115 protein-coding genes, 2 tRNA genes and 1 pseudogene (1 of these 118 only partly in view) are annotated in these 107,924 nt (G+C 66.1%); 56 read left to right on the top strand and 62 right to left on the bottom strand.

The annotated features are described in order from the left end of the window. The 4 genes from ACFSX5_RS07355 to ACFSX5_RS07340 all read right to left on the bottom strand — a co-directional run. Positions 1-696, bottom strand: the 5' portion of a protein-coding gene (locus ACFSX5_RS07355; protein ID WP_386832625.1) for a methyl-accepting chemotaxis protein. It extends 906 nt beyond the left edge of the window; only the first 696 of its 1,602 coding nucleotides appear in the window; its start codon is at positions 694-696; its stop codon lies off the left edge, out of view. Positions 697-842: 146 nt separating this feature from the next. Continuing rightward, entirely contained in the window at positions 843-3,311 is a 2,469-nt protein-coding gene (locus tag ACFSX5_RS07350) for a methyl-accepting chemotaxis protein (protein ID WP_386832624.1), read from the bottom strand. A gap of 145 nt (positions 3,312-3,456) precedes the next feature. After that, positions 3,457-5,511, bottom strand: a complete 2,055-nt coding sequence (locus tag ACFSX5_RS07345) for a methyl-accepting chemotaxis protein (protein ID WP_386832623.1) — start codon at positions 5,509-5,511, stop codon at positions 3,457-3,459. 171 nt (positions 5,512-5,682) lie between these two features. After that, on the bottom strand, positions 5,683-7,722 hold the full coding sequence (locus ACFSX5_RS07340) for a methyl-accepting chemotaxis protein (protein WP_386832622.1): 2,040 nt from the start codon (positions 7,720-7,722) through the stop codon (positions 5,683-5,685). Positions 7,723-7,940: 218 nt separating this feature from the next. Here ACFSX5_RS07340 and ispG point away from each other — a divergent pair, with 218 nt between their 5' ends. Continuing rightward, positions 7,941-9,182, top strand: coding sequence for a flavodoxin-dependent (E)-4-hydroxy-3-methylbut-2-enyl-diphosphate synthase (gene ispG, locus ACFSX5_RS07335; protein ID WP_386832621.1), 1,242 nt, complete (start codon positions 7,941-7,943; stop codon positions 9,180-9,182). A gap of 14 nt (positions 9,183-9,196) precedes the next feature. Here the strand turns inward: ispG and ACFSX5_RS07330 are convergent, their stop codons facing one another. Genes ACFSX5_RS07330 through ACFSX5_RS07315 form a run of 4 tightly spaced genes read right to left on the bottom strand, consistent with a single transcriptional unit; the run spans position 9,197 to position 12,187 of the window. Beyond that, positions 9,197-10,054 carry an NmrA family NAD(P)-binding protein gene (locus tag ACFSX5_RS07330; RefSeq protein ID WP_386832620.1) on the bottom strand — a complete coding sequence of 286 codons (858 nt, stop codon included), beginning with the start codon at positions 10,052-10,054 and terminating at the stop codon, positions 9,197-9,199. 45 nt (positions 10,055-10,099) lie between these two features. Continuing rightward, positions 10,100-10,600, bottom strand: coding sequence for a YbaK/EbsC family protein (locus ACFSX5_RS07325; protein ID WP_386832619.1), 501 nt, complete (start codon positions 10,598-10,600; stop codon positions 10,100-10,102). A gap of 40 nt (positions 10,601-10,640) precedes the next feature. Next, positions 10,641-11,276: an MOSC domain-containing protein gene (locus ACFSX5_RS07320; RefSeq protein ID WP_386832618.1), complete on the bottom strand. Its 636-nt coding sequence runs from the start codon at positions 11,274-11,276 to the stop codon at positions 10,641-10,643. An 8-nt stretch (positions 11,277-11,284) separates the two neighbouring features. Beyond that, positions 11,285-12,187 carry a polyprenyl synthetase family protein gene (locus ACFSX5_RS07315; protein ID WP_386832617.1) on the bottom strand — a complete coding sequence of 301 codons (903 nt, stop codon included), beginning with the start codon at positions 12,185-12,187 and terminating at the stop codon, positions 11,285-11,287. A 78-nt stretch (positions 12,188-12,265) separates the two neighbouring features. Between ACFSX5_RS07315 and ACFSX5_RS07310 the strand changes: the two genes are divergently transcribed. The 3 genes from ACFSX5_RS07310 to fumC all read left to right on the top strand — a co-directional run bounded on the left by ACFSX5_RS07310 (position 12,266) and on the right by fumC (position 14,789). Next, positions 12,266-12,976: a biosynthetic peptidoglycan transglycosylase gene (locus ACFSX5_RS07310; protein ID WP_386832616.1), complete on the top strand. Its 711-nt coding sequence runs from the start codon at positions 12,266-12,268 to the stop codon at positions 12,974-12,976. A gap of 117 nt (positions 12,977-13,093) precedes the next feature. After that, positions 13,094-13,273: a 50S ribosomal protein L32 gene (rpmF, locus tag ACFSX5_RS07305; protein ID WP_386832615.1), complete on the top strand. Its 180-nt coding sequence runs from the start codon at positions 13,094-13,096 to the stop codon at positions 13,271-13,273. A gap of 115 nt (positions 13,274-13,388) precedes the next feature. After that, positions 13,389-14,789, top strand: a complete 1,401-nt coding sequence (gene fumC / locus ACFSX5_RS07300; RefSeq protein WP_386832614.1) for a class II fumarate hydratase — start codon at positions 13,389-13,391, stop codon at positions 14,787-14,789. A 118-nt stretch (positions 14,790-14,907) separates the two neighbouring features. Here fumC and ACFSX5_RS07295 read toward each other — a convergent pair whose 3' ends face one another. Continuing rightward, positions 14,908-15,387 carry a VOC family protein gene (locus tag ACFSX5_RS07295; protein ID WP_386832613.1) on the bottom strand — a complete coding sequence of 160 codons (480 nt, stop codon included), beginning with the start codon at positions 15,385-15,387 and terminating at the stop codon, positions 14,908-14,910. Positions 15,388-15,557: 170 nt separating this feature from the next. On the opposite strand from ACFSX5_RS07295, the gene ACFSX5_RS07290 reads away from it, so the two are divergent. Beyond that, on the top strand, positions 15,558-16,007 hold the full coding sequence (locus ACFSX5_RS07290; RefSeq protein WP_386832612.1) for a hypothetical protein: 450 nt from the start codon (positions 15,558-15,560) through the stop codon (positions 16,005-16,007). Here ACFSX5_RS07290 and ACFSX5_RS07285 read toward each other — a convergent pair. The 3 genes from ACFSX5_RS07285 to gloB all read right to left on the bottom strand — a co-directional run bounded on the left by ACFSX5_RS07285 (position 16,004) and on the right by gloB (position 17,703). After that, a complete protein-coding gene (locus tag ACFSX5_RS07285) occupies positions 16,004-16,255 on the bottom strand; it encodes a hypothetical protein (protein ID WP_386832611.1) in 252 nt (83 codons plus the stop codon). The genes ACFSX5_RS07290 and ACFSX5_RS07285 overlap by 4 nt on opposite strands. Before the next feature lie 139 nt (positions 16,256-16,394). Next, positions 16,395-16,934 carry a GNAT family N-acetyltransferase gene (locus tag ACFSX5_RS07280; protein ID WP_386832610.1) on the bottom strand — a complete coding sequence of 180 codons (540 nt, stop codon included), beginning with the start codon at positions 16,932-16,934 and terminating at the stop codon, positions 16,395-16,397. 1 nt (position 16,935) lies between these two features. Beyond that, entirely contained in the window at positions 16,936-17,703 is a 768-nt protein-coding gene (gloB, locus tag ACFSX5_RS07275; RefSeq protein ID WP_386832609.1) for a hydroxyacylglutathione hydrolase, read from the bottom strand. A gap of 101 nt (positions 17,704-17,804) precedes the next feature. Between gloB and ACFSX5_RS07270 the strand changes: the two genes are divergently transcribed. From ACFSX5_RS07270 to ACFSX5_RS07260, 3 genes are all read left to right on the top strand, one after another. Further along, entirely contained in the window at positions 17,805-18,536 is a 732-nt protein-coding gene (locus ACFSX5_RS07270) for a class I SAM-dependent methyltransferase (protein ID WP_386832608.1), read from the top strand. Between the two features lie 70 nt (positions 18,537-18,606). Beyond that, positions 18,607-19,695, top strand: a complete 1,089-nt coding sequence (locus ACFSX5_RS07265) for a pyridoxal phosphate-dependent aminotransferase (RefSeq protein ID WP_386832607.1) — start codon at positions 18,607-18,609, stop codon at positions 19,693-19,695. Continuing rightward, positions 19,692-20,666 (top strand): prephenate/arogenate dehydrogenase family protein, encoded by a 975-nt coding sequence (locus ACFSX5_RS07260; RefSeq protein ID WP_386832606.1) that lies wholly within the window; start codon positions 19,692-19,694, stop codon positions 20,664-20,666. The genes ACFSX5_RS07265 and ACFSX5_RS07260 overlap by 4 nt, the downstream gene beginning before the upstream one ends. Here the strand turns inward: ACFSX5_RS07260 and ACFSX5_RS07255 are convergent. Next, positions 20,663-21,634 carry a DUF2125 domain-containing protein gene (locus ACFSX5_RS07255; protein WP_386832605.1) on the bottom strand — a complete coding sequence of 324 codons (972 nt, stop codon included), beginning with the start codon at positions 21,632-21,634 and terminating at the stop codon, positions 20,663-20,665. The two genes, ACFSX5_RS07260 and ACFSX5_RS07255, sit on opposite strands and share 4 nt — an antisense overlap. 153 nt (positions 21,635-21,787) lie before the next feature. Here ACFSX5_RS07255 and ACFSX5_RS07250 point away from each other — a divergent pair, with 153 nt between their 5' ends. Then, positions 21,788-22,327, top strand: coding sequence for a gamma-glutamylcyclotransferase (locus ACFSX5_RS07250; RefSeq protein WP_386832604.1), 540 nt, complete (start codon positions 21,788-21,790; stop codon positions 22,325-22,327). Here ACFSX5_RS07250 and ACFSX5_RS07245 read toward each other — a convergent pair. The 4 genes from ACFSX5_RS07245 to ftsE form a co-directional block, all read right to left on the bottom strand. Continuing rightward, positions 22,324-22,668, bottom strand: coding sequence for a hypothetical protein (locus tag ACFSX5_RS07245; protein WP_386832603.1), 345 nt, complete (start codon positions 22,666-22,668; stop codon positions 22,324-22,326). The two genes, ACFSX5_RS07250 and ACFSX5_RS07245, sit on opposite strands and share 4 nt — an antisense overlap. A 125-nt stretch (positions 22,669-22,793) precedes the next feature. After that, positions 22,794-23,594 carry a lysophospholipid acyltransferase family protein gene (locus ACFSX5_RS07240; RefSeq protein ID WP_386832602.1) on the bottom strand — a complete coding sequence of 267 codons (801 nt, stop codon included), beginning with the start codon at positions 23,592-23,594 and terminating at the stop codon, positions 22,794-22,796. A 78-nt stretch (positions 23,595-23,672) separates the two neighbouring features. Further along, the gene (locus ACFSX5_RS07235) at positions 23,673-24,602 is read right to left on the bottom strand and encodes a cell division protein FtsX (RefSeq protein WP_386832601.1); all 930 of its coding nucleotides are present in this window, start codon (positions 24,600-24,602) and stop codon (positions 23,673-23,675) included. After that, the gene (ftsE, locus tag ACFSX5_RS07230; protein WP_386832600.1) at positions 24,595-25,257 is read right to left on the bottom strand and encodes a cell division ATP-binding protein FtsE; all 663 of its coding nucleotides are present in this window, start codon (positions 25,255-25,257) and stop codon (positions 24,595-24,597) included. The genes ACFSX5_RS07235 and ftsE overlap by 8 nt, the downstream gene beginning before the upstream one ends. A gap of 208 nt (positions 25,258-25,465) precedes the next feature. Between ftsE and ACFSX5_RS07225 the strand changes: the two genes are divergently transcribed. Further along, the gene (locus ACFSX5_RS07225; protein ID WP_386832599.1) at positions 25,466-26,392 is read left to right on the top strand and encodes an MJ0042-type zinc finger domain-containing protein; all 927 of its coding nucleotides are present in this window, start codon (positions 25,466-25,468) and stop codon (positions 26,390-26,392) included. Continuing rightward, positions 26,392-26,802 carry a response regulator gene (locus tag ACFSX5_RS07220; protein WP_386832598.1) on the top strand — a complete coding sequence of 137 codons (411 nt, stop codon included), beginning with the start codon at positions 26,392-26,394 and terminating at the stop codon, positions 26,800-26,802. The genes ACFSX5_RS07225 and ACFSX5_RS07220 overlap by 1 nt, the downstream gene beginning before the upstream one ends. 179 nt (positions 26,803-26,981) lie before the next feature. On the opposite strand, the gene lysA is transcribed toward ACFSX5_RS07220, so the two are convergent. The 3 genes from lysA to argH form a co-directional block, all read right to left on the bottom strand. After that, positions 26,982-28,241 carry a diaminopimelate decarboxylase gene (gene lysA / locus ACFSX5_RS07215; protein WP_386832597.1) on the bottom strand — a complete coding sequence of 420 codons (1,260 nt, stop codon included), beginning with the start codon at positions 28,239-28,241 and terminating at the stop codon, positions 26,982-26,984. A 198-nt stretch (positions 28,242-28,439) separates the two neighbouring features. Then, positions 28,440-29,159, bottom strand: coding sequence for a gamma-glutamylcyclotransferase (locus ACFSX5_RS07210; RefSeq protein ID WP_386832596.1), 720 nt, complete (start codon positions 29,157-29,159; stop codon positions 28,440-28,442). A 45-nt stretch (positions 29,160-29,204) separates the two neighbouring features. Beyond that, the gene (gene argH, locus ACFSX5_RS07205; protein WP_386832595.1) at positions 29,205-30,653 is read right to left on the bottom strand and encodes an argininosuccinate lyase; all 1,449 of its coding nucleotides are present in this window, start codon (positions 30,651-30,653) and stop codon (positions 29,205-29,207) included. A 19-nt stretch (positions 30,654-30,672) separates the two neighbouring features. On the opposite strand from argH, the gene ACFSX5_RS07200 reads away from it, so the two are divergent. Continuing rightward, positions 30,673-31,335: a TlpA disulfide reductase family protein gene (locus ACFSX5_RS07200; RefSeq protein ID WP_386832594.1), complete on the top strand. Its 663-nt coding sequence runs from the start codon at positions 30,673-30,675 to the stop codon at positions 31,333-31,335. Here the strand turns inward: ACFSX5_RS07200 and ACFSX5_RS07195 are convergent. Both ACFSX5_RS07195 and ACFSX5_RS07190 read right to left on the bottom strand, forming a co-directional pair. Continuing rightward, positions 31,332-31,541, bottom strand: a complete 210-nt coding sequence (locus ACFSX5_RS07195) for a hypothetical protein (protein WP_386832593.1) — start codon at positions 31,539-31,541, stop codon at positions 31,332-31,334. The two genes, ACFSX5_RS07200 and ACFSX5_RS07195, sit on opposite strands and share 4 nt — an antisense overlap. 4 nt (positions 31,542-31,545) lie before the next feature. Then, entirely contained in the window at positions 31,546-31,728 is a 183-nt protein-coding gene (locus ACFSX5_RS07190; RefSeq protein ID WP_386832592.1) for a hypothetical protein, read from the bottom strand. Between the two features lie 183 nt (positions 31,729-31,911). On the opposite strand from ACFSX5_RS07190, the gene ACFSX5_RS07185 reads away from it, so the two are divergent. Continuing rightward, entirely contained in the window at positions 31,912-33,066 is a 1,155-nt protein-coding gene (locus tag ACFSX5_RS07185) for a diguanylate cyclase (protein ID WP_386832591.1), read from the top strand. Positions 33,067-33,080: 14 nt separating this feature from the next. Here the strand turns inward: ACFSX5_RS07185 and ACFSX5_RS07180 are convergent, their stop codons facing one another. Genes ACFSX5_RS07180 through ACFSX5_RS07170 form a run of 3 tightly spaced genes read right to left on the bottom strand, consistent with a single transcriptional unit; the run spans position 33,081 to position 34,802 of the window. Further along, positions 33,081-33,671 (bottom strand): cob(I)yrinic acid a,c-diamide adenosyltransferase, encoded by a 591-nt coding sequence (locus ACFSX5_RS07180; RefSeq protein WP_386832590.1) that lies wholly within the window; start codon positions 33,669-33,671, stop codon positions 33,081-33,083. 4 nt (positions 33,672-33,675) lie between these two features. Next, positions 33,676-33,873: a twin transmembrane helix small protein gene (locus ACFSX5_RS07175; RefSeq protein ID WP_386832589.1), complete on the bottom strand. Its 198-nt coding sequence runs from the start codon at positions 33,871-33,873 to the stop codon at positions 33,676-33,678. 8 nt (positions 33,874-33,881) lie between these two features. After that, positions 33,882-34,802: a LysR family transcriptional regulator gene (locus ACFSX5_RS07170; protein ID WP_386832588.1), complete on the bottom strand. Its 921-nt coding sequence runs from the start codon at positions 34,800-34,802 to the stop codon at positions 33,882-33,884. A 55-nt stretch (positions 34,803-34,857) separates the two neighbouring features. Between ACFSX5_RS07170 and ACFSX5_RS07165 the strand changes: the two genes are divergently transcribed. Beyond that, a complete protein-coding gene (locus ACFSX5_RS07165; protein WP_386832587.1) occupies positions 34,858-35,844 on the top strand; it encodes an NAD-dependent epimerase/dehydratase family protein in 987 nt (328 codons plus the stop codon). 144 nt (positions 35,845-35,988) lie between these two features. On the opposite strand, the gene gluQRS is transcribed toward ACFSX5_RS07165, so the two are convergent. Next, positions 35,989-36,846, bottom strand: coding sequence for a tRNA glutamyl-Q(34) synthetase GluQRS (gene gluQRS / locus ACFSX5_RS07160; protein WP_386832586.1), 858 nt, complete (start codon positions 36,844-36,846; stop codon positions 35,989-35,991). 80 nt (positions 36,847-36,926) lie between these two features. Between gluQRS and ACFSX5_RS07155 the strand changes: the two genes are divergently transcribed. The 3 genes from ACFSX5_RS07155 to ACFSX5_RS07145 all read left to right on the top strand — a co-directional run bounded on the left by ACFSX5_RS07155 (position 36,927) and on the right by ACFSX5_RS07145 (position 38,826). Next, on the top strand, positions 36,927-37,520 hold the full coding sequence (locus ACFSX5_RS07155; RefSeq protein WP_386832585.1) for a DNA-3-methyladenine glycosylase family protein: 594 nt from the start codon (positions 36,927-36,929) through the stop codon (positions 37,518-37,520). Beyond that, positions 37,517-38,179, top strand: a complete 663-nt coding sequence (locus tag ACFSX5_RS07150; RefSeq protein WP_386832584.1) for an alpha/beta hydrolase — start codon at positions 37,517-37,519, stop codon at positions 38,177-38,179. Before ACFSX5_RS07155 ends, ACFSX5_RS07150 begins: the two co-directional genes overlap by 4 nt. An 89-nt stretch (positions 38,180-38,268) precedes the next feature. Next, entirely contained in the window at positions 38,269-38,826 is a 558-nt protein-coding gene (locus tag ACFSX5_RS07145) for an HNH endonuclease (RefSeq protein ID WP_386832583.1), read from the top strand. 2 nt (positions 38,827-38,828) lie between these two features. On the opposite strand, the gene ACFSX5_RS07140 is transcribed toward ACFSX5_RS07145, so the two are convergent. The 4 genes from ACFSX5_RS07140 to ACFSX5_RS07125 form a co-directional block, all read right to left on the bottom strand. Continuing rightward, complete coding sequence (locus ACFSX5_RS07140; RefSeq protein WP_386832582.1) at positions 38,829-39,338, bottom strand: disulfide bond formation protein B; 510 nt, start codon at positions 39,336-39,338, stop codon at positions 38,829-38,831. Between the two features lie 78 nt (positions 39,339-39,416). Next, positions 39,417-40,244 (bottom strand): DUF72 domain-containing protein, encoded by an 828-nt coding sequence (locus tag ACFSX5_RS07135; RefSeq protein ID WP_386832581.1) that lies wholly within the window; start codon positions 40,242-40,244, stop codon positions 39,417-39,419. Positions 40,245-40,271: 27 nt separating this feature from the next. Then, a complete protein-coding gene (locus ACFSX5_RS07130) occupies positions 40,272-40,949 on the bottom strand; it encodes an outer membrane protein (protein WP_386832580.1) in 678 nt (225 codons plus the stop codon). Between the two features lie 133 nt (positions 40,950-41,082). Continuing rightward, positions 41,083-41,166: transfer RNA gene (locus ACFSX5_RS07125), tRNA-Leu, on the bottom strand. 238 nt (positions 41,167-41,404) lie between these two features. Between ACFSX5_RS07125 and ACFSX5_RS07120 the strand changes: the two genes are divergently transcribed. Next, entirely contained in the window at positions 41,405-42,760 is a 1,356-nt protein-coding gene (locus ACFSX5_RS07120; protein ID WP_386832579.1) for an MATE family efflux transporter, read from the top strand. 1,184 nt (positions 42,761-43,944) lie between these two features. On the opposite strand, the gene aac(3) is transcribed toward ACFSX5_RS07120, so the two are convergent. From aac(3) to ACFSX5_RS07105, 3 genes are all read right to left on the bottom strand, one after another. Beyond that, positions 43,945-44,733, bottom strand: a complete 789-nt coding sequence (gene aac(3), locus ACFSX5_RS07115) for an aminoglycoside 3-N-acetyltransferase (protein ID WP_386832578.1) — start codon at positions 44,731-44,733, stop codon at positions 43,945-43,947. Next, a complete protein-coding gene (locus tag ACFSX5_RS07110; protein ID WP_386832577.1) occupies positions 44,726-45,136 on the bottom strand; it encodes a winged helix-turn-helix transcriptional regulator in 411 nt (136 codons plus the stop codon). Before ACFSX5_RS07110 ends, aac(3) begins: the two co-directional genes overlap by 8 nt. A 70-nt stretch (positions 45,137-45,206) precedes the next feature. Beyond that, positions 45,207-45,779 carry a type 1 glutamine amidotransferase family protein gene (locus ACFSX5_RS07105; protein ID WP_386832576.1) on the bottom strand — a complete coding sequence of 191 codons (573 nt, stop codon included), beginning with the start codon at positions 45,777-45,779 and terminating at the stop codon, positions 45,207-45,209. A gap of 153 nt (positions 45,780-45,932) precedes the next feature. Here ACFSX5_RS07105 and ACFSX5_RS07100 point away from each other — a divergent pair, with 153 nt between their 5' ends. Next, on the top strand, positions 45,933-47,078 hold the full coding sequence (locus ACFSX5_RS07100) for a D-alanyl-D-alanine carboxypeptidase family protein (protein WP_386832575.1): 1,146 nt from the start codon (positions 45,933-45,935) through the stop codon (positions 47,076-47,078). Positions 47,079-47,081: 3 nt separating this feature from the next. On the opposite strand, the gene ACFSX5_RS07095 is transcribed toward ACFSX5_RS07100, so the two are convergent. Continuing rightward, positions 47,082-47,570: a CAP domain-containing protein gene (locus ACFSX5_RS07095; RefSeq protein WP_386832574.1), complete on the bottom strand. Its 489-nt coding sequence runs from the start codon at positions 47,568-47,570 to the stop codon at positions 47,082-47,084. Positions 47,571-47,660: 90 nt separating this feature from the next. Then, positions 47,661-47,737, bottom strand: a tRNA-Arg gene (locus ACFSX5_RS07090). A gap of 141 nt (positions 47,738-47,878) precedes the next feature. Between ACFSX5_RS07090 and ACFSX5_RS07085 the strand changes: the two genes are divergently transcribed. Together ACFSX5_RS07085 and ACFSX5_RS07080 are read left to right on the top strand one after the other, a co-directional pair. Continuing rightward, positions 47,879-48,688 (top strand): thermonuclease family protein, encoded by an 810-nt coding sequence (locus ACFSX5_RS07085; RefSeq protein ID WP_386832573.1) that lies wholly within the window; start codon positions 47,879-47,881, stop codon positions 48,686-48,688. Further along, positions 48,685-50,157, top strand: a complete 1,473-nt coding sequence (locus ACFSX5_RS07080; protein WP_386832572.1) for a M48 family metalloprotease — start codon at positions 48,685-48,687, stop codon at positions 50,155-50,157. The genes ACFSX5_RS07085 and ACFSX5_RS07080 overlap by 4 nt, the downstream gene beginning before the upstream one ends. Position 50,158: 1 nt before the next feature. Here ACFSX5_RS07080 and ACFSX5_RS07075 read toward each other — a convergent pair whose 3' ends face one another. From ACFSX5_RS07075 to argJ, 4 genes are read right to left on the bottom strand one after another with little or no spacing between them, the layout of a single operon-like run. Further along, a complete protein-coding gene (locus tag ACFSX5_RS07075; RefSeq protein ID WP_386832571.1) occupies positions 50,159-50,353 on the bottom strand; it encodes a Flp family type IVb pilin in 195 nt (64 codons plus the stop codon). A gap of 10 nt (positions 50,354-50,363) precedes the next feature. Further along, complete coding sequence (locus ACFSX5_RS07070; RefSeq protein WP_386832570.1) at positions 50,364-50,771, bottom strand: (deoxy)nucleoside triphosphate pyrophosphohydrolase; 408 nt, start codon at positions 50,769-50,771, stop codon at positions 50,364-50,366. After that, a complete protein-coding gene (locus ACFSX5_RS07065; protein WP_386832569.1) occupies positions 50,768-51,514 on the bottom strand; it encodes a GNAT family N-acetyltransferase in 747 nt (248 codons plus the stop codon). Before ACFSX5_RS07065 ends, ACFSX5_RS07070 begins: the two co-directional genes overlap by 4 nt. 1 nt (position 51,515) lies before the next feature. Further along, complete coding sequence (argJ, locus tag ACFSX5_RS07060; protein WP_386832568.1) at positions 51,516-52,748, bottom strand: bifunctional glutamate N-acetyltransferase/amino-acid acetyltransferase ArgJ; 1,233 nt, start codon at positions 52,746-52,748, stop codon at positions 51,516-51,518. Positions 52,749-52,932: 184 nt separating this feature from the next. On the opposite strand from argJ, the gene ACFSX5_RS07055 reads away from it, so the two are divergent. Beyond that, positions 52,933-54,153: a PQQ-dependent sugar dehydrogenase gene (locus tag ACFSX5_RS07055; protein ID WP_386832567.1), complete on the top strand. Its 1,221-nt coding sequence runs from the start codon at positions 52,933-52,935 to the stop codon at positions 54,151-54,153. A 45-nt stretch (positions 54,154-54,198) separates the two neighbouring features. Here ACFSX5_RS07055 and ACFSX5_RS07050 read toward each other — a convergent pair whose 3' ends face one another. After that, a complete protein-coding gene (locus tag ACFSX5_RS07050) occupies positions 54,199-54,438 on the bottom strand; it encodes a hypothetical protein (protein ID WP_386832566.1) in 240 nt (79 codons plus the stop codon). A 92-nt stretch (positions 54,439-54,530) separates the two neighbouring features. Between ACFSX5_RS07050 and ACFSX5_RS07045 the strand changes: the two genes are divergently transcribed. Then, the gene (locus ACFSX5_RS07045; protein ID WP_386832565.1) at positions 54,531-55,124 is read left to right on the top strand and encodes a TetR/AcrR family transcriptional regulator; all 594 of its coding nucleotides are present in this window, start codon (positions 54,531-54,533) and stop codon (positions 55,122-55,124) included. Between the two features lie 25 nt (positions 55,125-55,149). Here the strand turns inward: ACFSX5_RS07045 and secA are convergent, their stop codons facing one another. Beyond that, complete coding sequence (secA, locus tag ACFSX5_RS07040; RefSeq protein ID WP_386832564.1) at positions 55,150-57,861, bottom strand: preprotein translocase subunit SecA; 2,712 nt, start codon at positions 57,859-57,861, stop codon at positions 55,150-55,152. 349 nt (positions 57,862-58,210) lie between these two features. Between secA and ACFSX5_RS07035 the strand changes: the two genes are divergently transcribed. Further along, positions 58,211-59,161 (top strand): peptidylprolyl isomerase, encoded by a 951-nt coding sequence (locus tag ACFSX5_RS07035; RefSeq protein WP_386832563.1) that lies wholly within the window; start codon positions 58,211-58,213, stop codon positions 59,159-59,161. A gap of 6 nt (positions 59,162-59,167) precedes the next feature. Here ACFSX5_RS07035 and ACFSX5_RS07030 read toward each other — a convergent pair whose 3' ends face one another. From ACFSX5_RS07030 to ACFSX5_RS07015, 4 genes are all read right to left on the bottom strand, one after another. Further along, on the bottom strand, positions 59,168-59,818 hold the full coding sequence (locus ACFSX5_RS07030; protein WP_386832562.1) for a hypothetical protein: 651 nt from the start codon (positions 59,816-59,818) through the stop codon (positions 59,168-59,170). Between the two features lie 45 nt (positions 59,819-59,863). Further along, positions 59,864-60,922, bottom strand: a complete 1,059-nt coding sequence (locus ACFSX5_RS07025; RefSeq protein WP_386832561.1) for a L,D-transpeptidase family protein — start codon at positions 60,920-60,922, stop codon at positions 59,864-59,866. Positions 60,923-61,061: 139 nt separating this feature from the next. Beyond that, positions 61,062-62,000, bottom strand: a complete 939-nt coding sequence (locus ACFSX5_RS07020) for an IS110 family transposase (RefSeq protein ID WP_386831039.1) — start codon at positions 61,998-62,000, stop codon at positions 61,062-61,064. 233 nt (positions 62,001-62,233) lie between these two features. Next, positions 62,234-63,013: a DUF3108 domain-containing protein gene (locus ACFSX5_RS07015; protein WP_386832560.1), complete on the bottom strand. Its 780-nt coding sequence runs from the start codon at positions 63,011-63,013 to the stop codon at positions 62,234-62,236. A 205-nt stretch (positions 63,014-63,218) separates the two neighbouring features. On the opposite strand from ACFSX5_RS07015, the gene rpmB reads away from it, so the two are divergent. Beyond that, the gene (gene rpmB, locus ACFSX5_RS07010) at positions 63,219-63,503 is read left to right on the top strand and encodes a 50S ribosomal protein L28 (RefSeq protein WP_386832559.1); all 285 of its coding nucleotides are present in this window, start codon (positions 63,219-63,221) and stop codon (positions 63,501-63,503) included. Between the two features lie 138 nt (positions 63,504-63,641). Further along, positions 63,642-64,274 (top strand): queuosine precursor transporter, encoded by a 633-nt coding sequence (locus ACFSX5_RS07005; protein ID WP_386832558.1) that lies wholly within the window; start codon positions 63,642-63,644, stop codon positions 64,272-64,274. Between the two features lie 140 nt (positions 64,275-64,414). On the opposite strand, the gene ACFSX5_RS07000 is transcribed toward ACFSX5_RS07005, so the two are convergent. From ACFSX5_RS07000 to ACFSX5_RS06985, 4 genes are all read right to left on the bottom strand, one after another. Then, on the bottom strand, positions 64,415-65,419 hold the full coding sequence (locus ACFSX5_RS07000; protein WP_386832557.1) for an esterase-like activity of phytase family protein: 1,005 nt from the start codon (positions 65,417-65,419) through the stop codon (positions 64,415-64,417). Further along, positions 65,416-67,305 carry a cobaltochelatase subunit CobT gene (gene cobT / locus ACFSX5_RS06995; protein WP_386832556.1) on the bottom strand — a complete coding sequence of 630 codons (1,890 nt, stop codon included), beginning with the start codon at positions 67,303-67,305 and terminating at the stop codon, positions 65,416-65,418. The genes ACFSX5_RS07000 and cobT overlap by 4 nt, the downstream gene beginning before the upstream one ends. 128 nt (positions 67,306-67,433) lie before the next feature. Then, entirely contained in the window at positions 67,434-68,417 is a 984-nt protein-coding gene (gene cobS, locus ACFSX5_RS06990; RefSeq protein WP_386832555.1) for a cobaltochelatase subunit CobS, read from the bottom strand. A gap of 104 nt (positions 68,418-68,521) precedes the next feature. After that, the gene (locus tag ACFSX5_RS06985; RefSeq protein ID WP_386832554.1) at positions 68,522-69,157 is read right to left on the bottom strand and encodes a J domain-containing protein; all 636 of its coding nucleotides are present in this window, start codon (positions 69,155-69,157) and stop codon (positions 68,522-68,524) included. Between the two features lie 40 nt (positions 69,158-69,197). On the opposite strand from ACFSX5_RS06985, the gene ACFSX5_RS06980 reads away from it, so the two are divergent. Beyond that, the gene (locus ACFSX5_RS06980) at positions 69,198-69,488 is read left to right on the top strand and encodes a BolA family protein (RefSeq protein ID WP_386832553.1); all 291 of its coding nucleotides are present in this window, start codon (positions 69,198-69,200) and stop codon (positions 69,486-69,488) included. A gap of 74 nt (positions 69,489-69,562) precedes the next feature. Then, positions 69,563-70,522 carry an OmpA family protein gene (locus ACFSX5_RS06975; RefSeq protein WP_386832552.1) on the top strand — a complete coding sequence of 320 codons (960 nt, stop codon included), beginning with the start codon at positions 69,563-69,565 and terminating at the stop codon, positions 70,520-70,522. Here the strand turns inward: ACFSX5_RS06975 and aroB are convergent. Then, positions 70,519-71,631, bottom strand: coding sequence for a 3-dehydroquinate synthase (gene aroB / locus ACFSX5_RS06970; protein ID WP_386832551.1), 1,113 nt, complete (start codon positions 71,629-71,631; stop codon positions 70,519-70,521). The two genes, ACFSX5_RS06975 and aroB, sit on opposite strands and share 4 nt — an antisense overlap. 3 nt (positions 71,632-71,634) lie before the next feature. Further along, positions 71,635-72,219: a shikimate kinase gene (locus tag ACFSX5_RS06965; protein ID WP_386832550.1), complete on the bottom strand. Its 585-nt coding sequence runs from the start codon at positions 72,217-72,219 to the stop codon at positions 71,635-71,637. Positions 72,220-72,359: 140 nt separating this feature from the next. On the opposite strand from ACFSX5_RS06965, the gene ACFSX5_RS06960 reads away from it, so the two are divergent. The 3 genes from ACFSX5_RS06960 to ACFSX5_RS06950 all read left to right on the top strand — a co-directional run bounded on the left by ACFSX5_RS06960 (position 72,360) and on the right by ACFSX5_RS06950 (position 74,565). After that, positions 72,360-72,599, top strand: a complete 240-nt coding sequence (locus ACFSX5_RS06960; protein ID WP_386832549.1) for a hypothetical protein — start codon at positions 72,360-72,362, stop codon at positions 72,597-72,599. After that, positions 72,596-73,498: a site-specific tyrosine recombinase XerD gene (locus tag ACFSX5_RS06955; RefSeq protein WP_386832548.1), complete on the top strand. Its 903-nt coding sequence runs from the start codon at positions 72,596-72,598 to the stop codon at positions 73,496-73,498. Before ACFSX5_RS06960 ends, ACFSX5_RS06955 begins: the two co-directional genes overlap by 4 nt. Positions 73,499-73,611: 113 nt before the next feature. Further along, the gene (locus tag ACFSX5_RS06950; RefSeq protein ID WP_386832547.1) at positions 73,612-74,565 is read left to right on the top strand and encodes an acetyl-CoA carboxylase carboxyltransferase subunit alpha; all 954 of its coding nucleotides are present in this window, start codon (positions 73,612-73,614) and stop codon (positions 74,563-74,565) included. On the opposite strand, the gene ACFSX5_RS06945 is transcribed toward ACFSX5_RS06950, so the two are convergent. The 4 genes from ACFSX5_RS06945 to ACFSX5_RS06930 form a co-directional block, all read right to left on the bottom strand. Beyond that, complete coding sequence (locus ACFSX5_RS06945) at positions 74,562-74,846, bottom strand: hypothetical protein (RefSeq protein WP_386832546.1); 285 nt, start codon at positions 74,844-74,846, stop codon at positions 74,562-74,564. The two genes, ACFSX5_RS06950 and ACFSX5_RS06945, sit on opposite strands and share 4 nt — an antisense overlap. A 22-nt stretch (positions 74,847-74,868) precedes the next feature. Beyond that, positions 74,869-75,117 (bottom strand): hypothetical protein, encoded by a 249-nt coding sequence (locus tag ACFSX5_RS06940; RefSeq protein ID WP_386832545.1) that lies wholly within the window; start codon positions 75,115-75,117, stop codon positions 74,869-74,871. Continuing rightward, the gene (locus ACFSX5_RS06935) at positions 75,114-75,371 is read right to left on the bottom strand and encodes a hypothetical protein (protein WP_386832544.1); all 258 of its coding nucleotides are present in this window, start codon (positions 75,369-75,371) and stop codon (positions 75,114-75,116) included. Before ACFSX5_RS06935 ends, ACFSX5_RS06940 begins: the two co-directional genes overlap by 4 nt. Before the next feature lie 63 nt (positions 75,372-75,434). After that, positions 75,435-75,641, bottom strand: coding sequence for a cold-shock protein (locus ACFSX5_RS06930; protein ID WP_386832543.1), 207 nt, complete (start codon positions 75,639-75,641; stop codon positions 75,435-75,437). Between the two features lie 1,051 nt (positions 75,642-76,692). Here ACFSX5_RS06930 and ACFSX5_RS06925 point away from each other — a divergent pair. The 4 genes from ACFSX5_RS06925 (at position 76,693) to ACFSX5_RS06910 (ending at position 81,566) form a co-directional block, all read left to right on the top strand. Beyond that, on the top strand, positions 76,693-79,692 hold the full coding sequence (locus ACFSX5_RS06925) for a helicase-related protein (protein WP_386832542.1): 3,000 nt from the start codon (positions 76,693-76,695) through the stop codon (positions 79,690-79,692). 3 nt (positions 79,693-79,695) lie between these two features. Next, the gene (locus ACFSX5_RS06920; RefSeq protein WP_386832541.1) at positions 79,696-79,995 is read left to right on the top strand and encodes an RNA-binding S4 domain-containing protein; all 300 of its coding nucleotides are present in this window, start codon (positions 79,696-79,698) and stop codon (positions 79,993-79,995) included. Between the two features lie 345 nt (positions 79,996-80,340). Next, a complete protein-coding gene (gene fdxA, locus ACFSX5_RS06915) occupies positions 80,341-80,679 on the top strand; it encodes a ferredoxin FdxA (RefSeq protein WP_386832540.1) in 339 nt (112 codons plus the stop codon). 311 nt (positions 80,680-80,990) lie between these two features. Continuing rightward, entirely contained in the window at positions 80,991-81,566 is a 576-nt protein-coding gene (locus ACFSX5_RS06910; RefSeq protein WP_386832539.1) for a CarD family transcriptional regulator, read from the top strand. A 57-nt stretch (positions 81,567-81,623) separates the two neighbouring features. Here the strand turns inward: ACFSX5_RS06910 and ACFSX5_RS06905 are convergent. The 3 genes and pseudogenes from ACFSX5_RS06905 to ACFSX5_RS06895 form a co-directional block, all read right to left on the bottom strand. Next, a pseudogene (locus ACFSX5_RS06905) lies at positions 81,624-82,336 on the bottom strand (DNA helicase). A gap of 169 nt (positions 82,337-82,505) precedes the next feature. After that, positions 82,506-83,045: an ATP-binding protein gene (locus ACFSX5_RS06900; RefSeq protein WP_386832538.1), complete on the bottom strand. Its 540-nt coding sequence runs from the start codon at positions 83,043-83,045 to the stop codon at positions 82,506-82,508. Next, entirely contained in the window at positions 83,045-83,872 is an 828-nt protein-coding gene (locus tag ACFSX5_RS06895; RefSeq protein ID WP_386832537.1) for a methyltransferase domain-containing protein, read from the bottom strand. Before ACFSX5_RS06895 ends, ACFSX5_RS06900 begins: the two co-directional genes overlap by 1 nt. A 104-nt stretch (positions 83,873-83,976) precedes the next feature. Here ACFSX5_RS06895 and ACFSX5_RS06890 point away from each other — a divergent pair, with 104 nt between their 5' ends. From ACFSX5_RS06890 to ACFSX5_RS06865, 6 genes are all read left to right on the top strand, one after another. Further along, entirely contained in the window at positions 83,977-84,714 is a 738-nt protein-coding gene (locus ACFSX5_RS06890; RefSeq protein ID WP_386832536.1) for a ComF family protein, read from the top strand. Positions 84,715-84,741: 27 nt separating this feature from the next. Next, positions 84,742-84,996, top strand: a complete 255-nt coding sequence (grxC, locus tag ACFSX5_RS06885) for a glutaredoxin 3 (RefSeq protein ID WP_386832535.1) — start codon at positions 84,742-84,744, stop codon at positions 84,994-84,996. 173 nt (positions 84,997-85,169) lie between these two features. Further along, a complete protein-coding gene (locus ACFSX5_RS06880; RefSeq protein ID WP_386832534.1) occupies positions 85,170-85,997 on the top strand; it encodes a carbon-nitrogen hydrolase family protein in 828 nt (275 codons plus the stop codon). 25 nt (positions 85,998-86,022) lie between these two features. Continuing rightward, entirely contained in the window at positions 86,023-86,445 is a 423-nt protein-coding gene (locus tag ACFSX5_RS06875; protein WP_386832533.1) for a DUF1178 family protein, read from the top strand. A 41-nt stretch (positions 86,446-86,486) separates the two neighbouring features. Then, complete coding sequence (locus tag ACFSX5_RS06870) at positions 86,487-87,353, top strand: aldo/keto reductase (RefSeq protein ID WP_386832532.1); 867 nt, start codon at positions 86,487-86,489, stop codon at positions 87,351-87,353. Between the two features lie 74 nt (positions 87,354-87,427). Next, positions 87,428-87,883, top strand: coding sequence for a hypothetical protein (locus tag ACFSX5_RS06865; RefSeq protein ID WP_386832531.1), 456 nt, complete (start codon positions 87,428-87,430; stop codon positions 87,881-87,883). Between the two features lie 133 nt (positions 87,884-88,016). On the opposite strand, the gene ACFSX5_RS06860 is transcribed toward ACFSX5_RS06865, so the two are convergent. Continuing rightward, a complete protein-coding gene (locus ACFSX5_RS06860) occupies positions 88,017-88,406 on the bottom strand; it encodes a GNAT family N-acetyltransferase (RefSeq protein ID WP_386832530.1) in 390 nt (129 codons plus the stop codon). Positions 88,407-88,410: 4 nt separating this feature from the next. Continuing rightward, a complete protein-coding gene (ilvD, locus tag ACFSX5_RS06855; protein WP_386832529.1) occupies positions 88,411-90,264 on the bottom strand; it encodes a dihydroxy-acid dehydratase in 1,854 nt (617 codons plus the stop codon). A gap of 160 nt (positions 90,265-90,424) precedes the next feature. On the opposite strand from ilvD, the gene ACFSX5_RS06850 reads away from it, so the two are divergent. The 3 genes from ACFSX5_RS06850 to ACFSX5_RS06840 are packed head-to-tail and all read left to right on the top strand — an operon-like array spanning position 90,425 to position 91,522. Further along, positions 90,425-90,724: a hypothetical protein gene (locus ACFSX5_RS06850; protein ID WP_386832528.1), complete on the top strand. Its 300-nt coding sequence runs from the start codon at positions 90,425-90,427 to the stop codon at positions 90,722-90,724. Next, positions 90,711-91,094 (top strand): hypothetical protein, encoded by a 384-nt coding sequence (locus tag ACFSX5_RS06845; RefSeq protein ID WP_386832527.1) that lies wholly within the window; start codon positions 90,711-90,713, stop codon positions 91,092-91,094. The genes ACFSX5_RS06850 and ACFSX5_RS06845 overlap by 14 nt, the downstream gene beginning before the upstream one ends. A 56-nt stretch (positions 91,095-91,150) precedes the next feature. Then, positions 91,151-91,522, top strand: a complete 372-nt coding sequence (locus ACFSX5_RS06840; protein WP_386832526.1) for a hypothetical protein — start codon at positions 91,151-91,153, stop codon at positions 91,520-91,522. Positions 91,523-91,528: 6 nt separating this feature from the next. Here ACFSX5_RS06840 and ubiG read toward each other — a convergent pair whose 3' ends face one another. Continuing rightward, entirely contained in the window at positions 91,529-92,266 is a 738-nt protein-coding gene (ubiG, locus tag ACFSX5_RS06835) for a bifunctional 2-polyprenyl-6-hydroxyphenol methylase/3-demethylubiquinol 3-O-methyltransferase UbiG (protein ID WP_386832525.1), read from the bottom strand. A 160-nt stretch (positions 92,267-92,426) separates the two neighbouring features. Between ubiG and ACFSX5_RS06830 the strand changes: the two genes are divergently transcribed. The 12 genes from ACFSX5_RS06830 to ACFSX5_RS06775 all read left to right on the top strand — a co-directional run bounded on the left by ACFSX5_RS06830 (position 92,427) and on the right by ACFSX5_RS06775 (position 105,676). Continuing rightward, entirely contained in the window at positions 92,427-92,999 is a 573-nt protein-coding gene (locus ACFSX5_RS06830) for a lipocalin family protein (protein WP_386832524.1), read from the top strand. A gap of 407 nt (positions 93,000-93,406) precedes the next feature. Then, a complete protein-coding gene (locus tag ACFSX5_RS06825) occupies positions 93,407-93,607 on the top strand; it encodes a hypothetical protein (RefSeq protein ID WP_386832523.1) in 201 nt (66 codons plus the stop codon). Further along, positions 93,604-94,422: a hypothetical protein gene (locus ACFSX5_RS06820; protein WP_386832522.1), complete on the top strand. Its 819-nt coding sequence runs from the start codon at positions 93,604-93,606 to the stop codon at positions 94,420-94,422. Before ACFSX5_RS06825 ends, ACFSX5_RS06820 begins: the two co-directional genes overlap by 4 nt. Positions 94,423-94,544: 122 nt before the next feature. After that, the gene (locus ACFSX5_RS06815; RefSeq protein ID WP_386832521.1) at positions 94,545-95,810 is read left to right on the top strand and encodes an aspartate kinase; all 1,266 of its coding nucleotides are present in this window, start codon (positions 94,545-94,547) and stop codon (positions 95,808-95,810) included. Between the two features lie 64 nt (positions 95,811-95,874). After that, positions 95,875-98,145, top strand: a complete 2,271-nt coding sequence (gene ptsP / locus ACFSX5_RS06810) for a phosphoenolpyruvate--protein phosphotransferase (protein WP_386832520.1) — start codon at positions 95,875-95,877, stop codon at positions 98,143-98,145. Positions 98,146-98,201: 56 nt separating this feature from the next. Continuing rightward, positions 98,202-98,387 (top strand): hypothetical protein, encoded by a 186-nt coding sequence (locus ACFSX5_RS06805; RefSeq protein ID WP_386832519.1) that lies wholly within the window; start codon positions 98,202-98,204, stop codon positions 98,385-98,387. A 218-nt stretch (positions 98,388-98,605) separates the two neighbouring features. Then, a complete protein-coding gene (gene prfA, locus ACFSX5_RS06800) occupies positions 98,606-99,682 on the top strand; it encodes a peptide chain release factor 1 (protein WP_386832518.1) in 1,077 nt (358 codons plus the stop codon). Continuing rightward, positions 99,670-100,650: a N5-glutamine methyltransferase family protein gene (locus ACFSX5_RS06795; protein ID WP_386835592.1), complete on the top strand. Its 981-nt coding sequence runs from the start codon at positions 99,670-99,672 to the stop codon at positions 100,648-100,650. The genes prfA and ACFSX5_RS06795 overlap by 13 nt, the downstream gene beginning before the upstream one ends. A 332-nt stretch (positions 100,651-100,982) precedes the next feature. After that, positions 100,983-101,600, top strand: a complete 618-nt coding sequence (locus tag ACFSX5_RS06790) for a DUF4167 domain-containing protein (protein WP_386832517.1) — start codon at positions 100,983-100,985, stop codon at positions 101,598-101,600. 628 nt (positions 101,601-102,228) lie between these two features. Beyond that, positions 102,229-104,835, top strand: a complete 2,607-nt coding sequence (gene clpB, locus ACFSX5_RS06785; protein WP_386832516.1) for an ATP-dependent chaperone ClpB — start codon at positions 102,229-102,231, stop codon at positions 104,833-104,835. Between the two features lie 92 nt (positions 104,836-104,927). Further along, entirely contained in the window at positions 104,928-105,263 is a 336-nt protein-coding gene (locus ACFSX5_RS06780; protein ID WP_386832515.1) for a four-helix bundle copper-binding protein, read from the top strand. 74 nt (positions 105,264-105,337) lie between these two features. Continuing rightward, positions 105,338-105,676 carry a VOC family protein gene (locus tag ACFSX5_RS06775; RefSeq protein ID WP_386832514.1) on the top strand — a complete coding sequence of 113 codons (339 nt, stop codon included), beginning with the start codon at positions 105,338-105,340 and terminating at the stop codon, positions 105,674-105,676. A gap of 6 nt (positions 105,677-105,682) precedes the next feature. On the opposite strand, the gene ACFSX5_RS06770 is transcribed toward ACFSX5_RS06775, so the two are convergent. Then, on the bottom strand, positions 105,683-107,647 hold the full coding sequence (locus ACFSX5_RS06770; protein ID WP_386832513.1) for a M23 family metallopeptidase: 1,965 nt from the start codon (positions 107,645-107,647) through the stop codon (positions 105,683-105,685). Between the last annotated feature and the right edge of the window lie 277 nt (positions 107,648-107,924).

Raw genomic sequence — 107,924 nt, 5'->3', positions numbered from 1 at the left:
TGCGAGGTCTTCGGTGACCCGGCTGGTGAGGTCGCCTTCCGCCACATCCTGCAGCACCGAGCCGATGGTGCTCACGGCACTTTCGATGCGGGCGCGGGCAGCATCGTCGGCAGCACGGGCGTCGGCGGTCAGCTTGTCGAAATAGGCGGACACGCCAAGGTCGATGTCGAGCAGCATGGATTTCAGCATCGCCGCCAGCGCCATCGCCATCTCGTCCGCATCTGCCAGCACTGCTTCCGGATCGAGCCGGGCAGGGCGGCCGAAACGGCCCTTCTTCGGGGTCAGGGCCTCGCGCATCATGTCGTGGACCATGCCCTTGATCATGGTTTCGACGATGACGCCGTAGCCGCCGATATACCAGCGCGGCTCGAGCCCGATCTTGGCGTGACGCAAACCGACGCGGGTGCTTGCCTCGAGGTAGTCGTCGTCGAGCTGGCCGGTGAGGATGGCGCGCCAATGTTCGGCCTGCTTGGCCTGGGCCCGATCCATCTGCGGCTTGCCGTCGAAGAACCGTGCGACCGCCGGCACGGTCGCGATCCTGGCGTAGAATCTCTCGAGGGCGGGTTCCAGGTGGTTGGCGGCGTGGGTCTGAACGCTGGCCAGCCTGGACCGGGTTTCGGTATCGAGGCCGATGAAGTCGAGCCGGCTCTGCAGGGAGTCGTCGATAGTAGGGGCGGAGGCGGTACTTTTGTTCATGGACCCGTGCTCGTGACGCAGCGCCGCGGCACCCGAATGGCCGCGCCGTGGCAGCAGAACGCCGCCCGGCCGGTTCTCGGCCCGCAGTGGTTAACGATCTGCTGCGGCGCGCTTAAGTTCTGGTCGTGCTTGAATTTCCAGGCGGGCTAGAACTCGTTCCAGTCCGCGGAAATGGCAGCGTTGCCGGCCGTGCGGAAGCGCGGCACCGGCTGTACGTGCCTGGCGTCACCGCGGCCAGGGGCTGCGGCCGCGACGGCAGCCTCGCCGGTCCTGAAGATCGCCACCACTTCGTCGAGTTCACGCGCCTGGGCTTCCGTCTGCTCGATGGCGGCGTTGGTTTGTTCGACCAGTGCAGCATTGTGCTGGGTCATCTCGTCGAGCGTGCGCACCGCGGTGGTGACCTCGCCGAAGGCGGCGGCCTGGTCACGGCTCTGCCGGGCGATCGCCAGCAGGGCTTCGGCATTGGCACGGATGCCCTGCTGCACCGTCTGAAGGCGCTGCGCGGCGCCGGTCACCAGGCGAGTGCCGGTGGTCACTTCCTTGCTGCTGGCTTCGATCAGCGCCTTGACCTCGGAAGATGCGTTGGCGGCGGACTGCGCCAGACGGCGGACCTCCACCGCCACCACGGCGAAGCCCTTGCCGGCGTCGCCGGCGCGCGCGGCTTCCACGGAAGCGTTCAGAGCCAGGAGGTTGGTCTGGAAGGCGATGTCATCGATCATGCCGATGATGTCGGAGATGCGCGCCGAAGATTGGCTGATCCGGCCCATGGCGGCCGTGGCTTCCTCCATGACGCTACCGCCGGCCTGGGCTTCTTCGGAGACCGCGCTGGCGTTGCGGCTGGCATGTTCCGCGCCGGCGGCGTTGTCGGCAACGGTGCGGCTCAGTTGTTCGATGGCGGCACCGGTTTCTTCCAGCGTTGCCGCTTGTCGGGTAGTGCGGTCGGAGAGGTCGTTGGCACCGGCAAGGATCTCACCCGTAGCCGTGCGCAACGCGCTGGACGTGGCACGGAGCCGTCCGACAATGCCGGTGAACTGTTCGGCGACGCTGTTGGTGTCATCCTTGAGCCGGGCGAAAGCGCCCTGGTACTCGCCGGTAACGCGAAGATCGAGTTGGGCCTGGGCGAGGGCGGCGAGCACGGTCGAGGTTTCGCCCAGCCCGCGTTCGACCGTTGCCACGAGTCCGTTTACGTCCTCGCCCAGGCGGCGCAGTTCCGGATCGGGCAGGTTGGTATCGACGCGGCCGGTAAAGTCACCGGCTCTTGCCGCTGCGGCAACCCGGCCGATGTCGCGCTGCAGCGCTTCCACCATGGCGACCTGCCCGGCGCGCTCGGCATGCATGCCCTGTTCGGCCCGGCGCAGTTCGGCCATGCGCAGGCCGTTCTGGCGGAACACTTCCACTGCTGCAGCCATGTCGCCGAGTTCATCGACGCGCTCGAGGCCGGGAACCCCCACGTCGAGCCGATCGGCGGCGATCTCGGTCATCGCCGTCGTGAGGTGCGTCACCGGGCGGGTGATGCTGCGGGCAAACAGTATGGCCGACAATCCCGCCAGGGCGAGCAGGACGCCCCCGATGGCGATCAGCATAGTGCGGAGGCCATCGATCGGAGCGGTGATATCGGCAACGCTTTCGAGGGCCACGACAGACCAACTGACGCCGCCGAAGCTCAGTGGCTCGGCCGCAACCACATAGGACTGGCCGTCTATGTGCGGCATCAGCCCCATGCCGGGCGCGCCGGAGATCGCCGCGCGTACCACTTCGCTGTCGAGCGAGAGGGTCAGAACGTCGTTGCCCTCAGTGAGTGGGGAATCCGTGCGTGCGAGACCGTCCGCGCCGACGAGGTAGATCTCGCCGCTCTCGCCCAGACCGCGCGTGCGGGCAAGCACGGTACCGATGCGCTCGGCAGGGAGCTGGAAGGCCAGCACGCCGACCAGCATGCCCTGCTGGAAAACCGGCTGGGCGATGAAGCTGGCGGGCGCACCGTTGCTCGGACCATAGGGAGCGAAATCGGAGAGGAACACTTGTCCCGGTTCGGCGGCAAGGGCGGCACGCACGATGCGGCCGAGGTCGGTGTCGGCCCAAGGACCCGCGCCTTCGGCAAAGCCGGTGGCGAAGTCGGGCTCCTTGGCGACCGTGTAGACGTTCATGCCCTGGTAGTCGAACAAGAAGATGTCGTAGTAGCCGCGCGTCTGCAGCAGGGCACGGAAGTCGGCATTGAGGGTTCGGTGGTGAAGGTCATACACCGGCACCTTGTCGGACGTATCGAGCAAGAGGCGCTCACCGGCGGGGTTCGGATTGTCGGTGATATAGGCCTGCTGCAGGATCTCGGTCGGGTTGCCCTGGCCCTTTAGCGAATAGAGGGCGCCCGAGAAGGTGTCGATCGCTGCGACCACCTCGGAGCGTGCCGCAAACAGCGACAGGTCGGCCGAGACCTCCTTGAGATACGCATCAAGCGCGGTGTGGGCGTTGCTGGCGGCCGAGCTCAGGCGCTGCTCGGTTTGGCCAGTGACGATGGAGGTCCCGGCGAAGTAGGCGGCGACTGCCAGGCTTGCTCCGGTCAGCAGGACCAGCGCCACCACGATGGCGGGGAGCTTGAAGGCAAGTTTGAGCTTGGTCATGAGCGGACCTTCCGGAGTTGCGGCATCGCCTTGTCAGGGCATGGCCCGCAGCTCCTCTCCGCGGTCATGTTGGTGGGAGCGTAAGAGCGGAATGGTTAAGGAAGGGCTGCATTGGCTGCCCTTCCGAGGCATGGCAGCAGCCGACCTAGAATTCGTTCCAGTCCTCAGCCACAGCGGCATTGCCCTGGCTCAAATAGGATCGGGCTGCGGACTTCACCTTGTCGCCCGCGACACGAACCGGACGTGCAGCGTCGGCCGCCGGCGCAACGGTGAAGATGCCGATCACCTGGTCGAGTTGGCTGGCTTGCGCTTCAGTCTGCTCGATCGCCGCGTTGGTCTCTTCCACCAAGGCGGCATTGTGCTGGGTCATCTCGTCGAGCGTACGCACGGCGACGCTGACCTCGTCGATAGCGGCCGCCTGCGCGCGGCTGGCCTCGGTAATCGCGTGCATCAGCTCGGCGTTTTCGTTGACGGCAGCGAGCATGGCGGAAAGCTGCGCCGCGGCATCGGAAACGAGCTTGCTGCCGCCATTCACTTCCGTCGCCGACTGTTCGATCAGCGCCTTGACCTCGGCGGAAGCCGAGGCGGCCGACTGGGCCAGTCGCCGGACTTCCACGGCGACCACTGCAAAGCCCTTGCCGGCCTCGCCGGCCCGCGCCGCTTCGACCGATGCGTTCAGCGCCAGCAAATTGGTCTGAAAGGCAATGTCATCGATCATGCCGATGATGTTGGAAATCTTGGCGGAGGAATGGGTGATCCGTTCCATGGCCGAGTTGGCCTGGTCCATCACCGCGCCGCTGCGCGTTGCGCTCTGGGACACCGCCTGCGCCTTGCCATTGGCGGTTTCGGCCATGCGGGCATTGTCGGCCACGGTGCTGGCCAGTTGCTCCATCGTGGCGCTGGTTTCCTCGATGGTCGCGGCCTGCCTGGTGGTCCGTTCGGACAGGTCGTTGGCGCCGGAGAGGATCTCGCCGGTGGCGGTCTTGAGCTGACGCGAGGTGGCCTTGAGTTGGCCGACCACTTCGGTGAGCTTGTCGGCCACGGCGTTGGTGTCGGCCTTGAGCCGGGCAAAGGCGCCGCGATAGTCGCCGTGCATGCGCTGGGTGAGGTCCGCATGGGCAAGGGCGGAGAGGACGGCGCCGGTTTCGCCGATGCCACGGTCCACGGTCTCCACCAGGGTGTTGACGCTGCCGGCGAGAGAGTTCAACTCCGGATCCGGGAACTGGGCATGGACGCGCTTGGAGAAGTCGCCGGCAATGGCTGCATCCACCACTTCCCCGAATGCGGCCTGCAGCGCCACCATCATGTCGGTGCGCTCGGCGCGACGGCGTTGGCTCGCGGCACGTTCTTCCTCGCTCATATTGGTCATCGTGAGGCCATTGTCGCGGAACACTTCCACCGACCGCGCCATCTCGCCGATTTCGTTCTGGCGGTCGCCATAGGGCACCTCGGCGGCATAGTCGCCGCCGGCAATCTGCTGCATCACCTTCGCCAGCGCCGGGATCGGCCGCGTCATCAACCGCGACAGCGCCCAGCCGATTGCACCCAGAATGGTCAGCGTCGCCGCGCTGACTGCACCGATCAGCGTCAGCGTCTCGTTGATGAGACCATCGATCTGCGTCTGGTCCATGCCGACAAACAATATGCCGAGCGGCTTGCCCTGCCGGTTGACGATCGGCTGATAGGAAGCAAGGAACGGCGTCCCATCGATGACTTCTTCGCCGGAATAGGCGGTGCCAGCCTGGGCACTGGCATAGATCGGGCTATCCTGCGTGATCGCGGTGCCGAGTATGCGATTCCCTTCCGCATCGGCAAAGGTCGTGGTCGCGGCAACGAAATTCTGCGACGTAGCGTCGAAAACGAACAGCGTCGCTGCCTCACCGGTGATGCGGGCGATGGAATCGACGATGCCGTGGTTAGAATAGCTGATCGGCATGCCGAAAGCCGAGATACCGGTGATGGTGCTGCCATCATCGGACCACGCGACTTCCGTGCCGGACATGTTGTTTTCGAGTATGGTCGCTGCGGTCTTGAGGTTGACTACCTGCTGCCGCCCGGCGGTCTCGCGCACCGATCCGGTGAGATTCAAGAACACCGCCGTACCGACACCGACGGTGGAAACAATGATCGCCGATACCACCAGCGCCGCAATCATCGTCGTCAGCTTGACGTTGCCAAGCCAGTGTCCAATCCGCTTCATCTTCTTGAAAACCTCTGCTCCCCCCGGCTCCCGCAGAGCCATTGGCGAAGGTAAGGCCGAAAGACTTGGAGAATGCTTAATGACCCGTTCGGCTGACCGGGTAGCCGGCGTCCACCACAAGAAGAACGGCGCCCGGAGGCGCCGTTTCGAGATGATGTGGTTGAGCGTGGATCAGAAGCTGGTCCAGTCTTCCGCCAGTGCCGCATTGCCGTGGGTGGCGAGACGCTGGCGCGGCGCAGGGCCTTCGCTACGGCGCACCGGCGCCGGCGTGGCGGGCTGGTCGAGCCGGAAGATCTCGACGATGCGGTCGAGTTCGGTGGCCTGGGCCTCGGTCTGCTCGATGGCGGCATTGGTCTCTTCAACCAGCGCGGCATTGTGCTGGGTCATCTCGTCCATGGTCCGGACCGCCGTGGTCACTTCCTCGATGGCCGAGGCCTGTTCACGGGAGTCGTTGGCGATGGATTCGAGCAGGCCGAGATTGCCACGCGCAGCCTCGAGCATGCTCTTGAGCTTGCCGGCGGCGTCGCCGACGAGCTTGGAGCCGGACCGCACTTCGCCGGCGGACTGCTCGATCAGCGCCTTGACTTCGGCGGAAGCACCGGCGGCGGACTGCGCGAGGCGGCGCACTTCCACGGCAACCACCGCAAAGCCCTTGCCGGCTTCGCCAGCACGGGCGGCTTCGACGGAGGCATTCAGCGCCAGAAGGTTGGTCTGGAAGGCGATGTCGTCGATCATGCCGATGATGTTGGAGATCTTGGCCGAGGACTGGGTGATCCGCTCCATGGCCTCGGTGGCGCGATCCATCACCTCGCCGCTGTCCTCGGCGGTGCGAGTGACCTGAGCGGCATTGGTCGAGGCCTCAATGGCGCGCTGAGCGTTCTGCATGACGGTCGAGGCCAGCTGCTCCATGGCGGCGGAGGTTTCCTCGATGGTGGCCGCCTGGCGGGTGGTGCGCTCGCTGAGGTCGTTGGCGCCGGAGAGGATCTCGCCGGTCGCGGTCTTGAGCGAACCCGAGGTGTGGCGGAGCTGGCCGACCACCTCGGTCAGCTTGTCGGCGACGGCGTTGACGTCGTTCTTGAGGCGGGCGAAGGCCCCCTCGTAGTCGCCGCGCATGCGCCGGGTCAGGTCGGTATCGGCCATGGCACCGAGCACCTCGCCGATTTCGGTGACGCCGCGGTTGAAGGTGGAGACGAGATTGTTGACGCTACCGGCGAGGGCGTTGAGCTCCGGATCGGGGAACTCGACCGTGACCTGGCGGGTGAAGTCGCCCGCAACGGCGGCATCCACCACTTCGCCGAAGGCGGCCTGGAGTTCGGCCATCATCTGTTGCCGGTTTTCCTGTTCGGCAATGATGCGGGCGGCCTCGGCTTCGGTCATCTGGCTGACGCGCAGACCGTTCTCGCGGAAGATCTCCACGGCACGGGCCATGGCGCCGACTTCGTTGCCTTGGGTGGCGTAGGGAACGTTGGTTTCGTAGTCGCCGGCGGCGATCGACTCCATGGCCTTGGCAAGGCGCGGGATCGGGCGGGTGATGAGGCGGGACAGGACGAACCCGATCAGGCCGAAGCCGGCCAGAGCGGCACCGCCGACGGCCAGGATCGGCACCATGGTGGCGTCTGCCGCAGCGGATACGGCCGCGATCGGAGTGCCGACCATGATGGCGCCAAGCAGATCGCCATTGATGCTGCGCATCGGCTTGATGCCGGCAAGGTAGGAGCCGTTGGCATCGTCGAACTGGCCAATAAACGTCTCTCCCGCCATCAACTGGGCGTGCACGGGGTTATCCGCGTCGATGACGAGCCCGCTGAGCCTGGTGCCATCGGGGGCGGCGAGGCTGGTCAGCTTGCTCTCGAACACCCCGGTGTCCTTGTTGAGCACATAGAGGGTGGATTCCTGCCGGGTGACGCGGGTGACGGAATCGATCACCTGGGTGTCGTAAAAGGGCGGAATGGCCCAGGCCTGGAACTCACCCATGGTGCCGTCCTCGTTCCAGTTGAGGACGGAACCGGAGATGCGGCGTTCGAGAATGGTTGCCGCGACCGCCAGATTGTTGCCCTGCAGGTCGACGCTCTCCATGATCGAGGAGTTGCGGGCTTGCAGGTAGATACCGGTCGAAACGGCAGCGATCGAGCCGATGATCGAAACAAGTACCAGCGAGAGAATTAGCGTCGTCATTCTGACGTTGCCGAAGGCGGCGGTGAGTTTTTGCATGGAGGTCCCCCTCGGAAGCCCGCACCGGCTCCTGCCGCCGCCAAGCTTCACATTTGCCGCAACTTTAGGCGGTGTCCGTTAACCGTTGGTTTGCCTCAAACACCATCGCGGTCACGGTGACGCGCTCGGAGAAAGTGGATCGGAGCTTCACGCAAGCGTTGCATTGCTCTTGCAAGGCTTGGAGCTTATCTCTGGCTGCAAGACTGTGGAGCATGCACATGGCGGGTCCAGCCGCGCGTAGAACATCAGTGGGTGTCAATGTCGGAGGCGTCACGGTCGGCGGCGGTGCGCCGGTCGTCGTGCAGTCGATGACCAATACCGACACCGCCGACATCGACGCGACGGTGCGCCAGGTGATGCAACTCGCTCGCGCCGGCTCGGAGATCGTGCGCATCACCGTCGACCGCGACGAGTCGGCAGCGGCCGTGCCGCATATCCGCGACCGGCTGGCGTCGATGGGTTACGATGTGCCGCTGGTGGGGGACTTCCACTATGTCGGCCACAAGCTGCTCACCGATCATCCCGCCTGTGCCGAGGCGCTGGCCAAGTACCGGATCAATCCGGGCAATGTCGGGTTCAAGGCCAAGCGCGACCTGCAGTTCTCGACCCTGATCGAGCTGGCGCTGCGCTACGACAAGCCGGTGCGGATCGGGGTGAACTGGGGTTCGCTCGACGAGGAGCTGCTTACTCGCTTGATGGACGAGAACGCCCAATCGGCGGCACCGATTTCGGCAGCGGCGGTGCAGCGCGAGGCGATCATCCAGTCGGCGCTGCTGTCGGCACAGCGGGCCGAAGAGATCGGGCTTGGCCGCGACAAGATCATCCTCTCCACCAAGGTTTCGGACGTCCAGCACCTGATCGCCGTCTACCAGGATCTAGCCGCCCGCTGCGACTATGCGCTGCATCTCGGGCTCACCGAGGCGGGCATGGGCTCGAAGGGGATCGTTGCGTCCTCGGCAGCCCTCGGCATTCTGCTGCAGCAGGGGATTGGCGATACCATCCGCATCTCGTTGACGCCGGAGCCCGGCGGAGACCGCACCACCGAAGTGAAGGTGGCGCAGGAGCTGCTGCAGACCATGGGCTTCCGCCAGTTCCTGCCGGTGGTGGCCGCGTGTCCGGGCTGCGGGAGGACGACGTCGACCACGTTCCAGACGCTGGCGAAGGAAATCCAGGACCACCTCAACACCTCGATGCCGGAATGGCGCGAGCGCTATCCGGGCGTCGAGACGCTGTCGGTGGCGGTGATGGGCTGCATCGTCAATGGGCCGGGCGAGAGCAAGCACGCCAATATCGGCATCTCCTTACCGGGCACCGGCGAAACGCCGGCGGCGCCGGTCTTCGTCGACGGCGAAAAGGTCGCGACCTTGCGCGGTGCCGACGTGGCCGACCAGTTCAAGGTGATGGTGGCCGATTATATCGAGCGCAAGTTCGGCCAAGGCGCGCGGACGGCGGCGGAGTAGTCGAACTGTCGCGCTCAGCGCTGAAGCAGCGCGGCGACGAACACATCGAGCGAAACCGTGCCTTTCCAGACGCTGCTCTCGTCGGGCGGTGGCGTCTCCATGGCGCGACGGGTCATGCCGGAATAGGAGCGCGCAGCGGCCGGCGAGAAGCCGAAGCTGAGAAAGGTACTTTCCAGCGTGTCCGCTTCGACCGATGCCACCGCGACGGGGTGCTGCAGGACGCGGCTGAACGCCTCAGCCACATCAGCCGGGCTGTAGCGATCCGGGCCTTCGACGTATCGCAGGCTTTCCGGGTGTGACGACAGCATCAGTTCTGCAGCGGAGCGCCCGACGTCGGCGGGAGCCACCATCGGCAGGCTGAACCCAGCGGGGAAGAAGCTCGGCAGGATGCCTTGCTCACGCGCCGGTTCGACCGCCATTGCCCAGTTGCTCATGTAGTAGGCGCCGCGCTGAATGACGGACGGGGCGGGCAGGCGGGCTAGCCCCTGCTCGAGAGCATAGAGCGTGCCGAGATCACCGATGCTGCTGCCCGGTTGCGCACCATAAGTCGAAGCGGCCACGATCCGTTCAAGTCCGGCGCCGTCCACCGCCGCCAGGATGGCCCGAATGGACTGCAGCTCGGCAGCGTCCGTGTCGTTGGCCGTGGGGTCGGCAGTCGGGTTGACGATGAGCAGCCTGCGGCCATGCCGCAGCACGGCTTGCAGCGCGGGGGCGTCGTGAATGTCGAGCACGGCTGCTTCGGCACCGCGCTGGCGCCAGGCCGTCGCCTTGTCAGAATCGCGGGTCACTATGGTGACGCTTTCGCCCGCTTCGAGCAGTGCTGCTGCGGCTGCCGAGCCGACCTGGCCGGTGCCACCGATGATGATGTGCATGCCTGTCTCCATCTGCTGGGTAGCCTACCCTTGCAGGCGGAGTTGTCAGGCGATGTCAGCACCCTCGACGGCCGTCAGCGGCAGCGGCGGCTGGCAGGCGTCCACCCACTTGTCGCCGCACAGTTCGGCGAGCCGGGCCACAGTCAGCTTCACCGAGGAGTGGGTGTCGCCGCCGGCGGGGATGACCTCGTCGTAGATCTTCAGCGAGGCGTCGAGATAGATCGGCAGGGGCGAGGGCAGACCGAAGGGGCAGACGCCGCCAACCTTGTGACTGGTCAACTGCTCGACTTCCTCGGCGCCGAGCATGCGGGGACGGCCGCCAAAGGCTTGCTTGGATTTGGCGTTGTCGAGCCGGGCGTCGCCGCGAGTGACCAGCAGCAGCACCTCGCCGTTGACGCGGATGCACAGGGTCTTGGCGATCTGGCCGGGCTCGCAACCATGCACCTCGGCCGCCAACTGTACGGTGGCGGTCGAAGCTTCGGTGACGATGACGGACAGGTCGGGGGCGCGGGCGGCGAGGTCGTCGCGGACGGATTGTTGGCTCATGCGGGAGATTTAGGCCAAACCGCGCCGCAGAGTGAAGCCCCTACAGCAGCCGCGCCAGTCGCTCCTCGTAATCCTCGCGCATCTTGTAGTGGAGCGGGGTCGCGAGGGCGCGGCGGAGGAAAGCGGGGTCGATGTCGCGCACGCCATCGAGCGCCATCAGTTCGGACACGGTGATGCGTTCGCCCTCAAACGGGGTGTGCCGCACCGGCTCGCCGGCGTGCAGCGCGCCACCCGAAACCACCCGGCAATAGGCGCCGGGACGGCCGGCCTGGTGAAAGCGCTTGGCCCAGCCGGGGTCGCCCATCTTGCGGCCAAAGGTCATGCAGGGGGTGCGGTGCGAGGTCACCTGCAGCACCACCTCGTCCATGGTGAAGCGGTCTCCCACGGCGACGGAGCGCCCTTCCACACCGGCGATGGTGAAGTTTTCCCCGAACATGCCCGGCGGCAGGTCGCGATCGAGCTGGGTTTTCCACCAGCGATAGTCGTCGGCGAAGTAGAGGTAGACCGCCTGGTCGACGCCGCCATGGTGCTTGCGGTCCATCACCGCATCACCTTCGATGCCGTGCTTGGTGACGGTTACCTCGCCTTCGACGGGTTCCTTGTAGATGCCGGTTTCGGCGTGCTTGCCGGGAATCGGCCGCGGCGTGCCCATGTTGATGCTTTCGAGGATGGCCATTGGGTGGTTCAGGTCTCGCGGGTGGCGAAGTAGCGGGCGGTGGCGCGCAGGCCGTCTGCTTTGGGGCCGAAGGTGCGCAGGGCCGACAACGCTTCGCTGACCGTCTGGTTCAGCCGCTGGCGCGCGCCATCCACACCAAGCTCTGCCACCAGGGTCTGCTTGCCCATGGCGGCATCCTTGCCGGTGGCCTTGCCCATCTGCTCGGCCGTGGCGGTGACGTCGAGAATGTCGTCGGCCAGCTGGAAGGCGCGGCCAGCGGCTTCCGCATAGGCAGTGAGGGCGGACAGAGCCCGCGGGTCGGCACCGCCGAGCAGCGCGCCCATGCGAACCGCGGCGCGGATCAGGGCGCCGGTCTTCATCGCCTGCATGGTGGAAATCTCGGCGCCGCTCAGCCCGGCGGATTCACCTTCGATATCCCGCATCTGCCCGCCGACCATGCCGCCCGCGCCGGAGCCCTGCGCGAGTTCGAGCACGAGCGCGACACGGACGTCCGCTTGCGGGTGGCAGGCGGGGTCAGCCAAGAGGGCGAAGGCATGGGTGAGCAGGGCGTCACCCGCAAGAATGGCGGTGGCGTCGTCATAGGCCTTGTGGACGGTGGGACGGCCGCGGCGGAGGTCGTCGTCGTCCATCGCCGGCAGGTCGTCGTGGATCAGCGAATAGCAGTGGACCATTTCGACCGCGAGACCGGCCTGCGCCGAAGCTGCCGCCGGCATGCCGAACACGGCCGCCGCCTGGCGCACCAGTAGCGGCCGCAGGCGCTTGCCGCCTTCGAGGCTGCCATGGCGCATGGCGGCGATCAGCCGCTCGGGGGCAGGGCCGGGGCCGGACAGGCGCTCGGTACCCAGCCAGGCGGCCAGGCCCTTCTCCACCTCGCGGGCGCAGTCGGCGCTATCGGATCGGAAGTCGTACATGAGGGCGTTGCTAGCCGTTTGCCGATGGAGCGGCAAGGTGCCGTTTGCCCCAGCGAGGAGGTGCCGCTATGCAACGGCATGGCCCGGCGAAAGACACCCCTCTGGCGCATCCTGCGCATCGCGCTCACCATCCTTGTGGTGCTGGTGGCGATCCCGGTGGTGCTGACGCCCGTCTACCTGGTGGTGAATCCGGTTTCAGTGCCGATGCTGGAGCGCTATCTCACCGGCCGACCGGTGGAGCGCGAGTGGCGCCCGATCGGCGATATCTCGGACCGGCTGAAAGCCTCGGTGATCCTCTCGGAGGACGGGCAGTTCTGCCGCCATTGGGGCGTGGACGTGGGAGCGCTGCGCGAGGAGGTCGAGGACCTGCTGGCCGGGCGTGACGTGCGAGGCGCCTCGACCATCACCATGCAGGTGGCGCGCAACCTGTTTCTCACCAATGCCCCGAGCTATCTCAGGAAGGCAGCCGAGATTCCGCTGGCGGTCTATATCGACCTCGTCATGCCCAAGCGGCGGATCATGGAGATCTATCTCAACATCGCCGAATGGGGGCCGGAAGGGCAGTTCGGCGTTGCGGCCGGTGCCCGGCGCGCCTTCGGCATAGAACCGCAGACTCTCGACTGGCGCACGGCGGCACTGCTCGCCGCGGCACTGCCCAACCCGATGCTGCGCAAGCCGGCCGAGCCGACCGCCAATATGAGCCGGGTGGCCGGCATCATCGCCGAGCGGGCGCAGCAATATGGCGGGCGGGCCAGTTGCGTCGGCGAGGGTGGAAGACTGGCCCTCTAGCGGCACAAACCCCCTAGCCAAGCGGTGGGCTTTGCTCTATAGCACCGGCCAAATCCCAACAGAGACAAGCTCTCTGGCCGCTTCCGGCGGCGTTGTGACTTTGAGAAGGACCGAACCATGGCAGTGCCAAAACGCAAGACCTCGCCGATGAAGCGCGGTTTCCGCCGGTCGGCCGACGCGATCGCCGCCCCCGCCTATGTCGAAGACAAGGACTCGGGCGAACTGCGCCGTCCGCACCACATCGACCTCAAGACCGGCATGTATCGCGGCCGGCAGATCCTCGCCGTCAAGAAGTAAGCCGAAAGGCGAGGCGGCGCGGATGCGCTCTATCTGATATTCGAGCGGCCGGTCCCCTGCGGATCGGCCGTTCTGTTTTGCCTTGCCGCCGGGGGCGGCCACCGGGGAGTATGCCATGACCACGCGCGTTGAATCCGACACCATGGGCACGATCGAGGTGCCTTCGGACAAGTATTATGGCGCGCAGACGGCCCGCAGCCTGATGAACTTCGACATCGGCGGCGAAAAGATGCCGGTCGAGATCGTCACCGCGTTCGGCGTGCTCAAGAAGGCCGCGGCGCTCGCCAACCACAAGCTCGGGCTGCTCGACGAAACCACCCGCGATCTGATCGTAGCCGCTGCCGACGAGGTGATCGAGGGCAAGCTGGCCGACCACTTCCCGCTGGTGGTGTGGCAGACCGGTTCGGGTACCCAGTCGAACATGAATGTGAACGAGGTCATCTCCAACCGCGCCATCGAGATGGCCGGCGGCACCATGGGCTCCAAGAAGCCCGTGCACCCCAATGATCACGTCAACATGAGCCAGTCGTCCAACGACACCTACCCGACGGCCATGCACATCGCTGCAGTGGAAGCGATCGAGAACTATCTGTTCCCGCGCGTCCAACTGCTGCGCGACACGCTCCAGGCCAAGTCCGAGCAGTTCATGGATGTGGTCAAGATTGGCCGCACGCACCTGCAGGATGCAACGCCCCTGACCCTGGGCCAGGAAATCAGCGGCTGGGTGGCGCAGATCGACTATGCCGTGGCCGCCATCAAGGCGACGCTGCCGCAGCTCAAGGAGCTCGCCCTGGGCGGCACCGCCGTTGGCACCGGGCTCAATGCCCATCCCGACTATGCGGTCACCGTCGCCCAGGAAATCGCGACCCTCACCGGCCATGACTTCGTGACCGGGCCCAACAAGTTCGCGCTGCTGGCCGGGCACGACGCCTTTGTCGGCACTTCGGGGGCGCTGAAGCAGCTCGCTTCTGCCTTCATGAAGATTGCAAACGACGTGCGCTGGCTGGCCTCCGGCCCGCGTTCGGGCCTCGGCGAGATCACCATTCCCGAGAACGAGCCGGGCTCCTCTATCATGCCGGGCAAGGTCAACCCGACCCAGTCGGAGGCCATGACCATGGTGGTCGCTCAGGTGATGGGCAATGACGCCGCGATCGGCTTTGCCGCCTCGCAGGGCAATTTCGAGCTCAACGTCTTCAAGCCCGTGATCGCCTACAACTTCCTGCAGTCGGTGCGGCTGCTGGCGGATGCCGCCAAGAGCTTCAACGACAACTGCGCCGTCGGTATCGAGCCGGACCGCAAGCGGATCAGGCAGTTGGTCGATCAGTCACTGATGCTGGTGACCGCGCTTAACCGCAAGATCGGCTACGACAACGCCGCCAAGATCGCCAAGACCGCGCACAAGAACGGCACCACCCTGCGCGAGGAAGCGATCGCGCTGGGGCTGCTGACGGGCGAAGAATTCGACGCCGAAGTGAAGCCCGAGCAGATGGTCGGTCCGCTCAAGCTCAAGAAGTAGCACGACCCCCTCCTGACCTCCCCCTTGCCAGGGGGAGGAAGATACCGGGTGTGCCGCAGCAATCGCAAAGCACTCGAACCGGCTCCTCCCCCTTCAGGGGAGGCTGGGTGGGGGTCCGTCAGCCGCGCCGTGCCGCCTCGATTGCGGCGACGTCGAGCCTTTTCATGTTCATCATCGCCTCGAAGGCGCGCTTGGCTTCGGCGCCGCCGGCCTTCATCGCCTCGTTCAGTGCCCTTGGGGTGATCTGCCAGGAGACACCCCACTTGTCCTTGCACCAGCCGCACATGCTCTCCTCACCGCCATTGCCGACGATGGCGTTCCAGTAGCGGTCGGTTTCTTCCTGGTCCTCGGTCTCGACCTGCATCGAGAAGGCCTCGGTGTGCTTGAAAGTCGGGCCCCCGTTGAGGCCAATGCAGGGGATGCCCATGACGGTGAACTCCACCGTCAGGACCTCGCCCTCCTTGCCGGACGGATTGTCGCCCGGGGCGCGATAAACACCGGTGATGCGGGTGTCCGGGAAGGTTTCTGCATAGAAGCGCGCCGCCTCTTCGGCGTCCTTGTCGTACCAGATGCAAACGGTGTTCTTGGCGTTGGGCATGGCGTCTCTCCTCGCTGACCATGGCAGTCTGTCACACGCCGATCCGGCGCGACTACCCACACGACGAGCCACGGAGCACCGGTTCGACACCGTGCTTCATTTTTGCCGTCAATCCTGCCTTCCACCGGATAGCTGGCTCTGGCATGCTCCGCCCGCAAACGGAGCTTGTGATGACCGAAACCGTGATCCTGCCGCCCCAGCACGCGCCACGCACACGGGGGCGCTTCATCCCGCCGCTCCTGGTGTTTCCGTTCCTGGCCTACAATCTGGTGGTGTTCACCCTGTTCGGCGGCAATCCGGTGAACTGGGGCGTGGGCCTGTTCGCCATCCCGATGCCGTCGGGAATGCCATGGGCGATCACCGCGGGTGACTTCCTGCTGGTGGTCGGCATCATTCTGCTGTTCGTCGAAGTGCTGAAATCGACCAACACCGCGCGCACCTCCATCGTCGAGCACATGCTGTCGATGGTGCTGTTCGTGTTGTTCCTGAGCGAGTTCCTGCTGGTCGGCGCCGCCTCGAGCTCGGTGTTCTTCCTCTTGATGGTGATGAGCCTGATCGACGTCGTCGCGGGCTTCACCGTCTCGATCACCAGCGCCAGCCGCGACGTGTCGATGAACTAGGCGACGATGGTCGTGCGGTAGCCGGCGGGCATGCGGCGCACGGCGATGCGGGCGCCCGCCGCATAGGCGCCGACGGCGCCTTCGGGGGTGGCGCGGCGGCGTTCGCGCTGCGGCGGCAGATGCGCCCGGGCGGCGAGCAACTGGCTGACGAAGTTGGCGTCCGGAACGCTCGAGGCCAGCGACGGGCGGGTCACGCGTGCTTCGAGCGTCACCGGCAGGACCCGTACCTCTGTGTCAAACTCGGCCATGGCCGCCTCGAACTGTTTCACTGTGGAGCCGGCTGTCCCGAAAAGGGACAGAAGCTCCTCTACCTGCCCCTTACGGGGCAAGCAGCGTGCCAGACAGTAACGGGCGCTTAGGGATTCGCGATCCGCGAGGTGATCCAGGTCACAGAGAACGGTGCATAACGTGGCGGCGGGAGCCGGCCATGCCGGCCGGTGTGAAGCCCAGCCGTTCGAAGGCGGCAACGAAACCCATGTGGCGGTAGCTGGGGGAAGCCGGATCGACCGGGTAAGCCTCCAGCAGCCGGGCGCCGTATTGCCTTGCATAGTCTGCCGCCGCTTCGATGAGCCGGGCGCTGAGGCCGGCGCCGCGCCGGGCACGCGGCACGAACATGCAGGTCAGCGACCACACGCTATCCTCGTCCTCGGTCCCGCCGAGATTGCGGAAGCTGGACTTGGGAGCAACAGACACCCAGGCGACGGGTTCGGCGCCGTCATAGGCGAGCAATCCCACCGGCACGCCATCGGCGATCCGACCCAGGATCTGCTCACGCCGGGCCGGGCTCTTGCTGTCCTTGATCTCCGCCGGCGTGGCGCGCCAGGCCATGCACCAGCACCAGTTCGGGCTGCCCTTGGCCGCGAACAGCTTTTCGAAGTCGCTCACCGTCTCCGCCGTGACCGGCCGGAAGGTGAGCGCCCCGGTCATCTCAGAAGTTGTCCTTGCCGCGGCGGATGGCCGCGAACACGTCCGCAGCCGATTTGCCTTCGAGCCCGTAGTGGCGGGCCAATTCCGGCGCATCGGCACGCAGGAACGGATTGGCGCGCTTGTCCTCGCCGAGACGGAAGGGAATGGTGAACTTGCCCTCTTGCCGCAGCGCCGTCACCTCGGCGGCGCGCCGCTGCAGGTCGGGATTGTCGGGGTCGATCGACAGGGCAAAGCGGGCATTGCTTTCGGTGTATTCATGGCCGCAATAGACTAGGGTGTCGTCGGGCAGGCTGCGGAGCTTCTTGAGACCGGCCCACATCGGCCCCGGCGTGCCCTCGAACATGCGGCCGACCCCAAGCGAGAACAAGGCATCGGCGCTGAACAGGTGGCCGCCTTGGGCGTCGTGGAACACGATGTGCCCGAGCGTATGGCCGGGCGTGTCGTAGACGTCGAAGACGATCTCCCCGACTTCGACGCGGTCACCGTCGCCCACCAGTTCGTCGAGACCCTCGATCTTGTCGGCCTCACCCTTGGGGCCAATGACCCGGCAGCCATAGCGGGCCTTGAGGTCGGCAATGGCCTCGACATGATCGGTGTGATGGTGGGTGATCAGAAGTTCGGTGAGGGTCCAGCCACGCTTTTCCAGCGCCGCCACGATCGGAGCCGTTTCCGGCGCATCGACGCTGGCGGTCCGCCCCGTCGAGGGGTCATGCACCAGATAGCCGAAATTGTCGCTGCGGGCGGCAAAGACGTCGACGATGGCGGACATGGCAGGCTCCTCGGATCAGTTCGGGGGCAAGCTAGGCCGGCTGGCCCGTAGCCGCAACCCGCGGTTGGACAAGCAGTTCCGGCTTTGGCACAGTCGCGGCCATGACCAGCGATGTGACCCGCCTCATCGACTTCTACAAGTCGCCACTCGGCCGGATCGGGCGGGCACTGGTGCGTGAGCAGGTGATGGCCCTGGCCGGCAATGTCAACGGGCTGCGACTATTGGGCCTGGGCTTTGCCACGCCCTATCTTCGGTTCGCCCTCGGGCGGGCGGAACGGGTGCTCGCCTTCATGCCGTCGCGGCAGGGCGCTTCGGCCTGGCCCCGCGAGGGTCCATCGCACACGGTGCTTTGTGACCCCCTGGAGATGCCGCTCACCGATGCGGCGGTCGACCTGACCATCGCCGTCCATGCGCTGGAGCATGTGACTGACGCAGAAGAGCTGATGCGCGAATTGTGGCGCGTCACGGCGCCCAATGGGCAGGTGCTCATGGTGGTGCCGCGGCGGCGCGGCATCTGGGCACAGCGGGACAACACGCCCTTCGGCCATGGACGGCCCTATTCGGCGAGCCAGCTCGACAAGCTCTTGCGCGACCACAGCTTCATCCCCGAGGAATGGCGGGACGGGCTTTATGTGCCGCCGTTCCAGAGTTCGCTGGTGCTGAAATCGACGCGGCTGTTCGAGCGCGTCGGCCGCCTGTTCGCACCGGGGGTCAGCGGGGTGATGATCGTGCGGGCCCGCAAGCAGGCCTATCCGGCGGTGCCGCGGCGGCTCAGGGCCGAACGGCTGGTGCGGGTGCCGGGGTTGAGCACGGCGACGGCCCGCTCGGGGTGAGTCCCGCAGGCCTTTGCAAGCCGGGGCGCTTTGCGTATGGTCCGCCGCGCTTCCACCGGCCCAAGATCTCATGACCGACCGCCCGACGCCGCAGCCCGGCATTCTCGACATCGCGCCCTATCTGCCGGGCAAGTCCGGCGCTCCGGGCAGCAAGGCCATCAAACTCTCGGCCAACGAGTCGCCGCTGGGCGCCAGCCCCAAGGCGTTGGCCGCCTTCCGGGAGGCTGCAGAACAGCTCGCCATCTATCCCGAAGGCTCGTCCCGCCTCTTGCGCGAGGCGCTGGGCGAAGTGCACGGCATCGATCCGGCCCGGATCGTCTGCGGCAATGGCTCGGACGACCTCCTGCACCTGATTGCCCAGATCTATCTGGGCGAGGGCGACGAGGCGGTGATGAACCGCTACGGCTTCTCGGTCTATCCGATCATCACCAAGGCAACCGGCGCCGACATCGTCATGGTGGACGAGCGCGACTACAAGGCCGACGTCGATGCGCTGCTTGCGGCGGTCACGCCACGCACCAAGGTGGTGTGGCTCGCCAACCCCAACAACCCGACGGGCACCTATCTCAGCGCCGCCGAAGTAGCGCGGCTGCATGCGGGGCTCAGGCCGGACATTCTGCTGGTCATCGACAGCGCCTATGCCGAATATGTCACGGCAGCGGACTACTCGGTGGGGCTCAATCTCGTCGACGCCAACGACAACGTCGTCATGGTGCGTACCTTCTCCAAGATGGGCCTCGCTGCGGCGCGCATCGGCTGGATGGTCGGACCCGATCACGTGGTCGATGCCATCCACCGCATTCGCGGCCCGTTCAACGTCAACCTGCCGGCTCAGTTTGCGGGAGCGGCTGCAGCGCGCGACGTCGAATTCACCCAGCGACTCAAGGAACACAACGCCCTCTGGCGGGACTGGCTGACGGCGCAACTCGACGGCAACCGCATGCGGGTTATTCCGAGTCAGGCCAATTTCGTCATGGTGCTCTTCGAAACGCCCGAGCAGGCGGCCGCCGCCTTTGCGGCGCTGATGGAAGCCGGCTGGGTGGTGCGCGAGATCGGACCCTCCTACGGCATTCACAATGGCCTTCGAATCTCGATCGGCAGCGAGGCGGCGATGCGCGGCGTGGCCGAAGTGCTCAATTCCCTGGATTTCGCCTCATGAGCGTTCACTTCCGCAAGCTCGCCCTGATCGGCATCGGCCTCATCGGCTCCTCGATTGCACTCGCCGCGCGGCGGCAGGGTCTGGTCGACACGATCAGCATCGCCACCCGGCGGCCGGAGACGCTGGAGGAGGCGCGCGAACTCGGGCTCGGCGACAGCTATACGCTGGATGCGGCGGAGGCGGTGCAAGGTGCCGACCTCGTTATCCTCTGCGCCCCGGTCGGGGCCTATGAGGGAATTGCCCGCGCCATTGCACCGGCGCTGCCCTCCGGCGCGATCCTATCCGATGTCGGGTCGGTCAAGGCGCATGTGGTCAAGGTTGTCGGGCCGCATGTACCGGCGGGCGTCAGCTTCGTGCCGGGGCATCCGATCGCGGGTACCGAGCACTCCGGCCCATCCGCCGGCTTCCCGGAACTCTTCGCCAACCGCTGGTGCGTGCTGACCCCGGTCGAGGGTACCGATCCCGTCCAGACAGAAAAGCTCGCCGCCTTCTGGCGCGCCATGGGCTCCAAGGTCGAAACCATGGATGCGGCGCACCACGACATGGTGCTGGCCATCACCAGCCACATCCCGCACCTGATTGCCTACAACATCGTGGGCACGGTGGCCGATCTCGAAACCGCCACCAAATCCGAGGTGATCAAGTTCTCGGCCTCGGGCTTTCGCGACTTCACCCGCATCGCCGCCTCCGATCCGGTGATGTGGCGCGACATCTTCCTCACCAATCGCGACGCGGTGCTGGAAATGCTCGGCCGATTCTCGGAAGACCTGTCGGCGTTGCAGCGGCATGTGCGCACCGGCGACGGGGCGGCGCTTGAAGCCATGTTCACCCGCACCCGTGCCATCCGCCGCTCGATCATCGACGCTGGCCAGGAGACCGCGGCGCCCGATTTCGGCCGCCCGCACGACACGCCACCGGAGCCGGAACCGGTGCCGCTTGTGCGCGAACACGGCGGCGGCGACGACGCCTAGAACAGCGGCGGAATGGCGGTGATCGGCACCAGGCCGGAGGAAACCACGCCGCCGGCGAAGTTGATCTGGTTGGTGTGCCGCCCGTCGGCGCCGGGGACGCCGAGCACCAGCGTGCGCCAGGGCTCCTCGATCATCGGACCGATCCGCTCGGCCACCCCGCTCGAGACGATGTCGATGCGACCATTGACCAGGCCCGCCTGGTCGAGGGCAAGATCGCCGCTGGCGGTGAGTTCGGAGTTCACGTCGTTGGCTGTGACGGAGACGAGGCGCAACTGCGCGCCATTGTCGGCCATGGTCTGCAGCAGCAGCGGATCGCTCCAGTTGCGGACGTCGTCCGGCAGGCGGGTGAGTTCGAGCTGCAGTTCGGCTGCGCCCTCGCTCACGGCGATGCTCGGCGCATCCAGCCCGCTGGCGCGGCCATAGGCGGCGAGCGAGGCCAGCCCCTGGTCCGGATCGTGCGCCTCGGGCATGTCCATCAGGTGCAGTTCCAGCGCTTCGGCGCGCGCCAGTTCCGTCCGCGTCATCAGGGTGTCCGCCCAGGCGAGATTGGCGCCGATCAGCGAAGCGCGGGCGATGCGCCAGTCGGCGAGGCGGATGCTGGCGTCGAGGCTGTCCCAGCCGATTTCGTTGCGGGCGCCAGTGAAGCTGTCGGCGAGCGTCGCCGGTCCGGTTGCCTTGGCAATCAGGTGGGTCGGAGCGTAGACGCGGGCGGTGGCTTCGAGGAGCGGCAGGGCCACGGTCAGATCGCCACTGGTGATCTCCGCTTCGCTGCAGCCGACGTCGAAGCGAAACGGAAAGCCGCCGACATCGATGCGGCCGCAGGCGACGCGCGGCGCGGTCACCCCGTCATTGGCTGCCATGACTTCGACATTCTGCCGGATCATGCCAGCGATCACGAACCAGGCAATGGCCCAGCCGGCGACGACGAGGGCGATGATGCTGCCGAGGATGATGATTCGCGTCTTCATGCAGCCGTTTCTATCCTTGCGGTGCCATGGCGGGAAGCCGCCGCCGTTCATCGACGGTAAATCCGGGTCGCGGCACGTTGCGGGTGGCGTTTATGTGCGGTGGGCGGAGCCGGCAGGCTCCCCTAACTTGATGGTCTCGATAGGGCGACAGCGATGGCAGAGGCGACATATTGGGTGTTCGGGTACGGCTCGCTGATGTGGAATCCGGGGTTTCCCCACCACTCCCAGCAACTTGGCCTGTTGCACGGAGCGCACCGGAGCCTGTCGATCATCTCGCATCACCATCGCGGTACGGCCGACCGGCCGGGGCTGGTGTTCGGCCTGGTCCGCGGCGGCTCCTGCCGCGGCATGGCGTTCGAGGTGGCAGAGACGGACTGGCCCGAAGCGCGGGCCTATCTCAAGGCGCGCGAGCAGGTCACCATGGTCTATCGCGATGTCGAGCGGCCGGTGCGCCTGGATGACGGGCGGACGGTTTCGGCGCTCGCCTTCCTGGTCGACGAGCGGCACGAGCAGTTTGCCGGCCGACTGACGCTCGAGGCGCAAGTGGCCATGGTGCGGCAGGGAGTAGGTCTATCCGGCCGCAATGTGGACTATGTACTCAACACGGCGCGGCATCTTGAGCAATTGGGCATCCGCGACCGGCAGGTGATGGCTCTGGCAGAGCTGCTGGGGATGGAGGAAATCGCCGCTTAGGCGGCCACTGCCTCCGCTCGCGGCTCGGCGCCTTCGAGATCCCAGATGGTGGTCCAGCGTTCCGTCTCCGGCGGCGGCGCGGCCAGGCGGAAGGCGCGGTCACCCAGGTCCAGCGCCAGGCGAAAGCGGCTGCGGCTCATCGGATCGGCCACCAGATCGGCGGCCGAGCCCACCCACAGCACATGGCTGCCCTTGGCCACCAGGTAGAGGCCGGCCTCGTCCATGGCGAAACTGGAAAGGTTCTCGGTCACAAGTCCATAGACGTGACCGGAGCGCCCCTGCCAGCGGTTCTGACGCGCCGCGTTGGAAGAACGAATGGCAGTGTCGGCAACAGTCCCCATCGCAGCCGCTCCCGGAGCTTCGATACTAGAACAAATATAGAACGAGATCGCGGGTGTCGTCAAGGACGGCAATCGCGCGTGTCTATATGTATGCATCTGCGTCGGGATGGCGTCAACATATTGTGTCAGCTGGCGGGGCGCCGTTCGGCAGCCCGCGCCAAGAGTGTCGGGCTGAGCGGCCGGGAAATGCCGGCATCGATGGCACCGAGGATCAACCGGTCCGACTCGGTCTCGATGGCGGAACGGAGCCGTTCCAGAAAGACATCCGGCGGCAGGCCCGGCTCGATCGGCGGCAGGAAGCGACCGCGAGCGGTTCCGGGCCAGATCACCGGGGAGTTGCGGCCCCAGTAAAGGCCGGAGTTCAACGCCACGGGCACCACCGGCACGTTCAATTCTGAATACATCCTGACGATACCCTGACGGTATTCTGCAGGTGCCAGCGGCGCTTTGCGGGTGCCTTCGGGGAAGATGACGATGCGGCAGCCTCGGTCCAGTGCCGCGCGGGCGTTGCGCATCATGTCCGGAATGGCCTCGGCGCCCTTCTGGCGATCGACCTCGATGCAGTCGAGCGAACGGGCGGCCCAGCCGAAGAAGGGAATGCGCATCAGTTCCTTCTTGACGATGTAGGCTGGGCGCCCAGTATGCGGGAACACCGCGAACACGTCCCAGTCCGACTGGTGCTTGGACGCGATGATGCAGCCGCCGGGCGGGATGTTTTCGGCGCCGGACACGTCGGTGTCGACACCGGCGATCCAGCGCAGGAAGACTAGGTTCGACCAGCACCAATAGCGGGCAAGAGCCCAGCTCAGCGCCGTGCGCCGCTGCATGATCAGGCCGATGATGCCGACGATGATGGCGATGATGGCCGTCTGGCCAATGAACAAGACGTAGAACAGGGCCGTCCGTACGGCCTGGATAGCTGCCATCAGCGGTTTCCTCCCGTGGCGGCCGGGCCGCCATCGAGCCTCTAGCGGGCAAACGTTCGGCTGACGAGGCCGTTCCGGCTACGAGGCCTCGCTCAGATAGCGCCGCACCGTCACCCGCGAGGTGATGGCGGTAAGCGCAGCGATCACCGGCACCACGGCAGCAATGCCGACGATACCATCGGCGCCGAGCGCGAAGCGGCCGAACAGCACACCCACCTGCGCGCCGGCTTCGCTCGACAGCATGTTGCCGGCGGCGGTGCCGATCAGGGTGAAGAACAGGAGCGCCGCGACCGCGCCGAGCAGCCCGCCCTGCAGGCCGATCGACAGGAATCGGCCCTGAAAGGCGCCGGCGATGAAACGGTTGGAGGCGCCGATGAAATGCAGCACATCAACGATCTCGCGATTGGTGGCCATGGTGCCGCGGGTGGCGAAGACGATGGCCAGCACCGTCGCCGCCCCGATCAGCACCAGCACCATGAGGCCGGAGAAGACTATGGTGCCCGACATGGTGTTGAGCTGTTGGCGCCAGGCGGCATGGGTGTCGAGGCTGGCGCCGGGCACCGATTCCAGATTGCGCGCCAGTCCTTCGATGTCGGCATCCACCGGATCGGCGAGTTGCACCACGATGAGGCGCGGTACCTCGATGGCGGTGAGATCGAGACCGGCACCGAGCCAGGGCTCGAGCAGCTTCTGGCTCTCTTCCACGGTCAGGGCGCGCGCGGCAGTAACGCCCGGGGTCGACTGCGCCAGCGACACGGCGCTGCGAACGCTGGTGTCGATCTGCTGCCCGTCCACGGGACGGATCTGAATGGTGACTTCGCGGCCGACGTCGGCGGACCAGGCAATGGCGGATTTCTGCACCAGCACCACCCCGCCGAGGGTCACGGCGGAGAGAAAACTCATGATGGTGATCATGAGCAGCAGCGTGCGACCGGCGACACTTTTCTCCGGCACGATCGGTGCGGCGCCGGTGCGGCGGGGGAACAGCCTCAGGATGCGATCAAGCATGAATGGTGAGTTCGCCCTTGTCGAGGAGCATGCGCGGATACTCGAAGCGGTCGAGCAGCGGCAGCTCGTGAGTGGCCAGGATGATGGTGGTGCCGAGCGTGCGGTTCAGCTCGGCGAACAGATGCACCAGCCGGCTGGCAAGATCGGGATCGACATTGCCGGTGGGTTCGTCCGCCAGCAGCACCTTGGGCCGGGCAATGACGGCGCGGGCAATCGCTGCACGCTGCTTCTCGCCGCCCGAGAGCAGGGAGGGGAAAGCGTTCATGCGGCTGCCGAGACCGACCCAGTCGAGCAGTTCGGTGACGTTGGAGCGGTATTCGCTCTCGGGTTGACCAAGGACGCGCAGCGGCAGGGCGACGTTCTCATAGGTGGTGAGATGGTCGAGCAACCGGAATTCCTGAAAGACGATGCCGATGTGTCGGCGCATCTGCAGCAGCCGGTCCTGGCTGAGGTTGGAAACGTCCTCGCCGAACATGGTCACCGTGCCCCGGGTGGGCTTCAGCGATAGCAGCAACAGGCGCAAGAGGCTGGTCTTGCCGGCACCTGATGGGCCGGTGAGGAAATGGAACGAGCCGGGCTCGATGGAGAAGGTCAGGTCGCGCAGGATCTCGGGACCATTGCCGTAACGCAGACCCACATCGGAAAACTCGATCAACTCGGCACAGCTCCCCTGGTGAAAGGCGGATGCGAATCACTGATTCCGCATCATAGCAGCCCCTGCCGCCCGCCGCGGCGGCCCGTCCTCCCTTGCCCCATGAAAAACGGCGTCAGTGTGGTGAGGGCGGGTTTGAGGAGTCTTAACCCCATGGTCCTAGGGTCGGGGGAACTCCCCCACCAGTGCAACGGGCATCCCCAACCGGCCGATGATCATCACCTGCCCCCATTGCCGGACCCAGTATCAGGTGACCTTCGAGACCATCGGGTCCGTTGGTCGCAAGGTGCAGTGCGCGCAGTGCCGGCAGGCCTGGCAGCAGGACCCGTTGCCGCCGGAGGCTGAGCCAGATCCCGCAGACATGGCGGTGTTCGACGCGATCAGCGAAGATGCACTGGACGAGGTGATGCTTGCCGAGGAGCGGGCGGCTGCGGCTGAAATCGCGGACCGCGCCACCGCCAGCGATTTGGCGCAGCGAGCTGCGGCGGGATCGTCGCAGCCCGACAGCAAGACCGACAGCGCCACGATGCGAACGCGGCAACGTGACTTCTCGCGTCGCCGCCGCAACATGGAGGCGCGACTGCCACTGGCCCGTCTCCGCCGGGCGGTACGAATCGGCGCCGCCCTCATGCTCGCCGCCGTGGTGTCCGGGCTGGGCCTTGCCCGGGAGGCGGTGGTCGCGCGCTTCCCCGACCTTGCCGGCGTCTATGAAGCCGTCGGGCTGGAGGTCAACGTCGTCGGCCTTGAGTTCACCGAGGTCACCACGCTTCACTCGCTGCGCGACGGCAAGGACATGCTGATGGTATCGGCGCAGATCGTCGGCGTTGCCCGGGAGCCCCGGGTGGTGCCCCCGGTGGTGGTGAGCCTGCTCGACTCCGCCGGCACGCCGATTTACGAATGGAGCGTCACGCCTGCCGTCCGCGACCTGATGGCCGGCGAACGGGCGAGCTTCGAAACGCAGTTGCTTACGCCGCCCCCAGCCGCGAGCCGGGTGCGCCTCAGCTTTGCCGGCGGGAGCGGGGCTCCCCGCGCCGGTGCCAAAGGCAGCGGCGAAAGCTCCGCCGCCAACCCGCCCGCTGCCATGGCAGCGTCCGGAACCCCTGTTACTCATATGCCTGTTGAACCGGAGCATCATTGATGGCCCGCATTCTGGTTGCCGAAGACGACCCCTCCGTCCGCGCTTTTGTCGTCAGCGCCCTGTCCCTGAAGGGGCATGAGGTCGTCGCCGCCGAAGATGGCGGTCTGGCCGCCGAGATCGCCGAGGAAGAACAGGGCCGTTTCGACCTGCTCCTGTCCGACATCAAGATGCCGATCATGGACGGCATCGCGCTGGCGCTGCATGTCGCCTCGCGCTTCCCGCAATTGACCATCCTGATGATGACCGGTTTTGCCGATCAGCGTGAGCGCGCGCACGGCCTCGAAGCGCTGATCTATGACGTGATCACCAAGCCGTTCGCGCTCGCCGATCTGCTGGCCAAGGTCGATGACGCACTGGTCGGCCGGCCGGTGGAGGTGGTGTCGCTCGGGCGCCAGGCCATGGGGCAGTAGCAGTCAACTGGACGAAGCCGCGGCTCCTGCTCCTCCCTCCCCCTTGAGGGGAGGGACCGAGGGAGGGGGTCCTCCGGTGTTACCGCACTACCCCCACCCCAGCTTCGCTAAGGCCTTTCAAGCCTAAGCTGCGCTACCCTCCCCTCAAGGGGGAGGGAGGGCAAACACCACATCGCGTCTCAAAGCCACTCCGGCACGCTGTCGAGGGCCAGCAGGTCCTCGATGGGCTTGCGCGGGCGGATCACGTGCCAGCGCTCGCCATCGACCAGCACTTCCGGGATCAAAGCGCGCGAGTTGTAGGTCGAGGCCATCACCGCGCCATAGGCGCCGGCGCTCATCACCGCGAGCAGGTCGCCCTCGGCCACGCCCTGGATGGTGCGGCCCTTCGCCAGATAGTCGCCGGTCTCGCAGACCGGGCCGACGATGTCGGCGGTGATCGGCTGGCGGTTGGACTGCCGCACCGGCTCGATGTCGTGATGGGCCTCGTAAAGGGTGGGGCGGATCAGGTCGTTCATCGCCGCATCGACGATGACGAAATTGGTCGCGCCCTCCTTCACGTATTCGACGCGGGTGACGAGAATGCCGGCATTGCCCACGAGGAGCCGGCCTGGCTCGATGACGAGTGAACATCCGAGCTGGCCGACCTTGTCGCGCACCACCGCGGCATAGGCGTCGGGGTGCGGCGGGGCTTCTTGGTCGTGATGGTAGGGGATGCCGAGACCTCCCCCGATATCGACATGCTCGATGTGGTGGCCGTCGGCCCTGAGCGCGGTCACCAGTTCCGCCATCAGCCCGAAGGCGTTGCCGAAGGGCTCAAGGTCGGTGATCTGCGAGCCGATATGCATGTCGACGCCCACCGCCTCGACGTTCGGTAGTTCGGCGATGCGGCGATAGACCTCGCGGGCGCGGGCATAGGGAATGCCGAACTTGTTCTCGGCCTTGCCGGTCGAGATCTTGGCATGGGTACGGGCATCGACGTCGGGATTGACGCGCACCGACACGCGCGCGGTCTTGCCGAGGTCAGCCGCCACCATCGACAGCCGCTCGAGTTCGGGTTCGCTCTCGACATTGAAGCACTTGATACCGACCACGAGCGCCCGGCGCATTTCCGTGACCGTCTTGGCGATGCCGGAGAAGACGATCATTTCCGGCGGAATGCCAGCGGCCAGGGCGCGTTCGAGTTCGCCGCCCGACACCACATCGGCGCCGCAGCCTTCCTGCGCCATCAGCTTCAGCACGGCCTGGTTGGAATTGGCCTTCATGGCATAGGCGAGCAGGGTCGGAATGCCCTCGAACGCCGCCTTCACCACCTGGACGTGGCGACGCAGCGTGGCGGCGGAATAGACATAGAAGGGCGTCCCCACGGTGTCGGCGAGTTGGGTGAGATCGACGTCCTCGGCAAAGAGGACGCCATCGCGCTGCTGGAAGTGGTGGACCATTGAGTTCTGCCCTGTCTTGCCAGCCCACCAAGCCCCATAGACCTCATGGTGAGCCTGTCGAACCACGAGGTTGCGGCCCGGTGCTGACGACCTCGTCCTTCGACAAGCTCAGGATGAGGTCTACAAGGCGCCGGTGGGTCAACCAAGAGTTGAAAAGTCCAGTTCCTCTACGTCACCCGCCGAAGAAACGGAAGCGTCCTAGCTGCCTTGCTCGTAAGCGGCCTCGATCCGCTCGGCCACCAGGTGCTGCAACTGCCATAGATGCGGATCGTGGATGCCCATCTCCTCGAGGTGCTGGACGGTGGCATAGAGGTATTCGGCCATCGAGCCGCGGCTGCCCACGGCGGTCGCGAGCACGTCGGCGATCGCCTCGTTGCTGAGCCCCGACACGTAGCGGCCGGAATTGCGGTCGATGCAGAAGGTCAGGGCGCGCACCGTGCGATCGCCGGTGCGGGCATTCACCCAGCGCGGCGGGAAGGCCGAGGGCAGCCAGCCCATCTCGCGCTCGAGCAGCTTGACCATGGATTCTTCGATGCGGTCGGGCGGCAGGCGCTGGAGCACACCCTTGCAGGCGCCGCCGCGATCGAGCGCCAGCATCAGCCCGGGTTTTTCGTCGGAGCCGCGATAGCGATTGTTCCAGCCAAGGCAGAACCGGCGGTGCCAACCGCGCACCAGGGCGGTGCGCATCTCGACCACCTCGCAGGCCGGCCTCCAGATCAGCGAGCCATAGGCAAAGACCCAGACCTCGTCCTGAAGCGGCTCGGGACCGAGCAGGCGCTCGATGGTGCGCGCATGATCCTCCGGCGTGGCAGCATGGTAGCCCTCCGGCGGCGCCGGCAGCTCTTCGCTGACCACCGGTGGCTGCAGATAGCCGACATGGCGCTCGGTTAGGCGCATCTGCCGGGGGCGCTTGGGCACGCGTGTCTCCGTTCCTTCAGCGGAACGGTCGCCTATTCGCCGCTGCTATTCAACCCCGCCATCGCCATGGCCGCCATGCCGCTTCGGCGACAGTGGACGCGGTGCGTGCGGCTTGCCGGTGAGTTCGGTCTTCCAGCGTGCCGCCTGCTCCAGCACATTGGCGGGGGCGGTGCCGCCATAGCTCTTGCGGGCAGCCACCGAAGCGTCGACGGTCAGCACCTTGTGGATGCGGCTGTCGATGCGCTGGTCGACGAACTTGAAGTCCTCGATGGTCAGCCCCTCGAGCCCACAGCCCTTCTGCTCGGCTAGGGCAACGATCTGCCCGGTGATGTGATGCGCGTCGCGGAACGGAATCCCCGCCTCGCGCACCAGCCAGTCGGCGACGTCGGTGGCGGTCGAGAAGCCGGCGGCGGCGGAGGCGCGCATGCGCTCACGGTTGGGCTGCATGTCCCCAACCATGCCGGTCATCGCGGCGAGGGAGAGCGAGAGGGCGTCGAGAGCGTCGAAGGCGACCTCCTTGTCCTCCTGCATGTCCTTGGAATAGGCGAGTGGCAGCCCCTTCATCACCACGGTCAAGCTGGTCAGCGCCCCGACAATGCGCCCCACCTTGGCGCGCACCAGTTCCGCCGCATCCGGATTGCGCTTCTGCGGCATGATCGAGGAGCCGGTGGTGAACTTGTCGCTGAGCCGCACGAAGCCGAACTGCGCCGAGCTCCAGATCACCATCTCCTCGGCGAAGCGGGACAGGTGCATGCCGCAGATGGCGGCGGCGCTCAGCGTCTCGAGCACGAAGTCGCGGTCCGACACCGCATCGAGCGAATTGGCGGTCGGCCGGTCGAAGCCGAGCGCCTCGGCGGTCATCTGGCGGTCGATCGGGTAGGGAGTGCCCGCAAGTGCGGCGGACCCCAGCGGCGACTCGTTGAGGCGCTTGCGCGCATCCAGCAGCCGGCCCGCATCGCGCCCCAGCATTTCGACATAGGCGAGCAGATGGTGGCCGAAGGTCACCGGCTGGGCGTTCTGCAGGTGCGTGAAGCCGGGCAGGATGGTGTCGGCCTCTTCCTCGGCGCGGGTGACGAGGGCGAGTTGCAGGCTGCGAACCTGCGCCACCAGCGTGTCGATGCTGTCGCGCACATAGAGGCGGAAATCGGTCGCCACCTGGTCGTTGCGGGAGCGGGCGGTGTGGAGCCGCCCGGCGGCATCGCCGATCAGCTCGCGCAGCCGCGATTCGACGTTCATGTGGATGTCTTCGAGCGCGCGCGAGAAGGTGAACGTGCCCGCTTCGATCTCTCCAAGCACCGTGTCGAGGCCGGACAGGATGGCGTCGCGATCGGCCTGCGTCAGTATGCCCGTCGCCGCGAGCATTGTGGCATGGGCCTTCGATCCGGCAATATCCTGGCGATACAGGCGCTGGTCGAAGCCGATGGAGGCATTAATCTCCTCCATGATGGCATCGGGCCCAGAGGCGAACCGGCCGCCCCACATCTTGTTGCTCATTCTGGTCTCCGGAGGCACCATGCAGATGGACCCGCATTCGAACCCGCACCCTGCCCGGCACTGGCTCCTGCCGGCCGCAATCGGGCTGGCCGTGGTCGCCGGGTCTATAGCGGCATGGCTGGTGCTGGGCAATGGCGGCGCCGCCAGCGAATGCCCGGCGCAGACCGCTGCCGGCGAAGCGATGGACATCGCCGCCGTGGGTGAACTCGCCGCGGTGACCGGCACGGGACACGGACGCGGCTATGCCGATCTCGCCTTCACCGATGCCGAGGGGCAGGCGCTGACCATCGCCGATTTCGAGGGCAAGGCGCTCCTGGTCAACTTCTGGGCCAGCTGGTGCGTGCCCTGCCGCGAAGAGATGCCGGCGCTCGATGCCATCGCCGCCAAGTACAATTCCGACAGCTTCATGGTGCTGCCGATCAACCTCGACATCGGCGAGAGCGGGCTCGGGAAGGCCAAGGACTTCCTCGACGAAGGGCAGTTCCAGCACCTGCCGCTTTATGCCGACACCAGCTTTGCCGCCTTCGACCGGCTGAAGCGGGAAGCCGTGGCCATCGGCCTGCCGGCGACACTGCTGCTGGATCGCGAGGGCTGCGAGCTGGCCGTGCTGCAGGGGCCGGCCGAATGGCACACCCCGGACGGCGAAGCCGTGGTCGAAGCGCTGATCGGGCTGTCCGGCTAAATCAGCCGGTCGACCTCGGCGCCGTTGACGACGGTGGTGGCGCCTGGGTCCGGATCGGGGTTGCGGGCCTGCTCTTCCGCCTGCGCCTGGCGCAGCGACGTGGTCAGGCGGGCCACTTCGGAAAGCTGAGCGTCTTTCGGCACGCCCGCCTCGTGCACCATGCGGTTGATCATCACGGCCGGAGCTATGCCGATGCCGTTGCCCATCGCTTCACGCCTGCTTGTCGACCTTGAGACCCTGGCCGGGCGGCGGCGCGGCGAGGGCGGTCTGCATCAGCGTGTCCATGAGGTTCTGCTGCATCTCTTGGGTCTTCTTCAGCACGGCGATTTGCGTGGCGTGCTGCGTCGCCGCGGAGTTCATCGTCACCATCTGCATGGCCAGATCGGTGTTCACCACTGCCGTCCTTTGCACCCGTCGAGAGCCGCAGGCTAGGCTGCGGAAGTAAAGGAAAGGTGCACCGGCGGGAGCAGATGCCGGTCTTCATGGGCTGTTAACCGCGTCACAAGCGAGCGCGTCGATCGGATGCCTCAGGTGGCGGGTCAGGACGTTTGTCGGGCAACAACTCCGGGTGCCGCCTTGCTTGTTCCCCAGGTTATCCTGTCGCTGTTCCAGACGCTCGGCTATCTGGCGCTGATCGCGGTCGCCTTCGGTGCCGTGGAGCGCACCGAATGGCCGCCGCTGGTCCGCAGCCTGGTACAGGGCTGCATCTTCGGCGGCGGCGCGGTCCTCGCGATGTTCGAACCCGCGCAACTGGCTGAGGGGGTGCAGATCGACGGCCGTGCTCTGATCGTGGGGTTCGGTGCCGCCTTCGCCGGATGGCCGGCCGCCCTGCTGGCCGCGGTCATGGCGGGCAGCGTGCGGATCCTGATCGGCGGGGCAGGGGTGGGTCCGGGCCTTGCCGGCATCGTGATTGCTGCCGTGCTGGGGCTGGTGTGGCGGTACTGGCTGAAGCCTCGGGGTCCCCTGGGTGTCGGCAGTCTGCTCGGGCTTGGCGTGCTGATCTCGCTGCACCTGCTTGCCTCGGCCGTGCTGGGCTACTCGCTCCTGGTGACCATGCTGATCCACATCGCCCCTTACATCGTTTCCGCGTCGGTGGTGGACGCGCTGTTTCTCGGCCTCTTCATCGAGCGCGAACTTCGCCAGATTGCTCGTGAACAACACTGGCGCCGCAACGCCTTGACCGATCCGTTGACCGGCCTGCCCAATCGACGCGCCTTCGAACAGGGCATGGACGGCCTCAGGGTAGAGGAACGTCCGGCAAGCCTGCTCATCGTCGACGTCGATCACTTCAAGCTGGTCAACGACACCCATGGTCATGCGGCCGGCGACTATGTGCTGCAACGGCTGGCGGCGACGCTGCGGGCCAATCTCCGGCGCAAGGATCTGCTGGCGCGCCTTGGCGGGGAGGAACTGTCGATCCTCTTGCCGGATACAGGTGTGCCGGAAGCAACGGCGGTGGCCGAGCGGCTGCGCGCGGCAGTGGAGGGCATGGAGATCGAGTGGCAGGGCCGGCCGCTACAGATCACCATCAGCATCGGCGTTGCCGTCGCGAAGGGCACTATGCCGGCCACAACCCTGTTCACCCAGGCCGATGCCGCGCTTTATGCGGCCAAGCGTGGCGGGCGGAACCGGGTGGTATTTGCAGGCGAGGTGCTGTTCGAGCCGCCAGCCCCCATCCGGCCAAGCCGGGAAATGCCCGAACGTCGCCGGGCGCGGCGTCGCGTCGCCTGACCGGCACGCCTGTCTCAGCTCTTCTTGAGGTCGCTGTTGGCGCCCGGCACCCAGAGCACGTCCCGCTCGCCATTGCTGTTGGCCACCCGGCCAAGCACGAACAGCAGGTCGGACAGGCGATTGAGATAGCGCACCGCTTCGGCGCTGGTATCCGGTTCGGCGGCGGATAGCTCGGTGGCGCGACGCTCGGCCCGGCGCACCACGGTGCGGGCGAGATGGAGCGCGGCGGACAGCGGCGAGCCACCCGGCAGCACGAAGCTGGTCAGGGGCGTCAGATTGCCGTTGTAGTGGTCGATCTGCTTTTCGATGAACGCAGTCTGAACCGGGCGGACGCGGAGCGTGGGGTGCTGGGCATCCTCGTCGTCGCCCGGCGTGGCGAGGTCCGACCCTACGTCGAACAGGTCGTTCTGGACGCGCGCCAGCAGCATGTCGACCTTGGGCATGGCGCCGGTATGCAGGCGCGCCAGCCCGATGGCGGCGTTGGCTTCATCGACGGTGCCGTACGCTTCGATGCGGATGTCGTGCTTGGGCCGGCGCGGCCCGCGCACCAACCCGGTAGTGCCGTCATCCCCGGTGCGGGTGTATATCTTGTTGATCTTGATCATGGCCCTAGCGGCCCTGCCCGAACAGGAACAGCGCGCCGAGCAGCAGGGCGATGGCGATGGCCTGGCCGATCACGCGCAGGCGCATCAGTTTCTGGCTGGTGTTGCCGGGGCCGCCCTTGAGCATGTTCCACAGCCCCATGCCGAGAACGACCACCACGAAAAGCAGGGCAAGGGCGATAGCGATATTGAGCAGCGTTTCCATGGGGCAACCTAACGCGGAATGGGTGCAGAGGATGCTGGTTTCAGATAGGTGACGAGCCCCTCGGCAAGAGCGTCATAGATGGCACGGATCCGGTGCGAGGTGAACAACTGGCTGTGCGTGGTGAGCCACATCGGCAGGGGTGGAATGGACAATTCGATCGGGATCGCCACCATGCCGGGGGTGCGCTCCACCAGATTGAGCTGGGTGAACCCGATGCCGAGACCGGCTTTCATCAGCTCCCACAGATGCGGCTGGTCGTCCGAGCGCAGTGCAAAATCCTCACGCGTCAACTGGAAGCCGAGCCCGCGGGCATGAACGATGATGGCGTCGGAGCGGTCGAAGCCGATCAGGTCGTGCTGCCACAGGTCGGCGATGGTCGTCGGCATGCCGCGGCGTGCGAGATAGCTTTCGTGAGCGGTCGGCACCAGTCGGATGTCGCCCAGATGGCGGGTGACGAGTTCGAGCTGCGTCGGGCGGAACATGCGCAGGGCGATGTCCGCTTCGCGCATCAACAGGTTCTCGGCGGAGTCGGATGGCACGATCTCGAGGGTGATGCGCGGGTGCCGCCGGCGAATGTCGGCGAGAATGGCGGGCAGCACATAGTTGGAGATCACCGCGCTCGCGGTGATGCGGACACTGCCACCGGCCTCTTCCTGCGCCTGCGCCCCGTCGGCGAGAATGGCCGCTTCCGCCAGCGAAGAGCGCGCCCGCGCCACCGGCTCATAGAGGCGCAGTGCCGCCTCGGTGGGTTTGAGGCCGGACAGCGCCCGGTCGAACAGGTTGAGCCCGAGATCGGCTTCCAGGGCTTCGACGTGCCGGCCCACGGTCGGCTGGCTCAGCGACAGGGCGCGAGCCGCACCGGATAGCGAGCCATGCTCGACCACGGCCGCGAAGCTGCGCCACAGGGCCCAATCCGGTTCTCTCTTCATTCTTGAATGCCGAACCCACGATCTTGGCGAATGCCCATACGATAGTGTGGGTGTCATGCTCCTGTCCATCACAGCGATGGAGCAGATCATGAGCAAGGGCAACGTCACCATTCTCGGCAGCAACGGCCATATCGGCCACGCCGCCATGCTGGCCTTTCGGGAGGCGGGATGGAGCGTCACCGGCTTCGGCCGGGCAAACCGCAAGCCCGTCGACGGCACCCGCTTCGTTCAGGGCGACGCCAATGACATCGCCGCGGTGAAGAAAGCGATCGCCGAGGCCGACGTGGTCGTCAACGGCCTGCACCTGCGCTACGACCAATGGGGCAATGGCCGCGCCGAGGCGCAGCTTCAGGTGGTGATCGATGCCATGAGCGGCACCGGCAAGACGCTGGTCTTCCCCGGAACCATCTACAATTATCGCGCCGGCGACCGCGTCGTCGATCCGCGCCTGCGTCAGGAAGGGGAGGTGCCGCGTGGCGCCATCCGCATCCGGCTGGAAGGGATGCTGCGCGAGGCGGCCGAGCACCGGGGCTTTCAGGTGCTGGTGGTGCGCGCCGGCGATTTCTTCGGCCCCGGCAACCACGACGAGTGGTACGGCGCGGCGATGCTGATGGACTATCGCAAGGGCCGGCTCTACCATTTGGGCGATCTCGAAAAGCGCCATTCCTGGGCCTACCTGCCGGATCTCGGCCGCGCTTTCGCCGCCCTGGCGGATCGGAGGGCCGAGTTCTCCCGCTTCGAAAACTTCCACTTCGCCGGTCATTGGGTGTCGCATGGGCAGATCATGGCTGCGGTGCAGACGGTGCTGCCGCACCCGGTGACGGTGTCGCCCTTCCCGTGGTGGCTGCTGCGGGCGGTGGGGCTGGTGAACCCGGTCATGCGCGACCTCTTCCGCATGCGCTATCTGTGGCAGAACGAGATGGAACTGGTGGACCCACGCCTCGACGCACTGCTCGGCCCCGGCGTCACCACGCCATTCGAACAGGCGGTCTCAGCCACGGTGACCGACCTCCTCGGCAACCAGGAGAAAGCTGCGGCCTGAACCACTGAATCACCAACACACTCGGTGTCACCCCGGCGTAGTAGCTCCTTTCACCTCTCCCCTGAGGGGAGAGGTCGCCGCGGAGCGGCGGGTGAGGGGTTCAGCGCTGCGGTTCCTGCCGAGAGGAGGGGCGGGTCGCGTTGCCTAAATCCCCGCCGCCCGCCTGACCTCTTCCGGTGTCCACCCATCCGCCCGCAAATCGGCGAGGCTCTTCGAACCTCGTGACTTGCTGAGCTTGTGCCCTTGGTCGTCGAGCAGCAGCCGGTGGAAGTGGTAGATCGGGCTCGGCAGGCCCAGCAGCATCTGCAGCAGGACATGGATGTCGGTCGCCGCCTCCATGTCCCGGCCCCGGGTCACGTGGGTGATGCCCTGGTCGGCATCATCGACCACCACGCTCAGATGATAGCTCGTGGGCATGTCCTTGCGCTGCAGCACCACGTCGCCCCAGCGCTCCGGCCGGGCATAGCGCACCTGCGGCCGATCCGTCACCGTCGGGCCCACTACGGTATAGGTCAGCATGCCGGCGCGGAGGATGGCCGCCTCACTGTCGAGCCGGAACTGCACCGGGTCGCCACGTTCCAGCCGCTCGATGCGCTCGGCGTTGCTCATGTGCCGGCAGGTGCCGGGGTAGAGAGGCGCGCCATCCGGATCGGTGCCGGTTGCGGCTGCTGCGATCTCGCTGCGCGAACAGAAGCAGGGATAGAGCAGGCCGTTGTCGCGCAGGCGGCTGGCAGCCTCGGCATAGATGCCGAAGCGGTCTGACTGCTGCATCACCGGCTCCGGCCAGTCGAGGCCGAGCCAATGCAGGTCACGAAAAATCGCGTCGACGAATTCGGGTTTACAGCGTTCGGTGTCGATGTCTTCGATCCGCAGCAGCGCGACGCCACCGAGGCGATCGGCGGCGGCCCAGGTGTAGAGGGCGGAATAGGCATGCCCCAGATGCAGCAGCCCATTCGGGCTGGGGGCGAAACGGAGAACGGGAGCGGATGGAGGCGAGTTCACGGCGGATTTCTAGCACGGCGACCCCCGCCCTGCCACCGCGCCTCGACAGTGCAGCCGCAATTGCTGCACATCTTGACGCTTTGACTGCAGTTGACCCGCTACTGGTAACGATACGCAACACGGTTGGCCCCGTTCTGCCCCGGCTTTACCCCTCCGGCTTCGCCGGCATCGCCCGCGTCATCACCGGCCAGCAGGTCTCCGTCGCCAGCGCCACCGCCATCTGGAGCCGCTTCGAACTACTGCCAGGAGCCCTGAATCCGGCCACTTTCCTGGCGCTCGACGAGGCCACCGTGCGGGCCACCGGACAATCGGGCGCCAAGTACCGCACCCTCAGGGTGATCGCCGAGGCGATGGTTGCCGGCGAGCTCGATTTCTCGCACCTGGAGACTCTGCCAGCGGCGGAGGCTGTGAAATATCTCACCGCTCACAAGGGGATAGGCCCGTGGACTGCCGAGGTGTACCTCTTGTTCTGCGCCAACCACCCGGACGTTTTTCCGGCCGGTGACCTCGCTTTGCTCAAGGCCGTGCAGCACGGCCTGGCGCTTGACGCGCGGCCCACGATCAAGGAGATGGTCGCCATCGCCGCCCGCTGGGCGCCACACCGCTCCGCGGCGGCGCTGCTGTTCTGGCGGCTGTTCGCCGTGCTCCGCGACCGCGAAGGGATCCTGTTGTGACCGCCAAACTCTCCGGCCCGATGCTGCTGCCCAAGTCTGGCGCCCAGCCCACCATGGCGGTGGTGCTGCTGCACGGCTATGGCAGTGACGGCAACGACCTGATCGGCCTTGCGCCCTACTGGCAGGACCTGTTGCCCGAGGCGCTGTTCGTGTCTCCCAACGCGCCCGACCCCTGCCGCATGCTGTCGGCCGGTTACCAGTGGTTCGACGTGGCCTTCGAAGGGGATCGGCTGGCGAGCCGGCAGACCGGTGTCGAAACCGCGCGGCCGGTGCTAGTGGAGTTTCTCGAGGCGATGTGGGCGCAGACCGGCATCACTCCGGAACGGACGCTGCTCGGCGGCTTCAGCCAGGGGGCGATGATGGCGCTGCACACCGGTCTGTCGATGGACCGGCCGCTGATGGGCATTGTCGCGGTGGCCGGCGCCTTCCTGCCGCCAAAGGACTTCGGAACTCGGCCCCATGCCAAGCCGCCGGTATGCCTCATCCACGGTGACATGGACGATGTGGTCGCTCCCGAACGGTCGGCGGAAGCCGATGCGGCGTTGCGGGCCGCCGGATACGATGTCAGCTATCATGTGAGCCCCGGCACGGCCCACTCGATCTCGCCGGACGGGCTGGCATTCGCCACCGAGTTCATCCGCCGCGTCGCCGGTAAATAACGGTTCGTCCCCCGCTTCACAGCCTCGACACAAAGCGCGTAGTATAAGCGCGCTATGGACGTACTCGATTCCCTCCACGGGAGCCTCAAGTGACAATCCATGTGTCGCCTGAGGCGTGTCCCGCACTTGTGCTGAACGCGGACTACCGTCCGCTCAGCTACTACCCACTGTCATTGTGGTCCTGGCAGGATGCGATCAAGGCGGTTTGCCTGGAACGGGTCAACATCGTCTCCTACTACGACACTGTCATCCGCTCCCCCAGCTTCGCCATGCAGCTGCCGAGCGTGGTGTCGCTCAAGGACTATGTGAAGCCGGCGCGGCACCCTGCCTTCACCCGCTTCAACGTGTTCCTGCGCGACCGCTTTCAGTGCCAGTATTGCGGCTCCAAGGACGATCTGACCTTCGACCACGTGATCCCGCGCTCCAAGGGAGGGCAGACCACCTGGGAGAACGTCGTCGCCGCCTGTGCGCCCTGCAATCTCAAGAAGGCGAACAGGCTGCCGAGCGAGATCAAGATGTTCCCGCATCAGCGGCCGTATCACCCGACGGTGCACGACCTCCACAACAACGGCCGGGCCTTTCCGCCCAACCACCTGCACCAGAGCTGGCTCGACTACCTCTACTGGGACATCGAGCTCGAGCCCTGAGATCAGGGGCGGGCGCGACGGGCCTGCGCGAGGATGGCGATGGCCAAGAGAGCGACGATCGCCAGCGAGATCAGGGCGTTGAAGCCGGCCAGCGAAATGCCGAGGAAGCGGAACTGCACCACGTCGCAGCCGACGATGTGGACGTCGTTGAGATTGTTCAGCGAGTCGAAGCTGAAGCCTTCGCCGACGCCGGTGCAGGCGGTGGGACCGGGCCAGAAGCCCCATTCGACGCCGGCGTGGAAGACGCCCATATAGGCGCTCCAGACGAACAGCGCAGTGACGATGGCCATGGCGATATACCAGACGGCCAGCGGCAGGCGGTTCCACAGCACCAGCACGGCGGCCAGGATCGGCAGACCCCAGTAGTAGGGCTGGCGCTGCTCGAGGCAGAGCTCGCAAGGGACGAGGCCGCCGATGAATTGCGAGCCGAGGGCACCGAGGATGGTGGCGAGGCCGAGGAGGAAAGCGGCGCCGGCCGCGAGCTTGTCGGTGGGGAGGGAGAGCTGGGCCATTGGGCTAGTCCGGTGTGACGCTGCTGGGCAGCGATAGCGGGCGGCGCGGGGGAAAACCAGTGCCGAACGGCGAAGTGATCAATCGCCCGGCAGGGTGATGCCTGCCGCCTGGCGCAGGGCGATGGCGTTGGCGGGGGCGTGCAGTTTGTCCTCGTGGACGAAGTAGGCGAAGACGTCGCGGCCGGCGTCGGCCCAGCCACGGACGGTGCTCGCCCAATCGGCGATGTCGACTTCGGTATAGCCGCTGGCGCCGGGACGAGCGGGGCCCTGCAGACGGCAATAGGCGAAATCGGCGGTGAACTCACGTCGTGGGTTGTCGACGGTGTCGGCAATGACGCGGGCGACATTGTGTGTGCGGATCAGTTCATCGGCTTCGGGCGTGTCGAAGCTCGGATGGCGAGTTTCGACCGCGTGCCGGATGGTGGGGACGCCGGTGGCATCGAGAAAGGGTGGGGTCTTGAGCCGGCCGTCGGCGGTGCCGGCGAGGGCCAGATAGGCGTCAGTGGTTTTCGGCAGCATCTCAAGGAAGCTTGAAAAGACCTCGGGCTTGAAGCCCAGGTTCGGGGGAAGCTGCCAGATGAAGGGGCCGAGCTTTTCGCCCAGCGCCAAGGGGCCCGAAGCGAAGAAGTTGGCGAGCTCCTGGCGGCAGTCCTTGAGCCGCTTGATATGGGTGACGAGCTGCGGGCCCTTGATCGAGAAGACAAATCCCTCGCGGGCTTCGCCGGCCCATTTGCGGAAGCTGTCGGGCTTCTGGGTGGCGCGGAAGGTGGCGTTGATCTCGATGCTGCCGAGGCGCTCGCTGGCATAGGCGAGCTCTTTCTTCTGCACCAGCCCGGCGGGGAAGAACGTGCCCCGCCACGGCTCATAGACCCAACCGGCGGTTCCGGTGCGAATCTGGCCTGGCATGCGCGCTCTTCCCGATTGTGGTTCCGGCTAGAACTTGTAGTTCACTCCGGCGCGGATGACACTGAAGTTCTGCGTCACGTCGAAACTGCCGGCTGTCCCGAGGTTGTAGGGCTGGGTGCCGAGGTTGACGTACATGTATTCGGCCTTGATCGAGATATTCTCGGTGGCCTTGGCCTCAAGGCCCGCGCCGAGAGTCCAGCCGTAGTGGGTGTTGGACTGCGAGGTCACCACATTGGCAGCGTCGGTGACGCTTGCGGTGCCCCGGCCATAGGCGAAACCACCGGTGACGAAGGGCATGACCGAACCGAAGGTCATGCCGCCGCGGGCGCGAACGGTGCCGAAGAAGTCGGTCGAGGCCTTGAAGGTGCTGCCGCCGGGAATGGGTTCGGAATAGCCGATGGCCGAATACTGCAGGTCTGTTTCGCCGCCGATGACGAAGCCGCCCATGTCGGCATTGTAGCCGGCGGTCAGGCCGATGTTGAAGCCGCCGGCGCTGGTGTCGATCTGTGCGCCGCCACCGGTGGGCTGGCGGGTGAAGGAGCCGAAGCCGTAGCCGCCGGCAACGCCGGCATAGAAGCCGGACCAGTTCGTTGCCGGGCTGGGCGAGTACATGGGGCTGGCGCCGCTGTTCCAGCCGAGATCGGCGGCGGCAGCGGTGGAGGTCATCAGGGTCGCAGCGGACAGAAGCAGGACTACGCGCTTCATCTCGGTCCTCGTTGGGTCAGATGGTCTTTGCCGCAAATTGCGACGGACACATTAACGAGCCGGTAAGGAACAGGGTTAACGCGCGCGTTTGCACACGCTGTGAGGCGGGAATGAAGCGCAGGGATGAGAAGGATGGTGCCCCCCGTCAGACTCGAACTGACATGCCTCGCGGCGGAGGATTTTGAGTCCTCTGCGTCTACCATTCCGCCAGAGGGGCACAAAGGCGTGTCTAGTCGAATTCGGGGCGATGCGGAAGCGGGAATTGCACCGATGCTCTGCAGTTGACGCTGGTTGGGACCGGGACTACAGGGTGCCGCATATCTGCGCCCGTCCGTGCCTGTCCAGCCTGCATTCCCGTCAGCGGAATGTGAATTGGTGCCCGCAGCCGTCCATTCAGAATGGCGTTGCTGCTTGTTGGGCTCGGAACAACCGGGACCAGAACTGGAGCTTCCTCGATGACCGGTAGCGAGCGTCCGCTGTGGCAGCGGTTCAGCATCTTCCTCGTGCCGCTGATGGCATCCAACATCCTGCAGGCGCTGTCGGGGACCATCAACTCGATCTTCATCGGCCAGATGATCGGGGTCGAGGCGCTGGCGGCGACCGCGACCTTCTTCCCCATCATGTTCTTCCTGATGAGTTTCGTGATCGGGCTGAGCGCCGGCGCCACCATCCTGATCGGGCAGGCCTGGGGCGCGGGCAATGTCCAGCGCGTCAAGGAGGTGACCGGCACCACGCTGACGGCCACCGTCGCCCTCGGTCTGGTGGTCGCGATCATCGGAGTGGTGTGGACCGAGGAAATCATGGCGCTGCTCGGGGCGCCCGAGAACATTCGCGACATGGCCGTGGGCTATGGCCGGATCGTGTTGATCGGCATGCCCGGCTTCTTCGTCTTTCTCGTGGTCACCTCGGTGCTGCGCGGGGTGGGCGACACGGTGACGCCCTTGTGGTCGCTGATCCTGTCCATGGTGGTCGGCGCGGTGCTCACTCCGGCGCTGATCCAGGGCTGGTTCGGCCTGCCGCAGCTCGGCGTCAACTCGGCGGCCTGGGCGTTCATTGCCGGGTTCGTGTCGGTGCTCGTCTTCCTGTTCGTCTATATGCGCGCCCGCAACATGCCGCTGGCCCCGGATGCGGCGCTGCTCAAGGCGCTGCGGCCGGACTGGAAGCTGCTGGGCCTGATCCTCAAGCTCGGCGTCCCGGCGGGCCTGCAGATGGTGATCTCGTCCATCGCCGGTATCGTCGTCGTGGGCCTCGTCAACCGCTTCGGCTCGCAGGCGACCGCAGCCTATGGTGCGCTCGGGCAGGTGATGAGCTATGTGCAGTTTCCGGCCATGTCGATCGGCATCGCCACCTCGATCCTCGGGGCGCAGGCGATCGGCGCCCGACGCATCCATGAACTCGGCGCCATCACCCGCACGGCGCTGGTGCTCAATTTCGTCATCACCGGTGGCCTGGTGGTGCTGGCTTATCTCTTCAGCGAGAACCTGGTGCGGCTGTTCATCACCGATCCGGAGGTGATCGAGCTGACCGAAAACCTGCTCTATGTGGTGTTGTGGAGCATCGTCTGCTTCGGCTGGGGCGTGGCCTTTTCGGGCATGATGCGCGCCAGCGGCATGGTCTATGCCCCGATGGTGCTGGCGTTGGCCTGTATCCTGCTGATCGAGATCCCCGGTGCCATCTGGCTCAGCGGAACGAGCTTGGGGCTGACCGGCATCTGGATCGCCTATGCGGCGAGCTTTACCGCCATGCTGATCCTGCAGGGGGCCTGGTACCAGTTCGTGTGGAAGCGCAAGCCGATCGTGGCGCTAGTGTAGCACGCTGAACCTCCCGGCGAGCTCGTGCGGCCGCCGGCGATCGCCGTCGGTTGAAAGAGGAGCGGGCCCCGAGGCGATGCGCGCCTCTGAGTATTTGATTGGTGAGACGACATCGCCTCGAGGCGCCGGGATTTTAGAACGGGGCGCGACGACTCCATTCCGGACAGGGGATGGAGTTATTCCATCCTCGCCGGACCTGAGCGGACCACCCGCGAGCCCAGAGAAAGAGCGACCTCCCCTGCCCGGCCGTCCTTCCGCCACTGGTCGTTGCAGGCCGCCCCGTGCGGAAGAGATGAGCGGGAGTATGCATGAGGTGGAGGGGGTGGGGATAAGGGGAATAGATTTGTGGCGCTGGTGGGTGTCGGCCCCCACCTAACCTCCCCCTGAAGGGGGAGGGACGGGCCGGTGGGTGTTGAGGCGGAGAGGCAAATTCAGTGCAGGCCCTCCCCCGCCTGTGGGGGAGGTTGGGTGGGGGCGTGATCACGCCTGACGAGCAATGGATTGCCGGGACAAGCCCGGCAATGACGAAGGGGCGACAGGGCAGGGTATTTTCACGTCGTCACCACCGGGCTTATCCGGTGGTCCAGGAAGCTTGCGAGAGGCACAGCAGCAGCCAACAACCACGGCGTCATTCCCGCGCAGGCGGGAATCCATTCTCCTGCTGAGCTACTGGAAGAATGGATCCCCGCCTTCGCGGGGATGACGTGGTGGGCGGGAGAGGTGGGTTGAGGCAGGCCCGGCAATGACGGAGAGGCGACAGGCAGGATACTTCCACATCGTCACCGCCGGGCTTGTCCCGGTGGTCCAGCCGGAAGTCGCGGGGAGCACAGCAGCAGCCAACAACCATGGCGTCATTCCCACGCGGGCGGGAATCCACTCCTTTGCTGAGCTCCGGAGAAGAATGGATCCCCGCGTTGCCGGGGATGACTTGCGGGACGGGGAGAGTTGGATTGCCGGGACAAGCCCGGCAATGACGAACGACAGGGCAGGTTACTTCCACATCGTCACCACCGCGTTTGTCCCGGTGGTCCAGGAAGCTTGCGGCAGGCACAGCAGCAGCCGACAACCACGTGGTGGGCGGGGGAGTTGGGTTGTCCGAAATGGGCCTGGCGATGACGAAGGAGCGATAGGGCAGCGACCCTCAGTGTCGTCACGCGGGTGACGTGGCTGGTAAGTGGGCGCGGTCAGCCCAGCCGCTGCTCCATCCATTCGACTGCGAACTCCACCATGGGACGAGCCTCGACCAGCACCGAATCGGCGTTGCCGATCCTGCCCTGCCAACCCTCGCCGGTGGCGAGGAAGGCGGTGACGATGGTGGCGAAGTAGTCGTCCGCCATGCCGTCGGGAACTTCGGAGGTGTCGAACTCCTCGAACCAGCGCCACTCGGTCCGGCCGTCGACCAGGATGGGCGTTTCGTAGCGGCGGATGCGCTTGTTGGGGAAGCGGGCGAGGTGCTCGGCGTGGTGCAGCAGGGTCATGGTGTCCCTTGGTGCGCCGAGGAGCAGGGTCTTGCCACCGGCTTCGACCAGCTTGCCGAACGGTGATCGCGGGCCGTAGCCATAGTCGAGGGCGTGGTCGGCGGTGAACCAGTCGGCACGGGCGCCGAGAGCGGCGCAGGAGGCGCCGGGTGCAGCGCTGCGACGGGCGCCGGGGGTGGTGCGCAGCAGTTCGGGGAAGGCGCCGTTGTCGCGGATCGAGCGCGAGAATGCGGGGTCGAAGGCGGGAATCTGGTCGCGCAATTCCGGGAAGGCGAGAACTTCGTCTTCGAACTGCCAGTCGCAATAGCCGAGAATGGTGCCGTTCGGTCCGACGGCGTCGAGCAAGGCGCCGATCACCGCATCCGGCCCACCTAGCACGTGTCCGATGCTGCGAAGGCTGGCATGAACCAGCACCGCGTCGCCGTGGACGAGACCTGCCGAGCGGAACTGCGCCGCCAGCTCGGTGCGGGTCCACGGCCGGCGTGGTTCAGGCATAGGCGGCGCGGCGCGGCTCCGGCGGGGAGGCGGCGGCTTCGCGGGCGTCGTAGATGGCGCGGGCTTCGATGATGGCTTGGTGGTTCTCGGCGGACCAATCCCACAGGGCGCTGATCGGCTGCTGCAGGGTCTTGCCGAGTTCGGTCAGGCTGTATTCGACCCGCGGCGGTACCTCGGGGTAGATGGTGCGGGTGACGAGGCCGTCGCGCTCGAGATTGCGCAGGGTCAGCGTCAGCATGCGCTGCGACACGCCGTTGATCAGGCGCTTGAGTTCGTTGAAGCGCAGCGTGCCATTGCGGCCGAGCATGCCGACCACCATGACGCTCCACTTGTCGCCGATGCGGTTCAGCACATCCGACATGGCGGTGCAGTTGGCGTGCTGGGACGTGTCGTGCAGGGACATGGCGAAACTCCTGTTACCTGGGCACTGATATAGTGCCGGTTACCGGATGTGACCAGTCCTGCGCCGACCCTCAGGCAGCCGCGCGGTGTTCGGCCGCATGCAGCCCGACATAGAAGTCGAGATCGCCATTGCGGAGCCCGAGCGTCTCGAGCACGGCAACCATGAAGCCGACCGGGGCCGTACCGGCCGCCGTCACGATCCGTCCATCGGCCACCGCCTGCGGCTGGTCGCGATAGTGCCCGGCGCCGCGATAGCCGGTGGGCGGCAGGTTCTCGGGTGAGTTGGACGTGTGGGCCACGGCGTCCAGCAAGCCGGCACGGGCAAGCGCAAGTGTTCCGTCGCAAATGCCGGCGACCGTCTTGCCGGCATCGCGTACGGCGCAGAGCAGTGCCGACAGATCCGGAGCATCGGGCTGCCTCCAGGCGGTGCCGCCATTGACCACCAGCGCGTCGAGGTCTGCGGGGTCGATGGCTTCCGCGGCGAGGTCGGGCATCACGCGGAGCCCGCCCGCCGAGGTGACCGGCGCACCGCCGGGTGTGGCGAACAGCGTCGTCACCCCATAATACTGCCGGGCCACGGCGTTGAGCAGGGCCGTCTCCCAGTCGGCATAGCCCTCGGTCAGGATGGTCACGATCTTGGTCATGGGGAACTCTCCTTTGTGTCCCACCCTGGCCTTGCGGGCCGCCAGATCGTGTCAGCAGGTCACAAGCGGTTCAAGCTGCCCCGCTTTCCTTGAGAAGCGACGGACCGGCTGATACAAGCTGCCGGTCCCCCTCACAGCTGGAGTGTGCTGGCCGTGCAGCTTGCCCGTCGTTTCTTTGTTGTGCTCGCGCTGGTTCTGGCGAGCCTGGTCCCCGTCCAGGCCAATCCGATGTTGCTGGTCGACATGGATACGCTGGAGGTGCTGCATGCCGAAGAGGCGGGGCAGCCCTGGCATCCGGCTTCGCTCACCAAGATGATGACGGCCTATGTCACCTTCGAGGAACTGGCCAAGGGCACGATCACACTCGAGACGCCGGTGACGCTGTCGCAGAACGCGATCAACCAGGCGCCGTCGAAGTCAGGGCTGCCGGTCGGCAGCGCCATGACGCTCAAGGACGCGCTCTATGTGCTGATCGTGAAGTCCGCCAATGACGTGGCGGTGGCGATCGCCGAGGCTGTTGGTGGCAGCGAGCCGCAATTCGTCGCCAAGATGAACGAGGTGGCAGCGCGCATGGGTCTGACGGGTACCCGCTTCACCAATTCGCACGGCTTGCACGACCCGGCGCAGGTGACCACGGCGCGCGACCTCGCGGTTCTCGGACTCTATATCCGCCAGAGCTTTCCGCAGTTCATGCCGATGTTCGGCACCGGCGAGGTGACGCTTGCCGGCAAGCGGTTCGAATCCAACAATGACCTGCTGACCAAGTTCGCCGGCACCACCGGCATGAAGACGGGCTATATCTGCGCCTCGGGGCTCAACCTGGTGGCGACGGTGGCGCGCAATGGCCGCAACCTGCTGGCTGTGGTGCTGGGCGGCTCGTCGGCGCGGGACCGCAACGAGCGGACGGCGGAACTGCTGCTGCGCGGTCTCTCCGGATCGGCGGCGCCGACGGGACAGACAGTGTTGACGCTGGCCAACAATGCCGGCGCCGCGCCGGTCGACATGCGGCCGCAGATCTGCGGCAAGGAGGCCAAGACCTATGTGGCCGCGCAGGAAGCAGCGTTCCCGATGGGGCTCGAGGGGCAGCCGAGCTATCTGACCGATAGCGTCGTGGCGCCGAGCTATGCTGCGGTCGACCTCGGCCGCATTGCTGTTGGTGTGTCGCTGCCACGGCCCCGCCCGGCGCATGTGCCGGTGTTCACCGCACCCACCGCCGCGGCGTCGCTGGCGGGAGAGCTGCGGCCGGGGCTGAGCGGACCGGCGATCCCCTATCCGCGCCCCCGGCCGAGCCACCTCTAGGCTTTAGTTGTCGAGCACCAGCACCCAGTGCACGCCATAGGTTGAGGCCGGGTTGAAGGCCACGGCCACGCCGGCGCGGGTGGCGTTGGCGCGCAGGGCCGCAGCGTCGGCCGCATTGTTGCGCCAGCCGGAGAAGGTTTCGGCGAAGGTCGAGTAACCGGCGCTCAGCTTCATCGCTACCAGTTCCTGCGGCGTCTGCGGCGGGGTGCCGGTCTGGGCGTATTGGGTCGCCAGCGCCTGGGCGGAGCCGTCGAGCGCCGGATCGTGCTGCAGGGCCGGCAGGCCATTGGTGGCGCGATAGGCGTTGATGATGTCGATCGCCTGGGCGCGGTCGAGCGAGGCGCCGGGCTGATCCATGCGGGCGCTGAGGCCGGGGGCGAGCGCGAGCCCGGCCGTGCTGCCGCCCATGCTGCAGGCGGAAAGGGCAAGACCGGCCGCGGCAAGGACCAGAGCGGCCGGCAGGAACCGGCGGGACGAATCGGAGCGCAACATTGAGCTGTCCTGTTGGAAACGGGGAGCCGCGCCGGTAGACCGCCAGCAAGGCCAAATCATGGAGCGCCACGTGCTCCTGATGTGGGGGAGTGGTGATCCCGGCGCGATTCGAACGCGCGACCCCAGGATTAGGAATCCTGTGCTCTATCCTGCTGAGCTACGGGACCACGTGCTTTCCATAGCAAAGCCGAGGCGAAGCGGGAACCAGAAAGCGCAGCCGATATTTGCGAGGGAACCTCCGGGGCGGCGTTTATCTTTTTTTGCCGTATTTCGGTGCATGGTGAACCGAACCTTTCCGGGGCGTCGTCTTGCTCAAAACCAGTCTCGTTCATCTCGCCACGCTGGCGATGCTGTCGGCCCCGGCTGCTGCGGCCGAAGCGTGCGGCGAGCTGCGAATGCACCCGGGCGGGGTGGTGGTGGAAGTCACCGACGGCGATACGGTGGTGCTCGATTCGGGGCTGGTGGTGCGCATGATCGGCACCCAGGCGCCGAAACTGCCGCTTGGCCGCGACGGCTTCGAAACCTGGCCGCTGGCGCCCGAGGCGAAGGCGGCCCTCGAGGCACTGGCGCTCAACCGGACGGTGCAGCTCGGCTATGGCGGGGAAACGGTCGACCGCTACGAACGGGCGCTGGCGCATGTGTTCGTCGAAACGGACCAGGGGCCGGTCTGGGCGCAGCAGCATATGGTCGCCGAGGGATTGGCTCGGGTTTATTCCTTTCCGGACAACCGCTCGTGCCTCGATCTCTTGTTCGCGGCTGAAGGCCGCGCGCGGCTGGCCGGACTTGGAATCTGGCGCAATTCCTTCTACAGCGTGCGGGCGGCGGACGATCCCGGCGACCTGCTCCGGCGGGTCGGCGGGTACGAGCTGGTCGAAGGCCGGGTGCTGCTCGCCGAACGGCGGGGCGGGCGGGTCTACCTCAACTTCGGCCGCCACTGGAAAGAGGATTTCACGGCCGTCATCGAAGCGCCGGCGCTCAGGCTGTTCGCCGGCGACGGCTTCGACCCGCTGGTGCTCGAAGGGGCGCTGGTGAGAATACGAGGATGGGTGGACGACCGGGATGGTCCGCGCATCGAGATCACCCATCCCGAACAGATCGAGGTTCTGGCAACGCGATGAGTAGCATCGGGCCCATCGGCAAGTCCTGGCGGGGTGGGGTGCTGGCGGTATCGCTGCTGGCGCTGACGGCCTGCACGACCTTGACCAGTTCCAACATCGCCGTCAGCCAGACGGGTGACAACCCGGCGCCGGCGGTGGTGCCGGCGGGCACCGACCCCGATGACGTGGTGATTGGCCGGCGCGAGCATCCGCGCATCATCGCCGCCTATGGCGGGGTGTACGAAGACCGCCAGGCCGAGATCATGGTGGCGCGGATCGTCGGGCGGCTGCTGGCGGCGGCGAACCAGCCGAACGCCCAGTTCCAGGTCACCATTCTCGACACCTCGGAAGTGAATGCCTTCGCGCTGCCGGGCGGCTTCGTCTATGTGACGCGCGGGCTCCTTGCGCTGGCTTCGGACACCAGTCAGCTTGCCGCGGTGCTGGCGCACGAGATCGCGCACGTGACGCTGCGGCATGCGCGCGCGCGCACCGACCGCAGCCGCACCAACGAGATCGTCGATCGGGTGATCACCAGCGTGTTCGGCGGCAGCGGCGGCAATTCCGCGCGCACGCAGGAGGCAATGGCCGCGTTCAGCCAGAACCAGGAGCTCGAGGCCGACCGCGAAGGCATCGAGATCGCGGGCAAGGCCGGCTACGACCCGCAGGCAGCGGCGCGATTCCTGACGGTGATGAGCCGGTTCGCCGCGTTCTCGGCCGGCACTTCGGCGGGCGACGACGGGTTCCTGTCCTCGCACCCGTCCACCCCGGCACGAATCCAGAAGGCACTCGATACCGCCCGCACCATGTTCGGCCAGAACGGCATGGGCGAGACCGACCGCGACGGCTATCTATCGGCGATCAGCGGCATGACGTTCGGCGAGAGCCCCTCGCAGGGATCGATCGTGGGGCGCCGGTTCGTGCATCCGGCCTCGAAGTTCACCTTCACCGTGCCGCAGGGCTATACGCTGCAGAACTCACAGAGTGCGGTGGTGGGCGTCGCCGGGGATGGCGAGGCAGTGCGCTTCGACAGCGCCGACGTGCAGCCGGAAGTGGCGCTGACCGACTACCTCAAGTCGGGTTGGATCGCCGGCCTCAAGGCGGACACGGTGAAGTCTGATAGCTACAACGGCATCGAGATGGCAACCGGGCTGGCGCAGACCGACCAGTGGTTCTTCCGCGTGTCGGTGATGCGCCTCGACGGGCAGGTCTACCGGTTCATCTTCGCGGCCAAATCCGACAGCCCGCGCTTTGCGGAAGGCGCCAACGAAACGCTCAGGAGCTTCCGGCGCACCACGGCGGCGGATCTCGGCGGCATTCGCAAGCTGGCGGTGCAGATCGTCACGGCCCGGCCCGGCGACACGGCCGAGGCGCTGGCGCGGCGCATGTCGGGGCTCACGCGCGGCAGCGAGCTGTTCTACATCATCAACGACCTGTTCCCGGGCGACCCGCTGGTGGCCGGGCAGAAGTACAAGCTGGTGGCGCTGCAGTAGGTCAGCCGAGCTTGGCGGCCTGGGATCCGATCACGTTGGCGGCTCCGCCGGCGCCATAGCCCATCAGGTTGAACAGGGCGTCGCCGAACACCACGAAGCTGCTGATCAGGGCAACCGCGATCAACCCTGCAAGCAAGCCGTATTCGATCGCGGTGGCGCCAGTCTCGTCGGTGATGAAGGCGTGGAGCTTGGCCATGACTTGCCCTCTACAGCCGGTCGCGCAGGGCGAGGACCAGCGGTTCGTCGGCGGGGGGCATGGGGAAGGCGGCCATTTCTGCTGGTGTCACCCAAGCGAGAGCCGCGTGTTCCAGCGCCATCGGCGTTCCCTGCCATCTCCTGCAGGTGAACAGTGGCATCAACAGGTGAAAATTCTCGTAAGCATGGCTGGCGAAGGAATGCGCGACGAGGTCGGCCAGCGCGACGGTGATCCCGAGTTCTTCCTTGAGCTCACGCACCAGCGCCGCTTCGGGGCCCTCGCCGGGCTCGAGCTTGCCGCCCGGGAACTCCCACAAACCGGCCAATTGCTTGCCCTCCGGGCGCTGGGCGATGAGAATGCGATCCTCGGCGTCGATCAGGGCAGCGGCGGCAACGAGCAGCACGGGTCGGGTGCTCATGGGGTACCTTCGAGAACACGGTATTCGTAGTCATACCGACGGGCATAGCCGAGACGCCGGTAGAGCGCCTGGCCGGCAGTGTTGTCGGCGGCGACGTTGAGGGCAGCGAGGGTGGCGCCTTTGGCCTTGGCCCAGGCGAGACCGGACCGCATCATCGCCAAGCCGAAGCCCTTGCCGCGGTGCTCCGGGTGCGTAATCACGTTGCCGGTGATCACCACGCCATCGGCAATGTCCATCAAGGCCGAAGCAACGGGCTCCCCATCCTGAAAGAGCACGATGCCGTGTGCGGGCACCGTGATCGCGGCGAGCACGGCTGACATGCGCCGCGTGCGCTCGTCGGAATAGACTTGCAGCCTCTGCTGGGCCCGGATGAAGTCGGAATCGAGCGGCGAAAGGAGCCGCACCCGGGAATCCGGATCATGATGATCGAGCGGCATGGCGAAGACGTGGCTGTGGTCGGCGGCTGTCCAGCCACGGACGTCAAGCGCGGTGCGCAGCTTGGCGGGTGCCTGCGGCGTGAGGCGGAAGACCGGCTGCAGGCCGCGGGTTCGATGCCAGAGTGCGGCCTCCTCGATGCGGCGGTCGAGGTCCGCGTCGTCGGACGGATCGAAAGGCTGTACCGAGTTGGCGCGGTGGGTGTAGCCGCCGGAGGCGCGGCGCGCCCAGGAGCCATCCCATTCAACCTCGAGGCCGGGCCAGCACTGAAGCCCCGCGCGCTCGATGCGATCGACGAGCGAGTCCATCTCAGCTCCGGTAGTCGCCGTTGATGGTGATGTAGCCGTGGGTGAGGTCGCAGGTATAGACGGTCGCCCGGCCGTCTCCCAGCCCGAGGCTGACGGTGAGTTCAAGCTCCTCGCCCTTCATGTAGGCGCTGGTGGCGGCTTCGTCGTAGCCGGCGGCGCGTTCGCCGTTCCTGGCAACAAGAAGATCGCCGAAGCGGATGGCGAGCTTGTCGCGGTCGGCGGGCTCGCCGGCCTTGCCGACGGCCATGACGACGCGGCCCCAATTGGCGTCCTCGCCGGCGATGGCGGTCTTGACCAGCGGCGAGTCGGCGATCGACTTGGCGATGCGGAAGGCGGAGGCGTCGGAAACGGCGCCTTCGACATGCACCGACACCTGCTTGGTGGCGCCTTCACCGTCGCGGACGACGTGAATGGCCAGTTCGAACAGGACGTCGGAGAGGGCGGCCCCGAACACCTCGGCGCGCGGATCGTCCAGCGTCGTGAGAGGCTCCACCGCGGCCTTGCCGGTGGCGAAGGCGAGCAGGGTGTCGGAGGTCGAGGTGTCGCTGTCGACGGTGATGGCATTGAAGCTGGTCTGCACGTGCCGGGCGAGCAGTGCCTGCAGCACCTCGGCCGAAACCGGCATGTCGGTGACGACGAAGCTCAGCATGGTGGCCATGTCGGGCGCGATCATGCCCGAGCCCTTAGCGATGCCGTTGATCTTGACCTCTATGCCGTCGATCTCGACCACGGCACCCGACAGCTTGGGGTAGGTGTCGGTGGTCATGATCGCCTTGGCGGGCTCGATCCACGGGGTGGGGGCGAGGCGGGTAGCGGCCTGGTCGAGAACGCCGGCGAACTTTTCGGCGGGGAGGGGCTCGCCGATGACGCCGGTCGAGGCGAGGAAGATTTCGGCAGTGGAGCAGCCCAGTGCCCGGGCCGCGTAGTCGGCGGTCAGTTCGACGCTTTCGCGGCCCTTGACGCCGGTGAAGGCGTTGGCGTTGCCGGAGTTGACGACGAGGCCGCGCGCCTTGCCGCCCGGCAGGTGGGCGCGGCACCAGTCGACGGCGGCGGAGGAGCATTTGGAGCGGGTGAGCACACCGGCGGCAACGGTGCCCTCCTCAAAGGCCATCAAGAGCACGTCGGTGCGGTTCTTGTACTTAATTCCGGCTTCGGCGGTGGCAAAACGCACGCCCTCGATGGCGGGCAGGTCCGGGTAGGACTTGGGAGCAAGAGGGGAAACCGGATGGGCCATGATTTGCCTCGTTTGTCAGGCGCCGAACTGGCGCATGGGTGTGCATGAAAGCCAGCCGGTCCGCAAGCGCCTGCCAACGGTCTCGTGATCGTCCCGCGGGCAACGAACCGCGGACAGGGCGATTGGTCGATCATCATCCACCAATGGGCGCCGATCTGATGCGCCGCCAATCGGAGGTTCAGCCATGCGTATCACCGCGTCTCTTCTTGCCGGCACCATGTTGTCTGCCTTGCTGGTCACCCCAGCCTTTGCCCAAGCGGGACCCGTCGAGACGGCCGCACCCAATGCACCGGATCAGACTCCTGCTTTCGAAGGACAGAGCCGCGCCTCGCAGCCGGAGGTGCTGGCGGATGTCAGCACCGAAGTGGTAGCCGAAGGGCTGCCGCATCTGTGGGCAATGGAGTTCCTGCCCGACGGGCGCATGCTGGTGACGGCAAAGTCCGGCGTGCTGCACATCGTTACCCCGGAGGGCGAAGCCAGCGAGCCGATCAGCGGGCTGCCGGAAGTCGACCTTGTCGGCCAGGGCGGATTGCTCGATGTGGCCCTGGCGCCCGATTTCGAGAGCACGGGGCGCATCTATGTCTCCTATGCCGAGCCGCGCGAGGACGGCAATGGCACGGCGGTGGCAGCGGCGACGCTGGTTCTCGACGAGAATGGCGGCGGCAGCCTCGAAGACGTGGAGGTGATCTTCCGTCAGGAGCCCACCTATGACGGCGAGTTGCATTTCGGTTCGCGCATCGTGCCCACTGAAGACGGCAACCTCTACATCACCGTGGGTGAGCGTTCGGACGAGCCGATCCGCGATCAGGCTCAGGAACTGGCCAGCGGGCTGGGTAAGGTGTTCCGCATCGATCCGGAAGGCGAGGCGCTGCCGGACAACCCGTTCATCGACAATGATGATGCCCTGCCGGAGATCTGGAGCCTCGGTCACCGCAACGTCCAGTCGGCGACGCTCGATGGCGAGGGGCGGCTGTGGACGGTGGAGCACGGTGCCAAGGGTGGGGACGAGCTCAACCGGCCGCAACCGGGGCTCAACTATGGCTGGCCGGACGTGGCCTATGGCGTCAACTATGATGGCTCCACGATCGGCGAAGGGATCACCGCCAACGCCGAAACCGAGCAGCCACTCTACTATTGGGATCCGGTGATCGCACCCTCCGGCATGGCCTACTACGACGCCGACCTGATCCCCGAGTGGCAGGGTGCGTTCATCGTTGGTGGACTGGTGTCCCAGGGGCTGGTGGTGCTCCACATGGACGGCGACCGGGTGGCGTTCGAAGAGCGGGTGCCGCTCGAGGCGCGCGTGCGCGACGTGCGGGTCGGACCGGACGGCGCGGTCTATGCGGTGACCGAGAATCCGCGGGCAGGGTCCTCCACCATCGTGCGGGTTGCCCCCGAACAGTGAGTGTTCCGGCCACCCCCTCCCGGCGGAGGGGGTGGCTGATCCGGATCAGGCGGCGGCGGCGGGCTTGCGGCCGGTGATGAAGGCGCCGAAACGAGTCTGGATGAAGGGCATGACGAAGAACACCATGGTGAGCACCATCAGCGGCACCAGCAACAGGGTGCGCTGCCACATCTGCCAGCCGGTGGTGAGCGGGAACAAGGCGTAGATGTAGAGGGTGATGACCGGGTAGACGCCGAAGAACATCAACAGGGCAAGGCGCAGGCGGGAGGCGATGGAAGGCATCATTTGTCTCCTAAACGATACGTGCCGTTTCATAACGGAACGTAGCGTAACGATCAAGACTTTTTTCGCCCGCATGGCTGCGCTATCTATGCTGCATGGCTGACCCAGCAGACGATGATCGCCGCCGTTCGATCGGTGCCCGGCGCAATCCCGATACACAGGAGGCGATCCTGCAGGCGGGCGAGGCGATCCTGCTCGAAGAGGGTCCGGCGGCGTTTTCCATCGAGGCGGTGGCGCGGCGCGCCCGCGCCGGCAAGCCCACAATCTACCGGTGGTGGCCAAGCCGCGGCACTTTGCTGCTCGATATCTACCATCGCCAGAAGCCGCAGGCGCTGCACGGTCCGACGGATGACCTCGAAGGAGAGATCGCCGGGCTGATCGAGTGGCTCAGCGGCTATTGGCAGGGCAGCGCCGGTCAGGTGTTCCGGCAGGTGATCGCGGAGGCGCAGCGCGACCCGGCCTGTGCCGAACGGCTGCAGAGCTATGCAACGGAGCGGCGGGCGCATATCGGCGAGATGATCGAGCGGGCGATGGCACGCGGCGAGGTCGCGGATACGGTCGACCCGCTATTGGGCGCCGAGATGGTGCAGTCGCTGATCTGGCACCGATTGCTGACCGACCGGCTGGCGCTCGAGCCGGGGGAGGCACAGAAGATCGCCGCGCAACTGGTGCGAGGCCTCAAGCCGTAAGCGCGGCGCCCGGCCGGCGCGTTCCTCAGAACGCGCCGTGGCAGTGCTTGAACTTCTTGCCTGAGCCGCAGGGGCAGGGCGCGTTGCGGGAGACGCCGACCAGGAGCTTGGGGTCGATCGGCTTCAGGGGACCGGTGGGGATCGAGGCGTCGTCGCCCACCGCGTCGTTCTCGCCCGTGGTCGGATCGATATGGGTCTGCTGCAGGCCGGACAGGTCTGGTGCCGGCTGCGGCTCGGGGCGGATCTGCAGTTCCACATGGCTGAGCTGCTGGGTGACGCGCTCGCGCAGCGTGCCGAGCAGGTTCTGGAACAGCTCGAAGGCCTCCTGCTTGTACTCGTTGAGCGGGTCGCGCTGGGCGATGCCGCGCCAGCCCACGACCTTGGAGAGGTGGTCGAGGGTAGCGAGGTGCTCGCGCCAGAGGCCGTCGATCGACTGCAGCACGATGGATTTTTCCACCTGGCGCATGATGTCGGCCGAGTACTTCTCGCGCTTCTCGGCGGCCTTTGCGTCGGCAGCCTCCACCAGGCGTTGGGTGACGATCTCGGCGTCGATGCCTTCCTCGGCAGCCCATTCGGCCGCGGGAATATCGAGGTTGAGCAGGGATTTCGCCTCGGTCGCCATGAGCTCGACGTCCCACTGCTCGGGATAGGAGCGGGGCGGAATGGAGCGAGAAACGATCGCATCGACGACACCGTGGCGCATCTCGGTGACGGTCTCGCCGACATCCTCGGCGTCCATCAGTTCGAGACGCTGCTCGAAGATGACCTTGCGCTGGTCATTCATCACGTCGTCGTATTTCAGGATGTTCTTGCGGATGTCGAAGTTGCGGGCTTCGACCTTGCCCTGGGCGCGCTCGATGGCCTTGGTGACCCAGGGATGGGTGATGCTTTCGCCCTGCTGCAGTCCGAGCTTGCTCAGCATGGAATCCATGCTGTCGACCGGGAAAATGCGCATCAGGTCGTCCTGGAGCGACAGGAAGAAGGCCGAATGGCCCGGATCGCCCTGACGGCCGGAGCGGCCGCGCAACTGGTTGTCGATGCGGCGGGATTCGTGGCGCTCGGTGCCAATCACCATCAGGCCACCGGCCGCAAGGGCCTTCTCCTTGGCCTCAGCAATGGTGCGCTTGATCTCGGCGATCTTGGCTTCGCGTGCCTCGCCTTCCAGGCCCTCGGTCTCGCGCTCGATGCGCATCTCGAGGTTGCCGCCGAGCTGGATGTCGGTACCGCGGCCGGCCATGTTGGTGGCGATGGTAATGGCGCCCGGCAGGCCGGCATCGGCGACGATATAGGCTTCCTGCTCGTGATGGCGGGCGTTCAGCACGTTCATCTGGCCGACATTCTTCTTGCGCAGAAGCTCGGCGAGCATTTCGGACTTTTCGATCGAGGTGGTGCCGACCAGCACCGGCTGGCCGCGCTCCTGACAGTGCTTGATCAGATCGGCGATAGCGTCGAACTTCTCTTCCGCGGTGCGGAAGATGGCGTCCTCGTCGTCCTTGCGCTGGATGGGCAGGTTGGTCGGGATGGTGACCACTTCGAGCCCGTAAATGTCGCCGAATTCCTCCGCTTCGGTCGCCGCCGTACCGGTCATGCCGGCGAGCTTCTTGTAGAGGCGGAAGTAGTTCTGGAAGGTGATCGAGGCGAGAGTCTGGTTCTCGGCCTGGATCTTGACGTGCTCCTTAGCCTCGAGCGCCTGGTGCAGGCCTTCGGAATAACGGCGGCCGGGCATCATGCGGCCACTGAACTCGTCGATGATCACCACTTCGTCGTTGCGGACGATGTAGTCCTTGTCCTTGCGGAACAGCTTGTGGGCGCGCAGGGCCGAGTTGAGGTGGTGGACCAGCGCCACGTTTTCGACGTCATAGAGCGAGGCGCTCTTGAGCAGGCCTTCGGTGGCGAGGCGTTCCTCGAGCTTTTCGATGCCCTGGTCGGTGAAGGTTGCGGCGCGGTGCTTCTCGTCGACCTCGAAGTCGCCCTCCTCGATGATCGACATCAGGCCGTCGATGCGGACATAAAGTTCGGAGCGGTCCTCCGACGGGCCGGAGATGATCAGCGGCGTGCGCGCCTCATCGATCAGGATCGAGTCCACTTCGTCGACGATGGCATAGGCATGGCCGCGCTGCACCATCTGCGCGCGGCTGTATTTCATGTTGTCGCGCAGATAGTCGAAGCCGAACTCGTTGTTGGTGCCGTAGGTGATGTCGGCTTCGTAGGCGGCCTTGCGCTCGGCATCGGTCAGGCCGTGCACGATGATGCCGGTGCTCATGCCGAGGAAGGAGTAGATGCGGCCCATCCAGGCGGCGTCGCGGCGGGCAAGATAGTCGTTGACGGTGACGACGTGGACGCCCTTGCCTTCGAGCGCATTCAGATAGACGGCAAGCGTTGCCACCAGCGTCTTGCCTTCACCGGTGCGCATTTCGGCGATGGCGCGCTCGTTGAGCACCATGCCGCCGATCAGCTGCACGTCGAAGTGGCGCATGCCGAGCACGCGCTTGGACGCTTCACGGACGGTGGCGAAAGCGGGCACGATCAGATCGTTGATCGACCGGCCGGCGGCGAGTTGCTCGCGGAACTCGGCGGTCTTGGCGCGGAGTTCGTCGTCGCTCAGCTGCTCGAACTGCGGCTCGAGGGCGTTGATCTGTGCCACCTTCGGCTGGAACCGCTTGACCTGCCGGTCCGAAGGCGTTCCGAACAAACGCCGGGCGAGCGCAGCTAGAGCCATAAGGTCGATCCCTTTCATGTCTCGCGTGTGGCGGGTGAGGAGGCGGGCATCGCACCCGTCGCTGCCGGTCGCCGGCGCGAGAATAAGCCTTTCAAGGCTTGGAAAAATGCATGGTTCCACCGGGCGGCGGAAAGCTGAACCGATGTAAGAGTGCCCCCTTGTCTTGTCAACGGCAGCCAAATGCGCGAATGCTCAACGGCCCTGCGCAGCCGGGCTTTCCAGCCCGACGACGTCGCTCAAAAAACGCGGCGCGGCATAATTCGGCCCCGCTCTCGTGATCAAGGCGGGCGATCCGTTCGGAACAGTCCGTTCCACAGCAACACCACCAGCCGGCGCCGCTGTGCGCCGTTCAAGGAGTTCCCCCAAGATGATCAAGTCCAAGCTGCGTCTCGCCCAGGCCGCGAGCGTTCTGGCGCTGGTGCTTTCGGCGACGGCGCTCGTGCCGGCCACGGCGCAGGATGCCGCTGCTCCCGCTGAAGCTCCTGCCGAGGCCGCAGCGCCGGCCGTGACCCCGGAAACCGTGGTGGCCACCGTGGGCGGCAGCCAGATCACCGAGGCCGATCTCAGCTTCGCCGCTGAGGACCTGACGCAGGAACTCAGCCAAATGCCGCCGGAAGAGCGCCGCGCCTTCCTGCTCCGCGTGCTGATCGACATGAAGGTGATGGCCGATGCCGGCCGGGACGCTGGGATGGCCGACACGCTGCTGTTCCAGCAACGGCTGGCCTACCTGGAAGACCGGGCCCTGCGCCGCGCCTATTTCGCGGAAACCATCGCCAATGCGATCACCGAAGAAGCGGTGCGGGCGGAGTACGACGCCTATGTCGCCGACTTCCAGCCGCAGCCGGAAATCCGCGCCAGCCACATCCTGGTCGAGACCGAGGAAGAAGCTCAGGCGGTCAAGGCCGAGATCGAGGGCGGTGCCGATTTCGCCACGCTGGCGCGTGAGCGGTCGATCGATCCGGGCGCGGCCAATGGCGGCGATCTCGGCTTCTTTGGCCGTGGCATGATGGTGGCCCCGTTCGAGGAGGCTGCCTTTGCGCTGACCGATGCCGGGCAGGTGTCCGATCCGGTGCAGTCCCAGTTCGGCTGGCATGTGATCCGGCTTGAAGAAACCCGCGAGTCGACCGCGCCTGCCTTCGAGCAGGTGGCCGGCCAGCTGCAGCAGCGGCTGTTGATGCGCACCTTCGACGAAACCATCGCCAACCTGATGGCCGGCGTCCAGGTCGACATCCCCGATCCGGCCCTGGCTGCCGCCGTTCAGGCGCAGACCGAAGGTGCCGAGGTCGACGCGGAAGCGGCGGAAGAAGCCGCGCAGTAAGCCGGCTCAGCAGGTGACGCGGATCTCGGCGTAGCTGCTGAGTTCCGCGGTGCCGGCGGACAGCACCGCCAGCATGCAGGCGCTGCCCAGCAGCGGGAAATTGCCGCCGGCAGCCACTACGGAGCCGTCGAGCAGGGTCAGGTAGCCCGGCTCGACGCTCGCTACCTCCACCACCGCCGGTGAATTGCACACCGGCCAGGTGTCTCCGGCCGAGACCAGAAAACGGGTCGCTGTGGGCAGGCAGTCGCCTGCATCGGCTGTTGCGGTTGTCGCAGGCGCTAATGCCGCGGGGGCCGCGGTGGCCGCCGATGTGCGCCAGTTTTCTTCCAGTACGGCGAGGCGGTTTTCGAGGTCGGCCAAGGCGGCTGTGTCAGTCGAAGTGCCCGCAGAACCGGGTGTGCCCTGGCGCAACAGATCCAGCGTCAGCCGCACCTGGGCCAGATCGGTCGATAGGCGCACGATCTCGCGGCGGGTATCGGCATAGGTGAAGGCTGCAGCGGCAATGGCGGCGACGCCCACCAGTCCCACTGTGAAGGCTAGGATATTGCTCCAGCCAATAGGCTTGCGCGGGGGGCGCGGTTGAACCGCCGACGCCGCCTTGGCTTCGGCCGCTACCGTCACTTCTGGGGCCGCAGGGCCGCTTTCCGATCCGTTCATGCCGGCCTCCGGTTGCTCCTGCTTATGGCAGAGAGTGCGGCCGAACTACGACCGCTGCAACCGTGGATGGGGAATAGGCGCGGGCTTGCCGGAGATCACCGGTGTGATGTTTTCGTCCTTCCCGCCGCCGAAAAGATTGCCGAAGCCGCTGAAGAACCCGCTCACCGCCTCGCCGCGCTCCTTGATCGCGGCCGCTTCCGCAGCGGCGCGCTCCTGGTTGGCGAGCACCGACGCAAACTGGGCCTCGTCGGCTTGCTGCTTGGCCACCAGTGTCGGGTTGCTGGCAGAAGGCGGGCAGGGACCCAGCGGGTTGAGCGGCGCGCCGGCGACCGCATTGAAGATGTACTGGCGCTCGCAGACGTCCCAGGTCGGCGGCGCCTTGGTCAGTTCGAACAGGTCATGGCCTTCCTTGATGTCCTTCCAGAAGTCGAGGTGGTCGTTCGATGCATGGCGCGCCAGATTCGCCGCGGTCATGCGGAAGGGGAAGATCTGGAGCTGGAAGCTCGGATTGCCGCCCTTGAAGGTTTCGCGGGCGAGGGCGTAGATCTCGGCGATGCCCTGGTCGGTCATGGCGTAGCAGCCGCGCGAGGAGCAGTCGCCATGCACCATGAGGTCGGTGCCGGTGCGGCCGTGGGCACGGTCGAACTTGTTGGGAAAGCCGGTGTTGAAGGCGAGATAATAGCTCGAGCGCGGATTCATCAGCCCGGGCGTGATGGTGTAGAAGCCCTCGGGGCTTTGACGGTCGCCTTCCTTGAACTTGGGGCCCAGGTCGCCCGAATAGGCGCAGATCTCATAGTCGCGGAACTTGCGGAACTCGCCCGACGCGGTGCGCTTCCACACTTCCAGGGTTTTTTCTTCCTTGAAGATGCGGATGACCATGGCTTCGCCGGGCGAGGAGCCCATGGCCTTGAGGGCGTTCACCGTGCCCGAGGAGAGTGGCTGGTTGTGCCGGTTGTTGTCGCTCTTGGGCAGGAAGCCGCCACACGCGGCGAGCCCGAAGGCCACCCACAGCAGGATCAGCACGGAGAGGAACTTGCGCAGAAACACGGTCGACGAACCCGATGGAGGACGGCGGCCCCTGCCGGAGCCGGGTTCGCGCAGCATGTACAGTGCTGGTGAACGAAGCCTTTACCACGAGCACTTTGCCGCCGGAAGCGGGACGCTATACACGCGGATGTGAGGGGAAGCTCTCCTGCCCTCCGATAGACCTCATGGTGACAGGTTCAGGATGAGCAACCATTAGCTATGGGGTCCAGGGTTGGCCTCGTTGCAGAACGGTGTTGGCAAAGATGACGAGTTTTCGAGCGCAGGCGACAAGGGCGAGCTTGTGGGGTTTGCCAGCGGCAGTAAGGCGGGCATAGAGCGCCATGAGTTGGCGGTTCCATCGATAGGCGGCAGGCAGGGCCGCGGCGTAGAGGGCCTGCCGGGGGCGGGCACGGCCGCCGGCGATGTGGCGCCGCCCGTGATGCTTGCCGCTGTCGTGGTCGAACGGTGCCAACCCGATCAGGGCAGCGGCCTGTTCACGGCTGATGCTGCCCAGTTCCGGCATGGCGATCAGCAAGGCCAAGGCGGTCGGTATGCCGATGCCGGGGACGGAGAGCAGCAGATCGAGCCGCCGCCCGAGAGCCTTGTCGGCCCGCACCGCCCGTTCCAGCCGGCGCCGTTCGTCGCGCAGGCGGGCCTTGAGTGCGGCAATGTCAGCGGCAACCAGGCTGGCAAGACGGGTATCGTGCAGATGCTCGAGCCGGGTCTTGAGCCGGGCGATGTCCTGGACCAGCTGGTCGATGAAGACCAGATGCTCGTGCAAGCCGGCCAGTGTCGGATCGGCAGCCGCCCTGTCCATCCCGAACAGGACGGTGAAGGCAGCAATCACCCGGGCATCCAGCCGGTCGTTCTTGGCGCGCTGCAACCGCATGCGGGCAAACAGGCGTACCTGCAGCGGCTGGTGCAGGATCACCTTGAACCCGGCCTCCCGCAAAGCCGCGACCACGCCACGTTCGTAGCCGCCGCTGGCTTCGATGCCGACCCGATCGACACCGGCCTTGAGCAACCACTCCGCCGCCGCTTGCCATCCGGCCGCGTCATTGTTCACCCGCAGCCATCCCTCGCCGGGCGTCACCGCCAGATCAAGAGCTGCCTTGCCGGTATCGATCCCGGCCACAAATGTGCTAGAATGGCTCATCTTCCTCGTCCCGTCCTTGCAATGCGAACCCTGGGTTCAATCAACCATGCGGGCCCGATGAAGACTGACGGCAACGATCCCGCTCATCCTCAGACAAAGGTGCACACCACCAGTCTGGGTCTACCTCGATCCGATGCCGCCGCCGCGGCCTGGTGTCGAACAGGCCGCGGCACCCCCACATTCGCACATCCCGCTAATACAAGGTCTACTGTGGCTGCGCGGGTCGCGGGAGTTCAGTAGGTCAGCTTGGTCAGCACCATGGAAAGGTCGCCCGAACCGGTGCCGACGATAGCGCGGTAGGGGATGAAGTAGCCGGTGGTGCCGAGCGGCGCGAACCAGACCAGCATGCGCTGGCTGTCGGCGAGATAGTTGGTGATTTCGCTTTCGCTGTAGTGGCCCGAGATCGGGTCGTAGTCGATGCTGCAGAGCACAACCGGCCCCTGATAGCCTGTGCGCGGGGAGGTGGCGGTGTCCTCGCCCGCATAGGCCATGCGGATGGTGAAGCGCTCGACGCCGGTGAAGATCTCGGCGCGCCGGTTGCAAAGGTCGGCGTCGAGGGCGCGGCCGCGCAGCACGAAGGCGGAGAGGAAGTCGCCGACGCCGGTCAGATGGCGGCGCTCCAGCGGTATGCGGTCCCAGCTGTCGAGCACCGGCGGGTTCACCTTGAAGGCGGTCACGGCGCGATTGGCAAAATCCACATCGACCGTGAAGTGCTCGCCGTTGGCGCGGGTCTCGAGATAGAAACTGTCGGACACCAGACCCGAACCGGCAAGAGCACCGGCGGCCTGAGCGCTCGCCGTGCCGCTCGCGACGATGGCGCCGAAGCCGGCAACGCGGGCGGAGAGGTCAAGGCTGTAGCGGTTGCCCGTATCCGACAGGTCGATATCCATCTGCGCGATGTTGACGCCGCTGATGGTGACCACATAGCTGGCGCTGGCCTCGACCTGAGCGGCCGCGGGCGTCGCCGCCAGAAGCGGCAGGGCGAGAAGGCAGGTAAGGACGGAGCGGATCACTGGCGCGGGCTTTTCGGGCGAATCGGCAATGCCATGACCTTGCCTTGTGCTGGCGCAGCGTGACAAGGCGCTCGCGGGCGTTTGAGGGGCTCCAAGCTTGACGCAGCGGCCCAAAGTCTCTAGAGACCCCGCAGATTTCACCACAATCGAGGCCCGTCGCGGACTTCCCGCCACGTAGGACCTTTACACAAACAGGATATCTGCAATGGCTCGTCGCTGTGAACTGACCGGCAAGGGCGTGATGGTTGGCAACAACGTTTCGCACGCGCTCAACCGCACCCGCCGCCGCTTTCTCCCCAACCTGCTCAACGTGACCCTGCTGTCCGAAGCGCTGAACCGTCCGGTCAAGCTGCGCGTGTCGGCTGCGGCGCTGCGCACCGTCGAGCACCGCGGTGGTCTCGATGCTTTCCTGCTGAAGCAGGACGATGCCGACCTGTCGCCGCTGGCGCTGGGCATCAAGAAGGAAATCCGCGCCGCACTGGCTGCCTGATTTCCCCAGCTTGAGCTGAACGAATTGGCCGCGCGGGTGGTAACCCACCTCGCGGCCTTTGTTTTGAGCCGGACGGCTCAAGGCGAACCGGCCGCACCGGTCTGATGCCGGAGCGCGGCGACATAGAGGTGCATTCTGATGCTTGCTCGTTTTGGGGCGGCCGTTGCCGCCATGGTCGCGGTGGTCGCCGCGTCCAACATTCTCGTCCAGTACCCGTTCGCGGTCCAACTCGGGCCGATCAACCTCGGTGATATCCTCACCTGGGGCGCCTGGACCTATCCGGTGGCTTTCCTCGTTACCGATCTCACCAACCGGGTGTTCGGGCCGGCCAAGGCGCGTCTGGCAGTGGTCGCCGGCTTTGCCGTGGCGGTGATCCTGTCAGTATGGCTCTCGACGCCGCGCATCGCCATCGCCTCGGGTACGGCGTTCCTTGTGGCGCAACTGCTCGACGTCTCCATCTTCCACCGCCTGCGGAATGCCGCGTGGTGGCAGGCGCCGATGTTCTCGTCGCTGGTGAGCTCTGCCCTCGATACGCTGATCTTCTTCAGCCTCGCCATGGCGCCGGTGTTTGCCGGGATCGACGCGCTGTTCGGCATGGAAGACTCTTCCCTGCCGTTCCCGACGCCGCTGCTCGGGGTTGGCTTCGAAGTGCCGCTGTGGGTGTCGCTGGGCCTGGGCGACTTCCTCGTCAAGCTGCTGCTCGCGGTGTTGCTGCTGGCGCCCTACAAGAGCCTGCGCGGCTGGCTCGCGGCGCGGGCGGTCGCGGTTTAGCCGATGGCGCATGGTGTGTGGAGACAACCCGTCACCCTAGCCCTCTCCCAAAGGGGCGAGGGGACGCAGGCACCGATGACGCGGAATTCGTTCGGCGCACTGCAAGTACCACATCGTCCCCTCGCCCCTATGGGAGAGGGTCAGGGTGAGGGGCCTTCAGGCAGTGCGAACTCCAGCAGGATGCTGCGCTGCCAGTCGTTGAAATTGTTGTCCGAGCCGATGAGGATGCGGGTCTCGCCGCCGGGAGCGGTGTGGACCGCGACAGATTCCATGTTGTCGATGTCGCTGCCGCTGGCGGAGAGCAGCAGTTCGCCCTGCATCAGATTGCCGGGGCGGACCTCTGCGGCGGGCACGCGGCGCAGTTCCATGCGGAAGGTGAAGAGCGCGATGCCGCGCTCGAGCACCAGCAGGTCGCCATTGGGCAGGAAAGCGCAGTCGGTCGGGTTCACCACCTCGGAGTTGGCGTAGGTGACGGAGCCCTTGTCCTCGTTGCCGAGAAACCAGCCGCGGTGGTTGCCGTCCTCGTCTAGGATGTCCTCGGCCAGCAGCAGGGTCGAGCCGGCGATCGGTGAGGCTGGTGGGGCGATGCACACCGATTCGAGCGTTTCGTTGGTGCGGGCGTCGGTGAGCCAGTCGGGGATGGCCACCTCGCGCGCCGCGCCGCCGGGCACGCTGTCGGTGAGGGTGAAATCGGCGACCCGGGTCAGGTGCTCGAACCCTACCCGCACACCCACCGGAACGCCGTCGCGGATGATGGTGTCGACGCTTTCGGCATCCTTGGCATACTGGCGGGGCAGGATCTCGCCCTTGGAATTGCGCATCGGCTCGATGGTGACGCCGATGAAGCCGAACAGGCGATTGCTGTCGTCATAGGCGAGGCGGCCGGAAACGAAATTGCCGCGGTCGGTGACGAACACCACCTGCTGTTCGCTGCCGGTGATGGCGAGAGAGGAGAGGCCACCGAAGGTATCGTCCTGCGCGCGCATGGCCATGCCGCCGCGGAAGATGAGCCCATCCACTGGGGCGTCGAGGCCGGCGCCGCGGAAGCTGGTGATCTGAGTGGAGCGCACCGACACATCCACCGCCGCGGCCGGCGCAGTGAGCGCCAGCATCAGCAGGGTTGCCGCGGCGCAGCCGAGCCTCATGCCCGTGCGCGCCGCCGGGTTTGAGCCGGCATCTCCTCGTCGAACAGGGCCGCGAGTTCGTCCGTGAGGGCGCCCGCCAGTTCCTCGGCGTCGAGCAGAGTGACGGCGCGGCGATAGTAGCGGGTGACGTCGTGGCCGATGCCGACGGCGACCAACTGGATCGGCGAGCGGGTTTCGATGTCCTCGATCACCTGGCGGAGATGGGCTTCAAGGTAGTTGCCGGCATTCACCGACTGCGTCGAGTCGTCGACGGGGGCGCCGTCGGAGATCACCATCAGGATGCGGCGCTGCTCGGGACGGGCCATCAGCCGCTTGCGCGCCCATTCCAGCGCCTCGCCGTCGATGTTTTCCTTGAGCAGGCCCTCGCGCATCATCAGCCCGAGATTGCGGCGGGCGTGGCGCCAGGGTTCGTCCGCGCCCTTGTAGATGATGTGGCGGATGTCGTTGACGCGGCCGGGGTTGGCTGGGCGCCCGGCTTCGAGCCAGGCCTCGCGCGACTTGCCGCCCTTCCAGGCGCGGGTGGTGAAGCCGAGGATCTCGACCTTGACGCCGCAGCGCTCGAGGGTACGTGCCAGGATGTCGCCGCAGATAGCGGCAATGGTGATCGGCCGGCCACGCATGGAGCCGGAGTTGTCGATCAGGAGCGTCACCACGGTGTCGCGGAAATCGGTGTCGTTCTCGACCTTGAAGCTCAGCGCCTGCAGCGGATCGGTGACGACGCGGGTGAGGCGTGCGGTGTCGAGCAGTCCTTCCTCGAGGTCGAACTGCCAGCTCCGATTCTGCTTGGCCATCAGGCGGCGCTGCAGCTTGTTGGCGAGCCGCGCCACGGCGCCGGCGAGATTCTCCAACTGCTTGTCGAGCAGGGCCCGCAACTGGTCGAGCTCGTCGGGCGGGCAGAGTTCGGCCGCCTTGACGATCTCGTCGAACTTCTGGGTGAAGACCTTGTAGTTGAACTGGTTGGAGAACTGGGTGCCGCCGTCCTTGGCCGGTGGCGGCATGGGGGCATCCTCACCCGCTTCCGCCTCCTGGTCCTCGTCGGAATCGGCCATGTCCGATTCCATGCCCTCGACGTCGCCGGTGTCTTCGCTTTCGCCGGCCTGCTGGTCGTCGGAAGCGTCCTCGCTTTCGCTTTCGCCTTCACCCTGTTCCGGCGCCTTGTCAGCGTTCTCGCCGTCCTCGGGCTCCTGGTTCTCGTCGGTCTCCTCGCTGTCCTCGGAGGGGTCGTCGAGCTCGCTTTCGGGCACAAGATTGAGGTCGCGCAGCAGCGCCTTGGCGGCCTGGCCGAACTTGTCCTGGTCCTCGTAGAGGTCGAGCAGCTTTTCGAGCGAGGTGCCGCCCTTGCTCTCGATCTCGTCGCGCCACAGGTCGACCAGTGCATGGCCGGAGGGCGGGATCGGCACGCCGCCGAGCTTTTCGCGCAGCACCAGGCCCAACGCCTCGGCGATCGGCGCATCGTCCTTGGCATCGATCTCGGCGAGGTTGGCGCGGAACAGCCGGTCTTCCAGCATCTCGCTGATGTTGCCGACCATGCCCGGCATGCGGACACAGCCGAGCGACTCCACCCGCGCCTGTTCGAGCGCATCGAAGGCGGCCCGGGCCATCGGGTCCATCGGGCTGCGCTTGCGGTGGGTGTCGGGGTCGTGGCTGGCGAGGCGCATGGCCATGGCGTCACCCTGCCCGCGGGCAATGGCGATGTCGCGCCGGGTGGGCAGGCGCGGCAGGTTGGCCAGGCGCGCCTTGTCCGAGGTCAGCAGCGGCCGGTCGGCGGTGAAGCTGACTTCCACGTCCGGCTTGCCGCCGATGGCGCGCACCGTCGCACCCATGGCCGCCTTGAACGGCTGGGTGGTGTCGGGCTTGTTGGCCTTGCTGCGCGGGGCTTGTGCCATGATTCAGGTGCCTTGGTGGCCGCGACCTCGTGGTTCGACAAGCTCACCATGAGGTCTACGAGACAACGCAGAGATCACAGTAGACCTCACCCTGAGCTTGTCGAAGGGCGAGGTCGTGTGCGCCTGGCTTAGGCCATCACCGCCAGGTTGGCGGAGGATTCCGGCAGGTCTTCGCCAAACACGCGCTGGTAGAACTCGGCCACCACCGGGCGCTCGAGTTCGTCGCACTTGTTGAGGAAGGTCAGGCGGAAGGCAAAGCCGACGTCACCGCCGAAGATCTGGGCGTTCTCGGCCCAGGTGATCACCGAGCGCGGCGACATCACGGTCGACAGATCGCCGTTGATGAAGGCCGAGCGCGTGAGGTCGGCGAGACGCACCATGTTGTTGACCAGCTTGCGGCCCTGCTCGGACGAGTCATACGCCTTGTTCTTGGCAAGGACGATGCCGACTTCCTTTTCGTGCGGCAGGTAGTTGAGCGTGGTCACGATCGACCAGCGGTCCATCTGGCCCTGGTTGATCTGCTGGGTGCCGTGATAGAGGCCCGAGGTGTCGCCAAGACCGATGGTGTTGGTGGTCGCGAACAGCCGGAAGGCCGGATGCGGGACGATGACCCGGTTCTGGTCGAGCAGCGTCAGCCGGCCCGACTGCTCGAGCACGCGCTGGATCACGAACATCACGTCCGGGCGGCCGGCGTCGTATTCGTCGAAGACGAGGGCAACATTGTTCTGCACGGCCCAGGGCAGGATGCCGTCACGGAATTCGGTGACCTGCTTGCCGTCCTTGAGCACGATCGCGTCCTTGCCGACGAGGTCGATGCGCGAGACGTGCGAGTCTAGGTTGACGCGGACCAGCGGCCAGTTGAGGCGCGCCGCGACCTGCTCGATATGGGTCGACTTGCCGGTGCCGTGGTAGCCCTGCACCATCACGCGGCGGTTGTAGGCAAAGCCGGCGAGGATCGCGAGCGTGGTGTTGCGGTCGAACAGGTAGTCCGGGTCGACCGGCGGCACGTGGCCGTTGGGCTCGCGGTAACCCTTCACCACCAGATCGGTGTCGATGCCGAACAGGTCCCGCGCCTGGAATTCGGTGTCGGGAAGGTTGGTGAATTCAGTCATTGGATCGGCTCTTGTCGGATCGGAGGTGGCGGGAACCGCGAGGTTTCGCGGCGCTCTATAGCAGCTATGTGACGGTGGCGGTAGAGTTGGACAGCCCGGCTGGCCTACTTCGCCACCAGCCCGACTTTTTTCAGATGGGCATAGGCGGCGATGATGGAACGCAGGCGCTCCTCGGAAGCCTTGTCGCCGCCATTGGCGTCGGGATGATGGATCTTCACCAGGCGCTTATAGGCCTGCTTGATCTCGTCCGAGTTCGGCGGCGGTGTCAGCCCCAGCGTCTCGAGCGCGCGCCGGTCCTGCTCGTGGATCGGCTTGGCGCGCGGTGCGGGGCCCGGCTGCTGCTTCTGGCGGAAGCGGTAGCGGGCAAACACACCGAAGGGATCGCCGAAACGATCCCCGAGCTGCGGTCCGGCGCCGGCGCGCTGGGCGGTCTTTTGCTGGTAGCGACCCTGTCCGGTGGCGAAGGTCGAGCGCTGCTCGGGCTTGGGCGGCTGGTACAGCGCCTCGGCGAGTTCGTCCTTGTCCATTCCGGCGAAGAAGTTGAACGCCGTGTTGTAGTGACGGACATGCTCGAGGCAGAAATGGTGGTACTGGCCCTCGCTGCGGTTGCCTTTGGGCGCGCGATATTCACCAGGCTGGTCGCACCCTTCCCAGTCGCACTTGACTGCATGCACCTCGGGCTTCTCTTCCCGGCGCGGCTTGATGCGGATCGAGTCGAAGATCTTGGATTGCAGTTTCATTCTCGCATAGTAGTGGCCGCACCCGAAGCGGAGGCGCCCGATGTCCGTCAAAGAAACCATCACCCGCAAGCTGGCCGAACGGTTTGAACCCGACTTCCTCGAAGTGCTCGACGAGTCGGAGCGGCACCATGGCCATTCCGGTTGGCGGGAAGGTGGTGAAACCCACTTTCGTGTCAGAATCGCGACCCGTCATTTTGACGGTATGACGCGGGTCAGGCAACACCGGGCGGTCATGGAAACGCTCGATGCCGAACTCAAGGATCGCGTGCATGCGCTCGCAATCGAGGTGCTGCCGGTCGGCGGTCCCTACGAGTTGCCAGCCCGCATCTGACTCGATGACGGCCGCTGCCTTGTCAAGGTGCCGCTAACCGCGCATTGTCCCCGTGGTGTCGGAGGGTCGGACGCATGCGCCTCGTCAAGATCATGATCCCGCTGGTGGTTCTGCTTGCTACCACTCAGGCGGGCCTTGCGCAGCAAGGTACCCTTGTAATGGGCGTTGCGGGCGAGAAGTTCAACCTTGCGCCGGCCTTCACCGTGGCGATTGACGGTACGGTGATCGGGGAAGGGGAGGTCGCCGATCCCATCGACACCAAGATGGGCGCGACCATGGACAGCATCGACGATCCGCAAAGCCGGGTGGAGATGTTCGAATTCCCGATCGAGGAAGGGGAACTTGCGCCCGACGCCACCCTCGTCGTGCAGTTCACCACCTCCGACTACGACCCGGAGACCTTTGCCGATACCAATCTCTATATCGCCTCGATCACGGTGAATGGGGTGCCGATCGACCTCGGCTCCGTGGTGATCGTCGACGGCGCCAATCCGAACGGTGACACGGGTCGTATTCCCGGGATGGTCGGGCTTTATGCCGGCGGTGCGACCGCGAGCTTTGCTGCGCCGGAGGGCGGCTGGTTCGCCACAGAAGCGGTGGAGGCGGAGGCCGCAGAGCCAGCGCCCGCCACGGACGACGCTGCCGTTCCGGAAACCGAGCGTGTGGAGGCAGAAGAAAATCCAGCACCAGCAGAGCCTGAATTCGCGGCCTGCACGCTGACGACCACACTGGCGGTGACCGGGTTCGGCAACAACGACACCAACCCACCGGATGCGGCCCAGACGGATCTCGCCGAGCTGGCGGAGAGCGTTGCCGGCCAGGATTGCCGCGTATCGGTCGTCGGTTATTCCAGCATGGCGGGACCGGCAGCGCTCAACCAGCGCTATTCGCAAGAGCGCGCCGACGCGGTGCGGCGGGTGCTGATTGCGGCCGGTGTGCCGGAGGATCGGGTCGTTGCCCGCGGCGAAGGCGAGACCGATCGGTTCGGCGCGGCGGCGGACAACCGCCGTGTGGAAGTCAGGGTCTCGCCCTAGACAGCGCGCATTTCCTCGAGGAAGGCCGAGACTGCCAGTGGATCCACGTCCTTCTCGATGAAGGCCTTGCCGATGCCGCGGGTGAGAATGAAGGTGAGCGCACCGCGCGAGACCTTCTTGTCCTGGCCGATCGCCAGCATCAACGCGTCGGTGGAGCCAAGCGCCCCGGGAATATCCGCCAGTCGCGTCGGCAAGCCGGCGCTTGCGAGATGCACCTTCACCCGGCTCGCGTCCTGACCCGCGGCAAGGCCCAGCCGGGCGGAAAACTCGTGGGCGAGCACCATGCCGATGGCGACGCCTTCCCCATGCAGCAGCCGGTCGGAATAGCCGGTGTCCTTCTCCAGTGCGTGGCCGAAGGTGTGGCCGAGGTTGAGCAGGGCGCGGACGCCGAGCTCTTTTTCGTCCTCGATGACGACCCGGGCCTTGTGGCGGCAGCAGCGGGCGACGGCTTCGCCGCGGGCCGGTCCGCCGGCAAAGATCTCCGCCCGGTGCTCCTCGAGCCAGAAGAAGAAGTCTGCATCGTCGATCAGCCCGTATTTCACCACCTCGGCATAGCCGGCGGCGAATTGGCGCTTCGGCAGGGAATCGAGGGTGGACAAGTCGGCCAGCACCAGCCGTGGCTGGTGAAAAGCGCCGATCAGGTTCTTGCCATGCGGCGAGTTGATGCCGGTCTTGCCGCCGACCGATGAATCGACCTGCGCCAGGAGCGTTGTCGGCATCTGCACGAAATCCATGCCGCGCCGAGCGATGGCGGCGGCAAAGCCGGCGAGGTCGCCGATGACGCCGCCGCCCAGGGCGATCACGAGGTCGCCGCGCTCGAGGCGGGCCGCGAGGATGCCGTCCACTGCCCGGCCCAGCAGGTCCCACGACTTGGTGGCTTCCCCCGGCGGCAGCACGATTTCGCTATGGCCGAGCCCAGCCGCGTCAAGGGAGGCGATCAGGCGCGGCAGATGCAGCTCGGCTACGGCCGCATCGGTGATGATGCCGAAGCGGCGGCCGGGAAATCGCTCGGCCAGGATGGTGCCGGCTTCTTCGATCAGCCGGTCGCCGATCAGAATGTCGTAGGCGCGCTCGCCGAGGGCGACGTGGACGGTGTGGGCGACGGGCACGCGCTATTTCTCCTGCTTCAGGTGCCGCAGCGTTGCGGCGATGACGTCGGCGGCAACGGTGTCCTGCGGCACGTCGCGGCTGAGCACGGTGACATCGGCCTCGGCATAGATCGGGTAGCGCTCGGCAATCAGCCTCTCGAGCGTGGCCCGCGGGTTCGGCGTCTTCAGCAAGGGCCGGTTGGCGCGGCGCGACACCCGTTCGAACAGGATACCGGCATCGGCCTTGAGCCAGACCGAGACGGCCTCGGATTTTACCAGGGCACGCGTGTCGGCATTGACGAAGGCGCCGCCCCCAGTGGCAAGCACGAGGTCGCCTTCCTTGAGCAGGCGCGCGATGACGCGGGTCTCACCGGCGCGGAACTCGGGCTCGCCGCGCTGGTCGAAGATCTCGGGGATCGTCATCTGCGCCGCCTTCTCGATCTCCTCGTCGCTGTCGCGAAAGGTGCGTTCGAGCCGGCCGGCTACGCGCCGGCCCACGGTGGTCTTGCCGGCGCCCATCATGCCCACCAGCACAAGCGGCCTGCCGGCCAATAGCCGGACCAGTTCCTGGGCACGGTGCTGCCGTGCTGCCGCCTCCGCTCGCGTCACCTGTGGCTCCTGGTGTTGATGCAGGTTATCAATCCGCACGGGCCTGGGCTGTCAAGGATTTCCGTTGCGGCTCCGGGACCTACACAAATGAAACCATTTGCGTTCAAACTGGCGCGCAAAACCACTCTGATCGGACCCGCATGCCGACCCTGATCCGCCTCGTCATCCTGCTGCTGTTTCTGGCTGGCCTCGGCTATGCCGGCATGATCGCGCTCGTTGCCTTTGTGGAACCGACGCCGAAGGAAGTCACGGTGCGCATTCCGACCCGGGATCTGCTCGGCGGTGGCGAACCGGCGCTGCCGGGCGTGCAGTCGCAACTGCCGGCCCCATCGCAGCAAGCGCCTGCTCCGGCCGAGCCGGCGGAGCCGCCGGCGCAATGAGCGGCGGGCACCTGATCGGCGCCTTCCTCGAAATGATGAGCGCCGAGCGCGGTGCGGCGGCGAACACCATCGAGGCCTATCGGCGCGATCTCGCCGACTATGCCGGTTTCGTGACCAGCCGTGGCGAGACGCTCGAGAATTGCCGCCGCGACACCGTTGAAGCTTACCTCACCGGGCTGAAGCGGCAGGGGCTGGCTGCGTCATCGAGCGCCCGGCGGCTGTCGGCGATCCGCCAATTCCACAAGTTTCTGTGCGCCGACGGCCTGCGCGGCGACGATCCGACGCGGATCGTTGCGAGCCCCCGCAGCAGCCGAGCCCTGCCCAAGGTGCTGTCGGTCGCCGAAGTCGACCGCCTGCTGCAGACTGCCGAAGCCGAAGCAAATGCAGCGGAAGATGACGCGCCTGTGCGGCTCTATGTCATGCTGGAACTGCTTTATGCGACGGGATTGCGCGTGTCGGAACTGGTGGCGCTCAAACGCAGCGCGGTGATGCGCGACACCGGCTTCATCACCGTGATCGGCAAGGGCCGCAAGGAGCGGGTGGTGCCTCTGACCGACCGCGCCAGAGATGCGGTGCGCAACTGGGTCGGGCGGCTGCCACCGGGGCAGTTGCTGTTCCCCGCCGGCGGCGAGAGTGGGCACGTGGCCCGCCAGGTGTTCGCCCGCGACCTTAAGGGGTTGGCGGCCCGCTGTGGTATCGCTTCGGCACGGGTGTCGCCGCATGTGTTGCGCCATGCCTTCGCCAGCCATCTGCTGTCGGGCGGAGCCGACTTGAGAGTGGTGCAGACGCTGCTGGGACATGCCGATATCGCCACGACGCAGATTTATACGCATGTGCTCGACGAGACGCTGCGGGAGCTGGTGGAAAGCCACCATCCCCTGGCGGATGCGGCCGAGTGACCCCGTCGCTTGACTCAGCGTGCCCCTGTCGCCACTTTCCGGCCACTTTGGAACGCAACAGCAGCGGCGTTTATTCCAACGGTCAGAAGAACGACCCCTAACGGGCGGGTGGGATGCAGTCCTATTTAGATTTTGAAAAGCCGGTGGCCGATCTTGAAGGCAAGATCGCCGAACTGAAGTCGCTGGCGGCGACCGACCAGGCCGTCTCCATCGACGAGGAAGTCACCCGGCTTTCCGCCCGTGCCGATGAGGCGCTGGTGGAAATCTACCGTCGCCTGACCCCCTGGCAGAAGATGCAGGTGGCCCGCCACCCGCAACGGCCGCACTTCACCGACTATGTGACCTCGCTGATCACCGAGTGGACGCCGCTTGCGGGCGACCGGAAGTATCGTGAAGACGCCGCGCTGCTCGCCGGTTTCGGCCGTTTCGAGGGGCAGCCGGTGGCGGTGCTGGGCCAGGAGAAGGGCAACTCGACCGAAACGCGCCTCAAGCACAATTTCGGCATGGCCAACCCGGAAGGATACCGGAAGGCGGTGCGCATCATGGACATGGCCGACCGGTTCAACATCCCGGTGCTGAGCTTCGTGGATACGGCCGGGGCTTATCCCGGAATTGGCGCCGAGGAGCGCGGGCAGGCCGAAGCCATTGCCCGTTCGACCGAGAAGAGCCTCGAACTCGGCGTGCCGAACCTCGCCATCATCATCGGTGAGGGCGGATCGGGCGGCGCCATTGCGATCGCCACCGCCAACCGGGTGCTGATGCTCGAGAACTCGATCTATTCGGTGATCTCGCCGGAGGCGGGCGCCTCGATCCTGTTCCGCGACGCGGCGCGGGCGCAGGACATGGCGACGGCGCAGAAGATCACCGCGCAGGACCTGCTCGGCTTCGGCGTCATCGACGGCATCATCCCCGAGCCGGCGGGCGGTGCCCACCGGCATGCGGAGCGGGTGATGGCCGATACGCGCAGCGAAATCAGCCGGTTCCTGACCGAATTTGCGGGCAAGAGCCGGCTGGAAGTGCGCGAGCACCGTCGCGAGAAGTTCCTCGCGATCGGCACCAATCTCTAGCCGAGCAGGCGGTCGATCTCGGATACTTCGAGGTCATAGCCCTGACGGCGCGGAGTTGAAGGAACGGCGATTGCGTTATAGAGCCGCGACAGTTGGGGCTCTTCGAGCTGGCGATCCCCAACCTGCAGGAAGGCGCCGCGGCGGCTGACGGGTGCCGCCTGTTCCATGGCGAAGCGGATGGCACCGGAGGCGGTGCGGAAACGGCGCGGTCCGAGCGCAAGCGCGGTCTGCCGGTCGCGGCCGAGGTAGAGCTCGGACGCGGTATTCAGATTCAGAGTCATTGTTGTCTTTGTTTTTCTTGCTTTAGTGGCTCGCGCGGGCGAGCGGGTAGTCCGTCGACAGGTAGAGCTGCATGATGGCATCGCCTTCGAAGCGCTCATCACCGATCTCGACGGAGGAATAGCGAAGTTGCGGTCGCGGTAGTTCTTCCACCGCGTAGCGCACCGCCTCTGCGGCGGACGGGAAGCGCAGATAGCGCGGCCCAGCGCCGCGGCGGGTACCGGAGCCGGCATAGAGTTCGGCTGACTGATCGTAGTCGAAGCTCCGGGTCAACGGCGCACGACGCGCAGTGGCCGGAAGGCGGACTCGGCCGCTTCCTCTTTCTGCTGCGCCGTGTTGGTGGCGTTGGACGCCCTCAGATCGGCTTCGCTAACCACGCGCTGGACGGGATCGTCGTGCCATTGCACGCGATACTGCAGCGGCCCGCGTTCATAGGGCAGGCAGGAGATGATGCGGCAGGCTCCGGCGGGGCGGTTCGCCCGCCCCGAGAGTTCTACCATCTGGCCTACTGCATAGCGGTGACGCATGGCCGTCTTCTTTCTGGTCGGGAGATCCGGCCTTGGCCGAACCTCCGGGATGCAGTGCCGGAACTAGGCGATCTGCAGGTTAACGGCGGATTCACGGCCGTCACGGCCCTGCTCCACGTCATAGGAGACCTTCTGGCCTTCGCCGAGGCCTGTGAGGCCTGCGCGCTCGATGGCGGAGACATGGACAAAGGCGTCCTTGCCGCCGGCGTCGGGGCTGATGAAGCCGAAGCCCTTGGTGGAATTGTAGAATTTCACGGTGCCGGTGATCATGGCGACCTCTCTGTTGGCTCGGAGCGGAACGCAAGCGAGCGATTAGGGTCCGGCGCGGGATGCGCTGAACTCCGTACGTGCAAGTGTTCCGGGTAACCAGTTAGACAGCCAATAGGGGCCGCACAGTCAGATCGCCATCAAGGCTCAAACGTATGGGCACAATGTGGGGGGCCAATACGGCCAAGTCAAGGCCGTTGATTTTCTTGACGGCACTGTCCCGCACCGGGACGTCAACGGGTTTTTCGTCAACGGAACGGCTGAAGGGCGCCGAAAAGCGGCTGCGTTTCGTTACCGGCGGCACCGGCTGGCGGCAATTGTTGGTAAGATTCTGCTCGGAAATGGGTAAAGCGGCAGCTCGTTAAGCAGATCTTAGCCGAGATGAACGGCCCCGGCCCCACAGAACCACTCGGACCTGGCGCTGGCTGGCCGAATTGTGCCGGTGCCAGCCGCGTTGACCCAGATGTTGGGCGTGAACAAAACCGGATTTGCCGATTCGGCGCGATTCGAGCCCTGTTCGTTCCGGATTCGGTCGCCCGGTTAACAGCGGGGTGCAGAACAGCCTCCGAGCGTACCGAAACGAGACGGGCGCGTGGAGCTGGTGCAGTCCTCCGCCTGCGGTGCTGAGAAGCAGCGGATCATGAGCAGCCCTGTCCCGAAGCGGCACGGTCAACGCCGTTTTCGTTAGCGCGCGCCGGAATACGTCCGGCTCGACGGGCCCGAAGAATGAACGCTGCAACTTTCTGCGGCGTCGATGGGCTTACGTTCAGGTAGGGAACGTGGCTCGAGGGGCCGGATTAAGCACTTGGCAATCAAGCTTGACGCCGAAACGGGTCGGAGCGCCCTGGCTCGGGTCAGTCTTGATTGCTTTAGCGCAGCAAGCCGGACGGGAACTACCAGATGTTGATGCGAACGAATCCGGACTCGGTGATTCTCGTCGATTCGGTTCCCGTTTGTTCCGGGGCTGTTCCAGTCCCTAACGCAGGGCCGCTTGTGGCATGAGTGCTGTCCCTTGTTGGGACATGAGATTCGGCACTCGAAAGCAGGACCGGCAATGCCTACATTGGCTGCGATGACCATGACGCCGCCGGTCAAGGCAATCCTTGGCCCGACCAATACCGGCAAGACCTTCTTTGCCATCGAACGCATGCTGGCCCATCCCACCGGGATGATCGGCCTGCCGTTGCGCCTGCTTGCCCGCGAGGTCTACCAGCGGGTGGTCGAGCGGGTCGGCGCACAGGCGGTCGCGCTGGTGACCGGCGAAGAGCGCATCGTGCCGGCCAAGCCGCGCTACTGGGTCTGCACCGTCGAAGCCATGCCCATGGACATGCGGGTCGACTGCGTGGCGGTAGACGAGATCCAGGTTGCCATCGACTTCGACCGCGGCCATGTGTTCACCGATCGCATCCTCAATGCCCGCGGCACACATGAAACGCTGCTGCTCGGCTCGGCCACCATGGGGCCGGTGATCAGGAAGCTTCTGCCGCATGCCGAGATGATCGAGCGGCCGCGGCTGTCACAACTCACTTATGCCGGCTCCAAGAAGATTTCGCGCCAGCCGCCGCGCTCGGCAATCGTCGCCTTCTCGGCCCGGCAGGTCTATGCCATCGCCGAGCTGATCCGGCGCGAGCGGGGCGGGGCGGCGGTGGTGATGGGGGCGCTCAGTCCGCGCACCCGCAACGCCCAGGTCGAGCTCTACCAGAACGGCGACGTCGATTTCCTGGTCGCAACCGATGCCGTCGGCATGGGGCTCAACCTCGACATCCACCATGTGGCCTTTGCCGACGATTCCAAGTTCGACGGCCGGGTCAGCCGCGACCTCACCCCGGCCGAACTTGGTCAGATCGCCGGACGCGCCGGCCGGCACACCCGCAACGGCACCTTCGGGGTGACCGGCGGCGTGCCCGAACTCGACGAAGAACTGGTGGTGCAGCTCGAAACGCACGACTTCCAGCCGGTGGAAGTGCTGCAATGGCGCAACAACAGGCTGGATTTTTCATCCATCAACGCGCTGCGGCGCTCGCTCGAAGCGGTGCCGGAACACCGCAGCCTGACCCGTGTGCCGACGGCGACGGACCAGTTGGCGCTGGAGTTCGTGGCCCGCAACGAGGCCGGGCAATTGGCGCGCGGCCTCGATGGCGCGCGTCTATTGTGGGAATGCTGCCAAATCCCTGACTACCAGGGGATTTCTCCGGCGATGCACGGAGAAATCGTCACCCGCATTTACACGGATTTAGTCAAGCGCCGGCACGTCAACGAGGACTGGATTGCCGAGCAGGTACGCTTTTGCGACAATGCCAGCGGCGACATCGATACACTGTCCAATCGGATCAAGCAGATCCGCACCTGGACCTTCGTCGCCAACCGGAAAAACTGGCTTGCGGACCCATCACATTGGCGCGAAAAGACCCGGGACATCGAGGATCGGCTGAGTGATGCGCTGCATGAGCGACTCACCCAACGGTTCGTGGACCGGCGCACCAGCGTGTTGCTGCGCCACCTGAAAGACAGACGTATGGCATCTCCCGAGATCAACGAACGCGGCGAAGTGCGGCTGGAAGGCCACCTTATCGGCACGCTCGAAGGCTTCCGCTTCAGCATGGCGCGGAGCGAAGGGGAGGGCGACGCCCGCAATCTGCGTGGCGCCGCCGATCAGGTGGTGGCGCCGGAGATCCACAACCGTGCCGACCGGCTGGCGGGTGCACCCAACGAAGAATTCGTGCTGGCGACCGATGGGCGCCTGCGCTGGCGCGGCGAGATCGTCGCCGAGCTGATCGAGGGCGACAACCTCTACCGCCCGCGCATCCTGGTGCTGGCCGACGAAACCCTGACCGGCACCGACCTCGAGCGGGTGCAGGATCGCCTGTCGCTCTGGCTGCGCCACCACATCAACACCGTGCTCGAGCCGGTGATGGCGCTGGAAGCGCCGGCCGATCTCGAGGGTTCTGCCCGTGGCATCGCCTTCCAGCTGTTCGAGCATCTCGGCATCCTGCCGCGCGGGCAGGTCGCCAACGAGGTCAAGGATCTCGACCAGGACGTGCGCGGCAAGATGCGCAAGCTCGGGATCAAGTTCGGCGCCTACCACATCTATCTGCCGCTGAGCCTGAAGCCTGCTCCGCGCGAGCTGGCGCTGATCCTGTTCGCGATCAAGAATGGCGGGCTGCGCCAGGCGGGCGTGACCGACATCCCGCATATCGTCCTTTCCGGACGCACCAGCTTCACCGTCGATCCTGAGGTCGACACGCGCCTCTACGAGATCGCCGGCTTCAAGGTGGCAGGCAAGCGCGCCGTGCGCATCGACATTCTCGAGCGCCTCGCCGACATCATCCGGCCGCTGATCGCCATCGATACCTCGCGCCCCTACCAGGGCGAACTCCCGGCCGGTGCTGCTGAAGGCAACGGCTTCCGCGTCACGGTGGAGATGACCAGCCTGCTCGGCTGCTCGGGCGAGGACTTCGCCTCGATCCTGACCTCGCTCGGCTACCGGCTGCGCCGCACGCCCAAGGCGCCGGCACCGGCGCCGGTGCCGGCAGCAGAGGCGAGTGCCGAAGCTCCGGCGCTTGAGGAAATGCTGGCCGAAAACCCGGCGTCGATCGATCCGGCTGCGGCGGAAGCAACCGCCGAAGCTCCGGTGGTCGCCGACAGCAATGTGCCGGAAACCACCATCGTCGAGGCGGCTCCCCCGGTTGCCGCCGAGGCGCCTGCCGAACCCGCCGAGCCCGAATTCGACGAAGTCTGGTTCCCCGGTGGCCGCCGGCCCGAGGGCAAGCGCAACGAAGGCCGGCGTCACGACGGCCGCCGTCGCCCCGAGGGTGAAGCCGCCGAGGCCCGTCCGCCGCGCCAGAACCAGCGTCCGCAGGGCAAGCGCCGTCCGGACGCCAATGGCGCCGAGGGCGCCGAAGGCAGGAAGGGCCGCCCGGAAGGCCGCCGCCCCGACAAGCGCGCGGACAAGCCGCGCTTCGACCGGCCCCGCGAAGAGCGGCGCGACAAGCCGTTCGATCCGGACAGCCCCTTCGCCAAGCTTGCCGCCCTGCGCAACCCACGGCCGGAGTAGCGATTGGTCGAGCCGGCAGACACCCCGCACCGGGAGCGGCTCGACAAATTCCTGTTTCACGCGCGCGCGCTCAAATCGCGGACCCTGGCGCAAAAATTCATCGAAACCGGCGCGGTGCGGATCAATTCCGAACGCACCGAACGGCCCGACCGCAAGGTCGGGCCCGGTGATGTGTTGACCATGCAATTGCACGGCCGGATCGTCGTTTGGCGCATCATCGATCCGGGCACGCGCCGCGGCCCGGCGACAGAGGCGGCGGGCTTGTACGAGGATCTGTCGCCTCCGGCGTTGCCGAAGGGGTGAGCCAGTGCAGTCCCCTAGACCTCATGGTGAGCCTGTCGAACCACGAGGTCGGAGACACCGTGGCCGCGACCTCGTCCTTCGACACGCTCAGGATGAGGTCTACGACGCCGCTAGGCCATCTGAGATCTCAAGATGGGCCCCGGCTCAAGGCCGGGGTAACATCGAGCCTTGTGAGTTGAGGGGCAGGGCACAGGCGACAGAAAGCGTCCCGATCGCCACCCCGCGCAACAGCGTTCCGCTCGGGGCTGCTCCTGCGCCAAAAGGTGCGCCCTGCGAGCCTTGCACCCCTCATGGAAACGGTTTAGCACCGGACACGTTGAGACCCGCCCACTAGCGTCGATCCCCATGACCTATATCGTCACCGACAACTGCATCGCCTGCAAGTACACCGACTGCGTCGAAGTGTGCCCGGTGGATTGTTTCTACGAGGGCGAGAACATGCTGGTGATCCATCCGGACGAGTGTATCGACTGTGGCGTGTGCGAGCCGGAATGCCCGGCCGAGGCGATCAAGCCGGACACCGAGAGCGGGCTCGACCAGTGGCTCGAACTCAACCGCAAGTTTGCCAGCGCCTGGCCCAACCTGACCGAACGGCGCGACCCGCTGCCAGAGGCCAAGGAGCGGGACGGCGAGACCGGCAAGCTCGAGAAGTACTTCTCGGAAGCCCCGGGCGAGGGCGACTAGTTCGTCCAAAGGCTTAACGGGTCACATTGCTGTCAGAAAAACCGAACCCCGCGTTACGCCGACGCCGGAGGTGATTCGGATTTTTTGATCTTGCTGTTTTTTTGTGCTATGGTGCCGCTCATTGCAGTTGAGCCCGTCACCAGCCCGTGCCTTCCGGCACGATTTTTTTGACACACATCACCCGATGCATGGCGCTCCGAGAAGCGGACTCGGAGACCGTGGGACTTGACTGCCGCAAGTACAAGTTTAGGTGGCCGGTCCTTCCCGCCAGGAACCGACCATCAGGGCGCGTCGAAAGGAGTACCCTCGATATGGTAGCCAAGAAGTCACAGCAGCGGCTTGGGTTCAAGACGGGCGAATACATCGTCTACCCCTCGCATGGTGTGGGCCTGATCGTCGCCATCGAAGAGCAGGAAGTGGCCGGCCTCACCCTCGAACTGTTCGTCATCAGCTTCGAGCAGGACAAGCTGACGCTGCGCGTGCCCGTGGCCAAGATCAAATCCGTCGGCATGCGCAAGCTCGCCGAGGAAAGCCTCGTCGCCCAGGCCCTGACCACCGTGACCGGCCGTGCCCGCGTCAAGCGCACCATGTGGTCGCGTCGCGCGCAGGAATATGAAGCCAAGATCAATTCGGGCGACCTGATCGCCATCTCGGAAGTGGTGCGCGACCTCTACCGCTCCGAAGAGCAGCCCGAGCAGAGCTATTCCGAGCGCCAGCTGTTCGAGCAGGCGATGGACCGCATGAGCCGCGAAATCGCCGCGGTGAACAAGCTGACCCTCACCGAGGCCGTGCAACTGATCGAAAAGCAGCTCGCCAAGTCCCCCAAGCGCACCAAGGCCACCGAGGCCGAGGCGGAAGCCGAGGGCGACGAGGAAGCCGCAGCATAAGCTGCTGCCTACGAATTCGAAGGAGAGGCCGGTGGAAACACCGGCCTCTTTTTTTGCTCAGGCGGCCGAGTGGAACTGCAGTTCGCCGGCCTGGAGGAAGCAGGTCTTGTTGAAGACCGAGAGGTCCAGCGGGTTGGGCAGCCGCACGTCTTCCATGTTCGGCATGGGTTTGGTCACCGGATCGTAGCTGCGGTCGATCTGGGAGATGAACACGACGACGATGCCGCGCTCGCGGGCGAAGCGCTTGAGGCTGGCGACCTGCTCCGCCAGTGGCGGGTTGCTGCGCCGCTGATCCAGCAATTGCAGGTAGTCGATGGCGACCACCGTGCCAGCGGGCGCCTGGGCGAGGCGCTCGATGATGTAGTCGGCGCTGATGCCGTCGGAGCAATCGAAGCCGAACCGCTCACCCAGAGCGGCGGGGTCGATGCCGAGGCTGCGCAACTGCTCAAGCACTTCGGCCGGGTGTAATCGAGCGTGAAGAACAGGCCGTGGCCGCCGTTGCGGGCGGCAGCGGCAGCAAGCTCCAGCGCGAACGCGGTCTTGCCCTGGCCGGGGCGGGCGCCAACCAGCAGCAGGTCTCCGGCCGCCAGGCGTCCGAGGAGCTTTTCGGCGGGGGAATCGGCAGCGTATCGCGCGGCCAGCAGGCTCCAGGTGGCGAAGCCTTCGGTGCGGGCGATCCGATCCAGTGCGGCGTGGAGCGGCAGATCCTCACGGCGGGCCAACTGGCGCGCTTCGCGTTTCAGCCGGTAGATGGGTGCAGACAGTTTCATCGTGACCTCCTGATGCGAGCAAAGATCGCAGTCCCTCCTTGTGCGCTGCTCGACAGGTCGGCGATGAGAAAACTGCCCTGCATGCAATGTGCTTCCCCGGCGGAGGGAGGAGGCGCGGGCCGCGCCGGAATCACAGCATAGACCCGGCGAGAGGAGTCGGGGAAGAGGGTCAGGCGAGCCGGTAGTCGCCACTATCGAGGGCTGTGCGCACCGCCCCCAGCACCTGGTGCCGGTCGAGCCCGGCGGTGGGCAGTTCGTGGCGGGCGTAGTCACCGAGGTCGGCGAACTGGCGGTGGAGGCCGGCGACCACCACCGGATCGGTCAGGCTGTCGCCGCCACGGGCCAGGCAGCGGGCGACGGCTTCCTTCACCTCAGGGCGCAGCACGATGTAGTGGTTGGGCACGGTGAGGGCGCGGTAAGGCGGCAGGGACCAGGGGCCGATAACGCCGTCGAGGACGACGAAATAACCGGAGGCCGCGTAGCGCCCGGCAACCGCAGCGGCGATCTCCATGATCATCCGGTTCTGGTCGGCGGCTTCGGGCAGCCACGGGTCGATGTGGCCGTGCTTGATGTAGCCCCAGAAGTCGTCGGAGTGCAGGTGCACCTTGGGCGTGCGTCCCGGCAGGCGCGCCAGGGCTTCGGCCGTGGTGGTCTTCCCCGAGCCCGGCGAGCCCGAGAGGATCAGCACCTGACCGGCGAAACGGTCCATCAAGGCTGCTTCAGGATGTCGGCGAGGCGGGTGGTGGCGCTGCCGGGTTTGAGCGGCTTCTGCTGCGATTCATGCGGCACCCAGCCGGCGAGCCAGACGATCTCCAGCGTGGCGCGGACGCGGCCATCGGGATCGGCATCGTGGGCCTGGTAGGCATTGGCGGCCGCGATGAGGAGGGTGGCGGTGGCGAGCCGGCGCGGGCGGTCGGCGAGGGGATTGGCGGCGCCGAGGGCCTTGAGTTCGGCCATCAGAGCAAAGGGGGTGGAGTAGCGCACCACATGGGTTTCGACATCGGCCACCGGCAAAGCGAGCCCGGCGCGCTGGAGCAGCGAACCGGCTTCGCGCACCTGCAGCATCGGGGCGACCCGGGCGGCGGCGCCGCCGAGCACCATGGCGTCGGCGGAGAGAAAAGCCTCGCGCAGTTCGGTCAACGATTCCCCGCCGATCGTCGCCACCATCAACAGGCCATCGGGCTCGAGCTTGGACCTGAGGCGCGCGAGATAGCCCGGCACGTCGTTGACGGCCTGCAAATGCAGCAGGGAGACGATGAGGTTATAGGTGCCTTCCGCCATGTCCGGCACCTCGTCGTCGCCAGCGAAGGCGGCGTAGCGCTCGAAGCGGATGGGGTGGCTGGCGGTGGCGCCGGTTTCAGGCAGCAGCTCGAGGTCGGGGCCAATGATGGCGGCGCGCGGGAACTCGCGCACCAGCGTGCCGAGCCGGTCGGCGAGGTCCTCCACCACCAGGTCGAAGACGAAGCTGCCCGAGGCGCGGCGGCGCGCCAGATGGCGCTGGACGAGCGTGGGATCAAAGAGGCGCGGTGCGGTCATGGAGGCCTTGCGGTGCCTGGGGCTGTCGGCACAATATCGCAGATATGGAGACGGATGCCGGCCTTGTCAAAAGCCCGCCCTGGCCCGCGCGCGTTGCGGCGGGGGTGAAGCGTGCCGGCACGGCACTCACGGACCTTATCTATCCGCCCACCTGCCTCGGCTGCTCGGCACCGCTGGCGGTGCCGGATGCGCTGTGTCCCCGATGCTTTGCCGGGCTCAAGCCGATCACTGCGCCGCTCTGCCCGCGGCTCGGTATCCCGTTTGCGGCGAGCCTCGGCGACGGGGCGATTTCGGCGGAAGCGGCGGCCGATCCGCCGCCCTTCGGCCGGGCACGGGCGGCGCTGGTTTATAATGACGGGGCGCGGGCCATCGTCAGCCGGCTGAAATATGGTGACCGGCCGGAGCTGGCGCGGTTCTGCGCCAGGCTGATGGCCGGGGCAGGGCATGAGTTCTGGGGTGACCGGCCGGTGCTTGTGCCGGTGCCGCTGCATCGCCGGCGGCTGCTGCAGCGCCGCTACAACCAGTCGGCGGAACTGGCGCGGGCGCTGTCGGCGATCACCGGGCTGCTGGTCGAGGCCGGCGCGGTGACGCGCCACCGCCAGACGCGGCAGCAGGTGGGGCTTTCGGGTGATGCGCGGCAGCGGAACGTCGCCGGCGCCTTCACCGTTGAGCCAGAGAAACTGGCGCGGATCGCGGGGCGGCATGTGGTGGTGGTCGACGATGTCTATACCACAGGCGCAACGGCCAAGGCGGTTACCCGGACCCTGCTCAGGGCCGGCGCCGCCGCTGTCGATGTGGTGACCTTTGCCCGCGTTGTCATCGGCGACGATCTGCCCATATAAGGGGAAATCCCGGAAGGCATTGAGAAAATGGCCAAGGTCGAAATCTACACCACCCCCACCTGTCCCTATTGCCATGCGGCCAAGGCGCTGCTGCGGGAGAAGGGCGTCGAGTACGACGAAATCACCGTGCTCGATCCCGAACTCAGGGCCAAGATGACCCAGCGCGCCCATGGCCGCCGCACGGTGCCGCAGATCTTCATCGGCGACACCCATGTCGGCGGCTATGACGACATGGCGGCGCTGGACCGCCAGGGCGGGCTGGACCCGCTGCTGGCGAGCTGAGGCGGTTCAGGCGAGTACTGCTGTTGTCCCATCTCCCCTGAGGGGAGAGGGTTAGGGTGAGGGGGTCACCTTTTCGGCAGGACCGCTAGTCTGAACCCCTCACCCGACCCTGCGGGTCGACCTCTCCCCTCAGGGGAGAGGTGAAACAGGGGCCAGGGGCAAAGCGAAAAAGAATGAAAATCGCGGCGATCCAGATGCGGTCGGGGCTCGATCCTGAGGCCAATCTCGCAGCGCTCGAGCCGATGCTGGCCGAAGCGGCGGCGGCGGGGGCACGCTATGCGCTGACGCCGGAAGTCACCATGATCTTTCCGGAAAACCGCGACCAGCTGCGCTCGGTTGCAGCGCCATTCGAAGGGCACCCGCAACTGCGCCGCATCGGCGAGTTGGCGCGCCAGCACAACATGTTCGTCCATATCGGCTCGCTCGCGGTGCCGCTCGAAGACGGGCGGTTCGCCAACCGCTCGGTGCTGTTCTCGCCGACGGGCGAGATTGCCGCGACTTATGACAAGATCCACCTGTTCGATGCCGACATTGCCGGCCTCAATGCCTATCGCGAGAGTGCCACCTATCGCGCCGGCGAAGAGGCGGTCACGGCCGAGGTCGGTGATCTGCGGCTCGGCTTTTCCATCTGCTACGACATGCGCTTCCCCCGGCTCTACAATGCGCTGGCCAATGCCGGGGCCGAACTGATGGCGGTGCCGGCCGCCTTCACCGTGCCGACGGGACAGGCGCACTGGCACGTGCTGCTGCGCGCCCGTGCCATCGAGACCGGCTCCTATGTGGTTGCGGCGGCGCAGGGTGGGCAGCACGCCAATGGCCGCGCCACCTATGGCCATTCGCTGATCGTCGACCCGTGGGGGCGGATTGTGGCCGAGTTCGCACATGACGAACCTGGGGTCCTGATGGCGGAGATCGATCCAAAGCAGGTGACCGAGGCGCGGCAGCGGATTCCGGCCCTGCGGAATGCGCGCGACTTCGTCGTTCCGCGATTGCAGGACTGACGGCGCCTCCTATATCTGACACATCATGATCCAGTACACTCTCCGTTGCCCCGACGGGCATAGCTTCGACGCCTGGTTCAAGAACGCTGCAGCCTTCGACGAGCAGAAGGGGCGGGGTCTCGTGGCCTGCGCGGTCTGCGGGTCGGCCGAGATCGACAAGGCGCCGATGGCACCGGCCGTCGCCCGTACCGATACCGAGCGCGTCTCCGTCACCTCCGCTCATGCCGAGGCGCTGAAGCTGCGCGAGATGTATCGCCGCTACCGCCAGAAGGTTTTGGCGGAAACCGAATATGTCGGCGACCGTTTCGCCGAGGAAGCGCGCAAGATCCACTTCGAGGAGGTCGAAGCGCGTCCCATTCATGGCGAGGCAACGCGCGATGAGGTGGTGAGCCTCGCCGAGGACGGCGTCCACTTTATGCCGCTGCCCGACATCGGCGACGACAACTAGTTCTGGCGCCCATCCGGCGCACCGACACGGAGAACAGCAGCATGCCTACTCTCGATGCGGCCCTTTCGGGCACGTTTGCCATTGGTGGCGACCTTACCGTCAACCGGCTCGGGTTCGGTGCCATGCGCATCACCGGCAAGGGCATCTGGGGTCCGCCGGAGGATCCCGACGAAGCACGCCGGGTGCTGCGCCGCCTGCCGGAGCTCAACGTCAACCTCGTCGATACAGCCGAAAGCTATGGCCCCTATGTCAGCGAGGAACTGATCGGGGAGGTGCTGGCGCCCTATGCGCAGGGCACGGTCATCGCCACCAAGAGCGGCCTGACCCGCACCGGGCCGGATGAATGGCACTGGCTCGCCCGTCCGGAGTTTTTGCGCCAAGGCGTCATCACCAGCCTCCGCCGGCTCAAGCTCGAGCGGCTCGACCTCTGGCAACTGCACCGCATCGACTCCAAGGTCTCGCACGAGGACCAGTTCGGGGCCATTGCCGAGATGCAGCAGCAGGGGCTGATCCGCCATGTCGGGCTGTCGGAAGTCAGCGTCGAGCAGATCGAGGCGGCGCAGAAATACTTCCGCGTCACCACCGTGCAGAACCTCTACAACCTCGCCAACCGCAAGAGCGAAGCGGTGCTCGACTATTGCGAGAAGAACGGCATCGGCTTCATCCCGTGGTTCCCCCTCGCCGGTGGCGATCTGGTGGAAGGCCATGACGATGCCCGCGCCATCATGGACAAGCACGGCGCCAGCGGGAGCCAGATCGCGCTCGCCTGGCTGCTGAAGCGCTCGCCGGTGATGCTGCCCATCCCGGGCACCGGCAAGGTCAAGCATCTCGAGGACAATGTCGCCGCCGCCGCGATCGAGCTCAGCGACGAGGATTTCGCCACGCTGGACAAGATCGGCCGGCGCTAGGCGCAACCAGGCGATGCTCTTGAGTGCCGCGGTCCTGCCGTGGCACTCTCGCGCCACCTGTTGGGGAGGCGATCATGGGGCTTGGTCTGACGCTGGCGTCTGCGGTGATCCTCGCCGTGACACCGGTCTATGCGGCCGAGAGCGCGCTAGGGGAGCCCGGCGACTGCTTCTCGCGGGTCTATGATGCCGAACACCTGAAGAGCCACCCGGACCAGCGCGTCGAGCGCTTTGCCATCGGCTATCACCCCGAGTTCCAGGATCCCAATTACGACCTGACGCTGCTGTTCGGTTTTCGCACCCGCGACGGCAACGACTATGTCGGTGTGGGTCTGTGCGAGGGCAACCAGTGCGGCGTCGAGGGCGATGGCGGCATGTTTTCGCTGAGCATGCAGGGCGAGGCCCTGAGGCTCGAGATCGATCCGGAGCGGGGCATGAGCGCCGAGAGCGCGGTGGACTTCATCAATCTCGCGGAGAGTGATGACCGGGTGTTTCTGCTGTATCCGGCGTCGGCGAAGGCGTGCCGGTTTTAGGATTGGGGCCGCGACCTCCCCATGACCAGGTCATTCCCGCGTAGGCGGGAATCCACTCTTTCTTTCCAAGAGCGCCGGGAAGAATGGATTCCCGCCTGCGCGGGAAGGACACCGTGGTTGGAGGCGGTTGGCGCTACAGCCGCATAACCCCTGCAGCACTCTGTCGAAACCCGCAGGTGCGGTAGAACGGCTCGAGTGCCGGCTCGTAATCCACATGCACCCATTCGATCCCGCGATCGCGAGCCACGGCCACCGCTTGCCGCACCAGTTCGCGGGCGATGCCGCGGCGGCGAAACTCCGGATCGGTGCAGGTGTCGAGGATGAAGGCGTGGATGCCGCCGTCCCAGGCGAGATTGACGAAGCCGACCAGCCGGTCGCCCAAATAGGCGCCGACATGGGTGAGGCTGCGCTCCAGCACCGGCTGGTAGGAGCGGCCGAGCGGACCGCCCCAGGCGGCCTGCCACAGCCAGTCGAGTTCGAGATCGGACGGAAAGGGCGCGATGCGGTAGTCGATCGCGCCCATCCGGTCAGTGGGTCAGCTTGTTGATCAGGTCGGTGTCGCGCACGGCGCCGCGGGCGGCGGAGGTCGCAAAGGCCGCATAGGCCTTGAGCGCCGTGGTGACGTTGCGCTTGCGCGGCTGGGCCGGCTTCCAGCCGAGCTTGTCCTGCTCGGCGCGGCGGGTGGCGAGCTCGGCTTCCGGGACCAGCAGGGTAATGGTGCGGCTCGGGATGTCGATCTCGATCATATCACCCTCGCGCACGAGGCCAATGGTGCCGCCTTCGGCCGCCTCCGGCGAGACGTGGCCGATGGAGAGCCCCGAAGTGCCGCCCGAGAAACGACCGTCGGTCAGCAGCGCACAGGCTTTGCCGAGGCCCTTCGACTTCAGGTAGCTGGTCGGATAGAGCATTTCCTGCATGCCAGGGCCGCCGCGCGGACCTTCGTAGCGGATGACGATGACGTCGCCTTCCTTGATCTGGTTGGACAGGATCGCGCGCACCGTATCGTCCTGCGACTCGAACACCCGCGCCGGGCCGGTGAACTTCAGGATCGACTCGTCGACCCCGGCCGTCTTCACGATGCAGCCGTCGAGGGCGATGTTGCCCTTGAGCACGGCGAGGCCGCCGTCCTTGGAGAACGGGTGCTCGGGCGAGCGGATGGCGCCGTTGACCCGATCGGTGTCGAGTTCTTTCCAGCGGTTGGCCTGCGAGAAGGCCTGGGTGGTGCGGACGCCACCGGGCGCGGCGAGGAAGAACTGGCGCACGCTTTCCGAATTGGTGCGGGTGATGTCCCACTTGTCGAGCGCGTCGCCCATGGTGGGCGAGTGGATGGTCGGTTCGCCGCGGTTGATCAGCTTGGCGCGGTCGAGTTGGCCGAGGATCGACATGATGCCGCCGGCGCGGTGGACGTCCTCGATATGGACGTCGTTCTTGGCCGGGGCGACCTTGCACAGCACCGGCACCTTGCGGCTCAGCGCGTCGATGTCGTCCATGGTGAAGTCGACGCCACCCTCATGGGCGGCGGCGAGGATGTGGAGCACGGTGTTGGTCGAGCCGCCCATGGCGATGTCGAGCGCCATGGCGTTTTCGAAGGCCGCCTTGGTGGCGATGTTGCGCGGCAAGACCGAAGCGTCTTCCTGCTCGTAGTAGCGGCGGGCGAGGTCGACGATCAGGTGACCGGCTTCCTGGAACAGGCGCTTGCGATCGGCATGGGTCGCGAGCGTCGAGCCGTTGCCCGGCAGCGACAGGCCCAGCGCTTCGGTGAGGCAGTTCATCGAGTTGGCGGTGAACATGCCAGAGCAGGAGCCGCAGGTGGGGCAGGCATTCTCTTCGACAACGGCGACTTCCTCGTCGGAATAGGCGTCGTCGGCGGCCATCACCATGGCGTCGACCAGGTCGAGGGCCTGCAGCTTGCCCTTGACCATGGCCTTGCCGGCTTCCATCGGGCCGCCGGACACGAAGACCACGGGGATGTTGATGCGCATCGCCGCCATCAGCATGCCGGGCGTGATCTTGTCGCAGTTGGAGATGCAGACCATGGCGTCGGCGCAGTGGGCGTTGACCATGTATTCGACGCTGTCGGCGATCAGGTCGCGCGAGGGCAGCGAGTAGAGCATGCCGTCATGGCCCATGGCGATGCCGTCATCCACCGCGATGGTGTTGAACTCCTTGGCAACGCCGCCGGCCGCCTCGATCTCGCGCGCCACCAACTGGCCGAGGTCCTTGAGATGGACGTGGCCCGGCACGAACTGGGTGAACGAGTTCACCACGGCGATGATCGGCTTGCCGAAGTCGCCGTCCTTCATGCCGGTGGCACGCCAGAGCCCGCGGGCGCCGGCCATGTTGCGGCCATGGGTGGTGGTACGGGAACGATAGGCGGGCATGACGAGAATTCCTGGCTTGGGGCGCATGGGCGCCAAGGCTTGTACCCCGTTGTTTAGACCCATTCCAGGGCACGATCAAGGAAAACCGTACCCGCGGGTACGGTTGCGACTGCATCGCAACGCGGCTGTCAGGCGTTGAGCGGCGACAAAGGAGGTGGCCATGAACACAGCGAACCTGCAACTCGAGGGGCTGATCATTGCGATGGCGGCGCTGACCCGCCGGCTGGTGGAGAAGGGCGTGCTCGAGCGCGAAGAGATCGACACGCTGCTGGCCACCTGCGAGGCCAATGTCGCCGGCAGCGACCGGGCGGTGGAAGACCTGTCGCCGGCCAACCGCGACGCCATCGTGTTCCCGATCCGGGTGCTGCGGCTCGCCAATGAGGAAACGGGCGAGCTCGATTTCGGCACCCTGGCCAAGCGCGTCGGTCAGACCAAGGGGCGCTACAATGACCAGCAGTGAGCGCCGCTTCCGCCGCGTCGAGCTGGGCAGCACCAACGCCGATGCGGTGACCGTCGGCATCGAAAGCGGCACCGAAGGCCGGCCGCGCGCTGCGGTGTGGTGGGAGAGCAAGGGCGACGTCGACGCCGACGAAGCCGAGTTCGACGACGTCGGTGCCGCGTTCGAGGCGGCCGAGGCGGCACGGAGCCTGCACGGCTTCTCGGAAATCGTGGTGGTGGTGGCCGATGGAGTCGCCTGGCACGACGCCTGGGGTTCGCTCGACGACGGCGGCCGCAGCCGCGAGCCGATCGGCGATGTCCGCCAGGTCGATCTCAGCGACCGCGAGGCCTTCCACCTCGCGCAGGGGATCGAGGAAGAGCGGGACGCCTAGGGGAACGGCACCGGGCCGCACCCGTTGGTCCACTACACAGACAGAGGAGAACCGAGATGGATGCGCTTCCGGCCAACCTTCACGAAGGCATGATCGTCGTCGACCGCGACATGAACCTGATCGGCAAGGTGGAAACCTTCCGCGCCAGCGACGAGAACCCGCATCAGCCCGGCCCCGAAACAGTGACCGGCAGCCCCATCGTCAAGCAGGACAGGAACACGCTGACCTCGATCCTGGCCGATGTGTTCCGGCCGGACGACGACCTGCCGCGCGAGATGCAGGAGAAGCTGTTGCGCGACGGCTTCATCCGCGTGGATGGAGAAGGCCTGTTCGCAGCAGACCGCTACGTCTTCCCCGAGCAGATCGAGCGGGTCGACGGCGACCGCATCGTGCTCAAGGTACCGCGCGAAAAGCTGTTCCGCGCCTGATGGAGGTCAGGCCGGCCGCTCGGCCATGATCATGTAGTTGATGCCCATGTCGCCGGAGCGGCGCCACTCGTCGGCCAGCGGGTGGTAGACGACGCCGGTTTCGTCCGTGACCCTGAGGCCATTGCGGGTGATCAGCGTGCGGATCTCCTCGGGCGTCAGGAACTTGTTCCAGTCATGGGTGCCGACCGGCAGCCAGCGCAGCACGCGCTCGGCGGCGAACACCGCCAGCGCCCGGGCGCGCAGCGTTCGGTTGATGGTGGCGGTCAGCATCAGTCCGCCCGGCTTCACCAGGTCGGCGCAGCTCTTCATGTAGAGCGGCACGTTGTCGACATGCTCGACCACTTCCATGTTGAGCACCATGTCGAAGCGCTCGCCGGCGGCGGCCAGCGCCTCGCTGGTGGTGGCACGGTAGTCGATGTCGAGGCCGGATTGCTCGGCATGGATGCGGGCGATGGCGATGTTGCGCTCGGCAGCGTCGATGCCGGTCACAGTGGCACCGAGCCGGGCCAGCGGCTCGCACAACAAGCCACCGCCGCAGCCGACATCGACGATGCTCAAGCCCTCGAAGGGGCGCATGACGCTGCCGTCCCGACCGAACTGCGCCAAGAGGTGCTCGCGGATGAAGCCGAGCCGGACCGGATTGAACTTGTGGATCGGCTTGAACTTGCCGTTGGGGTTCCACCACTCCTCGGCCATGGCTGTGAACTTGCTGATCTCGGCATCATTGACGGTGGTGTCGGTCATGGGCGGCTCCGGTTCGGGTGCATATGACCCCCGCGGTGGGGCGGAGGCAAGGCGTGGCCGCTGGCGGCGGTGATCAGGATCGATTTATCCGGGGACGCGACGCGGGAACTGTGGGGCAGGCCGCTGGTTCAGCCCTGGCACCGAAACAGGAGTGAACCACATGCGCATCGCACTGGCGGTTGGAGCCGCATTGTTTGTTGCCGCCCCCTCTCTCGCACAGGAGGCGGGTACGACCACGACACTCGAGATCGATCCGCAGGCCTATACGGGGCTCTGGTACGAGATCGCCAACACCCCCACGCCCTATGAGCAGGATTGCCAGGGCGGCGTCACCGCGGTCTATACCCTCATCGACGATGCCACCATGGAAGTGGTCAATCGCTGCGACCGCGAGTCCGGCGGGGATGAGCAGGGCGTCGTCGGCGAGGCCGAAGTGGTGAACGGCAACTTCAACACCTTCTCGGTGGAGTTCGGCGAGGAGTCCGGCACGCCCGGCGTCAACTACGTCGTCGCGGCGGTGGGTGAGGAAGAAGATGGGCAGTACCCCTGGGCCGCGGTCTATTCACCCGACGGCAACACCGGCTGGATCCTCGCCCGCGGCCTCGAGCTGTCGGAAGAGGATCGGGCCGAGGCGGAAGAAGCCCTGAGCGAGGTCGGAGTGGACGTATCGCAGTTGGAGGATACGCCCCAGCCGCCGCAGACCTACGATCCGGCGGCCGATAGCGCGTCGTAATCACAACCTCAAGACGACCGGGTCAGGGCAATTACCAGTCGGCACGATCGTCGGCCCGGTCGCATGGAGGCCCGTTGACGGTCGCTCCAATCGTCTCCAGCGGGAGACCGACTAGGAGCGAGGGTCCGTATTCACCCGTACTGGCAGGCGCCCTCCCTCTGCGCTTTTCTTGAAAAGGAGATGGCGGGGGAGGGCGTCGTGGCAGAGAGCCGGCAGATCGACAGGCCGTTGGGCTCGACACAGGACTATTTGGATCGGATCGGCAAGCTGGTCCCGGCTGAGATCACCGCTGGTTTCCTGGCCGTTCAGCCACTGCTGATCAACAAGGACGACGTAACCGAGAATTTCATCGTTCTTCTGATCTTCGTCGCCTTCCTTACCGTGTTGGTGCCCTCTACCTCTGGAAGTTGTTCAACGTCACCAATGCGGTGCAACTGGCCTTTTCCGCGCTGTCCTTTCCGGTGTGGGCGGCGGCCATCTGCGCTGAGCAACTGATCCTCCGCTCCGAAGGTCGCATCTCGAACATCATCATCACGCTGGTGATGGTCGGCTGGGCGCTCCTGATCCCGCTGGTTATCCCGCCCAAGCCGCAGACGGGGGCGCCATGAGGCTGATCCTGCTAGTGTTGTTCCTGCTGCTGCAGGCGGGGCTGGCCGCGGCCGTCGAGTGCAACTTCGGCAGCCGCAGTGCGGCCGAGGCCGCCCGGATCAGCTATGCCGAGTTCATGGCGCGCGAGCGCGGCGCCATTGCCATAACGGAAGGGCGGTGTGGCGCGGCCGACAACATCTGCGAGCACTATATCGTCATCTCGCATTGTGATTCCGTACTCTATGCGCATCCTCCCGGGGACGCGAAGCGGCCGCTCTCCATCAGCTTCAATACGGTGCTGGACAGTTGCGACGGCGCAGCAGTGTGCTCCGACACCTTCCTGCATGCGGCGATGCGTCTGGGGGCGGACCCTGCTTGGCAGCCCTCGGTCGACGTCGTGCGCAATCGCAGCGACAGATGGGAAGACACGTTCGGCGTTGCCACCAGTGGATACTACTTCAAGACCGTACTTGGGGCGGCGGCTGTACGATCGATCCTGCAACGCTCACTGGATCCTGCGGCGTCATTCCGGTCCCTTGTTGATCTCGGATTGCGCTGGCACTCGTCCTTTCTCCGCAACGACACGGGTACGCGCGTGCTGACATGGCCTTCGCGCCGGCAGGTGCTGGACGAGGATGATCCCGCCGCGTGCCAGGAGGAGTGCTCGCTCAAGCTGTACCTGATCAAGTTCGAGGAGTCGGCGAGCCTGCCTCGCGCCGCGCTCCGGTTCAGCGGCAATATGCTTACTTTCCCCACCATGCACCTGCGCACATGGGCCGAAGCTTCCGGCTTTGTCTACAACAGCCAGATCGACTTCACGTTCGTGGTCGAATGAGCAGAGAAATGGCGGAGCCGTCGCTCCCGCGTCTCGATGCCCGTTGATCCCGCCCCGGCTTTGTGGCATTCCCCCCGCAACTGAAGCGTACCGCCGGGTTCGGCGGTGGTTTGGGGAAGCAATTGGCCCGCATCGTCGTCAAGTTCGGGGGCACGTCCGTTGCCACGGTGGAGCGTATCCGTCAGGCCGCCCGCCATGTGAAACGCGAGGTCGATGCCGGCCACGAAGTGGCGGTGGTGGTCTCGGCCATGGCCGGCAAGACCAACGAGCTGGTCGGCTGGGTCAATGAGGCAAGCCCTCTGCACGATGCGCGCGAATACGATGCCGTCGTCGCCTCGGGCGAGCAGGTTACCGCCGGGCTGATGGCGATCGTGCTCAGCGAGATGGGCGTGCAGTCGCGCTCCTTTGCCGGCTGGCAGGTGCCGATCCGCACCGACGACTCCCATGGTGCCGCGCGCATCACCGATATCGACCCCACCGAACTCGACGCGCGCATGAAGGCGGGCTGGGTGCCGGTGATCACCGGGTTCCAGGGCATTTCGCCCCACAACCGCATCACCACGCTGGGCCGCGGCGGCTCCGACACCTCGGCGGTCGCTGTGGCGGCGGCGGTGAAGGCGGATCGGTGCGATATTTATACCGATGTGGACGGTGTTTACACCACCGACCCCCGCATCGTGCCCAAGGCCCAGCGCATGACCAAGATCTCCTTCGAGGAGATGCTGGAAATGGCCTCGCTCGGCGCCAAGGTGCTGATGATCCGCGCGGTGGAACTGGCCATGGCGCAAAAGGTGCGCCTCCTGGTCCGCTCGAGCTTCGAGGACCCCGATGCGCCACAGGTGGCGCCCGACGGCACGCCCGGCGTTCCCGGCACGCTGGTATGCGATGAGGATGAGATCATGGAAAAGCAGATCGTTTCGGGCGTGACCCTCGCCAAGGCCGAGGCCAAGATCACCCTGCGCGAGGTCAAGGACAATCCCGGCGTTGCCGCGGCCATCTTCGGCACGCTCGCCGACCAGGGCATCGTGGTCGACATGATCGTCCAGAACATCGCCGATGACGGCGCCACCACCGACATCACCTTCACCGTGCCCGACAGCGAGTACGACAAGGCGATGCGGGCGCTGAAGGGTGCCGGCGAAAAGATCGAATATGGCCGCATCACCGGCGCCAAGGGCGGCGCCAAGGTCTCGGTGGTGGGCGTCGGCATGCGCTCGCATGCGGGCGTTGCGTCCTCGATGTTCAAGGCGCTGGCCGACAAGGGCATCAACATCCAGTTGATCACCACCTCGGAAATCAAGACCTCGGTGCTGATCGATGAGCAGTATGCCGAGCTTGCCGTGAGGGCCCTGCACACGTATTACGGACTCGACAAGAAGGACGAATAGTCCGCCACGTCGGCGGCCCCTCGTCCTCGAAGGGGGACGGCGGGCGGGCCGTCTGCGTGGGTGAATGGTGACCTCCATCGGCGGCCCAAGGGTGCTGCTGAAGCAGTTGCGCGAGACCATGGCGGAGCCGCTGGCGTCGCAGGCGCGGCTCGACAAGATCGTCACCCTGATCGCCGAAAACATGCATGCCGACGTCTGCTCGTTCTATGTGCTGCGCGACGACGGGGCGCTGGAGCTGTTCGCGACCAAGGGGCTTGCCGCCGAATCGGTGCACATGACGACGCTGAGGCTGGGTGAGGGCCTGGTCGGCCTCATCGCCGCCGAAGCCGAGCCGCTGAGCCTCGACGACGCCCCCGGTCACCCCGCCTTTGCTTATCGGCCGGAAACGGGCGAGGAAAAGTTCAACGCCTTTCTGGGCGTGCCGGTGCTGCGCGCCGGGCAGACGCTCGGCGTCCTCACGGTCCAGAATGCTTCACGCCGGCATTTCGGCGAGGAAGAAACCGAGGCCATGCTGACCACGGCGACCATTCTCGCCGAGATGGTCGCCACCTCCGATTTCGACAATCTGATCAAGCCGGGCTCGGACATCGACCTCCGGCGCCCGCGCATGTTCACCGGCGTCAGCTTCACCGAGGGCATCGCGCTCGGCACGGTGGTGCTGCACGACCCGCGCGTCGTCGTCACCAACTTCATCGCCGAGGACACCGAGGCCGAAAAGGCCCGGCTCGAGAACGCGCTCGAGCGCATGCGGGTGTCGATCGATGCCATGCTCGACCATGGCGACATGGTCGGTGCCACCGACCACCGCGAAATCCTCGAAACCTACCGCATGTTCGCCAATGATCGCGGCTGGGTGCACCGGCTAACCGAGGCGATCGACAATGGCCTTTCGGCCGAGGCGGCCGTGGAGCGGGTGCAGAACGACACCCGCGCGCGCATGCTGCGCCAGACCGACCCCTATATCCGCGACCGCCTGCACGATCTGGACGATCTCGCCAACCGCCTGCTGAGGGTGCTGACCGGCGACGGCCATGCGCTGAAGCAGAAGGAACTGCCCGAGAACGCCATTCTCGTCGCCCGCAACATGGGTCCGGCGGAACTGCTCGAATACGACCGCAGCAAGCTCCGCGGCCTCGTGCTCGAGGAGGGCGGCACCACCGCCCATGTCGCCATCGTCGCGCGCTCGCTCGGCCTCGTGGCCGTCGGGCAGGCGCAGTCGATCGTGTCGATGTCGGAAACTGGCGACGACATCATCATCGACGGCTCGGCCGGCGTGGTGCATCTCAGGCCCACCCCCGAGATCGAGCAGACCTATATCGACAAGGTCCGCGTCTCCGCCCGTCGGCGCGCCCATTATGCAGCCCTGCGCGACAAGCCGAGCGTCACCCGCGACGGCGTCGAAATCACCCTGCTGCACAATTCCGGGCTCGTCGCCGACCTGCCGATGCTGGACGATACCGGGGCGGCCGGCGTCGGCCTGTTCCGCACCGAGCTGCAGTTCATGATCGCTTCGAAGCTCCCGCGGCTCGAGGAGCAGCGCGACCTTTATGCCGAGGCCATGGCGATTGCCGGCGAGCGGCCGGTGGTGTTCCGCCTGCTCGATATCGGCGGCGACAAGGTGCTGCCCTACCAGCGCTCGATGGCCGAGGAAAACCCGGCGATGGGCTTCCGCTCCATCCGCCTGGGCCTCGCGCGCCCAGGCCTGTTGCGGACGCAGATCCGGGCGCTGCTGCTGGCAGCCGACGGGCGTCCGCTCAAGATCCTGGTGCCGATGGTGACCGAGACCTTCGAGTTCACCCAGACGCGCCTGGTGGTCCACAAGGAGATCGAGCGCCTGCGCCGCCAGGGCCGGCCGATCCCGAGCCGGCTTGAACTCGGCGCCATGGTGGAAGTGCCCTCGCTGCTGTTCGAGCTCGACCAGGTGATGCCGGAAGCCGATTTCGTCTCCATCGGCTCCAACGACCTGGTGCAGTTCCTCACTGCGTCGGATCGGGCCAATCCGCGCGTCGCCAAGAATTACGACCCGATCGGCATGCCGCGCCTCAGGGCCATCCGGATGGTGATCGATGCCGCCCACCGCTACAATATCCCGGTCACCATGTGCGGCGAGCTTGCCGGCAGGCCGCTCGAGGCGCTGGCGCTGATGGCGATCGGCATGAACCGGCTGTCGATGAGCCCGGCCTCGATCGGCCCGATCAAGGAGATGGTGCTCAATCTCGATCTCAAGCCGATCCGGCTATCGGTAGGGGCGGCATTGAGCGACGGCGCCAATGGTGTCACCATCCGCGAACTGCTGCAGGACTGGGTGGAGCGGCAGAACCTGCCGATGGGCTGACGCAACCCGGCGAGCCTGCCTGCTGTTGCATGCGGCAGAGCCGTGGATGTGCCGCCGTGACCGACAACGACCTTTCTCGCGAAGACCTTGAAACCCTCGCCCGCTTTCGCGAACCGACGCAGCCGCTCGATATCGAGCCCTTGGTCTTCGCCAAGCTGTTGTCGCTGGCGCTGATCGAGCAGAAGGAAGGCGGCGCCGAACTTACCGACTCCGGTCGCGAGCGGCTGCGGGATGGTCGCTAACGTTGAATATCGCCCCCTCACTGCCGAGGCATAAATACCCACCGCAGTGTCCTCGGACTTGATCCGAGGACCACTCCGAGCGCACACGAAGGTGGCAATCGGCCCGCGGGTCGAGCCCGAGGGCAGGCGGGGTTGAGATTTCACGGCAAGAACCGCGAAGCTTGCGATGCGATAATGTTGTGCCTAAAGCGTGCGTTCGCCTGAACGAAAGACCGAAGATGCCCTCACTCCCCCAGGACAAGCTCGACGCCCTCGAGATGCGCTTCCAGTATATCGAAGCGGCGCTGTCGGGCGGGGCAAACCCGGACGAGTTCGCCAAGCTCAGCAAGGAGCACTCCGAACTCAGCGAGATCGTCGGCGAGATCGGCGCCTACAAGAAGGCGCTGAAGGACCGGGCGGACGCCGAGGAACTGCTCAATAGCGGCGAGAGGGACATGGCCGAGATGGCCCGCGCCGAGATCGAGACGCTGGACGAAGAGATCGAGCGGCTGACCCAGTCGATCCGCATCCTGCTCCTGCCGAAGGACGAGGCCGACGAAAAGTCGATCATCCTCGAAATCCGCGGCGGCACCGGTGGCGACGAAGCGGCGCTGTTCGCGGGCGACCTGTTCCGCATGTATGAGCGCTATGCCGCCAGCCACGGCTGGAAGGTGACGGTGATGGAGGAAAGCCCCGGCGAAGTCGGTGGCTTCAAGGAAATCATCGCCAATGTCTCGGGCCGGGGCGTCTATGCGCGCATGAAGTTCGAGTCCGGCGTTCACCGCGTGCAGCGGGTGCCGGCGACCGAGGGTTCGGGCCGCATCCACACGTCGGCGGCGACGGTGGCGGTGCTGCCGGAGGTGGAAGACATCGACATCGACATCCGCCCCGAAGACATCCGCATCGACACCATGCGCGCCTCCGGCTCGGGCGGCCAGCACGTCAACACCACCGACTCGGCGGTGCGCGTCACCCACATCCCGACCGGCATCGTCGTCACCTCGGCGATGAAGTCGCAGCACCAGAACCGGGCACAGGCGATGATCGTGCTCCGCTCGCGCCTCTACGAAATGCAGCGCGAGGAACGCGACTCCGCTCGCTCCGCCGAGCGCAAGGGCCAGGTCGGCTCCGGCGATCGCTCCGAGCGCATCCGCACCTACAATTTTCCGCAAGGGCGCGTCACCGATCACCGCATCAACCTGACGCTTTACAAGCTCGACAAGGTGATGGCCGGTGAAGCCCTCGACGAACTGATCGAGGCGCTGATCACCACCGCGCAGGCCGAACAGCTCGCCGCGCTGGAATCGGTGAACTGACGACGCCCGTCACCATCGGTGCGCTGTGGCGCCAGTGGCGCGACGTGCTGGCGGAGAACGGGTCGCCCTCGGCCGTCATCGATGCCAAGCGCCTGACCGCCCATGCCCTCGGACTGGGCGATCTCGACCTCGCCGTGCGCGAGCGCGATGTGGTGGACGCGGGCGCCGCGGCGCGTGTCGAAGCGCTGATGCAGCGCCGCCTCACCGGCGAATCCGTCGCCCGCATCATCGGCGAGCGCGAATTCTACGGTCTCGCCTTCGCCCTCAACCCCGCAACCCTCGAACCCCGGCCGGAAACCGAGCTTCTCGTCGACATGGCGCTTACAGCCTTGCCGCCGGGTGGGCGACTGCTCGATCTCGGCACCGGTACCGGCTGCATCCCCATCGCGGTGCTGGCCAATCGGCCGGACGCCACCGCAGTAGCGGTGGACCTGAGCGAAGAGGCGCTCGACGCGGCCCGGGCGAATGCCGAGCGGCATGGGGTCGCCGAGCGAATCGCCTTTCTTCAGGGGAGCTGGTTCGAGCCTCTGGCTCACCCCCCTCCCAACCTCCCCCGCAAGGGGGGAGGTGCCGCCTCGAGTGTGAGCGGAGATCCGGCCCAAGGCACGGAAGCCCACCTCCCCCCTTGCGGGGGAGGCCGGGAGGGGGGTGGTCGCGGCGCATTTCACCTCATCGTGTCCAACCCGCCCTATATTGCCTCGGCGGTGGTCCCGACGCTCTCGCCGGAGGTCCGCGCGTTCGACCCCGCTCTCGCCCTTGATGGCGGCCCCGATGGCCTTGCGCCCTACCGCATCATCGCCGCCGAAGCCCCGCTTCATCTGGCCTTCGGTGGCGGGCTGCTGGTCGAGATCGGCTATGACCAGGGGGATGCCGTCGCCGCCATTCTTGCCCGGCAGGGCTGGCGCGACATTGCCGTTCACAAAGATCTCGCCGGCCTTGATCGGGTGGTATCGGCGCACCATCTGTGAGCAACGCCGCGCGGCGTCGCACTTTGTGCTTTGAATATCCGCGCAAACCGGCTAGTTTATTCGTGCTGTCAACGGCGCATCATGGGCGCCACGGTGTACAGCCACCCGAAACATTCCTGTAGCTGCAAGGGCAGCGCGGCCCCCGACGAGATCGGGAGCGACGCGGAAGTGGTTCGGAACCTGTGGCAGGAAAGCCGTCAGACGGTTCAGGTCTTCATGAAGCCGGTAGGCCTCGCCCGATGCCCTTGCGCTCGCCCGAGGTGATTGGCAGGGCCCGCGGGGAGCCGGTCCGCCACCACGTTACTCCTGTTTGAAGTCAACAGAACGACCAGATGAGACCCAACAACCAGAACAAGAACCGGCAGCGGGGCCGTAACGGCGGGCGCAAGCACGTCAATCCGCTTTCCCGGAGCTATGAGAGCAACGGCCCCGACGTGAAGGTGCGCGGCAATGCCGCCCACATCGCCGAGAAATACCTGCAACTGGCGCGCGATGCCCAGTCGAGCGGCGATTCGGTGATGGCGGAGAACTACCTCCAGCACGCCGAGCACTATTTCCGCATCGTGGCCTCTGCCCAGCAGCAGATGAACCCGCGTCCGGACGGTCAGCCGCAGCCGGAGGAAGATTTCGACGACGACCTCGAGATCAACTCCCGCTTCGCCTCGCCGCAGCAGCACCAGCCGCAACCCCAGCAGCCGCAGCAGGATGAGCCCGAAGGCGAAACCGCCGAACAGCCCGCTGCCGCTGCAGAGCAGGGTGGCGATGCCCAGCCCCAGCAGGCAGAGGGCCAGCAGGGCGAAGGCCGCAAGCCGCGCGAGCGCCGTCCGCGCCGCCGCCGCACCCAGGGTGGTGGCGACGGCAATGGCGGCGATCCGTCATCGGCCCCGCAGCCGGACGTTCCGGACCTGCCGGCCTTCCTCACCGGCAGCGCCACCAGCGCCGCGGAATAGCGCGAGAGAGATTTGCAAGAGGCCGGGCTTGATGCCCGGCCTCTTTGTTTGCGGGGGTACGGACGTGGCTCCGTGCACCGACCACCGGGACAAGCCCGGTGGTGACGGCGCGTGTGGTCACTGCCTCCATTGTTATTGCCGGGCTTCTCTCCCAACCCACCACGTCATCCCCGCGCAGGCGGGGATCCATTCTTCCCTGGTGCTTACGCGGGAATGACGCCGAATACTGCTGTGGCCCCCACGAACACCCCCACCCAACCTCCCCCGCCAGCGGGGGAGGGGTCGCATCGAGCTTGCCTCGCGGTCAGGGCGCCCACCGGCATGTCCCTCCCCCGCCTGCGGGGGAGGTTAGGTGGGGGCTCTCCTGACACCCGACGGCGCTCCAGGGCAGTGACGCCTCACTAAATTCACTCCCAAGGAGGCCATTCGCCGCGGGTCCGCTCCCATCCGACCGACAGCGAAAGCCGGCGGACAAACCCGCATGTCAGCCTCTTCCCACCGCTGAAACCCTCCCCATATATCCTCGTGAACGGAGCGTGCCGCATCCATCGGGCGCTCCAGAAAAACGACGCTTCCGCCGTGGTGCCGGTGCTTCGGGCCGACCCACGGGCGAGACAAGGAGAGTTGCATGAATATCGAGAAATACACCGAGCGGGCGCGCGGCTTCATCCAGAGCGCGCAGACGGCGGCGCTGGGCAAGGGCCACCAGCAGTTCGCGCCGGTCCACCTGCTCAAGGTGCTGCTCGACGACGACCAGGGCATGGCCAACGGCCTTATCGAACGCGCCGGGGGTGATCCCAAGGCGGCGCGTGCTGGCGTGGAAGCCGCCCTCAACAAGATCCCGCGCGTGTCCGGCGATGCCGGTCAGCTCTATCTCGGGCGCGAACTGGCGCGCGTGTTCGACACCGCCGAATCCGCTGCCCAGAAAGCCGGTGACTCCTTTGTCACCGTGGAACGGCTGCTGCTGGCGCTGACGGTCGAGAAGGACACCGATGCCGGCAAGGTGCTGGCTTCTGCCGGCGTGACCCCGCAGGGCCTCAACAAGGCGATCGAGGAAATCCGCAAGGGTCGCACCGCTGACTCGGCCTCCGCCGAGAACGCCTATGATGCGCTGAAGAAATATGCCCGCGACCTCACCGCCGATGTGCGGGAGGGCAAGCTCGACCCGGTGATCGGCCGCGACGAGGAAATCCGCCGCGCCATCCAGGTTCTCAGCCGTCGTACCAAGAACAATCCCGTCCTGATCGGTGAACCCGGCGTCGGCAAGACCGCCATCGCCGAAGGCCTCGCTATCCGCATCGTCAATGGCGACGTGCCGGAATCGCTCAAGAACAAGTCGCTGCTCGCTCTCGACATGGGGGCGCTGATCGCCGGCGCGAAATATCGCGGCGAGTTCGAGGAACGCCTCAAGGGCGTGCTGAGCGAGGTCACCGCCGCCGAGGGCCAGATCATCCTGTTCATCGACGAGATGCACACCCTGGTCGGTGCCGGCAAGGCCGACGGGGCGATGGACGCCTCCAACCTGCTTAAGCCTGCGCTCGCCCGCGGTGAGCTTCACTGCGTTGGCGCCACCACGCTCGACGAATATCGCAAGCATGTGGAGAAGGACCCGGCCCTGGCCCGGCGTTTCCAGCCGGTCTTTGTTGCCGAGCCGACGGTGGAGGACACCATCTCCATCCTGCGCGGCCTCAAGGAGAAGTACGAGCTTCACCACGGCATCCGCATTTCGGACTCGGCGCTGGTGAGCGCGGCGACCCTGTCGAACCGCTACATCACCGACCGGTTCCTCCCCGACAAGGCCATCGACCTGATGGACGAGGCGGCGGCGCGCCTGCGCATGGCTGTCGACTCCAAGCCCGAGGCGCTGGACGAACTCGATCGCCGCATCATGCAGCTCAAGATCGAGCGCGAGGCGCTGCGCAAGGAAGAGGACGAAGGCTCCCGCATTCGGCTCGAACGGCTGGAGCAGGAACTCGCCGGCCTCGAGGAACAGGCGCAGGAGCTTTCAGCCAAGTGGCTGTCCGAAAAGGAACGGCTGCAGGGTGCGACCAAGCTCAAGGAAGAGCTCGATGCCGCCCGCTCGCAGCTCGAGATCGCGCAGCGCCAGGGTGATCTCGCCCGGGCCGGTGAGCTGGCCTATGGCGTGATCCCCGATCTGGAGCGGCGCCTGAAGGACGCCGATGCCAATGGCAAGGCCGATCCAGTGATGGCGAAGGAGACCGTCGATACGAGCGATATCGCCCAAGTGGTGTCGCGCTGGACCGGCATTCCGGTCGACCGCATGCTCGAGGGTGAAAAGGAAAAGCTCCTTCACATGGAGACTTCCATCGGCGCCCGGGTCATCGGCCAGTCCGAGGCAGTAGCGGCCGTCGCCAAGGCGGTGCGCCGTTCGCGCGCCGGCCTGCAGGATCCGAATCGGCCGATCGGCTCGTTCATGTTCCTTGGCCCCACCGGCGTCGGCAAGACCGAGCTGACCAAGGCGCTCGCCCAGTTCCTGTTCGACGACGAGACCGCGATGGTGCGGCTCGACATGAGCGAGTTCATGGAAAAGCACTCGGTCGCGCGGCTGATCGGCGCCCCTCCGGGCTATGTCGGCTATGACGAAGGTGGCGTGCTGACCGAAGCGGTGCGGCGCCGGCCCTACCAGGTGGTGCTGTTCGACGAGATCGAGAAGGCGCATCCGGACGTGTTCAACGTCCTCTTGCAGGTGCTCGACGACGGCCGGCTCACCGACGGACAGGGCCGCACGGTCGACTTCCGCAACACGGTGATCATCCTCACCTCGAACCTGGGCGCCTACCACATCCAGGAGCTCAAGGACGGCGATCCGATCGAGCTGGCCCGCGGCAAGGTGATGGACGAGGTCAAGGCCGCCTTCCGGCCCGAGTTCCTCAACCGCATCGACGAGATCCTCCTGTTCCACCGGCTCGGCCGCGAGCACATGGGCTCGATCGTCGACATCCAGTTCGGCCGCCTGCAGCAGCTGCTGGATGACCGCGACATCACCCTCGAGCTCACAGCGCGCGGGCGCGAGTGGCTCGCCAATGAAGGCTATGATCCCGCCTATGGCGCCCGTCCGCTGAAGCGCGTGATCCAGCGCTGGGTGCAGGATGGCCTCGCCGACCTCTTGCTCGAGGGCCGGGTGAGCGATGGCGGCCAGGTCACGGTCGATGCCAATGACGACGGCATCGTGCTGCTCCCGGGCGGCAAGGCGGAAACCTCCGCCGCAGCGTAAGCATCAGGGGAGGGCTACGGCCCTCCCTCTCGTTTCGGCGCAACCGCGCGGCGGCCTCCGGCTTTTCCCACTGACAGCAGAGGAGAAAGCCCATGCCGCACCACGCCGACCCCGCCATGCAGGAGTGCATCACCGCCTGCCTCGACTGCTACAGCACCTGCACCTCGATGGCGATGAACCACTGCCTGATGCTCGGCGGCGAGCACGTCGCTAAGGATCACTTCACCCTGATGATGGCATGCGCCGAGATCTGCCGCACCTCCGCGCATTTCATGCTGATCGGCAGCCCGCACCACAAGCACACCTGCGCCGAATGCGCCGAAATCTGCGAGCAGTGTGCTGACGACTGCGAACGGCTCGGCGACATGGACGACTGCGTCGCTGCCTGCCGCGCCTGTGCCGAAAGCTGCCGCCGCATGGCAGCCTGACCCGCGCATCGCCCTTGCCCCGTAGCGAGGGCGATGCTATCCTGAACAAACAGGGAACAAATGGGGAGGTGAGGATGACGGATCGGATCGACTATATCGAGTTCCCCTCCGCCGATCGGGCGAAGACCAGCAGCTTCTTTCAGGCGGCCTTCGGCTGGGGGATCGTCAGCTACGGCCCGATCTATGACGGCATTGAGGGGGCGGGCATCGACGGTGGCATCGACCAGTCAGAGAACCCTGTGGCCGCCACCATGGCGATCATCCGCACCGAGGATCTCGATGATGCCGAGCGGCGGGTGCGGGAGGCGGGCGGGGCGATCACCCGCGAGCAGTTCGACTTCCCCGGCGGCCGGCGCTTCCACTTCCGTGAACCCGGTGGCAACGAACTGGCGGTCTATGTCGCGCGCGAGTAGCGCCGTCTACTGCGCCGCGACCTGAACCGGGGCCGGCTCGCGCGCCATCAGGTCGTTGATCTGGGCGATGGTCTGCTGGAATTGCGCTTGGTGCTGCTGCGGCAGCACGTTGTCCTTGGGCAATTTGACGCTCAGCGGATCGACCAGATTGCCGTTGATCTTGATTTCGAAGTGCAGGTGCGGACCCGTCGACTGGCCGGTCGAGCCGACATAGCCGATGACCTGACCCTGGCGTACCCGGTCGCCGACGCCGAGCCCGTCGACATAGCGCGACAGGTGGCCATAGGCGGTCTCGTAGCCGTTGACGTGCTGGATCTCGATCTTGTTGCCGTAGCCGGACTGCCATTTGTAGTAGGTGATGACGCCGTCGCCCGAGGCATAGATCGGCGTGCCGGTGCGGGCGGCGAGGTCGACACCGGTATGGAGGCGCCTCGACTTGAAGATCGGGTGGATGCGGTAGCCGAAGCGCGAGCGCAGCGTACCGCCGCCCTCGAGCGGCCGGCGGTTGAGGAAGCGTTTCCCGGTCTCGCCATTGGTGTCGAAGAAGTCGATGGTGCCGTCGGGCATGACGAAGCGGTAGAACTGCCGCGTGGTCGAGCCCAGCGTCAGCCCGACATAAAGCAGTTCGCTGCGCCCGGCCTCGTCGGGCGGTGTCTGGAGGATCTCGATGCTGTCGCCGGCCGCAATCCGGTTGGTCATGTCGATGTCATAGGCGAACATGCCGATGATGCGCTGAATGGTGTCGTCGTCGAGATCGTGCTTGCGTCCGGTTTCCCAGATCGATCGGTAAACGCTCGGCAGGTTGGCGACGTTGATCTCTTCGGTGTCTTCCTCGGGGAAGACGATGTCGGGCGGGGCGAGGCCCAGCACATACTGGCCCTTGTCGGTCAGCGCGACGGTTGCGCGATGGACGTCCGTGTCGCTGGCCTCGTCATGCAGGTAGATGCTGAGCCGGTAGGGCACCAGCGTGTCGGAATTCCGCGACGGCCCGTAAAGGATGCGCAGGCGCGCACCCACCGGCAGCACTACCGAGGGGTAGACATTGTGGATGGCGCTCGCGATCGCCATCACCGTGCCGTCGCTGAAGCCGTTCTTGCGCAGCACCTCGGCGAGTTCGCTATCCTCCTTGATGGTGAGGATGCGCTCGGAACGGCCGAGCATGCCTTCGCTGGCAATGGTGGTCTTGGGGACCACGGTGACGTTTTCGGCAATGCCGCCGGAGGGAGCGCCAGGCGACAGGCCGAGATCGCGCAGCGACGGGCCGATGGCGGCATAAGCCAGAGCCGGGGCATCCCCCGCCACGTCGAAATCCGATCCGACGATGCCGCGCACGAAATCGGCAGCGGTCTGATCCGAGATGGCGCGCGGCGGCACGAAGCTCGTCGGCATGGCCGCCACCTTCACCGCCACTTCCCCTTCTACCTCGGCACCGTAGACCTCTGTGGAGATATCGAGGCTGCTCTCCGAGGCGGTCAGCGGCTCGGTGGCATTGAGAATGGCGACGGGGTCATAGGAGGGAATGTCCTCGGCCAGCGAGGTGGGCGCCGTCGCCAGCGTCGCGCGGATCCGCACGAAGGGCTGGTTTCGGATGATGTCGCGACCATCCACGCTGTCGCGGATCGAGGCCTCGATCACCTCCCGGTCGGAGCGGGTGGCGGCGACCGGCCGAATGCGCGCGGACTTGGCGAACATGTCCGTAGGCGCGCGCTGCTCGGCTTCGGCACCGGCGAGCTGGAGTGCCTTGTAGGCAGTGGAGAAGGTGTCTTCGCCCTGGAAGGAGACATAAAGCGCCGCGCCCATCAGCAGCACGCTGGTCAAGCCGGTCATCACCGTGCCGGTCAGCCAGGCAAAGCTCAGCTCGCGGCCGTGCGGGATATCGCCATCGGTCGATTGCAGCGTCAGCGGCGCGCTGTCCTCGAAACCGGCCGAGCGCAGCAAGGCAAGGTGGCGATGTCGTTGCGCTGCGTTCAACGCCGCATCCTTCTAGACGTCAGAAACCTGCAAGCTTCCCCCGAAGCGGGCCGGTCTTGCGCCGGCACCAACGCCTGTAGCGTCCGGCGCACCCTACGCACGCACGGAATCCGAAGCAATGGCTTCCGGCGTATCAAGTAGGAATGCGGCGAAACTGGGAGAATCCCGCCTGCGCACGCGCGGGCCAACCGCCGGGGGGCACCTGATCAGGGGGCCTTGAATGGCGCTCGCGATGCACCATCTATCGTCTACAAGCGGGGAGCCGCGTAAACTCTGG

The organism is Devosia albogilva, from assembly GCF_042685625.1.
Classification (GTDB): domain Bacteria; phylum Pseudomonadota; class Alphaproteobacteria; order Rhizobiales; family Devosiaceae; genus Devosia; species Devosia albogilva.
This window is presented reverse-complemented; position numbering and strand designations above follow the sequence as displayed.

What these genes read in the sequence shown, in the direction of transcription:
- ACFSX5_RS07005 (WP_386832558.1), top strand. Translation starts at nt 63,642, where the DNA reads ATGCTTGCTCGTTTTGGGGCGGCCGTTGCCGCCATGGTCGCGGTGGTC.
- fumC (WP_386832614.1), top strand. Translation starts at nt 13,389, where the DNA reads ATGACCACGCGCGTTGAATCCGACACCATGGGCACGATCGAGGTGCCT.
- ACFSX5_RS07200 (WP_386832594.1), top strand. Translation starts at nt 30,673, where the DNA reads ATGCAGATGGACCCGCATTCGAACCCGCACCCTGCCCGGCACTGGCTC.
- ACFSX5_RS06960 (WP_386832549.1), top strand. Translation starts at nt 72,360, where the DNA reads ATGCCGACCCTGATCCGCCTCGTCATCCTGCTGCTGTTTCTGGCTGGC.
- ACFSX5_RS07110 (WP_386832577.1), bottom strand. Translation starts at nt 45,136, where the DNA reads ATGTCCCTGCACGACACGTCCCAGCACGCCAACTGCACCGCCATGTCG.
- ACFSX5_RS07310 (WP_386832616.1), top strand. Translation starts at nt 12,266, where the DNA reads ATGGCCCGGCGAAAGACACCCCTCTGGCGCATCCTGCGCATCGCGCTC.
- ACFSX5_RS07180 (WP_386832590.1), bottom strand. Translation starts at nt 33,671, where the DNA reads ATGATCAAGATCAACAAGATATACACCCGCACCGGGGATGACGGCACT.
- ACFSX5_RS07135 (WP_386832581.1), bottom strand. Translation starts at nt 40,244, where the DNA reads ATGCCAGGCCAGATTCGCACCGGAACCGCCGGTTGGGTCTATGAGCCG.
- ACFSX5_RS07080 (WP_386832572.1), top strand. Translation starts at nt 48,685, where the DNA reads ATGAGTAGCATCGGGCCCATCGGCAAGTCCTGGCGGGGTGGGGTGCTG.
- ACFSX5_RS07295 (WP_386832613.1), bottom strand. Translation starts at nt 15,387, where the DNA reads ATGCCCAACGCCAAGAACACCGTTTGCATCTGGTACGACAAGGACGCC.
- ACFSX5_RS07175 (WP_386832589.1), bottom strand. Translation starts at nt 33,873, where the DNA reads ATGGAAACGCTGCTCAATATCGCTATCGCCCTTGCCCTGCTTTTCGTG.
- rpmB (WP_386832559.1), top strand. Translation starts at nt 63,219, where the DNA reads ATGGCTCGTCGCTGTGAACTGACCGGCAAGGGCGTGATGGTTGGCAAC.
- ubiG (WP_386832525.1), bottom strand. Translation starts at nt 92,266, where the DNA reads ATGACCGACACCACCGTCAATGATGCCGAGATCAGCAAGTTCACAGCC.
- ACFSX5_RS07240 (WP_386832602.1), bottom strand. Translation starts at nt 23,594, where the DNA reads ATGGCAGCTATCCAGGCCGTACGGACGGCCCTGTTCTACGTCTTGTTC.
- ACFSX5_RS07350 (WP_386832624.1), bottom strand. Translation starts at nt 3,311, where the DNA reads ATGACCAAGCTCAAACTTGCCTTCAAGCTCCCCGCCATCGTGGTGGCG.
- ACFSX5_RS06895 (WP_386832537.1), bottom strand. Translation starts at nt 83,872, where the DNA reads ATGACCGCACCGCGCCTCTTTGATCCCACGCTCGTCCAGCGCCATCTG.
- ispG (WP_386832621.1), top strand. Translation starts at nt 7,941, where the DNA reads ATGGCGGGTCCAGCCGCGCGTAGAACATCAGTGGGTGTCAATGTCGGA.
- ilvD (WP_386832529.1), bottom strand. Translation starts at nt 90,264, where the DNA reads ATGCCCGCCTATCGTTCCCGTACCACCACCCATGGCCGCAACATGGCC.
- ACFSX5_RS06775 (WP_386832514.1), top strand. Translation starts at nt 105,338, where the DNA reads ATGACGGATCGGATCGACTATATCGAGTTCCCCTCCGCCGATCGGGCG.
- ACFSX5_RS07330 (WP_386832620.1), bottom strand. Translation starts at nt 10,054, where the DNA reads ATGCACATCATCATCGGTGGCACCGGCCAGGTCGGCTCGGCAGCCGCA.
- argH (WP_386832595.1), bottom strand. Translation starts at nt 30,653, where the DNA reads ATGAGCAACAAGATGTGGGGCGGCCGGTTCGCCTCTGGGCCCGATGCC.
- secA (WP_386832564.1), bottom strand. Translation starts at nt 57,861, where the DNA reads ATGAAAGGGATCGACCTTATGGCTCTAGCTGCGCTCGCCCGGCGTTTG.
- lysA (WP_386832597.1), bottom strand. Translation starts at nt 28,241, where the DNA reads ATGGTCCACCACTTCCAGCAGCGCGATGGCGTCCTCTTTGCCGAGGAC.
- ACFSX5_RS07120 (WP_386832579.1), top strand. Translation starts at nt 41,405, where the DNA reads ATGACCGGTAGCGAGCGTCCGCTGTGGCAGCGGTTCAGCATCTTCCTC.
- ACFSX5_RS07220 (WP_386832598.1), top strand. Translation starts at nt 26,392, where the DNA reads ATGGCCCGCATTCTGGTTGCCGAAGACGACCCCTCCGTCCGCGCTTTT.
- ACFSX5_RS06900 (WP_386832538.1), bottom strand. Translation starts at nt 83,045, where the DNA reads ATGGACCGTTTCGCCGGTCAGGTGCTGATCCTCTCGGGCTCGCCGGGC.
- ACFSX5_RS06790 (WP_386832517.1), top strand. Translation starts at nt 100,983, where the DNA reads ATGAGACCCAACAACCAGAACAAGAACCGGCAGCGGGGCCGTAACGGC.
- ACFSX5_RS06820 (WP_386832522.1), top strand. Translation starts at nt 93,604, where the DNA reads ATGAGGCTGATCCTGCTAGTGTTGTTCCTGCTGCTGCAGGCGGGGCTG.
- ACFSX5_RS07345 (WP_386832623.1), bottom strand. Translation starts at nt 5,511, where the DNA reads ATGAAGCGGATTGGACACTGGCTTGGCAACGTCAAGCTGACGACGATG.
- ACFSX5_RS06865 (WP_386832531.1), top strand. Translation starts at nt 87,428, where the DNA reads ATGGGGCTTGGTCTGACGCTGGCGTCTGCGGTGATCCTCGCCGTGACA.
- ACFSX5_RS06870 (WP_386832532.1), top strand. Translation starts at nt 86,487, where the DNA reads ATGCCTACTCTCGATGCGGCCCTTTCGGGCACGTTTGCCATTGGTGGC.
- ACFSX5_RS07095 (WP_386832574.1), bottom strand. Translation starts at nt 47,570, where the DNA reads ATGTTGCGCTCCGATTCGTCCCGCCGGTTCCTGCCGGCCGCTCTGGTC.
- ACFSX5_RS06880 (WP_386832534.1), top strand. Translation starts at nt 85,170, where the DNA reads ATGAAAATCGCGGCGATCCAGATGCGGTCGGGGCTCGATCCTGAGGCC.
- grxC (WP_386832535.1), top strand. Translation starts at nt 84,742, where the DNA reads ATGGCCAAGGTCGAAATCTACACCACCCCCACCTGTCCCTATTGCCAT.
- ACFSX5_RS06955 (WP_386832548.1), top strand. Translation starts at nt 72,596, where the DNA reads ATGAGCGGCGGGCACCTGATCGGCGCCTTCCTCGAAATGATGAGCGCC.
- ACFSX5_RS07105 (WP_386832576.1), bottom strand. Translation starts at nt 45,779, where the DNA reads ATGACCAAGATCGTGACCATCCTGACCGAGGGCTATGCCGACTGGGAG.
- ACFSX5_RS07340 (WP_386832622.1), bottom strand. Translation starts at nt 7,722, where the DNA reads ATGCAAAAACTCACCGCCGCCTTCGGCAACGTCAGAATGACGACGCTA.
- ACFSX5_RS06925 (WP_386832542.1), top strand. Translation starts at nt 76,693, where the DNA reads ATGCCTACATTGGCTGCGATGACCATGACGCCGCCGGTCAAGGCAATC.
- ACFSX5_RS07035 (WP_386832563.1), top strand. Translation starts at nt 58,211, where the DNA reads ATGATCAAGTCCAAGCTGCGTCTCGCCCAGGCCGCGAGCGTTCTGGCG.
- ACFSX5_RS07055 (WP_386832567.1), top strand. Translation starts at nt 52,933, where the DNA reads ATGCGTATCACCGCGTCTCTTCTTGCCGGCACCATGTTGTCTGCCTTG.
- ACFSX5_RS06910 (WP_386832539.1), top strand. Translation starts at nt 80,991, where the DNA reads ATGGTAGCCAAGAAGTCACAGCAGCGGCTTGGGTTCAAGACGGGCGAA.
- ACFSX5_RS07195 (WP_386832593.1), bottom strand. Translation starts at nt 31,541, where the DNA reads ATGGGCAACGGCATCGGCATAGCTCCGGCCGTGATGATCAACCGCATG.
- ACFSX5_RS07225 (WP_386832599.1), top strand. Translation starts at nt 25,466, where the DNA reads ATGATCATCACCTGCCCCCATTGCCGGACCCAGTATCAGGTGACCTTC.
- ACFSX5_RS07025 (WP_386832561.1), bottom strand. Translation starts at nt 60,922, where the DNA reads ATGCTGCGCGAACCCGGCTCCGGCAGGGGCCGCCGTCCTCCATCGGGT.
- ACFSX5_RS06975 (WP_386832552.1), top strand. Translation starts at nt 69,563, where the DNA reads ATGCGCCTCGTCAAGATCATGATCCCGCTGGTGGTTCTGCTTGCTACC.
- ACFSX5_RS07140 (WP_386832582.1), bottom strand. Translation starts at nt 39,338, where the DNA reads ATGGCCCAGCTCTCCCTCCCCACCGACAAGCTCGCGGCCGGCGCCGCT.
- ACFSX5_RS07020 (WP_386831039.1), bottom strand. Translation starts at nt 62,000, where the DNA reads ATGAGCCATTCTAGCACATTTGTGGCCGGGATCGATACCGGCAAGGCA.
- ACFSX5_RS07130 (WP_386832580.1), bottom strand. Translation starts at nt 40,949, where the DNA reads ATGAAGCGCGTAGTCCTGCTTCTGTCCGCTGCGACCCTGATGACCTCC.
- ACFSX5_RS07170 (WP_386832588.1), bottom strand. Translation starts at nt 34,802, where the DNA reads ATGAAGAGAGAACCGGATTGGGCCCTGTGGCGCAGCTTCGCGGCCGTG.
- ACFSX5_RS07030 (WP_386832562.1), bottom strand. Translation starts at nt 59,818, where the DNA reads ATGAACGGATCGGAAAGCGGCCCTGCGGCCCCAGAAGTGACGGTAGCG.
- ACFSX5_RS07075 (WP_386832571.1), bottom strand. Translation starts at nt 50,353, where the DNA reads ATGGCCAAGCTCCACGCCTTCATCACCGACGAGACTGGCGCCACCGCG.
- fdxA (WP_386832540.1), top strand. Translation starts at nt 80,341, where the DNA reads ATGACCTATATCGTCACCGACAACTGCATCGCCTGCAAGTACACCGAC.
- ACFSX5_RS07250 (WP_386832604.1), top strand. Translation starts at nt 21,788, where the DNA reads ATGGCAGAGGCGACATATTGGGTGTTCGGGTACGGCTCGCTGATGTGG.
- ACFSX5_RS07245 (WP_386832603.1), bottom strand. Translation starts at nt 22,668, where the DNA reads ATGGGGACTGTTGCCGACACTGCCATTCGTTCTTCCAACGCGGCGCGT.
- ACFSX5_RS07285 (WP_386832611.1), bottom strand. Translation starts at nt 16,255, where the DNA reads ATGGCCGAGTTTGACACAGAGGTACGGGTCCTGCCGGTGACGCTCGAA.
- ACFSX5_RS06985 (WP_386832554.1), bottom strand. Translation starts at nt 69,157, where the DNA reads ATGAAACTGCAATCCAAGATCTTCGACTCGATCCGCATCAAGCCGCGC.
- ACFSX5_RS07165 (WP_386832587.1), top strand. Translation starts at nt 34,858, where the DNA reads ATGCTCCTGTCCATCACAGCGATGGAGCAGATCATGAGCAAGGGCAAC.
- ACFSX5_RS06980 (WP_386832553.1), top strand. Translation starts at nt 69,198, where the DNA reads ATGTCCGTCAAAGAAACCATCACCCGCAAGCTGGCCGAACGGTTTGAA.
- rpmF (WP_386832615.1), top strand. Translation starts at nt 13,094, where the DNA reads ATGGCAGTGCCAAAACGCAAGACCTCGCCGATGAAGCGCGGTTTCCGC.
- ACFSX5_RS07290 (WP_386832612.1), top strand. Translation starts at nt 15,558, where the DNA reads ATGACCGAAACCGTGATCCTGCCGCCCCAGCACGCGCCACGCACACGG.
- ACFSX5_RS06860 (WP_386832530.1), bottom strand. Translation starts at nt 88,406, where the DNA reads ATGGGCGCGATCGACTACCGCATCGCGCCCTTTCCGTCCGATCTCGAA.
- cobS (WP_386832555.1), bottom strand. Translation starts at nt 68,417, where the DNA reads ATGACTGAATTCACCAACCTTCCCGACACCGAATTCCAGGCGCGGGAC.
- ACFSX5_RS06830 (WP_386832524.1), top strand. Translation starts at nt 92,427, where the DNA reads ATGCGCATCGCACTGGCGGTTGGAGCCGCATTGTTTGTTGCCGCCCCC.
- ACFSX5_RS07050 (WP_386832566.1), bottom strand. Translation starts at nt 54,438, where the DNA reads ATGATGCCTTCCATCGCCTCCCGCCTGCGCCTTGCCCTGTTGATGTTC.
- ACFSX5_RS07260 (WP_386832606.1), top strand. Translation starts at nt 19,692, where the DNA reads ATGAGCGTTCACTTCCGCAAGCTCGCCCTGATCGGCATCGGCCTCATC.
- ACFSX5_RS07280 (WP_386832610.1), bottom strand. Translation starts at nt 16,934, where the DNA reads ATGACCGGGGCGCTCACCTTCCGGCCGGTCACGGCGGAGACGGTGAGC.
- ACFSX5_RS06780 (WP_386832515.1), top strand. Translation starts at nt 104,928, where the DNA reads ATGCCGCACCACGCCGACCCCGCCATGCAGGAGTGCATCACCGCCTGC.
- ACFSX5_RS07045 (WP_386832565.1), top strand. Translation starts at nt 54,531, where the DNA reads ATGGCTGACCCAGCAGACGATGATCGCCGCCGTTCGATCGGTGCCCGG.
- ACFSX5_RS06950 (WP_386832547.1), top strand. Translation starts at nt 73,612, where the DNA reads ATGCAGTCCTATTTAGATTTTGAAAAGCCGGTGGCCGATCTTGAAGGC.
- ACFSX5_RS06850 (WP_386832528.1), top strand. Translation starts at nt 90,425, where the DNA reads ATGAACACAGCGAACCTGCAACTCGAGGGGCTGATCATTGCGATGGCG.
- ACFSX5_RS07235 (WP_386832601.1), bottom strand. Translation starts at nt 24,602, where the DNA reads ATGCTTGATCGCATCCTGAGGCTGTTCCCCCGCCGCACCGGCGCCGCA.
- ptsP (WP_386832520.1), top strand. Translation starts at nt 95,875, where the DNA reads ATGGTGACCTCCATCGGCGGCCCAAGGGTGCTGCTGAAGCAGTTGCGC.
- ACFSX5_RS06945 (WP_386832546.1), bottom strand. Translation starts at nt 74,846, where the DNA reads ATGACTCTGAATCTGAATACCGCGTCCGAGCTCTACCTCGGCCGCGAC.
- prfA (WP_386832518.1), top strand. Translation starts at nt 98,606, where the DNA reads ATGCCCTCACTCCCCCAGGACAAGCTCGACGCCCTCGAGATGCGCTTC.
- ACFSX5_RS07070 (WP_386832570.1), bottom strand. Translation starts at nt 50,771, where the DNA reads ATGAGCACCCGACCCGTGCTGCTCGTTGCCGCCGCTGCCCTGATCGAC.
- cobT (WP_386832556.1), bottom strand. Translation starts at nt 67,305, where the DNA reads ATGGCACAAGCCCCGCGCAGCAAGGCCAACAAGCCCGACACCACCCAG.
- ACFSX5_RS07320 (WP_386832618.1), bottom strand. Translation starts at nt 11,276, where the DNA reads ATGGCCATCCTCGAAAGCATCAACATGGGCACGCCGCGGCCGATTCCC.
- ACFSX5_RS07065 (WP_386832569.1), bottom strand. Translation starts at nt 51,514, where the DNA reads ATGGACTCGCTCGTCGATCGCATCGAGCGCGCGGGGCTTCAGTGCTGG.
- ACFSX5_RS06875 (WP_386832533.1), top strand. Translation starts at nt 86,023, where the DNA reads ATGATCCAGTACACTCTCCGTTGCCCCGACGGGCATAGCTTCGACGCC.
- gloB (WP_386832609.1), bottom strand. Translation starts at nt 17,703, where the DNA reads ATGTCCGCCATCGTCGACGTCTTTGCCGCCCGCAGCGACAATTTCGGC.
- ACFSX5_RS06840 (WP_386832526.1), top strand. Translation starts at nt 91,151, where the DNA reads ATGGATGCGCTTCCGGCCAACCTTCACGAAGGCATGATCGTCGTCGAC.
- ACFSX5_RS07270 (WP_386832608.1), top strand. Translation starts at nt 17,805, where the DNA reads ATGACCAGCGATGTGACCCGCCTCATCGACTTCTACAAGTCGCCACTC.
- ACFSX5_RS07255 (WP_386832605.1), bottom strand. Translation starts at nt 21,634, where the DNA reads ATGAAGACGCGAATCATCATCCTCGGCAGCATCATCGCCCTCGTCGTC.
- ACFSX5_RS06845 (WP_386832527.1), top strand. Translation starts at nt 90,711, where the DNA reads ATGACCAGCAGTGAGCGCCGCTTCCGCCGCGTCGAGCTGGGCAGCACC.
- ACFSX5_RS06935 (WP_386832544.1), bottom strand. Translation starts at nt 75,371, where the DNA reads ATGCGTCACCGCTATGCAGTAGGCCAGATGGTAGAACTCTCGGGGCGG.
- ACFSX5_RS07000 (WP_386832557.1), bottom strand. Translation starts at nt 65,419, where the DNA reads ATGAGGCTCGGCTGCGCCGCGGCAACCCTGCTGATGCTGGCGCTCACT.
- ACFSX5_RS07265 (WP_386832607.1), top strand. Translation starts at nt 18,607, where the DNA reads ATGACCGACCGCCCGACGCCGCAGCCCGGCATTCTCGACATCGCGCCC.
- ACFSX5_RS06930 (WP_386832543.1), bottom strand. Translation starts at nt 75,641, where the DNA reads ATGATCACCGGCACCGTGAAATTCTACAATTCCACCAAGGGCTTCGGC.
- ACFSX5_RS07315 (WP_386832617.1), bottom strand. Translation starts at nt 12,187, where the DNA reads ATGTACGACTTCCGATCCGATAGCGCCGACTGCGCCCGCGAGGTGGAG.
- argJ (WP_386832568.1), bottom strand. Translation starts at nt 52,748, where the DNA reads ATGGCCCATCCGGTTTCCCCTCTTGCTCCCAAGTCCTACCCGGACCTG.
- ACFSX5_RS07325 (WP_386832619.1), bottom strand. Translation starts at nt 10,600, where the DNA reads ATGAGCCAACAATCCGTCCGCGACGACCTCGCCGCCCGCGCCCCCGAC.
- clpB (WP_386832516.1), top strand. Translation starts at nt 102,229, where the DNA reads ATGAATATCGAGAAATACACCGAGCGGGCGCGCGGCTTCATCCAGAGC.